This is a genomic window from Pseudomonas sp. URIL14HWK12:I5, from assembly GCF_900176445.1.
GTDB lineage: Bacteria > Pseudomonadota > Gammaproteobacteria > Pseudomonadales > Pseudomonadaceae > Aquipseudomonas > Aquipseudomonas monteilii.
In genome coordinates this window covers 1-81,012 of the sequence record NZ_FWXQ01000014.1, presented here as the reverse complement: position 1 = coordinate 81,012, position 81,012 = coordinate 1, and the positions used below count along the sequence as shown (strand labels likewise).

General features: G+C 62.1%; 76 protein-coding genes and 1 pseudogene. 46 read left to right on the top strand and 31 right to left on the bottom strand.

Annotation, left to right across the window (positions count from 1 at the left end):
- Positions 1–343 precede the first annotated feature (343 nt).
- Positions 344–719 (top strand): annotated as a pseudogene (locus tag B9A31_RS25995) (DUF4113 domain-containing protein); the annotation flags it as partial.
- A 94-nt stretch (positions 720–813) separates the two neighbouring features.
- On the opposite strand, the gene B9A31_RS25990 reads toward B9A31_RS25995, so the two are convergent.
- The 6 genes from B9A31_RS25990 to B9A31_RS25970 all read right to left on the bottom strand — a co-directional run bounded on the left by B9A31_RS25990 (position 814) and on the right by B9A31_RS25970 (position 6,551).
- Positions 814–1,860 carry a DUF262 domain-containing protein gene (locus B9A31_RS25990; RefSeq protein WP_084297528.1) on the bottom strand — a complete coding sequence of 349 codons (1,047 nt, stop codon included), beginning with the start codon at positions 1,858–1,860 and terminating at the stop codon, positions 814–816.
- On the bottom strand, positions 1,847–2,452 hold the full coding sequence (locus tag B9A31_RS27150; protein ID WP_143512100.1) for a hypothetical protein: 606 nt from the start codon (positions 2,450–2,452) through the stop codon (positions 1,847–1,849). Before B9A31_RS27150 ends, B9A31_RS25990 begins: the two co-directional genes overlap by 14 nt.
- A gap of 521 nt (positions 2,453–2,973) precedes the next feature.
- Positions 2,974–3,843, bottom strand: a complete 870-nt coding sequence (locus B9A31_RS25985; RefSeq protein ID WP_027615688.1) for an AraC family transcriptional regulator — start codon at positions 3,841–3,843, stop codon at positions 2,974–2,976.
- Positions 3,844–4,041: 198 nt separating this feature from the next.
- The gene (locus tag B9A31_RS25980) at positions 4,042–4,371 is read right to left on the bottom strand and encodes a hypothetical protein (protein WP_019098722.1); all 330 of its coding nucleotides are present in this window, start codon (positions 4,369–4,371) and stop codon (positions 4,042–4,044) included.
- A 184-nt stretch (positions 4,372–4,555) separates the two neighbouring features.
- The gene (locus B9A31_RS25975) at positions 4,556–4,945 is read right to left on the bottom strand and encodes a GFA family protein (protein ID WP_084297527.1); all 390 of its coding nucleotides are present in this window, start codon (positions 4,943–4,945) and stop codon (positions 4,556–4,558) included.
- Between the two features lie 85 nt (positions 4,946–5,030).
- Positions 5,031–6,551, bottom strand: coding sequence for an NCS1 family nucleobase:cation symporter-1 (locus B9A31_RS25970; protein ID WP_027609675.1), 1,521 nt, complete (start codon positions 6,549–6,551; stop codon positions 5,031–5,033).
- 262 nt (positions 6,552–6,813) lie between these two features.
- On the opposite strand from B9A31_RS25970, the gene B9A31_RS25965 reads away from it, so the two are divergent.
- On the top strand, positions 6,814–7,848 hold the full coding sequence (locus B9A31_RS25965) for a L,D-transpeptidase (RefSeq protein WP_025754447.1): 1,035 nt from the start codon (positions 6,814–6,816) through the stop codon (positions 7,846–7,848).
- A gap of 85 nt (positions 7,849–7,933) precedes the next feature.
- On the top strand, positions 7,934–8,650 hold the full coding sequence (locus B9A31_RS25960) for a murein L,D-transpeptidase catalytic domain family protein (RefSeq protein ID WP_026020450.1): 717 nt from the start codon (positions 7,934–7,936) through the stop codon (positions 8,648–8,650).
- Positions 8,651–8,702: 52 nt separating this feature from the next.
- Here the strand turns inward: B9A31_RS25960 and B9A31_RS25955 are convergent, their stop codons facing one another.
- Both B9A31_RS25955 and B9A31_RS25950 read right to left on the bottom strand, forming a co-directional pair.
- On the bottom strand, positions 8,703–9,407 hold the full coding sequence (locus tag B9A31_RS25955; protein WP_084297526.1) for an SDR family oxidoreductase: 705 nt from the start codon (positions 9,405–9,407) through the stop codon (positions 8,703–8,705).
- Positions 9,408–9,506: 99 nt separating this feature from the next.
- On the bottom strand, positions 9,507–10,400 hold the full coding sequence (locus B9A31_RS25950) for a LysR substrate-binding domain-containing protein (protein WP_084297525.1): 894 nt from the start codon (positions 10,398–10,400) through the stop codon (positions 9,507–9,509).
- A gap of 215 nt (positions 10,401–10,615) precedes the next feature.
- Between B9A31_RS25950 and B9A31_RS25945 the strand changes: the two genes are divergently transcribed.
- The 6 genes from B9A31_RS25945 to B9A31_RS25920 all read left to right on the top strand — a co-directional run bounded on the left by B9A31_RS25945 (position 10,616) and on the right by B9A31_RS25920 (position 16,140).
- A complete protein-coding gene (locus B9A31_RS25945) occupies positions 10,616–11,170 on the top strand; it encodes a helix-turn-helix domain-containing protein (RefSeq protein ID WP_019098727.1) in 555 nt (184 codons plus the stop codon).
- 27 nt (positions 11,171–11,197) lie between these two features.
- A complete protein-coding gene (locus B9A31_RS25940) occupies positions 11,198–12,544 on the top strand; it encodes a glutamine synthetase family protein (protein ID WP_025754444.1) in 1,347 nt (448 codons plus the stop codon).
- Positions 12,545–12,617: 73 nt separating this feature from the next.
- Positions 12,618–13,391 carry a gamma-glutamyl-gamma-aminobutyrate hydrolase family protein gene (locus B9A31_RS25935; protein ID WP_019098729.1) on the top strand — a complete coding sequence of 258 codons (774 nt, stop codon included), beginning with the start codon at positions 12,618–12,620 and terminating at the stop codon, positions 13,389–13,391.
- Between the two features lie 68 nt (positions 13,392–13,459).
- The gene (locus tag B9A31_RS25930) at positions 13,460–14,818 is read left to right on the top strand and encodes an aspartate aminotransferase family protein (RefSeq protein WP_016714939.1); all 1,359 of its coding nucleotides are present in this window, start codon (positions 13,460–13,462) and stop codon (positions 14,816–14,818) included.
- Positions 14,819–14,962: 144 nt separating this feature from the next.
- Entirely contained in the window at positions 14,963–15,517 is a 555-nt protein-coding gene (locus B9A31_RS25925; RefSeq protein ID WP_019098730.1) for a helix-turn-helix domain-containing protein, read from the top strand.
- 113 nt (positions 15,518–15,630) lie between these two features.
- On the top strand, positions 15,631–16,140 hold the full coding sequence (locus B9A31_RS25920) for a ProQ/FinO family protein (RefSeq protein WP_019098731.1): 510 nt from the start codon (positions 15,631–15,633) through the stop codon (positions 16,138–16,140).
- A gap of 224 nt (positions 16,141–16,364) precedes the next feature.
- Here B9A31_RS25920 and B9A31_RS25915 read toward each other — a convergent pair whose 3' ends face one another.
- Entirely contained in the window at positions 16,365–16,556 is a 192-nt protein-coding gene (locus B9A31_RS25915; protein WP_231115651.1) for an acetyl-coenzyme A synthetase N-terminal domain-containing protein, read from the bottom strand.
- A 196-nt stretch (positions 16,557–16,752) separates the two neighbouring features.
- On the opposite strand from B9A31_RS25915, the gene sfnG reads away from it, so the two are divergent.
- The 10 genes from sfnG (at position 16,753) to B9A31_RS25865 (ending at position 26,968) form a co-directional block, all read left to right on the top strand.
- Complete coding sequence (gene sfnG, locus B9A31_RS25910) at positions 16,753–17,847, top strand: dimethylsulfone monooxygenase SfnG (protein ID WP_084297524.1); 1,095 nt, start codon at positions 16,753–16,755, stop codon at positions 17,845–17,847.
- Positions 17,848–17,941: 94 nt separating this feature from the next.
- Positions 17,942–18,523, top strand: coding sequence for a hypothetical protein (locus B9A31_RS25905; protein WP_025754442.1), 582 nt, complete (start codon positions 17,942–17,944; stop codon positions 18,521–18,523).
- Positions 18,524–18,700: 177 nt separating this feature from the next.
- Positions 18,701–19,279: a DUF2491 family protein gene (locus B9A31_RS25900; RefSeq protein WP_084297523.1), complete on the top strand. Its 579-nt coding sequence runs from the start codon at positions 18,701–18,703 to the stop codon at positions 19,277–19,279.
- A gap of 12 nt (positions 19,280–19,291) precedes the next feature.
- Positions 19,292–19,717, top strand: a complete 426-nt coding sequence (locus B9A31_RS25895; RefSeq protein WP_016714946.1) for a DUF350 domain-containing protein — start codon at positions 19,292–19,294, stop codon at positions 19,715–19,717.
- A 16-nt stretch (positions 19,718–19,733) separates the two neighbouring features.
- A complete protein-coding gene (locus B9A31_RS25890) occupies positions 19,734–20,459 on the top strand; it encodes a DUF1190 domain-containing protein (RefSeq protein ID WP_084297522.1) in 726 nt (241 codons plus the stop codon).
- Positions 20,460–20,461: 2 nt separating this feature from the next.
- Positions 20,462–21,619, top strand: coding sequence for a glutathionylspermidine synthase family protein (locus B9A31_RS25885; RefSeq protein ID WP_019098737.1), 1,158 nt, complete (start codon positions 20,462–20,464; stop codon positions 21,617–21,619).
- A gap of 234 nt (positions 21,620–21,853) precedes the next feature.
- The gene (locus B9A31_RS25880; RefSeq protein ID WP_019098738.1) at positions 21,854–22,336 is read left to right on the top strand and encodes a formate dehydrogenase subunit gamma; all 483 of its coding nucleotides are present in this window, start codon (positions 21,854–21,856) and stop codon (positions 22,334–22,336) included.
- Positions 22,330–23,889, top strand: coding sequence for a formate dehydrogenase beta subunit (locus B9A31_RS25875; protein ID WP_019098739.1), 1,560 nt, complete (start codon positions 22,330–22,332; stop codon positions 23,887–23,889). The genes B9A31_RS25880 and B9A31_RS25875 overlap by 7 nt, the downstream gene beginning before the upstream one ends.
- The gene (fdhF, locus tag B9A31_RS25870) at positions 23,886–26,768 is read left to right on the top strand and encodes a formate dehydrogenase subunit alpha (RefSeq protein ID WP_084297521.1); all 2,883 of its coding nucleotides are present in this window, start codon (positions 23,886–23,888) and stop codon (positions 26,766–26,768) included. Before B9A31_RS25875 ends, fdhF begins: the two co-directional genes overlap by 4 nt.
- Entirely contained in the window at positions 26,765–26,968 is a 204-nt protein-coding gene (locus B9A31_RS25865) for a formate dehydrogenase subunit delta (protein WP_019098741.1), read from the top strand. Before fdhF ends, B9A31_RS25865 begins: the two co-directional genes overlap by 4 nt.
- A gap of 105 nt (positions 26,969–27,073) precedes the next feature.
- Here the strand turns inward: B9A31_RS25865 and B9A31_RS25860 are convergent, their stop codons facing one another.
- Positions 27,074–27,937: a universal stress protein gene (locus B9A31_RS25860; RefSeq protein ID WP_019098742.1), complete on the bottom strand. Its 864-nt coding sequence runs from the start codon at positions 27,935–27,937 to the stop codon at positions 27,074–27,076.
- A 157-nt stretch (positions 27,938–28,094) separates the two neighbouring features.
- Here B9A31_RS25860 and B9A31_RS25855 point away from each other — a divergent pair, with 157 nt between their 5' ends.
- Positions 28,095–28,712 carry a MiaE family protein gene (locus tag B9A31_RS25855; protein WP_016714954.1) on the top strand — a complete coding sequence of 206 codons (618 nt, stop codon included), beginning with the start codon at positions 28,095–28,097 and terminating at the stop codon, positions 28,710–28,712.
- A 22-nt stretch (positions 28,713–28,734) separates the two neighbouring features.
- Here B9A31_RS25855 and B9A31_RS25850 read toward each other — a convergent pair whose 3' ends face one another.
- Positions 28,735–29,055 carry an ElaB/YgaM/YqjD family protein gene (locus B9A31_RS25850; RefSeq protein WP_019098743.1) on the bottom strand — a complete coding sequence of 107 codons (321 nt, stop codon included), beginning with the start codon at positions 29,053–29,055 and terminating at the stop codon, positions 28,735–28,737.
- A 129-nt stretch (positions 29,056–29,184) separates the two neighbouring features.
- Here B9A31_RS25850 and B9A31_RS25845 point away from each other — a divergent pair, with 129 nt between their 5' ends.
- Positions 29,185–29,448, top strand: coding sequence for a hypothetical protein (locus B9A31_RS25845; RefSeq protein WP_016714956.1), 264 nt, complete (start codon positions 29,185–29,187; stop codon positions 29,446–29,448).
- A 17-nt stretch (positions 29,449–29,465) separates the two neighbouring features.
- Here B9A31_RS25845 and B9A31_RS25840 read toward each other — a convergent pair whose 3' ends face one another.
- Positions 29,466–29,948 (bottom strand): LEA/WHy family protein, encoded by a 483-nt coding sequence (locus B9A31_RS25840; protein ID WP_084297520.1) that lies wholly within the window; start codon positions 29,946–29,948, stop codon positions 29,466–29,468.
- 134 nt (positions 29,949–30,082) lie between these two features.
- Between B9A31_RS25840 and B9A31_RS25835 the strand changes: the two genes are divergently transcribed.
- Both B9A31_RS25835 and B9A31_RS25830 read left to right on the top strand, forming a co-directional pair.
- Complete coding sequence (locus B9A31_RS25835; RefSeq protein ID WP_084297519.1) at positions 30,083–31,207, top strand: sigma-70 family RNA polymerase sigma factor; 1,125 nt, start codon at positions 30,083–30,085, stop codon at positions 31,205–31,207.
- Between the two features lie 168 nt (positions 31,208–31,375).
- Positions 31,376–33,802 carry a TonB-dependent receptor gene (locus B9A31_RS25830; RefSeq protein ID WP_019098747.1) on the top strand — a complete coding sequence of 809 codons (2,427 nt, stop codon included), beginning with the start codon at positions 31,376–31,378 and terminating at the stop codon, positions 33,800–33,802.
- Positions 33,803–33,854: 52 nt separating this feature from the next.
- On the opposite strand, the gene B9A31_RS25825 is transcribed toward B9A31_RS25830, so the two are convergent.
- The gene (locus tag B9A31_RS25825) at positions 33,855–34,745 is read right to left on the bottom strand and encodes a LysR family transcriptional regulator (RefSeq protein ID WP_016714960.1); all 891 of its coding nucleotides are present in this window, start codon (positions 34,743–34,745) and stop codon (positions 33,855–33,857) included.
- A 102-nt stretch (positions 34,746–34,847) separates the two neighbouring features.
- On the opposite strand from B9A31_RS25825, the gene B9A31_RS25820 reads away from it, so the two are divergent.
- From B9A31_RS25820 to zapE, 5 genes are all read left to right on the top strand, one after another.
- A complete protein-coding gene (locus B9A31_RS25820; RefSeq protein WP_019098748.1) occupies positions 34,848–35,927 on the top strand; it encodes a polyamine ABC transporter substrate-binding protein in 1,080 nt (359 codons plus the stop codon).
- Between the two features lie 25 nt (positions 35,928–35,952).
- Positions 35,953–36,918: an agmatinase gene (speB, locus tag B9A31_RS25815; protein WP_027609679.1), complete on the top strand. Its 966-nt coding sequence runs from the start codon at positions 35,953–35,955 to the stop codon at positions 36,916–36,918.
- A gap of 191 nt (positions 36,919–37,109) precedes the next feature.
- Positions 37,110–37,424, top strand: a complete 315-nt coding sequence (locus B9A31_RS25810) for a hypothetical protein (protein WP_027609680.1) — start codon at positions 37,110–37,112, stop codon at positions 37,422–37,424.
- Positions 37,425–37,446: 22 nt separating this feature from the next.
- A complete protein-coding gene (locus B9A31_RS25805; protein WP_084297518.1) occupies positions 37,447–38,592 on the top strand; it encodes a PQQ-dependent sugar dehydrogenase in 1,146 nt (381 codons plus the stop codon).
- 41 nt (positions 38,593–38,633) lie between these two features.
- Positions 38,634–39,740, top strand: coding sequence for a cell division protein ZapE (zapE, locus tag B9A31_RS25800; RefSeq protein ID WP_084297517.1), 1,107 nt, complete (start codon positions 38,634–38,636; stop codon positions 39,738–39,740).
- A 29-nt stretch (positions 39,741–39,769) separates the two neighbouring features.
- Here zapE and B9A31_RS25795 read toward each other — a convergent pair whose 3' ends face one another.
- The 4 genes from B9A31_RS25795 to yegQ form a co-directional block, all read right to left on the bottom strand.
- Positions 39,770–40,768, bottom strand: a complete 999-nt coding sequence (locus B9A31_RS25795) for an alpha/beta fold hydrolase (RefSeq protein WP_019097513.1) — start codon at positions 40,766–40,768, stop codon at positions 39,770–39,772.
- Positions 40,769–40,843: 75 nt separating this feature from the next.
- The gene (locus B9A31_RS25790) at positions 40,844–41,281 is read right to left on the bottom strand and encodes a YqaA family protein (protein WP_019097512.1); all 438 of its coding nucleotides are present in this window, start codon (positions 41,279–41,281) and stop codon (positions 40,844–40,846) included.
- Complete coding sequence (locus B9A31_RS25785; protein WP_016714969.1) at positions 41,281–41,709, bottom strand: DUF411 domain-containing protein; 429 nt, start codon at positions 41,707–41,709, stop codon at positions 41,281–41,283. The genes B9A31_RS25790 and B9A31_RS25785 overlap by 1 nt, the downstream gene beginning before the upstream one ends.
- A gap of 77 nt (positions 41,710–41,786) precedes the next feature.
- Positions 41,787–43,121, bottom strand: coding sequence for a prephenate-dependent tRNA uridine(34) hydroxylase TrhP (gene yegQ / locus B9A31_RS25780; RefSeq protein WP_084297516.1), 1,335 nt, complete (start codon positions 43,119–43,121; stop codon positions 41,787–41,789).
- 133 nt (positions 43,122–43,254) lie between these two features.
- On the opposite strand from yegQ, the gene B9A31_RS25775 reads away from it, so the two are divergent.
- On the top strand, positions 43,255–44,319 hold the full coding sequence (locus B9A31_RS25775; RefSeq protein WP_016714971.1) for an AI-2E family transporter: 1,065 nt from the start codon (positions 43,255–43,257) through the stop codon (positions 44,317–44,319).
- Between the two features lie 39 nt (positions 44,320–44,358).
- On the opposite strand, the gene phnX is transcribed toward B9A31_RS25775, so the two are convergent.
- Both phnX and B9A31_RS25765 read right to left on the bottom strand, forming a co-directional pair.
- On the bottom strand, positions 44,359–45,186 hold the full coding sequence (gene phnX / locus B9A31_RS25770) for a phosphonoacetaldehyde hydrolase (RefSeq protein ID WP_016714972.1): 828 nt from the start codon (positions 45,184–45,186) through the stop codon (positions 44,359–44,361).
- Positions 45,187–45,220: 34 nt separating this feature from the next.
- Entirely contained in the window at positions 45,221–46,327 is a 1,107-nt protein-coding gene (locus B9A31_RS25765; protein ID WP_027609681.1) for a 2-aminoethylphosphonate--pyruvate transaminase, read from the bottom strand.
- A 112-nt stretch (positions 46,328–46,439) separates the two neighbouring features.
- On the opposite strand from B9A31_RS25765, the gene B9A31_RS25760 reads away from it, so the two are divergent.
- The 13 genes from B9A31_RS25760 to B9A31_RS25700 all read left to right on the top strand — a co-directional run bounded on the left by B9A31_RS25760 (position 46,440) and on the right by B9A31_RS25700 (position 65,265).
- Positions 46,440–47,303 (top strand): LysR substrate-binding domain-containing protein, encoded by an 864-nt coding sequence (locus B9A31_RS25760; RefSeq protein WP_019097510.1) that lies wholly within the window; start codon positions 46,440–46,442, stop codon positions 47,301–47,303.
- 57 nt (positions 47,304–47,360) lie between these two features.
- Positions 47,361–48,383: an AraC family transcriptional regulator gene (locus tag B9A31_RS25755; RefSeq protein WP_084297515.1), complete on the top strand. Its 1,023-nt coding sequence runs from the start codon at positions 47,361–47,363 to the stop codon at positions 48,381–48,383.
- A 79-nt stretch (positions 48,384–48,462) separates the two neighbouring features.
- Positions 48,463–52,971: an NEL-type E3 ubiquitin ligase domain-containing protein gene (locus B9A31_RS25750; protein ID WP_084297514.1), complete on the top strand. Its 4,509-nt coding sequence runs from the start codon at positions 48,463–48,465 to the stop codon at positions 52,969–52,971.
- Positions 52,972–53,054: 83 nt separating this feature from the next.
- Positions 53,055–57,500 carry an NEL-type E3 ubiquitin ligase domain-containing protein gene (locus B9A31_RS25745; protein ID WP_019097507.1) on the top strand — a complete coding sequence of 1,482 codons (4,446 nt, stop codon included), beginning with the start codon at positions 53,055–53,057 and terminating at the stop codon, positions 57,498–57,500.
- 122 nt (positions 57,501–57,622) lie between these two features.
- On the top strand, positions 57,623–59,269 hold the full coding sequence (locus tag B9A31_RS25740) for an acyl-CoA synthetase (protein ID WP_084297513.1): 1,647 nt from the start codon (positions 57,623–57,625) through the stop codon (positions 59,267–59,269).
- A 13-nt stretch (positions 59,270–59,282) separates the two neighbouring features.
- Complete coding sequence (locus B9A31_RS25735; RefSeq protein WP_019097505.1) at positions 59,283–60,050, top strand: SDR family NAD(P)-dependent oxidoreductase; 768 nt, start codon at positions 59,283–59,285, stop codon at positions 60,048–60,050.
- Positions 60,051–60,061: 11 nt separating this feature from the next.
- Positions 60,062–61,255, top strand: coding sequence for an acetyl-CoA C-acyltransferase (locus B9A31_RS25730; RefSeq protein WP_027615704.1), 1,194 nt, complete (start codon positions 60,062–60,064; stop codon positions 61,253–61,255).
- Between the two features lie 8 nt (positions 61,256–61,263).
- Entirely contained in the window at positions 61,264–62,391 is a 1,128-nt protein-coding gene (locus B9A31_RS25725; RefSeq protein WP_027609686.1) for an acyl-CoA dehydrogenase, read from the top strand.
- Between the two features lie 13 nt (positions 62,392–62,404).
- A complete protein-coding gene (locus tag B9A31_RS25720) occupies positions 62,405–63,178 on the top strand; it encodes an enoyl-CoA hydratase (RefSeq protein ID WP_003250095.1) in 774 nt (257 codons plus the stop codon).
- A 284-nt stretch (positions 63,179–63,462) separates the two neighbouring features.
- Entirely contained in the window at positions 63,463–63,867 is a 405-nt protein-coding gene (locus B9A31_RS25715) for a TraR/DksA family transcriptional regulator (protein WP_003250099.1), read from the top strand.
- Positions 63,868–64,045: 178 nt separating this feature from the next.
- Positions 64,046–64,240, top strand: a complete 195-nt coding sequence (locus B9A31_RS25710; protein ID WP_012271507.1) for a hypothetical protein — start codon at positions 64,046–64,048, stop codon at positions 64,238–64,240.
- A 345-nt stretch (positions 64,241–64,585) separates the two neighbouring features.
- Positions 64,586–65,056, top strand: a complete 471-nt coding sequence (locus tag B9A31_RS25705) for a hypothetical protein (protein ID WP_025754423.1) — start codon at positions 64,586–64,588, stop codon at positions 65,054–65,056.
- The gene (locus tag B9A31_RS25700) at positions 65,053–65,265 is read left to right on the top strand and encodes a hypothetical protein (RefSeq protein ID WP_016714984.1); all 213 of its coding nucleotides are present in this window, start codon (positions 65,053–65,055) and stop codon (positions 65,263–65,265) included. The genes B9A31_RS25705 and B9A31_RS25700 overlap by 4 nt, the downstream gene beginning before the upstream one ends.
- A gap of 10 nt (positions 65,266–65,275) precedes the next feature.
- Here B9A31_RS25700 and B9A31_RS25695 read toward each other — a convergent pair whose 3' ends face one another.
- From B9A31_RS25695 to B9A31_RS25665, 7 genes are all read right to left on the bottom strand, one after another.
- On the bottom strand, positions 65,276–65,641 hold the full coding sequence (locus B9A31_RS25695; RefSeq protein WP_016714985.1) for a Na+/H+ antiporter subunit G: 366 nt from the start codon (positions 65,639–65,641) through the stop codon (positions 65,276–65,278).
- Complete coding sequence (locus B9A31_RS25690; RefSeq protein ID WP_003250109.1) at positions 65,638–65,916, bottom strand: K+/H+ antiporter subunit F; 279 nt, start codon at positions 65,914–65,916, stop codon at positions 65,638–65,640. Before B9A31_RS25690 ends, B9A31_RS25695 begins: the two co-directional genes overlap by 4 nt.
- On the bottom strand, positions 65,913–66,401 hold the full coding sequence (locus tag B9A31_RS25685) for a Na+/H+ antiporter subunit E (RefSeq protein WP_019098773.1): 489 nt from the start codon (positions 66,399–66,401) through the stop codon (positions 65,913–65,915). The genes B9A31_RS25690 and B9A31_RS25685 overlap by 4 nt, the downstream gene beginning before the upstream one ends.
- Positions 66,398–68,077, bottom strand: coding sequence for a monovalent cation/H+ antiporter subunit D (locus B9A31_RS25680; RefSeq protein ID WP_019098774.1), 1,680 nt, complete (start codon positions 68,075–68,077; stop codon positions 66,398–66,400). Before B9A31_RS25680 ends, B9A31_RS25685 begins: the two co-directional genes overlap by 4 nt.
- Positions 68,074–68,418, bottom strand: coding sequence for a Na+/H+ antiporter subunit C (locus B9A31_RS25675; RefSeq protein ID WP_019098775.1), 345 nt, complete (start codon positions 68,416–68,418; stop codon positions 68,074–68,076). The genes B9A31_RS25680 and B9A31_RS25675 overlap by 4 nt, the downstream gene beginning before the upstream one ends.
- Positions 68,418–71,333, bottom strand: a complete 2,916-nt coding sequence (locus tag B9A31_RS25670) for a monovalent cation/H+ antiporter subunit A (RefSeq protein ID WP_019098776.1) — start codon at positions 71,331–71,333, stop codon at positions 68,418–68,420. The genes B9A31_RS25675 and B9A31_RS25670 overlap by 1 nt, the downstream gene beginning before the upstream one ends.
- Positions 71,334–71,482: 149 nt before the next feature.
- Positions 71,483–72,433, bottom strand: a complete 951-nt coding sequence (locus B9A31_RS25665) for a DMT family transporter (protein ID WP_019098777.1) — start codon at positions 72,431–72,433, stop codon at positions 71,483–71,485.
- 83 nt (positions 72,434–72,516) lie between these two features.
- Here B9A31_RS25665 and B9A31_RS25660 point away from each other — a divergent pair, with 83 nt between their 5' ends.
- The gene (locus B9A31_RS25660; protein WP_019098778.1) at positions 72,517–73,080 is read left to right on the top strand and encodes a helix-turn-helix domain-containing protein; all 564 of its coding nucleotides are present in this window, start codon (positions 72,517–72,519) and stop codon (positions 73,078–73,080) included.
- 48 nt (positions 73,081–73,128) lie between these two features.
- On the opposite strand, the gene B9A31_RS25655 is transcribed toward B9A31_RS25660, so the two are convergent.
- Complete coding sequence (locus B9A31_RS25655; protein ID WP_019098779.1) at positions 73,129–73,677, bottom strand: cysteine hydrolase family protein; 549 nt, start codon at positions 73,675–73,677, stop codon at positions 73,129–73,131.
- An 82-nt stretch (positions 73,678–73,759) separates the two neighbouring features.
- Between B9A31_RS25655 and B9A31_RS25650 the strand changes: the two genes are divergently transcribed.
- Together B9A31_RS25650 and B9A31_RS25645 are read left to right on the top strand one after the other, a co-directional pair.
- Complete coding sequence (locus tag B9A31_RS25650) at positions 73,760–74,779, top strand: GlxA family transcriptional regulator (protein WP_025754420.1); 1,020 nt, start codon at positions 73,760–73,762, stop codon at positions 74,777–74,779.
- Positions 74,780–74,833: 54 nt separating this feature from the next.
- Positions 74,834–75,214, top strand: coding sequence for an antibiotic biosynthesis monooxygenase (locus B9A31_RS25645; RefSeq protein ID WP_025754419.1), 381 nt, complete (start codon positions 74,834–74,836; stop codon positions 75,212–75,214).
- On the opposite strand, the gene B9A31_RS25640 is transcribed toward B9A31_RS25645, so the two are convergent.
- Positions 75,193–75,963, bottom strand: coding sequence for an alpha/beta hydrolase family protein (locus B9A31_RS25640; RefSeq protein WP_025754418.1), 771 nt, complete (start codon positions 75,961–75,963; stop codon positions 75,193–75,195). The two genes, B9A31_RS25645 and B9A31_RS25640, sit on opposite strands and share 22 nt — an antisense overlap.
- Entirely contained in the window at positions 75,947–77,062 is a 1,116-nt protein-coding gene (locus tag B9A31_RS25635) for a DUF3182 family protein (protein ID WP_027609689.1), read from the bottom strand. The genes B9A31_RS25640 and B9A31_RS25635 overlap by 17 nt, the downstream gene beginning before the upstream one ends.
- A gap of 220 nt (positions 77,063–77,282) precedes the next feature.
- On the opposite strand from B9A31_RS25635, the gene B9A31_RS25630 reads away from it, so the two are divergent.
- The gene (locus tag B9A31_RS25630; RefSeq protein ID WP_084297512.1) at positions 77,283–79,091 is read left to right on the top strand and encodes an aminopeptidase P family protein; all 1,809 of its coding nucleotides are present in this window, start codon (positions 77,283–77,285) and stop codon (positions 79,089–79,091) included.
- 38 nt (positions 79,092–79,129) lie between these two features.
- Here the strand turns inward: B9A31_RS25630 and B9A31_RS25625 are convergent, their stop codons facing one another.
- The gene (locus B9A31_RS25625) at positions 79,130–79,411 is read right to left on the bottom strand and encodes a hypothetical protein (protein WP_016714998.1); all 282 of its coding nucleotides are present in this window, start codon (positions 79,409–79,411) and stop codon (positions 79,130–79,132) included.
- Positions 79,412–79,604: 193 nt separating this feature from the next.
- Positions 79,605–80,492 (bottom strand): threonine/homoserine exporter RhtA, encoded by an 888-nt coding sequence (gene rhtA / locus B9A31_RS25620; RefSeq protein WP_019098784.1) that lies wholly within the window; start codon positions 80,490–80,492, stop codon positions 79,605–79,607.
- Positions 80,493–81,012 lie beyond the last annotated feature (520 nt).

Below are 81,012 nucleotides of genomic sequence, written 5' to 3'. Positions count from 1 at the left end.
TTGAATTCTTCAGGGTAACGCTGACGACTCATGGCACCTCCTATTTGGGCCTCATTATGAGGCTTGGAGGTGTCTACGAAACCAGGGGCGATTCAGTACTTTTTGGATTTGACCTTTCGCGTTTTTATAGAGGTCTAGCAAAATTGGAGTTATCAATCTTACAACTACCGTGCCCGAAATACCGAATTCTGCCATGCGAAATCCTTAACGCTTTGATGTAGATCGAATGTTTTAAACAGCCGCTTTGATGGTTGATGATTTGTACGGCAAAAGGCTATCACGCCGCTAGGCCGTGGTGGAGGCTCCGGTAGTCTCTGAAGCGATTTCAAAACAAACGCCCCCCCCGCGCCCTGACGAAGCCAAGTACGCGCGCGGACTTCTGGTGGATCTGCCGTACCCCACTAACGATACGTTGCTACTCACCAGGGCGGCAACCACGGCGGTGGTACAGGTCTACCGGCCAGGGCATCAATATAGTAAAGCTGTGGTGCTGCTGATGGATTTACGGCAGTCAGGCGACACCGCCGATCTGTTCGCGATGACGCAGCTGGTGGCCTGCGACCGACTGATGTCGGTACTGGACGAGATGAATGGTATATACGGCCGGGGGGACGATGCGTTCGGCCAGCGTCCCCCAGCCCTCCGATTGGAGGATGCGGCGCGAGATGGTGAGTCGCTCTTACACAACCCGGATTGATCAGCTGTGGCGGGTTTGGTGAGAGCGTCCATCATTCCATTAGGACATGGTCGTCCCGCGTCTTGGACGCTGCTGTTCCACAACGGTTATCGGTTCGCAAACGCGGAGGGCTTGTCTTAAACCTTCAAATAGGCGCATAAAATCTCAAAGCGTCTTTGACGGTTAGTTTTCTTTTGGACACCAGATCCTGCCAGGCGTCGGTACTCGGTAACAAGATCTTTGTAATGCTGTGGTGGGGCGACTTTCTGATCATGCCACTCATACCATGCTTCAAGCATCTTCCCCACGCCGGAGACTGGGTGTTTGATGTTCAGCAAATGGTTGCTTAACGTAAAGATAGTGTAGGCATGAGTCTTTTTCTGCAAGGCGGTCCCTAGATCTGGTGACTCGGATGTAATCTCACGTATGTAGTCTAAAGTGTCTTTTGTGGCGGCTATATCTTGTTTTTTGCCTGGATATTTCTCATTGAGGAGGTCATAGAATTTATTGATTGAGGATTGAGTGGTCTCGTCTTCAAAGCCTGATCTAATATAGATTAGAAGAGTGCTCGCAAACTGAATGTCGCTCATTCTCCTGATTTCAAGGTCTGTGAAGGTTTCCCATTCGCGCCAATGTGGAAGGCTTGCTATTTCAAAGGAAGCGCTTATGAATTGTCCGTGGAACTCGGCGTGCCTCAATTCTTGTGGATTGAGAGCGTTAGAGGTTTTGTTGAGTCGAAGAAACATTTTAATGATTTCCTCGCGCTGAACATTTTTATTCACAAAGCGCACTGATACTTTGTAGGACCAAAAATCCTTTTTATAGGAGTCGCCTAAGTCATCAAACTCTTTTCTTCGGTAATCAGGATTTTTGAACTCAAGGCCTGAGTCGGTAAGCTTGAGACCTCCGGCCATGAACTGATTTATAGTTCGAATTCTTTGTTGGCCGTCTATGATGCTATAGCGAGTGTCTCCGGTTGCTGCGTTTGTATCTGTTTCCCAAAGATAGATTTCAGGAATCGAGTAGCCCAGTAAAATTGTTTCGATTAGCGAGATTCTGTCTTTGTTAAGCCAGACATAGTTTCGTTGAAATGAGTCATCAATGTACAGGTTCTGTTTTCTGAACTCGTCGAGAATCCATTTTATTGGTCGGGACTCAACAGTCGTGTTGTCAATTACTTTCATTGTGATGCTCCATGAGTGCGTTGAGTCCGGTCACATGGTATTGCTCAACGTAAGTCCAGCTATCATACACGCGATATTCTAGGGGGGTGCTGATTTTGAATTGTTGTTCGAGAACTCTTTTAAGTTTTCCGACTTTGTTAATCCATTCTGAAAAATAAATAAGCATTGACGAATCGATTTCATCTTCGGAAACTGAAACAAAATGCCTAAATATATTTTTTGCGACAGTTGAATAGCTGTATTGCCTACTCTGCTCGATGCTGTTTTTGTAGTTGAGGTGGCTTCTCCATAGCTGTTCAAATAGTTCTTTTGAAACTACGACCAGGTCTATGTCGGAGTCAGGTCTTATTTGCGCGAAGTTCCGATTTGGAGTTAGCGAGTAGCCGGTTTTTGAGCTTCCAACGATTGCAATATTTTTGGTGGGTACGTCAAGTGCTTCAGCGGCGGCAACTTTAAGTTGGTGATATTTTTCCGCGTGATTGTCAGGGAATAGCCTTCTAAGAAGAAAAACGTTTTCATCTAGCAATAAATGGTTGTAAACGTGTTTTGCTCCATTAGAGCGAAGTGTTGTTAGTAATTCAGCACTATCCATAGTCTGGCCTGATAAAAGGTTATAGACGTCACGTGTACATAAGTCGTAATGGATGGGGGCGCGTTAGCGAGGTAAATTAGAAGTGGTTCTTACAGCCCATCTCAGTTGGTTCGGTAGGATAGCATTACACCAAGGGGCAAATTTTGGCAAGGTAATGATGGCAATTTCCTATCGCGCCATCAGCATGTACTCCCAGTGGACGGGCATAGATTGTCGGAGCGCGGCTCAATATTGAGTGGTACAAAAATGGTACGCAATGCGTACAATCAGCCTGAAGCTCAAGTAAATAGGGCTCTGTAGCAAAAGTATCCCCAATCCATCATCGGTGCAATGCTGAACCGTCGGAACGGTTCCGCACATTGAATTTCAGCTAATTCTTGAGGCATCTGGGGCACGTGTCTGATACCCGGCTTGGTTGCCCGACGCCGGGGAGATTTGGGGAATGGGCATAGTCTACCAATTCGGCCTGCCATGCGTCTGGTCCTGTGATGACTGGCGTTGCCCGCTGCCCACGGCCAGACTTACTTCAACGGCACATAAACATCCGTCTCCCACTGCTCCAGCGGCGTTTCCGGGTACACACTCAGGTACTGAAAGAACAACGGATGATCCCGCAGCTCTTCTTGACTCGACGGCAACCAGTCCCGATAAAGCGGATAAATGGTCTCACCAATGTAGTCAGGTGAGCCGGTATGCCGAATCACGGCACAACGCCCCGCCGGGATGACCCGTTCGTGCACGCCGAAATCATTGGGCTTTACGGCCTCGTCCAGCTCGCCACAAACAGCGAAGCGAAAGGCGTGGGCCGGCGTGGTGTCGGGGTTGTCGTAGGGGATGCCGAAGGTGCGGCTGGTCGCCACTGGCGACTGGCCGCTGTGCATGCGCCATTGGCGAAAGCGCGCGACGCTTTCGCCGACCAGGCTTGGCGCCCCTCGGTGTTCAAGCGCGGCCACGCGGGTTTCGGCGAAATCCACGATACGGATCTGCATGGTGATACTCCTGGTTAAGTGAGGCACAACGAACACCGCACTCCAGGCCTGCCAGTTCGGCGCTTTGGCAAAAACGCTCGGCGCCATGCCGAACGCACGCTTGAACGCCCTGGAAAAGGCTTCGGGGCTTTCGAAGCCGGCGCCGAATGCGGCTTCCAGTACGGGCGTTGTGGGCGAGGCGACCAGTTGATGCGCCGCACGTCGAAGCCTCATCAGTTGCACATACCGTGTAACCGGAACGCCCATGTATGCCGTGAATTGCCGATGAAAGTGATACGCCGAGAAGTTGGCGATGCGGCTCAGGGCATTCACCGACAGGTCGCCTTCAAGGTGGCTGTCGATATAGGCAAGCACGGCTTCGAACCGTTTTGCGTAGGTAGGGTTGTGCTGTGAGTCAGTCAACGAACGGAATCTCCGGAAGGTGCGGTGAGCGCTAGCATCCGTTGTTCAGGCATCGAAGTGCCTAGCCGTGATTGCTCAATCAAGAATACGTTTGACCATGCCATGGAGGGCGCCCGTGTTCGCGGGTTTAATGCAATGCCGACCCGTTAGGCAAATTGGGCCGCAACGCGGCCCTTTGAACGCTGGCTGACAGGTGGATCAATCCACACGCACGAACTCGTTCTTGGCCATGTCGCTGCCGCCAACGGCTTCCAGGCGCTTGCCGCCCTCCAGTACCCGCACGTTGATCAGTGCAAGCCCGTCCTTGTTGCGCGCAGTGACCACATCATCCTTGCGCTCCCATTCTTCAACCTTGACCTTGCTGCCGTTGGCGATGATGTAGTCCTTGGAGAACTCCCATTTCTGCTTGGGGCTTTTGAAACCCATCACAGTGGTGGTCGCTTCGTAAGTCCCTTCCAGTGCGTCGTTGCCGCAGCCGGCCAGAACAAAGAATGGCAACGCCGCGAGCACGTATTTGAATGTACGCATGAGATTTCCTTATCGGTTCGTTTGTGATCAAGAGGCATCATGAAGACGCCGGTCCATGGGCATTCGCACCGGGTGTGGGGTGTCCGGCGGGACTATACAGACCGGGCTAGATCATCAAAGTTGCACCCTTAAGGGCAATTGCTACCGCGCTTTTGGTATCGCCCTGGCAGTGCTGCCGTGAGTTTCAGTCAGCACTACAGGCTGTGTACCAGGGGGCAGCAGAGTCGACATGAAGGTGTTTCTGCTTTTTGGGCAGAAACGGTGTATCAAGCGTGCCCAGCGCGATCGAAACCCAATCGGCAAACTCGCCCTGGGAACGTGACCAGAACAGGCTAGAGCCGCACTCGGCGCAAAACTCGCGCACTACTGTGGGTGAGGAGGCAAAGGCCTTGAGGCTGGCAGCGCCGTGCAGTATTCGCAGCCCGCTGCGTGGAACGCTGCCATATGAGGCGAAGGCGGCCCCGTGGCTTTTGCGGCACTGGCTGCAGTGGCAATGGCTCACTGCCTTGGGTGGGGTAAGTAACAGGTAACTGACCGCTGCGCACAGGCAGCTTCCTTGATAGGCCTCTTTCACTGGCGCTTCCGTGCAGGTGGGAAGCGCCAGCGTAACTGCCCCGGCTTGATCCGTCGACTGGCCAGGGCGGCCTGTTGGCAGCTTTTCAGTGCTGCGCGCTATCCACCGCAATGCTTTCACCGGAAACGTCGGCATGCCTGGCACTGCGATCGGCAATGGCGTAATGAATCAACCCGCCCAAACCGGCGCCGAAGAACCACGAGAACTGCGACAGCGTGTCGAACGCCGGCACCAGCGCCAGCACGATGGCGATCAGCGCAGCGGGGATGAACGCCGCTACGGCGCGCAGGTTGACCCCGCCCTTGTAGTGGTAGGCGGCCTCGGTGCTTTCGCTGTACAGCTGCGGCAGGTTCACCCGGCTGCGACGCACCAGGTAGTAGTCGGTGACGATGATGCCGTACAGCGGGCCGAGCAGGGCGCCCAGGCCGCCGAGGAAATACACGATTACGGACGGGCTGTTGTACAGGTGCCAAGGCAGGATCACCACCGCGATGCCGGCGCTGAGCAGGCCCGCGCGGCGGAAGTTCAGCAGGTTCGGGGCCAGGTTGGCGAGCACGTAGGCCGGGGCGACGAAATTGGCCATGATGTTCACCGCCACGGTGACGATCAGGAAGGCCAGGCAGGCCAGCACCAAACCGGCGGTGCTGGGGATGGCGGCGACGATTTCGGTGGGGCCCTGCACCAGCTTGCCGTCGATGCTGAACTGCGCACCGGCGAGTACCACGGCAATCAGCGCGAAGCCGAGCATGTTCACGGGCAGGCCCCAGAAGTTGCCCACGCTGATGGTGCGCCGGTCTGGGCAGTTGCGGGTGAAGTCGCAGAAGTTGAGGATCATGGTGCCGTACAGCGAGACCCACAGGGCGGCGGCCCCGAGCACTTTCAGCCACAGGGTCGAGCCGGTCGGTGCGTTGCCGCTGGACCAGGCAATCGACAAGCCACTGCGCCAGTACATCCAGCCCGCCAGGCAGGCGAATGCGACCAGGATGATCGGCCCGGTGATGGACTCGAAGCGGCGTACCATCTCCATGCCGTAGGCGAAGATCGCCACCTGCACGCACCAGATGCCGAGGAAGGTGACCCAACCCAGTGTCGACAGGCCAAGGATTGCGTTCTGATCGTAGGCCTTGAGGTCTGGCACGATGGCGGTGAGCAGCACACGCAGCACTACCGAGGCGAGGTACGTCTGGATACCGAACCAGGCAATGGCGATCACCGCGCGGATCAGGGCCGGGATCTGTGCACCGTGGATGCCGAAGCTGATCCGGCACAGCACAGGGTAGGGCAGGCCGGTTTTCTGGCCCATGTAGCCGGACAGGTTCATCAGGCCGTAAATCACCAGCGCGCCGAGGGCGAAGGCGCCAAGGATTTGCGCGCCGCTCATGCCCAGGGCGAACAGGCCGATGGCGAAGGAGTAGTTGGCGATGTTGTGCACATCGTTGGTCCACAGCGCAAACAGGCTGTAGCGCCCCCAGGTGCGATTTGCCGCGCGGGTTGGCGCGAGGTCGGCGCTGTACAGGCGCGGGCTCAATGCCAGCTGAACGGGGTCGGCCGTTTCGACCGGTAGCGCGTCAGGGTGGCCAACATCGGAACGTGAAATCGACGCCATCGGAACTCCATGATGGTTGTGTACTTTTATTGTTGGATTTGTATACAAACAAGATTCGTACCAACCCGTAGGTTTCATGGGATTTGCCGTTTTCTCGACGTTTTGCTGCCTTTTGCTGCGATGGATCGGGCCTTGAAGTGGGAAGTTCGTGCACATTCGTGTGTGCAATTGTTACCGCTGGCGCAGGTTGACGCAGTGAACGGCTGGCTTTGCGGGGCGTGTTCCGACTAAGCTGGGGGCAGGGTTCCAAGGGGGCAATTCGATGTTGCATGTATCGCTCGGACTGGGTCTGTTAATGGCCGTCGCCTTGGTCGAAGCGGCTCCCCTGCAGGTCCCCACCCCGGCCCAACTCAGGAGCCAGCTCGACAGCCTCAAGCCTGGGCAGTTTCTCTGGTACCCGCAGGTCTCGCCGGTGGGGCCGGTGACTGTCGTGGTCAGCCTTACCGAGCAACGTGCCTATGTGTACCGTAACGGCATCGCCATCGGCGTCAGCACCGTGAGCAGCGGCAAGCCAGGCCGGGAAACCCCCACCGGGGTATTCAGCATTCTGCAGAAAAAGGTCGAGCATAAATCCAGCCTCTACAACAGTGCGCCGATGCCCTACATGGAGCGCCTGACCTGGGACGGCATTGCCCTGCACGCTGGCCACCTCCCGGGGTACCCCGCCTCGCATGGTTGCGTGCGGCTGCCCATGGACTTTGCCAAGAAGCTGTACGAAGTGACCGGTTTCAGTTCGACCACGGTCATCGTTTCCGACACCCACAGTGCACCGGTGGAGGTCTACCACCCCGGGGTGCTGGCGCCCACGGTCAGCGATGGCAAAGCCCAAGGCCCGTTGGTATTGAGCAATCAACAGTTCTGGAACGACCCCGACCCGACGGCGGGGCCGCTGTCGATCCTGATCAGCCGCGCCGACTTGCGGGCGTATGTGTTTCGCGGTGGCCAGCTGGTCGGCTCGGCACCGGCGCTTTCGCTTGAAAGCAGCCAGCATCGCAGTGGCATGGCGGTGTATTCCCTGCTGCAAAAGCCATCCGCCCCGGCACTCGATGGCGCGCTGCCCTTGCATTGGTCGGTGGTGGGCCTGAGCAACCCGGAGTACGGGAACACGCCCTATGAACAATTGGGCCAATTGAGCATCAACCCGGAATTCCGCCGCCATTTACGGGCGGCGATGGACGTTGGCACGATGCTGGTGATCACCGACTGGGCATCCACCCGGGATACCCGCAGCAATGGACAATTCACGGTAATCAGCACCGAAGGCAGTGAAGACGTTAAACCATTGGTCAAGAAATGATCGGCAATGCTGCAGGAATCAAGCAAAGTAGCCGCTTTTGGCTGCAATCACGGCAACAACGGCCAGGTTTTCATCAGGGTAATCCATGTCGATCTTCAAACCATTGCGGGGAGCCGCGCGGCTCTCGTTGGCCAGTATTGGCCTGTTTTTTCTCAGCGCCTGGCAAGCCGCCCACGCGCAACCTCTGCCGAGTGCCGCCGAGCTGCAGCAGTTGGCACCGAGCGCCAGCCTCTCGACCCTGGCCTTGGCACTCACCGCCTATGCATGCGCCAGCCACAGCGATGCGGACAAGTTGCTGACGGTGATCGATTACTCCAAGGCCTCGCGTGATAAACGTTTGTGGGTGTTCGACCTGCGTGCCAGGAAGCTGTTGTTCGAGGAATGGGTCGCCCATGGCAAGAACAGCGGCGCCGATGTACCGACTGCGTTTTCCAACGCGCCGAACAGCTACCAGTCGTCTATCGGCCTGTATGAGACCGGCCAGACCTACAGTGGCAAGCACGGCCGCTCGCTGCGCCTGCAGGGGCTGGAACCGGGGTTCAATGACAACAGCATGTCGCGGGCGATTGTGATGCATGCCGCCGCGTACGCCGACCCCAAGGTGGTACCTGGCCTCGGTCGTCTGGGGCGCAGCCAGGGGTGCCCGGCTGTGCGGCCGGCCATTGCCGGCAAGCTGATCGAGACGCTGCAACGCGGTAGCTATGTGTTCGCCTATTACCCCCAGCAGGACTGGCTGAAAACATCGCGTTTTCTTAACGCCCAGAGCTGCCCGCTGGCGAATCAGTCGATTGCCAGCAAGTAGGGGAAGTGGCGGGCCAACCCTGTCCGTCCAGCGTAATGAGCTGCATGAGCCCCTAAACGCTACGTGTCACACCGCCATCAACCCTGATGTTCTGCCCCGTGATGTAGGCCGCGCCGTCGCTGGCAAGAAACGCAATGGTGGCGGCGATTTCCTCGCTGGTGCCATAACGCTTGAGCGGCACGCTGTCGCGGCGTTGTTCGGTGGCTGGCAGGCTGTCGATCCAGCCGGGCAGGACATTGTTGATCCGCACGTTATCCCCGGCGAAGTTGTCGGCGAAGATCTTGGTGAATGCGGCCAGGCCCGAGCGGAAAACGGCAGACGTCGGGAACAGTTCGCTCGGCTCGAACGCCCAGGCGGTGGAAATGTTGATGATAACGCCACCCTTCTGGCGCTGCATGAAAGGCGTTACCAGACGCGTCGGGCGAATGACATTGAGCAGGTAGGTGTCCATGCCCTTGTGCCAGTCCTCGTCGCTGATCTCCAGGATCGGCGCGCGCGGCCCATGGCCGGCGCTATTGACCAGCACGTCGATACGGCCCCATTTTTCCACCACGGCGTCGACCAGGCGTTGCAAGTCTTCGACCGACTGGTTGCTGCCGGTTACACCAATGCCGCGAAGCTCGGCAGCCAGCGCCTCACCCTTGCCCGATGAAGAAAGGATGCCAACCTTGAACCCGTCAGCGGCCAGGCGACGTGCTGCTGCAGCGCCCATGCCGCTACCGCCGGCGGTAATAATCGCAACTTTTTCTACTGACATGCTGCCTCCAGAACTGAAACGGCTGATTGCTTAGGTGCACTTACCTTAGCAGTAGCCCCAGTGGCGAGGGAGGCAGGCAAACTTTACCGTGACAGTAGATTAACTATTGCCAGCCTGCTGCTTTAGCCAGTGTTGAACCACGTCAAGCGCCTCAGGCTGCTGCAGCTTGCGCGGCCACACCAGGTAGAACGACTTGTCCAGCCGGAGCGGCTGGTCGAAGACCTGAATCAGCCTGCCTGCGGCAATGTCGTCACCGACGAATGCCAGGCTGGCCAACGCAATGCCCTGACCACTGATGGCGGCATCAATAGCCAATGAAGTCTGGTTGAACCGCAGGTTTCTGGCGGTCGGTTGGGCGTGGCGCGGGAACACGGCCGCAAGGTACCTGGGCCAGAAGTCATGGGCATCGTGAAGCATGATGAACGCTTGCAGCTGCTCGAAGCAGGTGGGGATGTTGGTGCCCTCGAACAACGCTGGGCAGGCCACGGCGACGATGTGCTGCTCCATCAACAGTTCGCTGTTCAACCCCGCGCCAATTTCGGGCTTTCCATAGCGCACCGCGATATCCACGCCGTCGGTACTGAAGTGAGACAGCCGATCGGTGGCCAGCACCCGCAGATCGATGTCCGGGTGGCTTTGCGCAAAGTTGCCGAGCCTGGGAATAAGCCATTTCGAGGCAAAGGTGGGGGTAACGCTGACCGTCAGGTGAGACGTCTGCGGGCGCAACAGGCGGGTTGCCTCATCGATCATCGCCAAGGCACTGCGAATGCTGCCGCTATAACCCAGGCCCGCATCGGTCAGAGCCAGGCCCCGGGGCAGGCGCTCGAACAAACGAAGGTTCAGGCTTGCTTCCAGCCCGCGTATCTGCTGAGCAACGGCTGCCTGGGTCACCCCCAGCTCCTCGGCAGCCAAGCGGAAGTTGAGGTGGCGGGCAACCACTTCAAACACACGTAGCGCGTTGAGTGAGGGTAAGTCAGGGAAACCGTTTGGCATGACGATGGAGGTGGCCGGGCTGCAAAGATTCAATGCCGAGGCTACTCCCTGAGCACCATTAAAGAAACCCACGCCACCGCAGCCAATCCAGCGCCGTTTCCCTTAAGCCACGCCGTTATCGGCTGCACATTTGCATCGCTGTGCTTGACTCGTGAATTTTTTCATGTAATTTTTCATGAAAAATAACTCTAAAAATTTCACGGCAGTCCGAAACGATGAAGATGCACGAAGAGGTTGAAGCCCTCGCGATCCTTATTCACGACCTGCGCAAATTCAAGAACCTGACCCTGGGTGAGCTGGCCGAGCGCATCAACCGCTCGGTTGGGTTCCTCTCTCAGGTCGAACGCGGTGTTTCGCGCCCGACCGTGGCCGACCTCACCGCCATCAGCGAAGCGCTCGGCGTGTCGACCGCGTACTTCTACAACCTGAACAAGCCCCGCAGCATCGGCTGGGTCACGCGCCCCCACGAGCGGCGCACGCTGTATCTGGAGTCGGGCATCACCGATGTGCTGGCGTCGCCCACCATCGCCGGCGCCTTCTCCATGCTCGACAGCCATCTCGAACCCGGCGCCACCAGTGGCGAGGCGTACCTGAGCGACCGTTCCGAGCAGGGCTGCTTCGTGCTCGAAGGTGAGCTCACGGTATGGCTGGACCAAGGCGAGGCCGTGACCCTTCAGGCCAACGACTGCTTCCAGCTGCAACCCCACGCGCAGTTCCGTTACGCCAACCTGACGGCAAAACCCACCCGCGTGCTCTGGGTCTTCAATTGAATTCGTTCAACTCACAAGGATAAGAAGATGAGTGTCATCTTTCCGGATCTGCTGACTGAAGTGCGCGCGTTCCGGGCGCAGCACCCGGCCATACGTTATGTCGACCTGATTGCGCTGGATATCCCCGGGCACTTCTACGGCAAGCGTTACCCCATGGACATGCTGGAAAAGGTCGCCGCCGGCGCCCCTCTGAAGCTGCCACAGAACTGCGTGCTGCTCGGTACCCAGGGTGGGCTCTACCCGATTGGTGACTACTGCTTCGCCGACGGCGACCCGGACGCCGCCCGGCGCCTGGTGCCCGGCACCCTGAAACCGGTGCGCTGGGAAAAGGAAGCGGTCGCCCAGATGCTGATTACCTCCGACGGCACCGCCCAGCCGATCGAGTTCGAGCCCCGTGAGGTGCTGGCCCGCGTTATCGAACGCCTGGCCAAGCGTGGCATTCGCCCGGTGGTGGCCTTTGAGCTGGAGTTCTACCTGTTCGACCGCCAGCTGGATAACGGCCTGCCGCAGTACCCACGTGACACGGCGACCGGGGATGAAGACGATCAGCCGAACATGCACATCGAGCGGCTGTCGCGTTTCTCGTCAGTGCTGCACGAAATGGTGGATGGCGCCAACGAGCAGGGTGTGCCAGCGAACGTCATCACGGCGGAGCTGGGCCCAGGCCAGTTCGAGATCAACTTCTCCCACAGCGACGATGCCCTGAGTGCGGCGGACTGGTCGGCGCTGTTCTGCCGCAGTACCCGGGGTATCGCGATGAAGCACGGCTACCGTGCCAGCTTCATGAGCAAGCCGTACCTGGATGCACCAGGCAGCGGCATGCATGTGCACGTCAGCCTGTACGACAGCGCTGGCAATAACATCCTTGCAGGTGCCGAACAGCGCAAGCTGCGCCATGCGGTAGCCGGGTGCCTGGAATTGCTGCCGCACTGCATGCCGATCTTCGCCCCCAACCACAATGCTTATCGCCGCTATGGCGCCATGGTCAACGCGGCGAGCAAGGCCAGCTGGGGCTTCGAAGACCGTGATGCGTGCATTCGCATCCCCGAGTCCGACCCGCGCAACCTGCGCATCGAACACCGCCTGGCGGGCGCCGATGCCAACCCGTACCTGGTGCTGGCGGCCATCCTGACCGGCATGGAGCATGGCCTGGACCGCGGCGTCGAGCCCATCGCCCCGCTGAACGACAACCGCCAGAGCGGCATCGACTTCCCCAAGGATGCCCTCGGTGCGTTGGCCGCCATGCGTCACCACCCGGTGGTCAACCAGGGTTTGGGCAGTGAGTTCGTGATGGTGTATTGCGAAAACAAATACCAGGAGCAACTGGATTTCATGCGCCACATCGATGCCCGCGAATACCGCTGGTTCCTGTAGCTGGCGCCGTTCTTACAGCGACGCCTTTCAACGTTCAAACACCACGCGCAATACCGATTTGCCGGAGGAAGATATGCCACGTGTGCCCGTTATTGGCATTACCGCATGCACCAGCATGATTGAGCAGCATGCCACCCAGACCATCGCCGAGAAGTATGCACGCGCGGCGGCCAAGGCGGCCTGTGGCTTGCCCATCGTGATACCCAGCCTCGGTGAGCTGATGGACAGCGCCGATATTCTCGACGTGGTGGACGGGCTGATCTTCACCGGCTCGCCGTCCAACATCGAGCCGTTTCACTACAACGGCCCGGCCAGTGCCGAGGGCACCCATCACGACCCTCTGCGTGATGCCACCACGTTGCCGCTGATGCGTGCGGCTATCGCTGCCGGTGTGCCGGTACTCGGCATTTGCCGCGGTTTTCAGGAAATGAACGTGGCACTGGGCGGCACCCTGCACCAGAAGGTGCACGAGGCCGGGGTGTTCATGGACCACCGTGAAGGCAAGGGCGAGCCCATCGAAAAGCAGTATGGCCCGCGCCACACCATGCATGTAGAGCCTGGCGGCCTGCTCGACCGCATGGGTTTGCCGGCGATCTTCGATGTCAATTCCATCCATGGTCAGGGCATTGATGTGCTGGCCCCGGGGCTGAGGGTGGAAGCGCTGGCACCCGATGGCCTGGTGGAAGCGATTTCGGTCGAGAACGGCAAGGGTTTTGCCCTTGCGGTGCAATGGCACCCTGAGTTCCAGGTCATGGACAACCCGCACTACCTGACCCTCTTCCAGTCCTTCGGCAAGGCCTGCCGGCAGCGCTCGGTATTGCGCCAGAAGCTGTTGCTGTCTGCCTGAAAGCGACCTTTCCCAACTAGAAAAAGTACCTGCGCAGCCTTGCTGCGCAACGCGATGGAGTGAAAGCAATGAGTGAACAGAATTCGCAAACCCTGGCCTGGCAGGCCATGAGCCGCGACCACCACCTGGCGCCGTTCAGCGATGTGAAGCAACTGGCCGAGAAAGGCCCGCGCATCATCACCTCGGCCAAGGGCGTGTACCTGTGGGACAGCGAAGGCAACAAGATTCTCGATGGCATGGCCGGCCTGTGGTGCGTGGCGGTTGGCTATGGTCGCGATGAGCTGGCCGAAGTCGCCAGCCAGCAGATGAAGCAACTGCCTTACTACAACCTGTTCTTCCAGACCGCTCACCCGCCTGCGCTGGAGCTGGCCAAGGCGATCGCCGATGTGGCCCCGCAAGGCATGAACCATGTGTTCTTCACGGGGTCCGGCTCCGAAGGCAACGATACCGTGCTGCGCATGGTCCGCCATTACTGGGCGCTGAAGGGCCAGAAGAGCAAGAAGGTGATCATCGGCCGCATCAACGGTTACCACGGCTCTACGGTGGCAGGCGCCGCCCTGGGCGGCATGAGCGGCATGCACCAGCAGGGCGGGGTGATTCCGGACATCGTGCACATTCCGCAGCCTTACTGGTTCGGCGAAGGTGGCGACATGACCGAGGCCGACTTCGGCGTGTGGGCGGCCGAGCAGCTGGAGAAGAAGATCCTCGAAGTTGGCGAAGACAACGTTGCCGCCTTCATCGCCGAGCCGATCCAGGGCGCCGGTGGCGTTATCATTGCGCCGCAGACCTATTGGCCGAAGGTGAAGGAGATCCTCGCCAAGTACGACATCCTGTTCGTCGCCGACGAAGTGATTTGCGGCTTTGGCCGTACCGGTGAGTGGTTCGGGACCGACTACTACGACCTCAAGCCCGACCTGATGACCATCGCCAAGGGCCTGACCTCTGGCTACATCCCCATGGGCGGGGTGATCGTGCGTGACGAAGTGGCCCAGGTACTCAGCGAAGGTGGCGACTTCAACCACGGTTTCACCTATTCCGGCCACCCGGTGGCGGCGGCGGTGGGCCTGGAGAACCTGCGCATCCTGCGTGACGAGCAGATCATCCAGCAAGTGCACGATAAAACCGCGCCGTACCTGCAACAACGCCTGCGCGAGCTGGCCGACCATCCGCTGGTAGGCGAAGTGCGTGGCCTGGGCATGCTCGGTGCGATCGAGCTGGTGAAAGACAAGGCCACCCGCGCCCGTTACGAAGGCAAGGGCGTGGGCATGATCTGCCGCCAGCACTGCTTCGACAACGGCCTGATCATGCGCGCCGTGGGCGACACCATGATCATCGCCCCACCGCTGGTGATCAGCATCGAGGAAATTGACGAACTGGTGGAAAAGGCCCGCAAGTGCCTGGACCTGACGTACGAGGCTGTTCGCTAAGCGGCCGTTGGCTGCACCGGGGTCGCAAGGCGGCCCCGGTTTGCCTGGCTGGCAAGAAGTACACCTGTGAAGCATTTTGCTTTGCGAGTCGGATCATGTAATTTTCAGGGCATTCATTTCCTGTCTGAAAGTCGCGATTCAACTATGAAAGTGCACGAAGAAATCGAAGGCCTGGCAGTACTGATTCGCGACCTGCGCAAGTTCAAAGGCCTGACCCTGGGCGATCTGGCCCAGCGAATCGGCCGTTCGGTGGGCTTTCTGTCCCAGGTCGAGCGGGGTGTATCACGCCCGACCGTGGCCGACCTTACCGCCATCAGCGAAGCGCTGGGTGTCTCGACCGCCTACTTCTACAAGCTGGAAAAACCCCGCGAGCTCGACTGGGTCACCCGCCCGCACGAGCGTCGCACGCTTCACCTGGCAGGCGGCATCACCGATGTACTGGCGTCCCCCACCATATCGGGCGCGTTCTCCATGCTCGATAGCCATCTGGAGCCGGGGGCCAGCAGCGGCGAGGAGTACCTGGACGACAGCTCGGAGCAGGGCTGCTTCGTGCTCGAAGGTGAACTGACCGTGTGGCTGGGCGGCGGTGAGCCGGTAACGCTGTGCGCCAATGACAGCTTTCAGCTGCAACCCCACGCCAGTTTTCGTTATGCCAACCTTACCGACAAGCCCACGCGGGTACTCTGGGTATTCAGCTGAGAGGCCCGCTCGGCGTGTCTCGGTTGGCCAGGAAAGATGACCTGCAAACACTGTCAGGGCTGCATAGGGTATCCTTGCGCCACGCAATCAACTTCTAAGCAGTGAACTGAACGATGGGTTTTGAACAACTAGCAGCGCTACGCGACCGCCTGCGGGCGGAAAAACAGCAGGTAAAGGCCGAGAGCCCGAAACAGCCCAAGCGCAAGCCGTCCCCGCAGGCGAAACCGCGCGAGCAGGATCCGGCGGTCGCGGCGATCTGGCCATTGCAGAAGCATTTTCCGTTGGCCTTCCCGGTCAACCCGGCCCCCAAGGTGCCGCTCAAAGAGGGCATTTTCAAGGATGCTGAGCAACACCTGGAGCTGCTCGGGCTAACCCGTGAACAGCTCAAGCTGGGCATCTCGACCTGGTGCCGGGGGGCCCGGTACTGGGCAAGCATGGTCGAGAACGCACCACGCGTGGACTTGACCGGCCAAGCCGCTGGTACTGTGACCGCCGCTCAGGCACTGCATGCCAAGCAGCAGGCATCGCGGCAGCGCAGCCAGGACCGTCGCAACCGTGCGAAGTCGAAAGCGCAGGCTCCGGCCCCCGCCACCGACACCGCAGCGGCCCCCGCCGCCGACTGACACGCCCGGGCGGCTTGCCTGGCGCAAGGCCAACGTGAGTAAGGCAGTGGCGTAGGCCTTCACTCGACCAAGGCAAGCCATGGCCAGCGCTCGCGATAGCTGGCGGCTTTTGCCTTGAGCAAATCGGGGCGAGGATTCAACGCGTTCATCCTCAGCTCGTTGTCTGTGGTGCGGCCTTGGGCAACCAAGATGGGCCGGGAACATGGCGACGCAAATGGTCACCGTTAACGCGGCCTGACGACGGCCAGCTGGCAGGTGTTGAGCTGGCCATCGGCAAACCACTGGCCGCTGCCGTCGGCCCGGACTGTGAAGATCTGTTGCGCAAAGCGATGCCAGTCCAGCGCGGCGACCTGTTTGCGCCAGAATCCCTCGGGGTCGTCGGCAGCGCGGGCGTAGGCCTGCTGTAATCCTCCCAGTCAGTGCGGATGGTCGCTTGGCGGGGCTTCTCAGGCGTGCTGTTGCGGGGGCAACAGTGGATCGACAGTCTGCTGCCTGAAGTGCACCTGGACAGGTTTTTATTTTTGTTAACTTATTGATTTATATGTATTTATAGGTTGGCATGTTTGCTGCTCCCAACTCCTTGAACCCCAAGTATTGTCAAGGAGCCTCCCCATGAGCCACACCCCAATCAAGTTCGCCTACTGGGTCCCCAACGTCAGCGGTGGCCTGGTGGTCAGCACCATCGAGCAGCGCACCAGCTGGGACATCGACTACAACCGCAAGCTGGCGCAAATCGCGGAAAAATCCGGTTTCGATTACGCCCTGTCGCAAATCCGTTTCACAGCGGGCTATGGCGCCGACAACCAGCATGAGTCCGTCACCATCAGCCACGCGCTGCTGGCCGCCACGGAAAAACTCAAGGTCATCGCCGCCATCCTGCCAGGCCCGTGGAACCCGGCGCTGGCGGCCAAGCAGCTGGCGAGCATCGACCAGTTCACCCAGGGCCGTATCGCCATCAACGTGGTTTCGGGCTGGTTCAAGGGCGAGTTCCATGCCATCGGTGAGCCTTGGCTGGATCACGACGAGCGCTATCGCCGCTCTGAAGAATTCATCCGCGCGTTGAAGGGCATCTGGACCCAGGACAACTTCACCTTCAACGGCGACTTTTACCGCTTCCGTAACTACAACCTCAAACCCAAGCCGCTGCAGCAACCGCACCCGGAAATCTTCCAGGGCGGCAGTTCGCGTGCGGCACGGGACATGGCCGCGCGGGTGTCGGACTGGTACTTCACCAACGGCAACAGCGTGGAAGGGATCAAGGCCCAAGTGGACGACATCCGCACCAAGGCGGCGGCCAACGGCCACTCGGTAAAGATCGGGGTGAATGCCTTCATCATTGCCCGCGATACCGAGGAAGAAGCGCGTGCGGTGCTGCAAGAGATCATCGACAAGGCCAACCCCGAGGCGGTACGCGCGTTCGGCCAGGAGGTCAAGCATGCCGGTTCGGCCAGCCCGGAGGGCGAGGGCAACTGGGCCAAGTCCAGCTTCGAGGACCTGGTGCAATACAACGACGGCTTCAAGACCAACCTGATCGGCACACCGCAGCAAATTGCCGAACGCATCGTCGCGTTGAAGGCGGTGGGGGTGGATTTGATCCTCTCCGGCTTCCTGCATTTCCAGGAGGAAGTGGCGTACTTCGGCGAGCATGTATTGCCGCTGGTGCGGGCGCTGGAAGCCGAGCGTGGCCTGGACAAAGCAGTAGCCTGAGGCCGGGGGCAGGGAGGGCTTGGCACCCTGCCAGTATTGTCGGATTGTCGTGCAGGGGTTAGGTTGACGGGCTTACTTCAAGGAAGACTACCCCATGAAACGGACCTTACCGCTCCTGTTCGCCTGCGCGATTTTCCCCTTGCAAGCCTGGTCGGCGCTTGAGGTTGGCCAGTTTACCCTCGGCATGCCCAAGGCCCAGGTCCTGGCCATTCTGCAGCAGCAATTCGGCGAGGTTGAGCATTTCACGGGCTATCACTATCAGGTGCCCACCGAGTTTTATCAGGGCACCAATCCCAAGGGCGACTACAGCCTGGGCGGTGTTCCCGTTTCACAGGTGAAAGCGTCGTTCAATGACGCTGACCAGCTTCGCCAGGTCGAGGTACGGCTGGATACCATTGACGAGGCGCGGGTCCAGCAACTGCTGCCGATGACGAAGCAGGCCAAGCGAGTGCCGAATACCGGTGGCCGGCTGGAAGCGTTTTCTGCAGAGGGTGAGCTGGTTTACTGGGTCTCCAAAGACTGGGACTGGACCGTGGTGACCATTGCCGACAAGGCCAGCTCGGCCGGAAACATCAAGGCCCGGGCCAAGAGTGACGAGAAGTTTGCCCAATTGAACCGCAAGTTCGACAAGCTGATTGAAACCGCCAAGGCGGTGGAGGGGAAAGGCGCGCCTTGATCGCAAGCCCACCCCCTTGCCGACCTTGGCCATCGCCTGGGACGTTGCGGGAGCCTTCTGACGTTGTTGCTGGGCGGGCCGGTCTTTAGCGGCCAGCCTAAACGCTTTGTTTATTGGCCTGGCCGCTCGGACCCGCTAAGGTAGCGCCCCCTGCAAGGATGCATTCCAGGAGTTGTCATGTCGCCCTTTGGCCTGTTCATCGGCCGTCTATTCAACCCGTCCCCTGCGTTGAAGCCCCTGCTCGACGGTTATTCCGAACTTCAGGTACCCGACGCGCAAGCGGTCTGTGCCTTGGGTGAAGTCGACCTCGGTGAGGCCGTGCAGCTCAAGCGCTTCTATCTGGATGATGAAGATTACTGGCTGCAAGTGCTGATGAACGGCAACGAGGCCGGCGATACCGTGCTGTTTGGCTACCACAGCGCGATACCGGTCCGCGATCAAGCCCACTTGCAGCAAGTGGTTGGCAGCCAATCCAGCGTCGGCATGCCGATCTTCGAGCACGATGGTTATCTGTACTCCCGCCAGTGGGGCCGTGAGCAAGGCAAGGCGCCTTTGGTATCCCTGCATGAGCAGGTCGTCAACCAGAGTGCCCGCTACGGTATCAGCCACCTGTCGATGCTTTACGCCCGCGACACCGGCCTGCCGGAGCGCCGCGAATTCCTGCTGTTGTCGATCGAGGAAGATGAGCAGGGCAACCTGACCTTCACCACTTCGCTTGGCGCCACCCTGTTCCCCGGCGATTTTTACGTAACCTGACAAGGATTTCCCATGCTCGACGCACTGCGCCTGTCGCTCAACGCTTCAGCGGTGACCGGCTTCATTCTCTATATCAGCGTGGCCCTGTTGGTGTTCTGGCTGTTCCAGTTCATCTACACCCGGCTCACCCCTCACCGTGAGTTTGCGCTCATCCGCGAGAACAATCCGGCGGCAGCCGTTGCCCTGGGTGGCTCACTGATCGGCTTTTCGTTGCCGGCCAGCAACATCATCGCCTACAGCGTCGGCATTCTCGACTTTATCGCCTGGGTGGTCATCGCCGCCGTGGTGCAACTGGTGGCCTTCGGCATCACCAGCCTGGTGCTGCGCGACTTGTCCAGACGCATCGTCCAGGGTGAACTGGCGGCGGCCATCTACGCGGCCAGCGTGGCAATCAGCGTGGGCTTTCTCAACTCGGCCTGCATGACCCCATCGGCCTGACGCGCCAGGAGCCTTGATGAACACCCCTATGCGAAGAAGCTCCGTCAAGCTGGTGCTGGCCGGCTCGCTGCCGCTGGCCTTGTCTGCCTGCGGTCCGCACGAAGATTTGTACACGGTCAGCCAGCAGGTCAATTACGACAGTGTCGAAGCCTGTGTCAGTGACAAGGTGCCTGCCCCGGCGTGTGCTGATGCCTACCAGCAGGCCTTGGTTGAATATCGCCGCAGCGCGCCGAGCTATGCCTTCAAAACGGCGTGCGAGGCAGACTTCAGCCCGGACGGCTGCCAACCAGCGCGTGATGGCCGGTACATGCCGCGCATGAGCGGTTTCGAATTGCAAACCAGCGGTGAAGTGACCCAGTCGCAGCTCGATGCGGGGTATGCCCAAGGCGGTGGCTATGGCCATGTCGCGTCGGCTGCGGTGGCCGGCATGTTGCTGGGACAGATGGCCAGCAGCGCCGGTCGCCGTTATAGCGCCCAGCCGCTGTATGCCTACCGTGAGGGTACGGGCCAGCGCATGGGCCTGCTCGGGCGGCGTTATGGTTCGGCCGGTGGTATCCGTGGCGTTGCCAGGGAAGAGGAAAGTGGCACGACGTCGGGTGGCGGCGGCGGGGGTTCCGGCGCCTGGGGGCGCAACGAACCTCGCTCGGCGCAGTCGGCGTCGATCACCCGTGGTGGCTTCGGCGGCCAAGCCACTGCGCGCAGTGGTTGGGGCGGCCGCTCCGGCAGTTTCTTCGGGGGCTGAACATGCACAAGGTCGAGCTGGATGAACGCCCAGGCTGGCGTGCCACTGCCCTGCGCGAAGGGTTTGCCTTCCATACCATCGAGGGGGAGCGTTACTGGGACGAGCGCAGTTACTACCGGTTTTCCGAAACCCAGGTCGTGCGTGACTTGCAGGCCCCGACAGAAGAACTGCACGCCATGTGCCTGGACGCCGTTGATCGCATCGTCGACAGCGAGGCACTGATGACGCGGCTGGCGATCCCGCCTGCGTTCTTTGACCTGGTGCGCCGTTCGTGGAAGGCGCGGCAGCCGCACCTTTATGGGCGCTTCGATTTCAGCTACGACGGCCAAGGGCCGGCCAAGCTGATCGAGGCCAACTATGACACGCCCACCTCGCTGTACGAAACGGCAGCCTTCCAGCTGATCTGGCTGGAGGAGCAGATCGAACGGGGTGTGCTGCCAGGCCATGCCAGCCAGTTCAACACCCTGGCCGAAGACCTGGTGCAAGCGTTCATCGCGCTGCCGGGGCAGGGCACGTTTTACTTTTCCACCATCGCAGGTTCGGTGGAGGACCGCGGCACCACGGACTTCCTGCGCAAGATGGCCGGGCACGCCGGCATTCCTACCCGGCACATTGACCTGGAAGACATCGGCCTGGACGGCGACGGGCGTTTTGTCGACCTGGCCGGCAGGCCGATATCACGGTTGTTCAAGTTGCATGCCTGGGAGCACATTTTCCGTGAGCAATTCGGCCAGGCCATCCCCGGCTGCAACACGCAGTTTTTCGAGCCGCCGTGGAAGGCTTTGATCTCCAACAAAGGCATCTTGCCGTTGCTGTGGGAGTGGCATGCCGGGCACCCCAACCTGTTGCCGGCGTTCCTGGATGACGCCCCGGCTGGCCCGGTGCCCAGGGGCTGGGTGCGCAAACCTTACTTTTCGCGAGAAGGGGCGAATGTCGATATCCATACTGCCGATGGCCGGCGGGTATTCGAGGACGGCCCGTACAACGATGCGCCGTACATCCTCCAGGCCTTCGCACCGTTGCCCAGGTTTGCCGACAGCTACACCCTGATCGGTTCGTGGGTGGTGGGCGACCGCGCGGCGGGGATCGGCATTCGTGAGGATGACTCGCTGATTACCAAGGACAGCTCGCGGTTCTTGCCGCATGTCGTGCTTGGCTAAGCCATCACCGCAGGTCGGTTTCAGGACGCGCCTGGTCGTTCGCATGCATCCCTCTGGCGCCACAAGTGCCATGCTTGCAGGATGCCTTCGGACCAGTGCACGCAGATGCACGGCCGTCGGCAAGGAGGCCGCCAGACCGCGCAACCGTGACGTGGCCGGCGCGCCGCAGCAGAACACGCCGGACACCTGCCCCACAATAATTCAGGCAGGGTCCGTGATGCCGAGGTCCGCTGTATGCCTGATGAATTGCTTCACCTGCCCGTTATCCAGCGCATTCTGGCCCGTGACAAGGCTACCCCAGGCGCGCTGTTGCCGATCCTGCATGCCATCCAGCATGACATCGGCTATATCCCCGATGCGGCTGTTCCCGAAATCGCCCATGCCCTGAACCTCAGTCTGGCCGAGGTGCGCGGGGTGATCAGCTTCTATCACGACTTCCGCACCACGCCGCCTGCGCGCCACACCTTGCGCCTGTGCCGCGCCGAGTCGTGCCAGAGTCGTGGCGCCGAGGCCCTGGCCGCGCAGTTGCGCGAACAGCTGGCACTGGACGACCACGGGACCAGCGCCGACGGCGCCATCAGCCTGCGCCCGGTGTACTGCCTGGGTGCCTGCGCCTGTTCACCGGCGCTGGAACTGGACGGCCAGGTGCATGCGCGGCTCACCCCTGAGCGCCTGCGCGCATTGGTCAACGGTTGCCGGGAGGACGCAGCATGCTGAAGCTCTATATCCCCTGCGACTCGGTGGCCCGTGCCGTCGGGGCCGACCAGGTGGCTGATGCCTTGCAACGCGAGGCCGAGCGTCGCCAGCTACCGCTGGATATCCAGCGCACCAGTTCACGCGGGCTTTACTGGCTGGAGCCGTTGGTCGAGTGCGACAGCGCACAAGGGCGCCTGGGTTTTGGCCCGGTCACCCCGCAGGAGGTGCCTTCGCTGCTCGATGCCCTGGCTGGTGAACCCGGTGGCCACTCGCTGGCGCTGGGGCCGGTCGAAGACATCCCCTACCTGAAAACCCAGCAGCGCCTGCTGTTCGCCCGCGCCGGCATCACCCGCCCGTTGTCGTTGGACGACTATCGCGCCCAGGGTGGTTTCGCTGGCCTGGAAGCTGCCGTGGCAATGGACGGCGCCGATGTGGTCGCTGCCGTGCTCGATTCCGGCCTGCGTGGCCGTGGCGGCGCGGCGTTTCCCGCTGGCATCAAGTGGCGCACCGTGCGCGACGCCGGGGGCGGGCAAAAGTATGTGGTGTGCAACGCCGATGAAGGCGACTCCGGTACCTTCGCCGACCGCATGCTGATGGAAGGCGACCCGTTCCTGCTGATCGAAGGCATGAGCATTGCCGGCCTCGCTGTGGGCGCCGACAAAGGCTACATCTACGTGCGTTCGGAATACCCCGATGCCATTCGCGTGCTTGACCAGGCCTTGGCCATCGCCCGCGATGCCGGCTATCTCGGCACTGACGTGGCCGGCAGCGGCCAGTCCTTCGACCTGGAAGTGCGGGTTGGCGCCGGCGCCTATATCTGCGGCGAAGAAACCGCGTTGCTCGAATCCATCGAAGGCAAGCGGGGCATCGTCCGCGCCAAGCCTCCACTGCCCGCATTGCAAGGCTTGTTCGGCCTGCCGACGCTCGTACATAACGTGCTCACTTTGGCTTCGGTGCCCATCATTCTGGCCAAGGGAGCGGCGTTTTACCGCAACTTCGGCATGGGTCGCTCGCTGGGCACCATGCCGTTCCAGCTGGCCGGTAATATCCGCCAGGGCGGTTTGGTGGAACGCGCATTCGGCCTGACCCTTCGCGAACTGGTCGACGGCTATGGCGGCGGCACCGCCAGTGGCCGGCCGCTGAAAGCTGCGCAGGTCGGTGGCCCGCTCGGCGCCTGGGTACCGCCCAGCCACTTCGACACCCCGCTGGATTACGAAGCCTTCGCCGCCATGGGCGCGATGCTTGGCCATGGCGGTGTAGTGGTGGCCGACGACACACTGAACATGGCCAGCATGGCGCGCTTTGCCCTGCAGTTCTGCGCTGAAGAGTCCTGCGGCAAATGCACCCCGTGCCGCATCGGCTCTACCCGTGGCATGGAAGTGGTCGACCGGTTGATTGCGACCCAGGATTTCACTGAACGCCACGACCAGGCCCTGTTGCTGCGCGACCTGTGCGACACGATGCAGTACGGCTCGCTGTGCGCCATGGGCGGCATGACCGCCTACCCGGTGGCCAGTGCCCTCAAGTACTTCCCCGCCGATTTCGGGCTGACCACCACGGAGGCCGCGCAGTGATCAATTTCTTCGACCCCGCTTCTGATAAAAGCAGCGACCTGGGCACCCCGGCCCGTGACAGCGACGTGCAGGTCAGCCTGAGCATCGATGGCCGTGCCATCAGCGTGCCCGCCGGCACTTCCGTCATGCGTGCTGCCGCCATGCTCGGCACCAGCATCCCCAAGCTCTGCGCCACCGACAGCCTCGAAGCCTTCGGCTCGTGCCGCATGTGCATGGTGGAAATCGAAGGCATGCGCGGCTACCCGGCGTCCTGCACCACACCCGTCAGCGAAGGTATGGTGGTACGCACGGAAACCCCACGCCTGGCCGGCCTGCGCCGCAACGTGATGGAGCTGTACATCTCCGACCACCCGCTGGACTGCCTGACCTGTTCGGCCAACGGCAACTGCGAGCTGCAGACCGTGGCTGGGCAGGTAGGCTTGCGCCAGGTGCGCTACGGCTACGACGGCGCCAATCACCTGGCCGAGAAAAAGGATGTTTCCAACCCGTATTTCGACTACGAGCCCAGCAAGTGCATTGTGTGCAGCCGCTGCGTGCGCGCCTGCGAGGACATCCAGGGTACCTTCGCCCTGACCATTACCGGGCGCGGTTTCGAGTCGCGGGTGGCAGCGGCGGGCGGAGACAACTTCCTGGCCTCCGAGTGCGTCTCCTGCGGTGCCTGCGTGCAGGCCTGCCCGACTGCAACCCTTACGGAAAAAAGCCTGGTGCAGCTTGGCCAACCTGAGCGCTCGGTCATCACCACCTGCGCCTATTGCGGTGTCGGTTGTTCGTTCCGCGCCGAAATGAAAGGCGACCAACTGGTGCGCATGGTCCCGGACAAGAACGGTGGCGCCAACCACGGCCACGCCTGCGTCAAGGGCCGTTTCGCCTGGGGTTACGCCACCCACCCGGACCGCATCACCAAACCGATGATCCGCAAGCGCCTGGAAGACCCGTGGCAGGAAGTGAGCTGGGACGAGGCGGTGACGTATGCCGCCAGCGAGTTCCGCCGTATCCAGCTCAAGTACGGGCGTGACTCGATTGGCGGTATCACCTCCAGCCGCTGCACCAACGAAGAAGCCTATCTGGTGCAAAAGCTGGTGCGCACGGCGTTCGGCAACAACAACGTCGATACCTGCGCGCGGGTGTGCCATTCACCCACCGGCTATGGCCTGAAGCAGACCCTGGGTGAATCGGCCGGCACACAAAGCTTCGATTCGGTGATGCAGGCCGACGTGGTGCTGGTGATAGGGGCCAACCCCACTGATGCCCACCCGGTGTTCGGCTCGCAGCTCAAGCGCCGCCTGCGCCAGGGCGCGCGGCTGATCGTGATCGACCCGCGGCGCATCGACCTGGTCGACTCGCCCCATGCCCGCGCCGAGCTGCACCTGCAACTGCGCCCAGGCACCAACGTGGCCATGCTCAACGCCCTGGCTCATGTGATCGTCACCGAGGGCCTGCTGGCCCAGCGCTTCATCGATGCGCGCTGCGAAACAGAAGACTTTGCCCGCTGGCGTGACTTCGTCAGCCTGGCAGACAACGCCCCTGAAGTGCTCGGCCCGGTCTGCGGCGTGCCCGCCGAACAGATCCGTGCCGCTGCCCGGCTGTATGCCACAGGCGGCAACGCGGCAATCTACTACGGCCTGGGCGTGACCGAGCACAGCCAGGGCAGCACCGCAGTGATGGGCATCGCCAACCTGGCCATGGCCACCGGCAACATTGGCCGTGAAGGGGTAGGGGTGAACCCGCTGCGCGGGCAGAACAACGTGCAGGGCTCTTGCGACATGGGCTCGTTCCCCCATGAACTGCCTGGCTACCGGCACATTTCCAACGAAGGCGTGCGTGCCGAATTCGAGCGCGCCTGGGGCGTGACGTTGCAGCCCGACCCTGGCCTGCGCATTCCCAACATGTTCGAAGCCGCGCTGGACGGCAGCTTCAAGGCGTTGTACTGCCAAGGCGAGGACATCGCCCAGAGCGACCCCAACACCCAGCATGTCACGGCGGCCTTGCACGCCATGGAATGTGTGGTGGTGCAGGATATTTTCCTCAACGAAACGGCCAAGTTTGCCCATGTGTTCCTGCCAGGCAGCTCGTTCCTGGAAAAGGACGGCACCTTCACCAATGCCGAACGGCGCATTTCGCGGGTGCGCAAGGTGATGGAACCGTTGGCAGGCAAGGCGGACTGGGAGGCGACCGAGGCCTTGGCCAACGCCTTGGGCTACCCGATGAACTACCGTCACCCGTCCGAGATCATGGACGAGATCGCCCGCCTGACGCCGACCTTCCGCCGCGTCAGCTATGCCGAAATCGACCGTCACGGCAGCTTGCAGTGGCCGTGCAACGACGCCGCACCCGATGGCACGCCGACCATGCACATCGACCAGTTCGTGCGGGGCAAGGGGCGCTTCATGCTTACCGGTTACGTGCCCACCGACGAGAAGGTCAGCAACCGCTACCCGCTGCTGCTGACCACCGGGCGCATCCTCAGCCAGTACAACGTCGGCGCCCAGACCCGGCGTACCGGCAACGTGGCCTGGCATGACGCCGACCGCCTGGAAATTCACCCGACCGATGCCGAAAGCCGTGGCATTCAGGACGGTGACTGGGTGGGTATTGGCAGCCGCGCCGGGCAGACTGTACTGCGGGCCAAGGTCAGTGCGCGGGTGGCGCCGGGGGTGGTGTACACCACCTTCCATTTCCCCGAGTCGGGGGCCAACGTGATCACCACCGACAACTCCGACTGGGCGACCAACTGTCCGGAATACAAGGTAACGGCGGTGGAAGTGGTGAAAGTGTTCCAGCCGTCGCAGTGGCAGAAGCGCTATCAGGACTTCAGTGACGAACAGCGGCGTTTGCTGAAGGAACGCCGCACAGAGGAGAAAGCCGAGGTGCGCCGATGAGCAGCGACAACTTGGTCAAGATGGCCAACCAGATTGCCCATTACTTCGACAGCGAGCCGGACCGGGACTTGGCGGTACAAGGGGTGCGGCAGCATTTGCAGAGCTTCTGGACACCGGCGATGCGCCGGCAACTGGCGGAGTGGAACAAGGCCAATGCGGGGGAGGGCCTGGACCCCAAGGTGCGGGAGGCGTTGGCGTAAATTTCGGGGCAGAAGACAAGCCCTGCGCGGTTTACCCGCGAATGCGTCATTCGACTTACCGACGCTTTCGCGTGTAAACCCGCTCCCACACAGATCGCGTTTGCTTCAGCCGCGGGCCAACTCGGCTTGGTGGGCGATGGCTTCTTCGCTTTTCAGCACCAATACATCGCCTTCCAGAGCATCCAGCACCACCTCCGAAGTATTTCCAATCAACGCCCCGGTAATCCCGGTGCGGCACACTGTCCCGATCACTGTCACCACGGCGCCCAGCTTCTGCTCGGTATGCGGGATCAGCACATCCGCTGGTCCTTCCGCCACATGCAAACGCTCTTCGCTAATGTCGTACTCGGCCTGGAACGCTTTGCACGCCTCGCGGTAACGCTTTTCGATGGTTTCGCTCAACTGGTAAGCCGGGTCCGACGCCGACAGCATCGGTGACGGATGGGCGCTGATGACATGCAGTTCGCCCTTGGCCAGTTTGGCAATCTCGAAGCCATGGTCAATGATGCTGGCATGCAAGCGGCGGTGGTCTTCGTCCTGATTGCCCACATCCACTGCGGCCAGGATCACGCCCCCGGTCCAGGGCCTTTCACTCTTGACCATCAGCACCGCACACGGGCACTGGCGCAGCAGCTTCCAGTCGCTGGGGGTGAGCAGGGCTTTTTTCAGCGGGTTGTCCGGGCGGTGTTCCTTGATCACCAGCTCGCAACCCTCGGCCTGCTGCACGTAGATGATGGTGTCGTGCAGGTTGCCGCGCCAGGCCTCTTCATGGGTGACATTGTCGTAGCCGTCATCGTGCAATTGACTACTCAACAGGCTCAGCAGCGCATGGTGGTCATGCCGCTTGTCGCACATCAGCAGGTGCAGGCGTGCGCCGGTCACGCCGGCAATCAGCTTGGCCCGGGTCAGCGCCCGGCTGTGGGCGTGCTCGGGGTCGAGGACGACAAGGATGCTGCGGACGGCTTGCATGGGCGTTAGCTCCCTTCAAAGGTGGCGACCAATGCCTGACTATAGACGGCGCGCCCCCCGCTGGCGCTTGATGTACATCAAGAAGCATAGTCACTGACGCCGCCCGCCGCCGCCGCTATAATCGCCGGCCCTGCCTGTTCTGTGTGGTTGCACGCTTATGTCCCTGATCCCCGAAATCGACGCCTTTCTTGGCTGCCCGACGCCAGATGCCTGGATCGAAGCGGCGCTGGCCGACCAGGAAACCCTGCTGATCGACCACAAGAACTGCGAATTCAAGGCCGCCAGCACGGCCTTGAGCCTGATGGCCAAGTACAACACCCACCTCGACCTGATCAACATGATGTCGCGCCTGGCCCGTGAAGAGCTGGTGCACCATGAACAGGTGCTGCGGCTGATGAAGCGCCGTGGCGTGCCACTGCGCCCTGTGTCGGCGGGGCGCTATGCGTCGGGGCTGCGCCGCCTGGTGCGCGCCCACGAGCCGGTCAAGCTGGTGGATACGCTGGTGGTGGGGGCATTTATCGAGGCACGCAGCTGTGAGCGCTTTGCCGCTCTGGTGCCGCACCTGGATGAGGAGCTGGGCCGCTTCTATCACGGCCTGCTGAAAAGCGAAGCACGCCACTACCAGGGCTACCTGAAACTGGCGCACAACTACGGTGATGAGGCAGACATCGCTCGTCGTGTGGAGCTGGTGCGTGCCGCTGAAGTCGAGTTGATCCAGTCACCGGACCAGGAACTGCGCTTCCACAGCGGCATCCCGCAAGCGCTGGCCGCCTGATTCGCACCAGACGGCCCAGCCGTCAGTTGCGCCGGCCCAGCAGCAGGCCCACCACCAGGCCAAGGCCTGCGGAAATGGCCACGGTCTGCCATGGATGGCCACCAATATAGTCCTGGGTGGCGTCCACCACCGGTTGCGCCTTGCTGCGCATATTGCTGGCCGCCTGGCGGGCCTGGCGCAGCTTCAGGGTGACCTGCGCGCGTAACGTTTCGGCTTCTTCGCCCACCAGGGCGGCGCTGTCGTTCAGCAGCTTTTCCGATTCTTCGATCAGCGATTGCAGTTCGCTGAATACCTGGTCCTTGATCTGATCGCTGTCTGCCAGTGCGGCGTTTTTCCGGGCCATGAACTCTTCCTCGTCGATGGGGTGGTTTGAACAATGGATGCCGCCGCGTCGGGAAAGTTGCGCCGGCTTACCGATGTTGCGTTGCCTGGGTGTAAGATAGCGGCCATTTTCAAACCTGCAGGTACCTTCATGAGTTTCAATCTGGCCAACAAGAGCTTCGAGGAACGGGCGCAGATCGAGGCAGAGAAGGCGCGGTTGTTCGAGCTGTGGCAAAACAACCTGGGCAAGGCCAAGGGCGAAGCGGCCCGGCTGATTGCCGAAAAACCGCGTCGCAAGGGCAAGTGGGCCGAATGGGTACGCGCCGAGCTGGAAGGCATGACGCCCCCCGAATACGCCAGCATGGTGCGCAGCGAAGTCAACAAGCTGATGGCCGCCGCCAGCGCCAGCCGCTGAACACACTCCCCCTGTGCTTACCAGTAGGTGCCCTTGGGCAGGTCCAGCTTGCCCTCGTCGGTAAAGCGCACAGTCCCCAGCGGCCCACCGGCCAGCTTGCCGCGCAGCTTGTAGGGCAGGCCCTGTAGCGAGTCCACCTTGCCCAGCCCATAGGCCTGGCGCAGGAAGGAAAATGCCGTGATGCTAACCGGCACCACGATCACTGCCTCGTCATAACGGCCAATGTGCCCCTGCTGGTCGCTGACCCCGGCGGCCAGCGGCTGGCCGTTCACTTCCAGGTTGAGGGCAATGCCGTTGTAGTCGATGGATGATTCGTTGGGGTTTTGCACCCGCATTTTCACGGCCATGCGCAGTTCCAGTTCCTGGCCGGGCAACGGTTCGATGCCGATCACACTGATGTTGACCGGGTCACGTGGCTGGAACAGTGCACAAGCGTTCAGGCCATAGGCCATCAGTAGCACGAGCATTAACCGGGTAAAGCGGTACAGGCGGGCAGTCATGAGGGCGACCTTGCCAGAGTGAGCGAAGTGTCAGTGTGGCAAATGCAAGTGGGCGTTGAAAGTGCCCCACTGGATGAAAGATACTGTTTCTCATTAACGCCCGATAACTCCTCCTACTGGCTGTTCCCAAACCCATGCTGACGTCACCCGTGTCGGGGCTGCTGGCGAGTTTCCAGGAGCACTACGACGACCTGCTGCAGTTTCTGACCCGGCGCATGAGCGACCGCCAGCGCGCCGCCGACGTGGCGCAGGAAACCTACCTGAAGCTGGTCAAGATCGATAAGCAGGCGCTGCCGGTGCTGCATGCGCGCAGCTTCATCTTCCGCGTGGCCGGCAACCTGGCAATCGATGCCTTGCGCCGCGAACAGCGCCTGGCGGCCAGCCATGACGACTGTGACGGGGCAGGGGAACTGGCCTGCCCGGCGCCAGCACCCGAGGCGATGTTGTTGGCCCGGGAGCGCTTGCAAATCCTTGACGATGCGCTGCTGAAACTGCCCGACAATGCCCGCCAGGCGTTGTTGCTGAACCGCGTCGAAGGCCTGACCCAGGCGCAGATTGCACAGCGGCTGGGGGTTTCCGAGAGCATGGTGGCCAAGTACATCGGCCAGGCCCTGCGCCATTGCCGCGACTGGCTCAAACAGGCGGGTGTGGCGGCCTGCGTGGTGTTGCTGGTCGCCGCTACGGCTGCTTGGCAACAGGCGCCGATGCTGCTGGCGGATTACCACACCGCAGTGGGCGAGCGGCAGGTGATCACCCTGGCAGATGGCACGCGGGTGACATTGAACAGCGCCAGTGCGCTGAGCGTGGTGTTCAACGAGCACGAACGCCGGGTGGTGCTGGATGCTGGTGAGGCCCTGTTCGAGACAGCTGATGAGGCGCGGCCGTTTGTGGTCGAGACGGCGGGTGAGCGTGTGCAGGGTGGTGCAGCCACGTTCAGCGTGCGCCGTGATGGTCGCGTGGTATTGGCACGTGGTGAAGCCACGGTTGGCGAACGTCCATTGGCGGTAGCGGCCGATGCCGGAACGCAGATGGCCTGGCAGCGCGGCAAGCTGATCTTCAACGGCAAGCCGCTGGGGCAGGTGCTGGCGGAACTTGAACGTTACCGGCATGGGCGGATTGTGCTGTCGGACAGCAAGCTGGCAGCCATGGAGGTGAGCGGGGTGTTTGACCTTGACGAGCCTGAGGCGCTGTTGCGCACGCTGGAGCAGCGGTATGGCCTGAAGGTGACCTACCTGCCGTGGTTGGCCGTGGTTCACTGAGCCGGCAGTGCCGGCCTCTTCGCGGGCAAGCCCGCGAAGAGGCCGGTACAGAAATAAAAATATTTTCCATTTGCCACTGCAAGTTCCTGCAAGCCAGATCGTCGTAGTGGGACTGATCAGCAACCCATTCTCATTTACGACTTGTCAGGAAGCTCATTCGTGCCTCTGATGCTCAAGCCCCTGCACCGCCGTCGCGGTTCACTTCACCATGCCCTGATGTCCTGCAGCGCCCTGGCCGTGCTGGCCGGCCCGCTGTCGGCATGGGCGTCTACCGCTGCCGACCAGGCCCAGGTCCAGGCCCGTCAGGTTCAGCTCGACCTGCCAGCCCAGCCGCTGGACCAGGCCCTGACTGCCTTCGCCGACCAGGCCGGCCTGCACCTGTTGTACACCACGGGCGATGTTGCAGGCCTGGCCAGCCCTGCGTTGCACGGCAGCTACAACGTCGAGCAGGCCCTGCAGCAGTTGCTGGCCGGCAGCGGCATGGGCTGGCAGTTCAGCGATGCCCGCACTGTCACCCTGCGCAAGGCCGAGGCTGCGCCGCAGGCGGTCAACCTCAAGCCGATCGAAGTCAGCGTGGCCTCGCGTACCAGCACTGCAATCAGCGAAATCCCCGGCACCGTCTGGGTGGTCGACCAGCAGCAATTGCGCGAACAGATCGACAGCGGCGTCAGCCTGAAGGAAGCCATCGGCAAGCTGGTACCCGGGCTCGACCTGGCGCCGGAAGGGCGCACCAACTACGGCCAGAACATGCGCGGACGCAACGTGCTGGTGATGATCGACGGGGTCAGCCAGAACAGCTCGCGTGGCCTGTCGCGCCAGTTCGACAGCATCTCGCCGTTCAACGTCGAGCGTGTCGAAGTATTGTCCGGCGCCAGCGCCATCTACGGCGGCGGTGCCACCGGCGGCATCATCAACATCGTCACCAAGAAGGGCGAGCCCGGCCCGGCGCGCTTCGAAACACAGCTGGGTGCCAGCAGCGGTTTCAACAACAGCGATGACCTGGCCACCCGCTTCGCCCAGTCGATCAGCGGCGGCAACGAGCGGGTCAATGCCCGCCTGGGTATCTCCGGTGAGCAGAACGAAGCCTTCTACGACGGTGCTGGCGACCAGATTTTCATCGACAACACCCAGACCGACCTGCAGTACAACCGCACCCTCGATGTGCTCGGTACCTTGGGCCTGCAATTGAACGACCAGCAGAGCCTCGACCTGCTGGCCCAGTACTACGACTCGGGCAACCACGGCAGCACGGGTATCTACTTCCCCAACCTCAACTACAACGCACCGTCCGACCTGGAAGATGCCGAACTGCGCAGCGGCTACTCGTCCGGCCTGGAGCCGCGTACCCGGCGCCTGCTGCTCAACGCCAACTACCACCACACCGATGTGCTGGGCCAGGACTTCTACCTGCAGGCCTCGTACCGCAAGGAAGACGACAACTTCTACCCGTTCCCGTACTACAACCGTGCCACGCCCACGGGGTCGCGCGGGGTGTACTTCGCCGCCTCGCAGCAAAATTTCGAGGTCACCAGCCTCAAAGGGCTGTTCGCCAAGCAGTGGGACACGTTGAAACTGACCTACGGCATCGACCTGGACCGTGAGCGTTTCAACGCCGAGCAGACCACGTTCAATGCCCTGACTTCGTCCGAGTCGGGCGGCCTGGAACTGGAAAAGGACAGCAAGGCCCCGCGCTATCCCAGCTACCGTGTCGATGGTGTGTCGGTGTACGCCCAGCTCGACTGGCATGCCACCGACAACCTGACCCTCTCCGGTGGCGCCCGCCGCCAGCAGATGGACGTGGACGTCAGCGACTTCAAGGGCGTGCCGGGCGGCAGCAACGATTACCAGGTCAACCTGTTCAACGTTGGTGCCATTTACGACTTCAAGAACGGCCATCAGGTGTGGACCAACTACGGCGAAGGCTTCGACCTGCCGGACCCGGCCAAGTACTACGGCAAGCCGGGCCTGAGTGTGGCCGACAACCCGCTTGCCGGCATCAAGAGCCGCCAGGTGGAACTGGGCTGGCGCTATGCCGATTTGGACTGGGATGCCCAGGCGGCGCTGTACTACATCTGGTCGGACAAGATCATCAACGTCGATTCGCAAACGCTGACCATCAACGTGGAAGAGCAGAAGAGCCGCGACTTCGGCTTTGAAGGTGCGCTGACCCGGCATTTCCAGGCCGGCTGGGAGGCAGGCGGGACCTTGCACCTGACCCGCTCCGAGGAAGAGGCTGCCGACGGTGGCTGGATCAAGCGTGATGCCCGTTATGCCTCGTTGTCCAAGGCCACTGCATTTGTCGGCTGGAAGGGCGATGGTCGCAGTGCGCGGCTGCAGGCCAACCATGCCTTCAGCCTGAAGGACGATGCCGACCACGAGATCGACGGCTACACCACCTTCGACCTGCTGGGCAGCCAGGACACCGGCTTCGGCACCTTCAGTGCCGGCATCCAGAACCTGCTGGACAAGCAGTACAGCACGGTCTGGGGGCAGCGTGCGACGTTGTTCTATTCGCCGACCTACGGGCCGGCGTATCTGTATGACTACCAGGGGCGCGGGCGTACCTACACCTTGACCTGGAGCATGGCTTACTGATGGTTTTCGCCTGAACTGGCCTCTTCGCGGGCAAGCCCGCGAAGAGGCCAGTTCAGGCAAACGCTGCCAGCAAATCCTGCGCAAACGCCTGCTGTGCCTCGCCAACCCCCTGTGCCCGGTGCCTGGCCAAAGTAAACGGCACCACAAAATCCAGCCCCGGGTCCAGCGCCCACAACGCCCCCCCGGCCTCCCACTCCTGCGCACAATGGCGCGGCAGATAGCCAATATGCCGCCCCGACAAAATGAACGTCAGTACGCTCTCGATCTGCTCTGCCACCGCCATGCTGCGCCGGCTCTGGAATGGCTCACCGCCTTTGAGAAACCGGTACGGGTGGCGCACCTGGTCGGTCTCCAGCAACCGCTCAAGCGCAACTTCCGCCTCGCCGAACAGCTCATGGCCTTTGCCGCAGTACAAGCGTTGCCGCTCCTCGAACAGCGGCTGGTAGTCAAAGGCCGCCTGGTTGCCAGAGAAGTAGCTGATGGCATAGTCCAGCCGCTGCTCCAGCAACAGCCGTTCCAGCTCCGCTGGTGGCGCACTGATCAGTTCCAGTTGTACCGCTTCTTCACGCGTGCGAAATGCCGAAATGGCTGCCGCCAGCTTCAGGCTCACCGCCTTGTCCTGATTCTCCGCCATGCCGATGCGCACGGTCCCCAGCAACCGCCCGGCCACCCCATTGGCCTGCTGGCGAAACTGTTCGATGTTCAGCAGCAGCCCGCGTGCCGCCTCCAGCAGCAACGCGCCTTTCTCCGTCAGGTGAAAGCCGCCTTTGCCCCGGCTGCACAGGCGATAACCCAGGCGGGCTTCCAGCTGTGCCATGCGCTGGCTGATGGTGGGCTGGCTCAGGCCCAGCACGCCTTGTGCGGCGCTGAAGCCGCCGGCCTCGACTACAGTGACGAACAGCCGCAGCAGGTGCAGGTCGGGGTCGTGCACTTGTCCGAGCATTACATTGCTCCTTTTGAATGTCAGCTTTACAAACTTGCCATTCCTGCAATGTAACCCGGCTGGCATGCTCGCGGCATCCACCCATTTGCCGAGGTGTCCGCCATGCGTCGATCGTTGTGCCTGTTGTCCCTGGTTCTGGCCTTGCCGCTGCAAGCCGAAGAAAAGGTCGTCAATCTCTACAGTTGGGCCGACTACGTTGCCCCGCAAACCCTCGAGCGCTTCGAGCAGGAAACCGGCTACAAGGTGCGCTACGACACCTTCGACACCACCGAAGTACTGGAAACCAAGCTGCTGACCGGTGGCAGTGGCTACGACGTAGTGGTGCCATCGTCGACCGTACTGGCACGGGCGCTGAAAGCCAACGCCCTGCAACCGCTCGACCCTCAGGCCATGCCCGGCTACAGCAACCTCGACAAGGACCTGCTGGCCAAGCTCGCCGAGGCCGACCCCGGGAACCGCCATGCTGTGCCATACACCTGGGGCACCTTGGGCCTGGGTGTGAACGTGGAAGCGGTGCGCCAGCGCCTGGGTGATGTGCCGCTGGACAGCCTCGACCTGCTGTTCAAGCCCGAATACGCTAGCCGCCTGAAGGATTGCGGCATTGCCATGCCCGATTCACCGCAGGAGGTGATTGGCGTGGCCCTCAACTACCTGGGCAAGGACCCGTACAGCCAGAACAAGGATGATCTGGCGGCTGCGCAGCGCCTGCTGAGCCAACTGCAACCCTCGATCAGCTACGTCGCCAATGGCCGGCAGATCAGCGACCTGGCCAATGGCAGCGTGTGCCTGGCGCTGACCTACAACGGCGATGCGGCGATGGCCGCCGACCAGGCGCGCCGTGCCGGCAAGCCGTTCGAGCTGATCTACCGTATCCCCCGCGAGGGCACGCTGGTGTGGCAGGACAACCTGGTCATCCCCAAAGACGCCCCGCACCCCGAGGCAGCTCGGGCCTTCATCGCCTTCATGCTCAAGCCAGAGTCGGTGGCTGCGCTGACCAACACGCTGTTCTTTGCCAACGCCAACCAGGCGGCCACGCCGCTGGTGGACGAAGCAGTGCGCAACGACCCCGACATCTACCCGCCAGCTGAAGTGCGCCAGCGCCTGTTCGCCGACCGCAGCATGGCCCTGGCCGACCTGCGCCAGCGTAACCGCTTGTGGACGGCCTTCCGCACCCGGCAATAACCCATAACAACCCAGGAGCCCGACCGTGGACCAAGCCGCAAGCAACGACCAGGCGATGACCCGCGACAGCCTGTACGGCACTGCCGCAGAAAGTACCTACGCCGGCATTACCAGTTTCTCCCGCCGCCGCTACAGCCGCGACCTGCGTGGTGTGGATGTGGTCGTCAGCGGTGTGCCGTTCGATACCGCCACCAGCAACCGCCCTGGCGCACGCTTTGGCCCGCGAGCGATCCGCGCCGCCTCGGTGCAGCAGGCCTGGGCCCGGCACTGGCCGTGGGCGTTCGACCCGTTCGATCACCTGGCAGTGATCGACTACGGCGACTGCGCCTTCGACAGTGGCACGCCGCAGTCGGTGCCGGACAGCATCGAGGCCCATGCCGAGCATATCCTGCAGGCGGGGTGCGCCATGCTCACCTTGGGCGGCGACCACTTCATCAGCTACCCGCTGCTCAAGGCTCACGCTCGCCGGCATGGCCCGCTGGCGCTGATTCACTTCGATGCCCACAGCGATACCTGGCCGGACGACGAGGGCAAGCGAATCGACCATGGCACCATGTTCTGGCATGCGGCCCGTGAAGGCCTGGTCGACCCGGGCAGCTCGGTGCAGATCGGCCTGCGCACCACCAACGACGACAGCCAGGGTTTTGCCATCCTGGATGCCCGGCAGGTACACCGCCAGGGCACCGAGGCGATCATTGCGGCGATTCGTCAGCGGGTGGGCGACCGGCCGGTGTACCTGACGTTCGATATCGACTGCCTCGATCCGGCTTATGCGCCTGGCACGGGTACGCCGGTGTGTGGCGGGCTGAGCACGGTGCAGGCGCTGGAGATTCTGGGCGGGCTGCGCGGCATCAACCTGGTGGGCATGGACCTGGTGGAAGTAGCGCCGGCCTATGACCATGCCGACATCACCGCATTGGCCGGGGCGACGTTGGCGATGGAGATGCTGTGCTTGTATGCGGCGCGGCACAAGGTAGACAAAGCCCAGTAATCGGGGGCCGCTTTGCGGCCTTTTCGCGACACAAGCGGCCTTGTGTCGCAAAAGGGCTGCATGGCAGCCCTAAGGTCCATACTGAAACATCAGGAATCAACTCCACCCGCATTCACACTTTTGCCGCGAACCCTTCGCGCCTTAGGCTATCAAAACCCCCAGGCGCGGCATTTTCGTACAGGAGGTGAAGCATGAACCCGTCATTGCCCATCCTGGCGCTTGGCCTGGCCTTGTGCCTGTCCGCGCACGCTGCTCCGCAGCCACTGCAGCTCGCTGCCGGCAACAACAACCCCTACAACAGCCCGATCCAGCGCGCCAACCCCAACAGCCGCCAAGGCAGCATGCCTGTCACGCCGCCCGTGCGTGGCCCGTCCACCGAGCCGTACCAACGCACGCCCAGCCTGGACAACCGGGGCATTGGCAATGGCGACAACCTGCGCCGCCAGCAGCAAACCCCGAATCTGGAACCCACCCGGCCACCGCGCGACAGCACGCGTGCGCCATAAGCCCATACGAAAGGAATCCTGCATGCCCAGAGCAACCTGGCTGGTCAGCGTGACCGCCGCCGCACTCATGCCCTTGTTGGCACAGGCGGCGGCCGAGCAACAGTTTCGCAGTGAAGAAGGCACCTTGACAGTCAGTACCCTGGCTGACGGCCTGCGCAACCCCTGGGCATTGGCATTTTTGCCGGGCGGCAAGGATATGCTGGTGACCGAGCGTGCCGGCAATTTGCGGCTGGTCAACGCCGAAGGCAAGGTCGGCCCGCCCATCAGCGGTGCGCCCAAGGTCTGGGCCGAGGGGCAGGGTGGCCTGCTGGATGTGGTGCTGTCGCCCGCATTCGACAAGGACCGCACCGTGTACCTGTCCTTCGCCGAGGAGGGCAGTGACGGTAAGGCCGGCACCGCAGTCGGCCGTGGCCAGCTGTCCGAAGACCGGGCCCGGCTGGAAAACTTCACCGTGATCTTCCGCCAGCAGCCCAAGCTGTCGGTGGGTAACCACTTCGGCTCGCGGCTGGTGTTCGACCGCAACGGCTACCTGTTCATCGCCCTGGGCGAGAACAACCAGCGCGCCACTGCCCAGGACCTGGACAAGCTGCAAGGCAAGATCGTGCGCATCCTTCCCGATGGTGAAGTGCCCAAGGACAACCCCTTTGTAGGCAAGGACAACGTGCGACCGGAAATCTGGTCGTTCGGCCACCGCAACCAGCAAGGCGCCGCGCTCAACCCATGGACCGGCAAGCTGTGGACCCACGAGCACGGCCCGCGAGGTGGTGACGAAATCAACATCCCCGAGCCCGGGAAGAACTACGGCTGGCCGATTGCGACTCATGGCATCAATTATTCGCTACTGCCGATCCCCGAGGCCAAGGGCAAGCATGTCGATGGCATGGTCGGCCCACACCATGTGTGGGAGAAGTCGCCTGGCATCAGCGGCATGGCGTTCTACGACAGCCCGACGTTCAAGGCCTGGGACCACAACCTGTTCATTGGTGCACTGGCAACGCAGGAGCTGATTCGCTTGCAGCTGGACGGCGACAAGGTGGTGCATGAAGAGCGCCTGCTGGGGGACCTGAACGCCCGAATCCGCGATGTGCGGGTAGGGCCGGATGGATACCTGTATGTGCTGACCGATGACAAGGACGGTGCATTGCTCAAGGTAGGCCTGGTCGACTGACGCGGTCCTACACGAATAGCATCTGCCGTGTAGAATTCGTTATGGCCATTGACCCCCAATCCCTGTACCAGAAAGCCTTGACTACTCAGGGCTACGTCGTCGACCCTGCACAGGCCCGTGCCGTCGATGCCTTGCAAGCCTGTTTCCAGGCAGTCGAACACAGCCGCTCTACCCAGGGCATCTACCTTTGGGGCCCGGTTGGCCGTGGCAAGACCTGGTTGATGGACCAGTTTCACCGCTCCCTGCGCATCCCCAGCCGACGCCAGCACTTCCACCACTTCATGGCCTGGGTGCATCAGCGCCTGTTCCAGCTCAACGGCACTGCCGACCCATTGTTGGCGCTGGCCCGGGAGTTGGCCGGGCAGATCCGCGTGCTCTGCTTCGACGAACTGTTCGTCAACGATATCGGCGATGCGATCATCCTCGGCCGCCTGTTTCAGGTGCTGTTCGATCAGGGCGTAGTCATTGTCGCCACATCCAACCAGCCCCCTGAGCAGCTCTACCGCGACGGCTTCAACCGTGAGCGGTTCCTACCGGCCATCGGCGCGATCCAGCGGCATATGCAAGTATTGTCGGTGGCGGGCGAGCAGGACCATCGCCTGCACCCCGGCGCAGCGCGGCAACGCTATTGGGTGGCAGAAGCGGGACAGGTGAGCCAGCTGGGGGAGGTGTTTCGCCAGCTCAGCCCGGACGCTGCAGGCAGTGACCAGCCGTTGGCCATCGGGTCTAGACAGGTGCAGGTCGTGCGGCGCAGCGAGCAGGCTATCTGGTGCCGCTTCACCGACCTGTGCGAACAACCCCTGGCGGCCATGGAGTTCATGGCGCTTTGCGACCGTTTTCCGGCCATTCTGGTGTCGGGTATTCCGGCATTGGGCGGTGAGCAGCAAGCCGGTCGCATTGCCCGTGGCACCGAAGACGGCGCAGCGCGAGTGGTGGCGGGCGACCGTGAGTTGCCAGCACTGTCACCCAAGGACGATGCGGTACGCCGCTTCATCGCCTTGGTTGACGAATGCTACGACCGCCGGGTGGCGTTGTACCTGGAGGCAGAGGTGCCGCTTGAAAGGCTCTACACGCAGGGGTATCTGGCGTTCCCGTATCAGCGGACCTTGAGCCGGTTGCGGGAGATGCAACTCCAGCGGTTTGGCTGAAAGGTGCAGGGGCGCTAAGCGCCCCCGTTTCATTTGCCCAGCCACTCCACCAGCGTGCGATTGAACCGCACGGGCTCTTCGATCTGTGGCGCATGCCCCATGCCTTCAAAGGTGATCAGTTCAGCTTTGGGAATCAGCTTGGCCACCTGTGGCCCCAGCACTTCATACTTGCCCAGCTTCGCCTTCACGTCTGGCGGCGCAATATCACTGCCGATGGCGGTGGTGTCCTTGTCGCCGATCAGTAGCAGCGTCGGCATCTGCAGGTCCTTGAACTCGTGGTACACCGGCTGGGTAAAGATCATGTCGTAGATCAACGCCGAGTTCCAAGCCACCGCTTCATGCCCCGGCCCTTTGTTCAGGCCCACCAGCATCTGCACCCAGCGTTCGTACTCCGGCTTCCAGCGCCCGGCGTAGTAAGTCTTGCGCTCATATTCGCGCACACCATTGGCATCCAGCTTGAGCTCGCGGGCATACCACTGGTCCACGGTGCGGTAGGGCACGCCGAGGGCTTTCCAGTCTTCCAGGCCAATCGGGTTGACCATGGCGAGGCGTTCCACCTGCTGCGGGTACATCAGCGCATAGCGTGTGGCGAGCATGCCGCCCGTGGAATGGCCGAGCACGATGGCCTGCTTCACGCCCAGTTGTTCAAGCAAGGCATGGGTATTGTTCGCCAGTTGCTGGAACGTGTACTGGTAATACGCCGGTTTGCTGGAGGTACAGAAACCGATCTGGTCGGGCGCGATCACACGGTAGCCGGCCTTGCTCAGGGCGTCGATGGTGGTTTCCCAGGTGGCGGCGCAGAAGTTCTTGCCGTGCATCAGCACTACGCTGTGGCCGTTGGCCTGGCCTTGCGCGGGGACGTCCATATAGCCCATCTGCAGGGCCTGGCCCTGGGACTTGAAGTCAAAATGCTTGAGCGGGTGTGGGTAGCTGAAGCCTTCGAGCTGAGGGCCGTAGGTGGGTGACTCGGCGGCGATGGCCGGGCTGCCGACAAGGCAGGCCAGGGCCAGGGCGGTTGCGCGCAGCATGGGGGCACTCCATGTAGGGCCATGTAGGAATAGGCGACTTTAGCAGCCAGGCGCATGTCGGGAACGTGAAAGGTGTTACCAGGCGTGAAACCAGCCCAGGGTGATCATTGCCAGCACCGCATAACGGCCAGCCTTGGCCAGGGTGACCAGCAGCAGAAAGCGCCAGAACGGCTCGCGCATGATCCCGGCGATCAGCGTCAGCGGGTCACCGATCACTGGCATCCAGCTGAGCAGCAGCGACCACTGGCCCCAGCGCTGGTAGCGCTGCTGCGCACGCGCCAGCTGGGCTGTGCTGAACGGGAACCAGCGCTTGTCGCGCAGGTGCTCGATGGCCCGGCCCAACAGCCAGTTCACCACCGAACCCAGCACGTTGCCCAATGTGGCCACCAGCAGCAGGGTCGCCCAAGCCTCGGGCTGGCGCAGCAACAGGCCGACCAGCACGGCCTCCGATTGCAGCGGCAGCAGGGTGGCGGCGCCAAAGGCGCTGAGAAACAGCGCCCACAGGCTCAGCATCAGTAGGTGGCGACCACGGTGTCCTGGCCATCCTGGGTCACGCCTATAACCTGGTAGGCGTCCTTGTGGTCACCCATTTCCATGCCTGGCGAACCCATGGGCATGCCCGGTACGGCCAGGCCCTTGAGGTCATTGCGTTTGGCCAGCAGGCGCACCTGCTCGGCCGGTACGTGGCCTTCGACGAACTTGCCGTCGATCACCCCCGTGTGACACGACGCCAGGCGTGGTGCCACGCCCAGGCGTTGTTTCACCGCGCTCATGTTCGGCTCGACGTGGTCATTGACGGTGAAACCGTTGTCACGCAGGTGGCTGATCCAGGCCTTGCAGCAGCCGCAGTTGGGGTCACGGTAGACATCGATGGTCTCGGCGGCCTGGGCCAGGCCGGTGATCGCCAGCAGCCCCACGGTCAGCAGGTGTTTGCGCAGCATGGTAAAGCACTCCTTCCAGCATTGGTTCAGCAGCATAGCGTAAGCGGCTGGCCACTGAGTTGCACGTTACAGTACTGTCAGCTTGCTGCCTCGTCGACACCGAGGTCGCGCATCAGCAGGACATGCTCGAGCGCGACCTGCTCCGGAATGGGCAGGTACACCACATGGCCATCGCCCGGTGCCACCTCGATGGCCTGCTGCTGGCTGTTGCACAGGCGGTGCAGGTCGAAGTGGTAGTTGCCGCGCGGGGTCATCAGTTCCAGGTGGTCACCCACGGCGAAGCGGTTCTTCACCTTGACCTCGGCCAGGCCATCGACACGCACGCCGGTCAACTCGCCAACGAACTGCTGGCGCTCCGAGACCGAATTACCTCGCTGGTAGTTCTGGTACTCATCGTGTACGTGACGGCGCAGGAACCCTTCGGTGTAGCCTCGTTGCGCAAGGGACTCCAGGTTGCCCATCAAGGTGCGGTCGAACGGCCGCCCGGCCACGGCGTCGTCAATGGCCTGGCGATATGACTGCACCGCGCGGGCACAGTAGAAGTGCGACTTGGTGCGCCCTTCGATCTTCAGCGAATGCACGCCCATGGTGGCCAGGCGCTCGACGTGCTGGATGGCACGCAGGTCCTTGGCGTTCATGATGTAGGTGCCGTGTTCATCCTCGAAGGCTGGCATTTCAGTGCCGGGGCGGTTGCTTTCCTGCAGCAGGAACACCTGCCCGGTCGGGGCGCCCAGGCCAAGGGTGGGCTGCACTTCGCGCACGATGTCGCCGGTGGCGTTCTCGGTGGCCGGCGTGGCGTCGTACTTCCAGCGGCAGGCGTTGGTGCAGGTGCCCTGGTTGGCGTCACGCTTGTTGAGGTAGCCCGACAGCAGGCAACGGCCGGAGTAGGCCATGCACAGGGCGCCGTGGACGAACACCTCCAGCTCCATGCCAGGCACCTGCTGGCGGATTTCCTCGATTTCTTCGAGCGACAGCTCGCGTGAAAGGATGACCCGGCTCAAGCCCAGTTGCTGCCAGAACTGTACGCTGGCCCAGTTCACCGTATTGGCCTGCACCGACAGGTGAACCGGCATCTGCGGGAAGTGCTGGCGCACCAGCATGATCAGGCCGGGGTCGGACATGATCAGCGCATCCGGCGCCATGTCGATCACTGGCGCCAGGTCTTTGAGGAAGGTCTTGAGCTTGGCGTTGTGCGGAGCAATGTTGACCACCACGTAAAAGCGCTTGCCCAACGCATGCGCCTCCTGGATGCCCAGCGCGAGGTTGGCATGGTCGAACTCATTGTTACGCACCCGCAAGCTGTAGCGCGGCTGGCCTGCATAGACCGCGTCGGCACCGTAGGCAAAGGCATAGCGCATGGTCTTGAGGGTGCCGGCGGGGGCCAGCAGTTCGGGCTTGGCAGTCGGGTTCATGTGCGTACCGGGGCAAAAGGCGCGGATGCTAGGGCTGGCGCAAAAAACGTGTATTGATTTGCATCAAAGGAGTGGTGGCACTTTTACCCACGCGGCGCGCACTAATATCCCAGAAGCCATTCGAGGACCTGCGATGAACGAAGCTGCGCTACAGAACAAAGCCCTGGCCGTACTTTTGGCGCTGGTGACCATCGCCTTTTTCTGGATATTGCTGCCTTACTACGGTGCGATTTTCTGGGCGGTGATACTGGGCATTCTGTTTGCCCCGCTGCAGCGGCACCTGCTGATCCGCTTTGGGCGCAGGCGCAACCTGGCCGCTGCCACCACGATGCTGGTGTGCCTGCTGGTGGCGATCCTGCCAGTGATCATCACCAGTGCACTGTTGGTGCAGGAGGGGGCCACGCTGTACCAGCGTATCGAAAGCGGGCAGCTGGACATCGCCGGTTACGTCGAGCGCGGCAAGGACATGCTCCCGGCGTTCGCCCAGCATGGCCTGGACAACATGGGTATGGGCAACCTCGACGCGTTGCGCGAAAAAATCACCAAGTGGGCAACCCAGGGTAGCCAGGTATTGGCCAGCCAGGCGTTCAGCTTCGGTCAGGGTACGTTCGAGTTCGTGATCAGCTTTGGCATCATGATGTACCTGCTGTTCTTCTTCCTGAGAGAAGGCGCCGAGGTGGCTCGTCGTGTGCGCCTGGCCGTGCCACTGCCCGAACCCCAGAAGCGCCGTTTGCAGCTGAAATTCAACCGGGTGGTGCGGGCGACGGTGAAAGGTAACGTGCTGGTGGCCATTACCCAAGGGGCGCTGGGCGGGTTCATCTTCTGGGTGCTGGATATCCCCAGTGCGTTGGTGTGGGCGGTGCTGATGGCGTTCCTGTCGCTGCTGCCGGCAGTGGGCGCTGGCATCGTCTGGGCGCCGGTGGCCGCGTATTTCCTGCTGACCGGGGCCATATTGCCGGGGGTGATCCTGACCGCGTTCGGGGTGCTGGTGATCGGCCTGGTGGACAACCTGCTGCGGCCGATCCTGGTGGGCAAGGACACGCGCATGCCGGACTATCTGATCCTGGTGTCGACGTTGGGTGGGCTGGCGGTCTTTGGGCTCAACGGTTTCGTAATCGGGCCATTGATCGCAGCACTGTTCGTGTCCAGCTGGGCAATCTTTGCCTCGACCAAGCCGCAAGTGCAGTTGCCGCAGTAGAGCGTGCACGGGGGCCGCAAAGCGGCCCCACTTGCCGGCTCAGGAGGCCTGCGGCATCTCGCCCTTGGCCAGGCGCCGGTTGATGTCGGCGATCACTTCGGGCAGCTCGTTGATGGTGTCGATCAGGTAGTGCGGGCGGGAGCCTGCGAACAGCGTGTGAATGCGCGTGCGCTCGCTTTCCAGCTTCTCGGCGCTCAGTGCACGGTAGCCTTCCCAGGTCAGCCCCAGGGCATTGCCCGAACACACCAGGGCCACGGTCCACATGCCGGCGCGTCGGCCTTCGAGAATGCCCGGCACGGTGTCATCCACCTTCACGCAGGCCGCTACGTCGTCGATGCCAAGGGCAATCACGTTGGCCAAGGCCTGGGCTGGCCAGGGGCGACCGTTCGGGGTTTCATCGGTGGCTACCACATGGTCGGCCACGTAGCCATTCTGCGCGGCCAGCTCCACCACCTTGTCCATCACCACTTTCGGGTAACCCGAGCAGGAGCCGATCTTCAGGCCGTTCTGGCGCAGGCCGGTCAAGGTTTCCAGGGCACCGGGGATCAGTGCCGAGTGCACGGCGATCTTCTCGATCTGCAGTGGCATGAAGCGGTTGTAGATGGCGGTGACATCATCGTCGGTGGGGGTGCGGCCGAACACCTTGCGGTAGCGCTCGGCAATTTCCGGTACGTCGCACAGGGTGCGGATGTGGTCCCATTTGCCCATGCCCATCGGGCCTCGGGCTTCCTCGATGGTCACTTGCACGTCGAATTCGGCGAACGCCTCGACGAAGATCTGGGTCGGCGCGAAGGAGCCAAAATCGACCACGGTGCCGGCCCAGTCGAGGATGGCGGCTTGCAGCTGGGTAGGGTTGCTGTAGTTCATGTGCGCTAATTCCTGAAGTCGGGTGGGCAAAGGGTCAGATGTCCAGCACTTCCATTTCCCGCAGCACTTGGGCCACGGCATTCACGGCGGCTTGCATGCCGTCGGCTCCGACCACGCCGATGCAACCGACGCGGAAGGTTTCGACCTGGGTCAGCTTGCCCGGGTAAAGGATGAAACCCTTGGCCTTGACCCGCTCGTAGAAGTCTTTGAACTGGTAGCGGGCATCGTTGGGTGCATGAAACGTGACAATGATCGGCGCCTGGATCTCGGCCGGCAGGAAGCTGCGCAGGCCGATGGCCGCCATGCCGTCGAGCAGGGTCTTGCAGTTGTTGGCGTAGCGCTGGTAGCGGGCCGGCAGGCCGCCTTCCTCATTGTATTGCTGCAGTGCTTCATGCAGGGCCGCGACCACGTGGGTGGGGGGTGTGAAGCGCCACTGGCCGGTCTTGGCCATGTAGGCGTGCTGGTCGTGAAGGTCCATGGCCAGCGAGTGGGCATTGCCTTCGGCGGCGGCCAAGGCTGCTTTTTCGGCGAAGACGAAGCCCATGCCGGGTACGCCTTCCAGGCACTTGCCGGAGGCGGCGATAAGTGCTTCGAAGGGGATTTCGCGGGCGTCGATTGGCAAGGCGCCGAACGAGCTCATGGCATCGATGATCAGGCGTTTACCGTGGCGTTTGATGACCTGGGCGATCTCAGGCAGCGGGTTGAGGATGCCTGTGCTGGTTTCGCAGTGGATCAATGCCACGTGGGTCACGGCCGGGTCGGCAGCCAGCAGGCGGTCGACATCCGCGGCGGTAGTTGGCTGGTCTTCGGCGGTTTCGAAGGTGCTGTACGTGCGGCCCAGCACTTTGCAGATTTTCGCCAGACGCTGGCCGTAAGCGCCGTTGATCAGCACCAGAACCTTGCCATCGCGTGGCACCAGGGTGCCGATGGCCGCTTCCACGGCGAATGTGCCGCTGCCTTGCAGGGGCACGCAGTGGTGGCTGGCGCTGCCGTCGATGATCGCCAGCAGTTGCTCGCACACGCTGGCCGTCAGTTGGTTGAAATCGCGGTCCCAGGAGCCCCAGTCCACCAGCATGGCTTGGCGGGTGCGGATTGATGTGGTCAGGGGACCTGGGGTCAGCAGAATCGGGGCGTTGCTCATTCCGTTATTCCTCACAAGCGGTGGGCTGAAACGACGGGGCCTAGGTTGCAATTCACGCTGTCATCAATCAAATTGTTTGTTGTTATCTCAGCTATAAGTCAGGCCGATAGAAATGAACCTGTTCCAGCTCCGCGCCTTTGACGCCGTAGCCCGTGAGGGCAGCTTTACCCGTGCCGCCGAGCGGCTGTTCATCAGCCAGCCGGCCGTGACCGGGCACGTCAAGGCGCTTGAGGAGCACTACCAGATCACCCTGCTGCGGCGTACCGCACGGCGGGTGGAGTTGACCGAGGAGGGCACTCGCCTGGCAGCCATCACCCGCGCCATGTTCGGCCTGGCCGAAGAGGCACAGGCCATGCTTGAGGCCAACCGGCAGTTGCTGACCGGGCGCCTGGAGGTGGCGGCCGATGGCCCGCATCGGGTCATGCCCATGCTGGCGCAACTGCGCGAGCGCTACCCCGGCATCACGGTCAACTTGCGGCTGGGCAATGCCCAGGAAACGCTGGCTGCGCTGTTGTCCGAACACGCCGACGTGGCGGTGCTGACCGAGATCGAGCCGCGCAAGGGCCTGTACCTGCAGAACCTCTGCGAATCACGCCTGTGTGCGTTGTTGCCTGCGGGGCATGGCTGGGCCCACGACGACGGCGATTTGCCCCTGGCCGAACTGCACCAGCAGATCATGGTGCTGCGCGAACCCAGCTCCACCACGCGGCGTACCTTCGACAAAGCCTGCGTCAGGGCGGGCGTGCAGCCGCGTGTACTGCTGGAGCTGGACAGCCGTGAGGCGGTAACCGAGGCGGTGGCTTCGGAGCTGGGTATTGGTGTGGTTTCTTCTACAGAAGTGGCCAATGATCCGCGGGTGGTGGCACGGCCATTGTCTGGCGACGGCCTGGTCAACCAACACCTGATCGGTTGCCTGGAGCGCCGTCGCGAATTGCGCCTGATCCAGGCGTTCCTGGGCCTGGCGGTGGGGCTGTGATGGCTGTTTTCAGCAAGGCGGCCTAAGATGGCCGGCAACACGCCGACAGGACCGTCGATGAGCGACAAAGACACTATTTCCATGCAGCTGGTGCGTGAAGCGCTGTTGCAAACCTGCCCCGCCGGTGAGCCCGATAGCAGCTTGCTGGCCCGGGCGGGCATCGCCGTTGAACACTTGCACTTGCCAGAGGCGCGTGTCAGTGCAGAGTCCTATGCCCGGTTGTGGCGCCTGCTGGCACGCCGCTGCAACGACGAGTTCTTCGCCATGGACCCACGCGGCCTGCGCAGTGGCAGCCTGGCGTTCATGTGCCGTGCCAGCATGGGCCAGCCGACCTTGGGCGCTGGCCTGGAAACCGCGCTGGCATTCCTTTCGCTGATGCTCCAGGACATGCAGCCCAGCCTGGTGCGCCAGGAAGGTTTGGCCGAGATTGTCATCAATGAGCCGCGTGACGAACCGCGCCGCGCGTTCACCTATTTCACGTTCTGGATGATCGTGCATGGGGTGGCGTGCTGGCTGGCCGGGCGGCGTATCCCGATTCTGAGCATTGACCTGCGTTGTGCCGAGCCACCCTTTTGTGACGACTATCGGGTGATGTTCTCGGAAAACCTGCATTTTGAGCGCCCGCGCACACGCATGATCGTTGCCTCGGCGTGCCTTGACCTGCCGTTGAAGCGCAACGAGGAGGAACTGCAGCGATTTCTTGCCGAAGCGCCGGGCAATATCCTGGTCAAGTACCGTGACCCGGCCAGCCTCGGGCGACGCATACGAACCGACCTGCTGGGCCTGGCCCCTGAACATTGGCCAGATGCTGACAGCCTGGCACGGCAGTTGTGCCTGTCGCCTTCGACCCTGCGCCGGCGCCTGGCCGAAGAGGGGCAGAACTACCAGGGGTTGAAGGACAGTGTACGCAGACAGTTGGCGATCGCTTGGTTAAGCCGGGAAGACGTGGCCATGGGCGAGCTTGCCGAGCAGTTGGGGTTTGCCGACAACAGTTCGTTCTACAAGGCGTTTCGCAAATGGTTTGGCTGTAACCCTGGGCATTATCGGGCATTGATTCAGGCGCGCGGGGCTGGGCACTGAGGGACCAACGCTTCCGGCTGTGGCGCCGCAAACGGTAAGGGCAAGGTGGCAGGTCGAATCATGCCTGAGGATCCTGACCATGCCCCAACCGACGATTCACCCGAAACTGCTGCACCCGGCCAACGACTTCATCGCCGAGCAGTTGCCCACCTGGCTGAGGAGGGCCGGAGCAAAACCACTGGCGTTGCTGCGGGCCTGCATGACGGCACATTTGCAGAGCCAGAAACGCATGGCGGCGGCCTCGCAGCAGCTGCAACCGCTTGAGCGGTTTGCCGCTCTGCACTTCGAGCAGGCGATGAAGTCGCAACTGAAGCTGGAAATGGATCTGACCAACGTCAACTGGCGTGAAGAGCGACGGCGCTTGAAGGTCAGCCAAGGCCAGCTTCAGGCGTTCGAGGCTTATTTCGTGACCGTGCCGGCCTTGCAGAAGTTGTTGCAGAACTTCATGGAAGGTGAGTCGTTCTTTACCGACACGGCGCTGATCGATGCAACCACTGCGCCTGGCGAGCCAGTGCGTGTCATCACGCAGCGCGTCGACGATGTGGTGCAGCTGTGCCGTAGCGCAGATGTCGGTCAGGCCTATCAAGACCATCTCGATCAAGTACTGACGGCCAGTTTCAAGCGCCAGCTGGCCATCGACAGGCGCCTTGAGTTAGCGGTTGCAATCGAGATTGCGGCCCTCAAAGGGCAACTTGCAGGTAGTGACCTGCGAATGCTGCGTGAAGTCGGGCAAGGCAAGCGTCCAGAGCTGTTTTCGGACCATGAGCTCAACATGAGTACGTTGCAGATCCTGGGGCACCGGGTAGATGGCGCCATTGTGTTCCAGCTGGTGGGAACACCAAGCGGGTTCCCCGGTTTGGTCTTCAACCCCAGACGTCTGCTGAGCGTGCTGCTTTATCTGCCAGACGACCCCGTTCAGCCGCTGCGCCGTTACGATGACTGGCGTTCGGCTAACCGAGGCCTGGTGGCTGCCATGGGCAATGCCCGGTTCCGCCAGTCGATTGCACGTCGGATTGCACTTGGCGGGCAGGCGGATTATCAGCAGACGCTGGGCAAGCGCCTGCTGGATGACCAACCGGACCTGGAACCCTGCTCCGTTGCTGCAGAAAACGAAGCGTTCATCGACCTGGCCGTCGGGCATGTGCAGCGCATCAAGGATGATGCGGCTTTCCTGGCCGTGCCGACGGCGCAGGCGAACACCAGGGCTGCGTCAGAACGATTGCGAAAGCTGGAGACTGCGGGGCTGGTACTGCTGAACCTGGTCGGGTTTTTCGTGCCGGCCGTTGGCGCACTGCTCTTGGCGGATCTGGCCCGGCAGGTGCTGGGTGAAGTATTCGAAGGTGCGCGTGACTGGGCTCAGGGGCACCAGCACGAAGCACTGGAGCACCTGCTTCAGGTGGCCACTACAGTGGCTGCTGGCGCTGCGGTCGCCACGGGCGTGCAGATAGCGCGCAGTACGTTTGTCGAGCAGTTGGAGCCGGTCCTCACCGAGGCGGACAAGCAACGTCTATGGCATTACGACCTACGTCCTTACCAGGCACACGCGACCGTGCCAACCTTGACTGAACTGGATAACGGGCTGCTTAGCGATGGCCAGGCCCACTGGTGGCGGTGCGAGGGTGTGCTGTACCGGGTGCGCCGGGATACAGCGGGCACCTGGCGATTATTGCACCGTGACGGCGCGGGCGTGTTTGGCCCTTCTCTGGAGAGTAACGGTGAGCGTGCCTGGCGGCTCAGGTACGAGCGGCCGCTGGAGTGGCAGGGCAGTGAGCGACTACTCATGCGTCTATGGCCTGGCGCAGCTGGATTGAGCCCGGAGCGGATCTCGCAAATCCTTACAGTCGCGGATGTCGATGAGGCGCATTTGCGCGGTTTGCTGGTAGAAGGACGGCACCTGCCCGTAGCGCTGCGCGATACCTTGGAGCGTTTTGCCGTCGATGACAGGATCGAGGTGTTCTTTGCCGAACTAGGGGCGCAAGGCCACGATGCCGAAGCCTTGCAGTGGTGCAATGACAGATTGGGGCTGCAAGGGCTACAACTGTCGGAACAGATCCAGGCGATTCAGGCCTCTGCGCAAAACCTGCGGGCCCCGATGCTGGAGCATTTTGCCAAAGCCTACCTGGTTGATGATCCGCTGTTGGCCACGCTGAAGGGCAGTTTTGCGGGGCTGCCTGACGCCTATGCGCTGGATTTGCTCAAAAACGCCAGTGTTGAGCTACGCCAACGCATGGTGAGTGAGTCTCGCGTGCCGATGGCGTTGGCCGAGCAGGCGCGCGCGATGCTGCAGCAGGCCCGCCTTACACGGGTACGCGAGGCTTTGTTCTTGCGTAATGGTTACAACGCCGACTGGGTGACCTTGGTATTCGCCTTGCTGCGTCGCCGGAGCTTGGCGCCTGGAAGCATCAACCTGATATTGCGCGAGGGGTCAGCCTTTGGCCCTGCACTGGAAAAACTGTTCCCTGAGCAAGGCGGGACAGATCAGGGCACGGTGATGGTGTGGCGTGACGGCAGCTTTGATCTCTACGACGGGATGGGCCAGGAAAACGAGATAGAGGTGGCGCAGCCCCACGGGCTATTCGAAGTGCTGGCTGCCTGCCTGCCGTCCACTTTCCTGCAGCGTGAAGGGTGGGCTGGCGAAGGTGCCGCAGCGCGCATCCGTGTGTCGATGCAAGGCTGGCTACCGCGTGACCGCCTTGAGTTGATCCGTTTGCTAGGGTGGCGTGAAGCCAGGCCCGTTGCTTCTCCCTTGCACCGTTTGCCCGATGGGCGGGTTGGCTATTTGCTCAGCGGCCGGGGCACTTCGTCAGCGACTCAAAGGCAGGTGCTGCTGCGTCGGATTCGTAGCCTGTACCCTTCGTTCGATGACGATGCCGTCGAACGCTTCTTGCAGATGCTCTTGAGGAGCTCGCACTCGGCTTACGCCAATCTGCTGCATCAGGAGCAACAGTACCGCAGGCTTGATGAGAGCCTTGTTCGCTGGACCGATGCTGTATCCGGGCCTCAACGTGGGCAGCGGCAGCTGGTAGCAAGCGCGTTTCGCCACGCGTGGCGCCTGGAGGGTGATCGGGTTCATTTTCCCGATGATGCGCAAAGTGGATTGAGACTTGGTGTTCTCAATGTGCCGGCCGGCGGTTTGCCTGTCCTACCAGTAGGTACTGACTTTGGCCACATCACGGACCTTGCGCTGGTGGGGTTGCGGCTACAAGCTTTGCCGGCAGGTTTTCTGAACTTTTTCCCTGGCTTGCGGCGCCTGGACCTGAGCAGAAATGCCTTGCTTGCGCTTCCGCAAGGGCTCGAAATGTTGCCCCGGTTGCGCTATTTGCACCTGGCCAGCAACCGGATTCGGATGACGGCGCCCCATGCGGGGGCCTTGGCGCAGCTCGTCAACCTGCGCACGTTGGACCTGAGTGGCAACCCGTTGGGTGCGATCAGCTTGCGTTTCAACCAACTTTCCCGGTTGCGCGAGCTGCATCTGTATCGCACGGGTCTGCAGGTGGTGCCGGATGGCCTTGAATGGTGTGGCCTGCTTGAGCATGCCGACCTGCGAAATAACCAGATTTCCAGTTTGCCCCAGGCATTGATCGATGCTCCGCTGGCGCTGCGCCAGCGGCTGCTTGTAGAGGGTAACGCGCTGTCGGTGGCCGATCGCGAACGTTTGTACGCGGTACAGCCGGGACCGGGGCACTTGCAAGGGGAGGAGGCGGACATTCTGCATGCCAGGACGGCCTGGCTGGCGACTCTGGATGAGCATGATCAGTTAAACAGGTCTGGGCAGTGGGACGCGTTGAGACAGGAACCAGGCAACACGCAGTTCTTCCTGCTACTGGCAGAGCTGATTGACAGCGCCGATTTTCGGCTTGCACGTGAAGACCTTTCGCGAAGAGTGTGGGGTATGGTGGAGTCCGCCTCGCACGATACCCGGATCCGTGAAGAGCTTTTTGACCGCGCAGCGGACCCGCGTACATGCGTTGATAGTGTGGCGCATTGCTTCAGCCAGCTCGAAGTCCGCATGAGAGTGCTGCAAGTGACATTCGGGGGCGACCCGATTGCCACGCGTGATGCCCGCCTGTTGTTGGCTCAGCGCATGTTCCGGCTTGATGAGGTGGAACGTATCGCCCGTGCCGACTGCCTTGATCGGTTGGCCGAAGGGCACGCTGTGGATGAGGTCGAGGTCAGCCTGGCGTATCGCACGGGTTTGGCGAGCCGCCTGAACCTGATAGGGCAACCGCGGACCCTGCAGTTCCGTGCCATTGCCGGGGTTACGCAGGCACACCTCGATCAGGCATATGCGACCGTGCTGCGTGCTGAAACGGGTGTAGAGCGGGTTCGCTATATCAGTCAGCGAGACTTCTGGGCGCCGTACCTGCGTGTCAGGTATCCCGAGGCGTATGCGCGGATCTCCGACGATTTCGACACGCGGATGGATACCCTGGATCAGGAGAAGGAAGCCCTGAGCAGTAGTGACTATGTGAAACGCTGTGAGCAGCTGAAGCGGGAAAGGGAACAGGCGTTCGATGCACTTGCCCTGCAGCTGACCGAGCAGGAACTGAACATGCCGTTGCAGGACCGCCCGCGCCAGGGCGTCTGATCTGCCCGCACCCGTTCCCTCTGCATCCTGGTCAGGCAGTTGAGCAACATGGTTGGCTTCGTCCAATAGCTGGGGAACCAACCATGACCACCAACGCGACTGGCCACGATCAATTCATGGCTGCCAGATTACCTGAGTGGCTCAAACGTGCTTCAAAGGGCCAGATCAATACCTTGCGTACCAGCCTGAACGCGCATCATGCCAGCCAGGCGCGCCTGCGTGGGCTCACCGTCGAGCTACTGCCGCTCCAGCCGTTTGCCGAGAAACACCTGCTGGCACTGCTGGATGCACCGTTGCCTGATGGGCAGGCGTTTGCCCAGCTCGAATGGCTGAGGGTTGCTCCGCGGTTCGGCACTCTGCCAGGCACATTGCAGCAGACGTACGCGTACAGCCAAACACGTGAAAACGGGTTGCTGCGGCTGATGCGCAACTTCGCTGCGAATACAAGCTATTACATAGGTACCGGGCTGGTTCTGCCCGGCAGCGATAAGCCCTTGAATGCATCGCTGGACGCATTGATTGCGGCTTGTCGCGATCTGGACGTTGGCCAGAAATATCAGGACGAGCTGGAAAGGATCTTTCATCCGGCTACTCAAGCGATGCTGGCTGCAGACAAACGTTCGGGGTTGAAACTGGCCACCGAAATTGCAGCTTTGCAGGGAAACATAAGCGCCGATGTACAGATCGCCTTGCGTGAGGTGGTGGACCACGGTGAGCCGCACCGACAGCAAGGGTTGACGGGTGACCCGATGCTGCTGAAGGCGCTAGGGCAACCTGTGGCCGACGGGTTGCTGATTCACCTGCGTGACAAGGCAGGGAATGAACGGGGCATCGTCCTTTACCTGGCGAGTGATCCTCGGCAAGCGCTGCGTTTCTTCGACGATGCGCTCGCCATGAACAGCATGCTGGCATCGCTGTTGAAGGAGCCATCGTACTGGCAGTACTTCACGCAGCTGATCAGCATCGAGCACCGTGCAGCGTTCGTCAGCACCCTTGGCAAGCGCCTGAAGGACGCACTACCGGACCTGGCGCTTGAAGGCACGGCACCGGGCGGCGGGATTTTCACGGAACTGGCGACCCGGCAAGTGCAAAGGGTCAAGAATGATGCCCGCTTGTTGCTGGTACCAACCGCCGACGCTGATAGCCAGGCCATAAGCGCCAGACACGCGCAATGGAAGGCTGCGGGTCTGGACCTGATAAACCTCGCCGGATTGTTCATTCCCGTCGTGGGCGCCTTGTTGTTGGGTCAGTTGGTTGCCCAGACCTGCTCGGAAGTGTTCGAAGGGATAAGGGACTGGTCGAGCGGGCACCAACATGAAGCGCTGGAGCATTTGCTAGGGGTGGCCGAGACCTTGGCGGCCACGGCTGCGACAGTGGCGGCGGTCAGTTTTGTGCGCAGTGCGTTTGTCGCGCGCCTGGAGCCGGTAAGCCTTGGGAATGGGCGCGGTCGGCTATGGCATTTCGATCCCGCGAATTATCGCTCCATGCCGGGCTCTATCGGTCTGCTGGAAGAGGGAAGGTATGGTGAGGATGAACGTCGCTGGGTCCGTATCGACGGGCGCTATCACGAAGTGCACCAGCCGATCACTGGCGGCCCCTATCGCTTGCGTCATGCAGCGGGTGAGGGTGGCTATGGGCCGGTGGTGTTGCACAACGGTGAGCGTGGCTGGCGCCTGATGCGCGAGCAACCGCATGGCTGGCAGGACCCTGCACACATGCTGGATGCTTTGTGGCCACAGCATCCCGCTGTCGATGCGCATCAGGCCGAGCAGATACTGCGGGTCGCCGATATGGATGAAGATGAGTTGCGCGGGGTGCTGGTGGAGGACCGACCGGCTCCCGTGAACCTCGGGCAAACTCTGCGCGCCTTCCAGGCACATGCACGTATTCAGACATTTTTCGAGCGCGTTCGGCTGAAGGCATTGATGCCATCCGACAGTGAGCTGTTGACCTGGAGTGAAGGCCGGCCAGACGTTGGGGTGGGGCTGGAGCAGTTACTGGCGCACGAGGCCGAGTTGCGCCCGCAGCTGTTTGCCCACCTGACAGAGCAGCCGCTTGTGCAAGGTCCCTTGAGCTTGTTGGTCAAACGGGACTTCCCTGGCCTGCCGGCCGCCTACATAAACGAGCTGGCCGGCCAGGCAGGTGAGCTTGAGCACGAAATGGCGCGGGTCGAGCAGCGCCTGCCTTTGTCGTGTGCGAAGCACGCCCGTTCGCTCCTGCGCCTGGCGCGGTTGAACCGGGGGCTGGCCGGGTTGTATCTGAGCACGGCCTATAGCGACGTCACCGGCGAGCTGGCCCTTGCGTTGCTGGATACCTTCGAGCTTGACCAGCTCGACATCGACTTGCGTGACAGCGCGATTGATGGGCGGTCTGTCAAGCACCTTGGTAGCGGCGGGCAGAGCGAGGCGGAAAGGGTACTGGTCCGCCATGAGGGCAGGTTTCAGATCTACAACGGGTTGGGTGAGCAACAAGCGGTTCCGCCCGGCGAACCTGGCTGTATCTTCGAGGCACTCGTTGCCGCCCTCACGTCTGAACAGCGGACGGCGATGCAGTTGGCGGGCAGTGCTTCGGCAGGCCAACTGCGTGCGCAGCTTCTGGAGCGGTTACCCGGATCCCATTGGGGTATTGCACGCATGCTCGGTTGGCCGGAGCAGGGTGCCTGGTTCAATCCAGGGCGTCGCCTGGAGGACGGGCGGGTGGGCTACACGCTCAGTGGCCGCTCTTCAGTTGCCCCCCGCGATGAGCGGGCAATCGCTCGTAACCAGTTACGATCGCTTTATCCTGGCCTAGATGAGGCCGCGCTGGAGGTGGAACTGGCGCGTTTGCAAGCAGGCTCGCAGCCCGTGCTGGAGCGCCTGGTGGTGTTGCAGGATCACCATGATCAGCTAACGCAATACCTGAACCGCTGGGTCAGTGCCGAGCTACAGGAGGGGCGGCAAGCCGCACGCAGGTTGACGGCCGATAGCATATTGCGAGCCTGGCGACTGCAGGGCGAGCCTGTCTCGACCGGCTCAGGGCAAACCCAGGGGCAGCGCTTGTCGTTGAGGGGTTTGCATTTACGCACGCTGCCGGCACTACCCCCGCAAATCGACTTCCATCGCATCACCGCGCTAAGCGTGAACGACAGCTTGGTTACAGACATTCCGGTCGATTTCCTACGTCCCTTCACTGCCTTGACGGACCTCAATCTCAACAGCAACGGCTTGATGCGCATACCAGTGGGTGTTGCACATCTGCCACATATTCAAGTGCTCCGATTGGCGCATAATCAGATAAGGCTCGATGCTCAGGCAATCGGCATTCTGCATGGCCTGCCAAACCTTACGCATCTTGACCTCAGCTACAACCGGCTGGAAGCGTTGGACATGAGCTTCCATCATCTCTCCCGACTGAGAAGTCTGAACCTGCGCCATTGCCGTCTCGGCGCCTGGCCGCGACGCTTGGAGCTGTGTGGCCTGCTTGAGTGTGCTGACCTGCGCGACAACCAACTGCGTGAGGTGCCGGCGGAAATCCAGCAGATGGCGCATGCGTTTCGGCGTGCCATTCTGATAGAGCGCAACCCCTTGTCGCCCATGCAACTCCGTAGATTTTACGCGCTCGATGTGATCGAGGAGCATCGGCACTCGCCTGAGCAGTCATGGACATTTGACCTGGCCCGGACTCGCACGCTTTTGGCCGAGCATGAGGATGCGGCGGTTCGGGCGACGCGAGAGGCCGTGTGGCAGCGTTTGCTGGCGCAAGCGAATAGCAGTGGGTTCTTCAGGTTGTTGGCTCGCCTGGAAATGACGGCTGACTACACGGGCGCTGGCGAAGGACGGGTTGCGCTGGTTGACGGAGTATGGGCATTGCTGGCCGCACTGGACAACGACCCCGTGCTCTGCCGGCGAATTTTCGAATGGGCTGACGCGCCGCTGTCGTGTTCGGATGCTGTCGCCAGCCGGTTCAGTGAATTGCAGGTGCAGGTCAGGCAGGCGCAGGCTGAAGCAAACGCGGTCAATCCTGAAAGCAGCAATCAGCTGCTGGAACTGGGCCGGCAACTGTTCCGGCTGGATCAGGTGGAGGGGATTGCCCGCCAGGATTACCGGCAGCGTCTGGCCGCCGGTGAGCCCGTTGATGAGTTGGCATTGGGACTTGCCTACAGGATACGACTTCGCAGCCGTTTGCAGCTGCCTGGTCAGCCGTACGCCATGCGCTATCCCGATGCTGTCACGCTTGCACAGGCCCGGATAGAGGATGCATTTCGGCGGGTTAACCACGCGCAGACCATCGAGAACTTGACCGATAGCCTGAGTCAGCGGGCGTTCTGGAACCGTTACCTGCGCCAGCAGCATGGCCGCATGTTTGATGCCATCCGTGCAGACTACTCGCAGCGCATGCTTCGGCTGCAGGCTCAGCGGCCTGCGTTGTCGGCGATGGCCCTTGAGCAGCAGCAAACTCGACTACGGGAGCAACAGGGCGTCGATATCGAGCGCCTGGTCGCGGCGCTCACCCAGTCCTACCTGCGCGCCGCAGAGCGCGGGCAGGGGTAACGAGAGGCGGCCAAACCGGTCATCCAGATTGACAGCTTTGGCCATTGCCGCCGCGCTTGAGCGGCGCGAACATCGTTGGACCGATGGTTTAACTCCAAAAACAAGAAACCAGGAGTCTGACGATGCGCGATTACGCCGAGGCCGCCCGTGCGTTCGACCATGCCAATGCTGTTACGGCGGCATTGCATGGCAACCTCGAAGCCCTCAATGCCTGTGTCGAATGTTGTGATCGGCATGCCGGAAGCGGCAAGCTGGCGCTGATTTACGAAGACCGCGATGGCAACAGCGCGCGCTACAGCTTCGATCAGCTCAAGGCGCAGGCAGCCCGGTTTGCCAATGTGCTCAAGGCGCAGGGGGTGGAGGCCGGAGACCGGGTGGCGGGGTTGATGCCGCGTACGCCCGAACTGCTGGTCACCATCCTCGCCACCTGGCGCCTGGGGGCGGTTTACCAGCCGTTGTTCACGGCGTTCGGCCCCAAGGCCATCGAGCACCGGCTTGAACAATCCTATGCCCGAGTGGTCGTCACCGACAGCCAGAACCGCGCCAAGCTGGACGATGTGCAGGCCTGTCCGACCATCATCACCGTCAGGGCCCGCAGCGGTGAGCTGGACTTCCAGCAATGCCTGGAACGCGCAGCGGATGCATGCGAGCCGGTGATGCGCTCAGGCAACGATCCGTTCCTGCTGATGTTCACCTCTGGAACCACCGGCCCGGCAAAACCATTGGAAGTGCCACTGCGGGCGATTGTCGCGTTCCAGGGCTACATGCGCGATGCCATCGAACTGCGTCCCGAGGACAACTTCTGGAACCTGGCCGACCCGGGTTGGGCGTATGGCCTGTATTACGCCGTTACCGGCCCGTTGTCGCTAGGGCACGCCACCACCTTCTACGATGGCCCGTTCAGTGTTGAAAGCTGCGCCCGGGTGATCGACAAGCTGGGCATCACCAACCTGGCTGGCTCGCCCACCGCGTACCGTTTGCTGATTGCTGCGGGCAATGAATTCTCGGCGCCGATCAAGGGCCGCCTGCGGGTGGTCAGCAGTGCTGGCGAACCGCTTAACCCGGAAGTGATCCGCTGGTTCTCCGACGAACTGGGCGTGACCATTCACGATCACTACGGCCAGACCGAACTGGGCATGGTGCTCTGCAACCACCATGGTTTGAGGCACCCGGTGCACCTAGGTTCGGCCGGCTTTGCCATCCCTGGCCACCGCATCGTGGTGGTGGACGAGCAGGGTAACGAACTGCCGGCCGGCCAGCCGGGCATCCTTGCTGTCGACCGTGAGCAATCACCGTTGTGCTGGTTCGGTGGCTACCAGGGCCTGCCGACCAAGTCCTTCGTTGGCAAGTATTACCTCAGCGGCGACACCGTCGAGCTGAACCAGGACGGCAGCATCAGCTTCGTCGGCCGCAGCGATGATGTGATCACCACCTCCGGGTATCGGGTTGGCCCGTTCGATGTGGAAAGCGCGCTGATCGAGCACCCGGCGGTGATCGAGGCGGCGGTGATCGGCAAGCCCGACCCGGAGCGCACCGAGCTGATCAAAGCGTTCGTGGTATTGGCCCGTGGCTACAACGGCAGTCCCGAGCTGGAGGAAACCTTGCGTCAGCACGTACGCCAGCGGCTGTACGCGCATGCCTACCCCAGAGAAATCGAATTCGTCAGCGAGCTGCCCAAAACCCCGAGTGGCAAGCTGCAACGCTTCATCCTGCGTAACCAGGAAGTCGCCAAACAAAACGCGCAACAGGCCACCCCTGCCAGCGCTTGAAAGGAAACCGATCATGCAGATAGCCAACAAACACTTCATCGTCAGCGGCGCCGCCTCCGGGCTGGGTGCTGCGACTGCGCAGATGCTGGTCGAAGCCGGCGCCAAAGTCATGCTGGTCGACCTCAATGCCCACGCTGTCGAGGCCAAGGCCCGCGAGCTGGGTGACAACGCCCGCTTCGCCGTGGCTGACATCAGTGACGAGCAAGCGGCCCAAGCGGCTGTCGATGCGGCTGTCAGCAGCTTTGGCAGCCTGCATGGGCTGGTCAACTGCGCTGGCATCGTCGGTGCCGAGAAAGTGCTGGGCAAACAGGGCCCGCATGGCCTGGCCAGCTTCGCCAAAGTCATCAATGTCAACCTGCTAGGGAGCTTCAACCTGCTGCGTCTGGCTGCGGCGGCCATGGCCGAAGGGGGTGCCGATGAAGGTGGAGAGCGTGGCGTGATCATCAACACGGCGTCGATTGCCGCCTATGACGGGCAGATTGGCCAGGCCGCCTACGCCGCATCCAAGGGCGCCATCGCCAGCCTGACCTTGCCGGCCGCTCGTGAGCTGGCGCGCTTTGGCATCCGCGTGATGACCATTGCCCCGGGCATTTTCGAAACACCGATGATGGCCGGCATGACCGAAGAAGTGCGTGCTTCCCTGGCTGCCGGTGTGCCATTCCCGCCGCGTCTGGGCCGTCCACAGGAATACGCTGCACTGGCCCGTCACATCATCGAGAACAGCATGCTCAACGGCGAGGTGATCCGCCTCGACGGCGCACTGCGCATGGCAGCCAAGTAAGGAGAGCGAACATGACCCTCGCCAATGACCCGATCGTAATCGTCAGCGCCGTGCGCACGCCCATGGGCGGCCTGCAGGGCGACCTCAAAAGCCTGACCGCGCCACAACTGGGCAGCGCGGCCATTCGCGGCGCCGTGGAGCGCGCCGGCATCGACGCTGCCAGCGTCGAGCAGGTGCTGTTCGGCTGCGTGCTGCCGGCCGGCCAGGGCCAGGCACCGGCGCGCCAGGCGGCGCTGGGTGCCGGGCTGGACAAGCACACCACCTGCACCACCCTGAACAAGATGTGTGGCTCGGGCATGCAAGCCGCGATCATGGCCCATGACCTGCTGCTGGCCGGTACGGCTGACGTGGTGGTTGCCGGCGGCATGGAAAGCATGACCAACGCCCCCTACCTGCTGGACAAGGCCCGTGGCGGTTACCGCATGGGCCACGGCAAGATCATCGACCACATGTTCATGGACGGCCTTGAAGACGCCTACGACAAAGGCCGCCTGATGGGCACCTTCGCCGAGGATTGCGCCCAGGCCAATGCCTTCAGCCGCGAAGCCCAGGACCAGTTCGCCATCGCCTCGCTGACCCGTGCCCAGGACGCGATCAGGAGCGGCCGCTTTGCCGCCGAGATCGTGCCGGTAGAAGTCACCGAGGGTAAGGAAAAACGCGTCATCAAGGACGACGAGCAGCCGCCGAAGGCGCGCCTGGACAAGATTCCGCAGCTCAAGCCTGCCTTCCGCGAAGGCGGAACGGTGACCGCAGCCAACGCCAGCTCGATTTCCGATGGTGCTGCCGCGCTGGTGCTGATGCGCCGCTCCGAAGTCGAGAAGCGTGGCCTCAAGCCGCTGGCGGTGATCCATGGCCACGCCGCATTCGCCGACACCCCGGCGCTGTTCCCGACCGCGCCGATCGGTGCCATCGACAAACTGATGAAACGCACCGGCTGGAACCTGGCCGAGGTCGACCTGTTCGAAATCAACGAGGCCTTCGCGGTGGTCACCCTGGCGGCCATGAAGCACCTCGACCTGCCCCACGACAAGGTCAACATTCACGGCGGCGCCTGCGCCCTGGGTCACCCGATCGGTGCCTCTGGCGCTCGCATTCTGGTCACCCTGCTGTCAGCCCTGCGCCAGAACAACCTGCGCCGCGGCGTGGCGGCCATCTGCATTGGCGGCGGCGAAGCGACGGCCATGGCCGTCGAATGCCTGTACTGAGGTGAACCATGCTGGTAACTGACGAGCAACAACAGATCGCCGACGCCGTGCGCGCTTTCGCCCAGGAGCGCCTGAAACCGTTTGCCGAACAATGGGACAAGGAACACCGTTTTCCGAAAGAGGCCATCGACGAGATGGCCGAGCTTGGCCTGTTCGGCATGCTGGTGCCGGAGCAGTGGGGTGGCAGCGATACCGGTTATGTGGCCTATGCCATGGCCCTGGAAGAGATCGCTGCGGGTGATGGCGCCTGCTCGACCATCATGAGCGTGCACAATTCGGTAGGTTGCGTGCCGATTCTGCGTTTTGGCAGCGAGCAGCAAAAAGAGCAGTTTCTCACCCCGCTGGCCACGGGGGCGATGCTCGGTGCCTTCGCCCTGACCGAACCGCAGGCAGGCTCTGATGCCAGCAGCCTGAAAACCCGTGCAAAGCTTGATGGCGACCACTACGTGCTCAACGGCAGCAAGCAGTTCATCACCTCTGGGCAAAACGCCGGGGTAGTGATCGTGTTTGCCGTGACCGACCCGGACGCCGGCAAGCGTGGCATCAGCGCCTTCATCGTGCCGACCGATTCGCCGGGTTACCAGGTGGCGCGGATCGAGGACAAACTCGGCCAGCATGCCTCCGACACTTGCCAGATCGTTTTCGACAATGTGCGTGTGCCCGTGGCCAACCGCCTGGGCGCGGAGGGCGAAGGCTACAAGATTGCCCTGGCCAACCTTGAGGGTGGTCGCATCGGTATTGCTTCGCAGGCAGTGGGTATGGCCCGCGCCGCGTTCGAAGTGGCCCGCGACTATGCCAACGAACGGCAAAGCTTCGGCAAGGCGCTGACCGAGCACCAGGCCGTGGCATTCCGCCTGGCCGACATGGCCACGAAAATTGCCGTCGCCAGGCAGATGGTGCTGCACGCCGCCGCGCTGCGTGATGCCGGGCGCCCAGCGTTGGTGGAAGCGTCGATGGCCAAGCTGTTTGCCTCGGAAATGGCCGAAAAGGTCTGTTCGGATGCCTTGCAGACCCTGGGCGGTTATGGCTATCTGAGTGACTTCCCGCTGGAGCGGATTTACCGAGACGTTCGGGTATGCCAGATCTACGAAGGCACCAGCGACATTCAGCGCATGGTCATTGCGCGCAATCTTTGAAGGAGCAGACTGCATGGCATTCGAAACCATCCTGTTGGACATCCACGGCAAGGTCGGCCTGATCACCCTCAACCGCCCGCAGGCGCTCAATGCGCTGAACGCGCAGATTGTCGGCGAAATCAACCAGGCCCTGGACCAGCTTGAGCGTGACCCGAACATCGGCTGCGTGGTGCTGACAGGTTCGGCCAAGGCCTTTGCCGCTGGCGCCGACATCAAGGAAATGGCCGAGCTGCAATACCCGCAGATCTACGTTGACGACCTGTTCAGCGATGCCGACCGCATTGCCAACCGCCGCAAGCCGATCATTGCTGCGGTGTCTGGCTTTGCCTTGGGCGGTGGCTGCGAGCTGGCGATGATGTGTGATTTTATCCTGGCCGCCGACAACGCCAAATTCGGCCAGCCGGAAATCAACCTCGGCGTGTTGCCAGGTATGGGTGGTACCCAGCGCCTGACCCGTGCGGTGGGCAAGGCCAAGGCCATGGAGCTGTGCCTGACTGGCCGCCTGATGGGCGCCGAAGAGGCCGAGCGGGCTGGCCTGGTGGCGCGGATTGTGCCGCAGGCGGAGTTGGTGGAAGAGGCGCTGAAGGTGGCGGCGACCATTGCCAGCAAATCGATCCCGGTGAGCATGATGGTCAAGGAAAGCGTCAACCGCGCGTTTGAAGTTACCCTTAGCGAGGGCGTGCGCTTTGAACGTCGAGTGTTCCATGCGGCGTTTTCCACCGAAGACCAGAAAGAAGGCATGGCCGCGTTCATCGCCAAGCGCGAGGCGCAGTTCAAGGACCGTTGATGCTGGCAGGGGATTTTAGCCGGGCCTCCAGGTGCATACCTCGAGACGCCCGGCGCCAGCCCAGCCCGGCCGTCCCCAATGCTACCTCCCTGGCACCGACCAGCGGATTGTAAGCACCTGAAGCAAATTCAGCCCCATTTGCAGTTGCTCCACGCGACGTGGCGCCTTAGACTGCCGCCCCCTGTAAAAGAGTGCCGGTTGGCGCTTGAAGAATTCCGCTGCCGATGCCAAGGCCTCGGCGGCACATGAATCGCCCAAATGCACATTTTTTCATAGAGAAATCGATGACCAAGGAACAGTTGCTGGCCATGTCGGCCGATGACTACATGAACGCCGACCAGCTGGCCTTCTTCACTGAGCTGCTGCAGGCGATGAAAGTCGAAACCCATGAGCGCATCGAGCTCAGCCGCACCACCATCGAAGGCCTGGACACTCCGTCGGACCCTGCCGACGTGGCTTCGGTCGAAGAAGAGCGTAGCTGGCTGGTCAATGCCATCGACCGCGACCAGCGTCTGCTGCCACAGCTGGAAATGGCCCTGGACCGTATTGCCGACGAAAGCTTCGGCTGGTGCGATGACAGCGGTGAGCCGATTGGCCTGAAGCGCCTGCTGATCAGCCCGACCACCAAGTACTGCATCGAAGCCCAGGAGCGCCACGAGCAGCTCGACCGCCACCAGCGCCAGGTATAACCCCGCGCGCGGTGCCAAGCCCCACGGAGCAATCCCTGGGGCTTTTTGCGTTTCTCGCTGGCGCCGTTTTTGTTGCCCCGTGCGTAACACTGCTGTACCGGCATGCGCTGTTTCCTCGCCACGAGCAGGCGTATCATGGCTATATCGTTAGGGTGCTAATTAAGTTCCGGAGGGAATGATGAATAGCCGAGTCGATGTAGCTGTGATGATTGGTTCGGGGGTGCCGGCCACCCTGCAAGCGCTGGGCAAACGCATTTGCTGGGTGGTGCTGGTCAATGGCGAGCGCCGTGGCACTGCATTTGCCACCCGTGAAGAGGCGTTGGAATGCCAGGCCGCCTGGCAGCAACAACTTAAGAAAGGGCTGGCAGCCTGAAAATGTTTATTGCCTCTCGACGGGTTTCGGTGTTTTCGGGCATATTTGTCCTACAGTAATGCGCATCGGGATGCCAGGCCTTGTGTTCTTGCAGGCCCGCTTCCTTGGTTGCGCTTTCTGGCGAGTGATCTCAGGCATCACGCTTCCCACGCCGGGAATGAGCCAAACGCCTTCGGTTGAGGGCGAATCTGGCAAACCAGAGTAAAGATTCCTGCGCGCTGCATCGTCAGCGGGCACAGACATTTCGCATATCGCTTTATTACTCTTTTCGCCTATCGATAAGAAATGGCCGTGCCTCCCCGAGCTTGGGTGAGGGCGGGTTGTAACCGGTTGAGGATTACTTCATTGGCAGTCAGCACTCTTGATACCCATGCATTGTTCGCCCTGGGCGACTTGCGCGGTAAATTGGCCCAACTGTTCCAGGGCCGCTTCATCTATGTCACCGAACAGAATCCAGAAGGCCTGTACATGGCCGAAATCGACACCGAAAGTGCACTGGTGGTCGATGACAAACAACGCCTGGAGCTAAAAGTAGGCGATCATTTTCGCGCCGCCGTGTTGCCCAGCCGTGAAGGTGGCAAGCTGGAAATGCGCTTTCGCGAAATCAAGTTGAATGTGTATGGCGTGGGCGATTACGCCTTCGTTTCGGTGCCGGAAGGCGAGGGCATCGTGTTCCGTGAGGGCCAGGCCGTGATGCTGGTGTTTGCCGCACAGCAGCAAGTGCAGGAAGGCCTTGGCAAGTTGCTCAAGGCGGTGACTGGCAAGGTTGCCAAATGGCGCAAGGGTGAACTGACCACCTTCAAGGCCAGTGAGTGACCGGCGCTGACGATGCACCTGCCTCGCGAGCCGAATTTCATCGGCAGCATCAGGCGGATGCTGTGGCCGAGGCCGAACGTTTGCTGGCCAGGCGTGAAGAACTGCAAAGCACCTGGCTGAGCTGGGTGGCGGGTGAGCTCTACCGGCTCGGCCCACCGCCTTATGTCGCCATGGTCCGGCGGGAGCTGCAGCGCCTCAGCCAAAGGTGAGGCGCAACCTTCAGTTACCGCGGTCGCGACCGCTGCTAACCTCTTCGGGCACCGGCTCTTTCGACATGCGCTTACGGAACAGCGCCGCCCGGGCCAGCAAGAGCGTGGTTACCGGCACTGTGATCGACAGCAGGATCGGAATTAGCCAAGCGTGCAGCACAGGCGCGTCCTTGAGCCAGGAAAAGTAGATGATCGACGCCAGCGCCACGCACCAGGCGCCAATGGTCGAGGCCAGTGCCGGTGGGTGCATCCGCTGGAAGTAGTCTTTCAGGCGTACCAGGCCTATGGCACCCACCAGGGCGAACAGGCTGCCGGTCAGCAGTAGCACGGCAGTGACCACCTCCAGCCAGAAGGGCAGTACCAAGGTTTCGGTCATTCGATCACCTCTCCGCGCAGCAGGAACTTGGCCAAGGCAAACGAGCCGACGAAGCCGAACAGCGCAATCAGCAGGGCACCTTCGAAGTAGGTGTCACTGGCGTAACGGATCCCCAGCACCAGCATGGTCAGCATGGCCAGGATATACAGGTAGTCCAGCGCCAGCACACGGTCCTGGGCGGACGGGCCACGGAACAGCCGGATCAGCGCCAGGCCCATGGCCAGGGCGAAGATGAACAGGCTGGCGAGGACAGCATTGGCGAGCAGGCCTGTCATTGAAAGATCTCCATCAGCGGGCGTTCGTAGGTGTCCTTGAAGTGCTGGATGAAGGCCGCTTCATCGTCCAGGTCGAACACATGCAGCAGCAAGACGCTGCGGTCCAGCGCCAGTTCTGACCAGACTGTGCCGGGCACCACCGTGGTGATCATCGAAAGTGCCGCCAGGCCGTGCGGGTCGCGCAATGCCAGCGGTATGTGCACGAACGCCGAGCGTGGCGGCTGCTTGCCGGCACGCAGTACGCCGCGAGCCACCAGCAGGTTGGAGACGATCACATCGATGCCGACCCGGCCGATCAACCGGGCAATGACCAGCGGCCGACGCACATGGGCATGCTGCGGACGCAACGGTGCCATCAGCAGCGGGGCCAGCACACCCAGTGCGGCGCCCAGCAGCAGATTGCCGGGGCTGACCGAGAGGTTCAGCAACAGCCAGAGGCCGAACAGCGAAACCGATAGCAGCGGGGCGGGGAACAGTCGGTTCATGGCTGCACCTGTACGTCGAGCGAGGTGGGGCCAGGAATCGGCCGGGCGGCCATCACGGCTTCGATGTAGGCGTCCGGCGCCTGCAGGCTGGCGGCGGTGTCCTGGGTGTAGCGCAGCAACGGCTCGGCCTTGAGGCTGAGGACCATGCACAGGCCGAGCAGGATGACGATGGGCAGGCACTCATAGCGGCGTAGCACGGGTGACGGGCGCTCTTCGGGCTTCCAGAAGCGCTGTATGCCCACGCGGCCAAAGGCGATCAGCGACGCCATGCCGGACAGGATCAGCAGTGCCACCAGGCCCCAGCCCGCCGGGCTCAACGGTTGTTCGGCCGGCACGCCCAGGCCGTGCGGGTTGAACAGCGCGCTGATAAGGTTGAGCTTGCCGACAAAGCCCGACAGTGGCGGCATGCCGATGATGAGCAGCGCGCAGGCGATGAAGCTCAGGCCCAGGAAGGCCATGGTCCACGGGATGATCTGGCCGATCACCACCTTTTGCTCGTCGTCGAGGTTGATACCCTTGGGCGGGTGCAGCGACTCCAGCGGGGGCGGCATCACGTCTTCTTCTTCGTCCAGGGGCGCCTCGTTGGCCGAGCGTGAGCGTTCGACCAGTTCGGCGAGCAGGAACAGCGCGCACAGGGCCAGGGTAGAGTTGACCAGGTAGAACAACGCCGCGCCGGTCAGCGCCGCCTGGGCAAAGCCAACCGCGCCGAGCAGGGTGCCAGCCGAGACCAGGATACTGAGGGCTGCCATGCGCTCCAGGCGCTGTGCAGCCAGGATCGATACCGCAGCCATCGCCAGGGTGGCCAAGCCGCCGTATACCAGCCATTCGCCGCCGAAATGCGCCGAGGCCCCCGCCTGCCCGGAGAACAGCAGTGTCCACAGGCGCAGCACGGCATACAGGCCGACTTTGGTCATGATGGCGAACAACGCAGCCACGGGTGCGCTGGCCGAAGCGTAGGCTGGCACCAGCCAGAAGTTCAGCGGCCAGATACCCGCCTTGACCAGGAAGGCCATGGCCAGGATCGCCGCGCCGGCATGCAACAGGCCACGGTCGGCCTCTGGCACCAAGGGAATCTTCAGGGCCAGGTCGGCCATGTTCAGGGTGCCCGTCACGCCATACAGCATGGCGGCGCCAATCAGGAACAGCGACGAGGCGAACAGGTTGATGGCGATGTAGTGCAGGCCGGCGCGTACCCGGGCGCGACCCGAGCCATGCAGCAGCAGGCCATACGACGCGGCCAGCAGTACCTCGAAGAACACGAACAGGTTGAACAGGTCGGCGGTGAGGAAGGCACCGTACAGGCCCATCAGCTGGATCTGAAACAGCGCATGGAAACTGGCCCCGGCACCGTCCCACCGGGCACGGGCAAACAGCAACGCACTGAAGCCGATGACCCCGGTCAGGGTCAGCAGCAGGGCCGACAGGTGGTCCACGACCAGCACGATGCCGAACGGTGCTGGCCAGTTGCCCGGCAGGTAAACGCCGATTGACGCTGCCTGCCCCTGGGTACGCACCCACAGCAGCAGGCTGACGGCAATTGCCAGGCCGGCGAAGGTCGACAGCAGGTTCAGGCGGGCCTTGATCTGCCGGTGCTTTTCACCCAGCAGCAACATGACTGCGGCAGTGACCAGCGGCAGCAGGATAGGCGCAACGATCAGTTGACTCATTCCATTCATTCGTCACGCTCCCGGCCATCCACGTGGTCGGTACCGGTCAGGCCGCGTGAGGCCAGCAACACCACCAGAAACAGCGCGGTCATGGCAAAGCTGATGACGATGGCGGTAAGCACCAGCGCCTGCGGCAGCGGGTCGGTGTAGTGCAGCAGGTCCTGTGTGACGCCGTTCTTGATGATTGGCTCTTTGCCGATGAAGAGGCTGCCCATGCTGAAAATGAACAGGTTGACCCCGTACGACAGCAGGCACAGGCCCATGATGACCTGGTAGGTACGGGGGCGCAGGATCAGCCACACCCCCGAGGCGGCGAGCACGCCGATGGCGACTGCAATCACTTCTTCCATCAGGCGGCTCCTGCTTGGCTGGTTTTCGCCGGGTTGCCCGGGCGGTAAGCGCGCACCGACTGGTGCGCCAGGGCCGTGAGGATCAGCAGGGTCGAGCCGACCACCACGGTGTATACGCCGACATCGAAGAACAGCGCGCTGGCCACGTGCACATCACCCAGCAGTGGCAGGTGCAGGTGGGCAGTATGGGTAGTGAGGAACGGATAGCCCAGCAGCATGGCGCCGACCCCGGTCAGGGTCGCGCACAGCAGCCCGGTGCCCATCCAGCGCAGCGGGCGCAGGCTCATCTGCGCTTCGACCCACTGGGTACCGGCCACCATGTACTGCAGGATGAACGCCACCGACATCACCAGGCCGGCGACAAAGCCGCCGCCCGGTTGGTTGTGACCACGCATGAACAGGTACATCGAGACCAGCAGCGCGACTGGCAGCAGCAGGCGCACCAGCACTGCCGGCACCATCATGAAGCCCAGGGCGGTGTCGGTGGCATGCCGTGGGTTGATCAGGTCGGTGACCACGTCGGGTGCCAGCTGGCGCTGCTGCGCCGGCAGCTGCATGCTCTCTTTGGGTGGGCGGAAGCGGCGCAGCAGGGCGAACACGGTCAGCGCTACGGCCACCAGCACGGTGATTTCACCGAGGGTGTCGAAGCCGCGGAAGTCCACCAGCATCACGTTGACCACGTTGGTGCCGCCGCCTTGGGGCAGCGCACGGCTGAGGTAGAACGACGAGATGTCGTTGGGCGTTGGACGGGTCAGCATGGCGTACGACAGCACGGCCATGCCGCCACCCACCAGCACGGCCAGCAGCAGGTCGCGCAGGCGGCGCATGCGCGCACGCTCCAGGCTACCCGGTAGTGGCGACACGCCTTCGATACGCCGTGGCAGCCAGCGCAGGCCCAGCAGGATCAGCACAGTCGTGACCACTTCCACCACCAGCTGGGTCAGGGCCAGGTCAGGCGCGGAGAACCAGACAAACGTGATGCAGGTCATCAGGCCGCAGACACTGACCATGATCAGTGCCGCCAGGCGGTGGTACTTCGCCTGGTAGGCGGCGCCGATGGCGCAGGCAATGGCGATCAGCCACAGTGCGACGAACACGCCCGAGCCCGGAATTTTCGGCCGGTCGCCCCAGCTCAGCCCGCTGTAGAGCATGGGCGTGAGGCCTGCGAGAAAGGCGGCGACCACCAGCATGAACAGCTGCGATTGCAGGCGGCGAGAGGTGAACAGGCGCTCGACGCGACGCGCCAGCACCATCAGGTGAACTTGCCCGTGCTCGAACAGGCGCTTGCCGTTGAAGCGTTCGATCACCGGCGGGTAGGGGAAGCGGCCCAGGCGCAGCTGCTTGCGCAGCAACAGGTACAGCACGATACCGCCGCTCATGGCCACCAGGCTCATGATCAGCGGTGCGTTCCAGCCATGCCAGATCGCCAGGCTGTACTCCGGCAAGGTGCCGCCTACCACCGGCAGCGCCGCAGCGGCCAGCAGCGGGCCGACCGACTGGGCAGGGAAGATCCCCACCACCAGGCAGGTGAGCACCAGCAGTTCGACCGGCGCACGCATCCAGCGTGGCGGCTCGTGCGGGGTGTGGGGCAGGTCCTGGGCGGTCGGCCCGAAGAACACATCGACGGTAAAGCGCAGGGCATAGGCCACGCTGAAAGTACCGGCCAGGGTGGCGATCACGGGCAGGGTGGCCTCGACCCACGCGGTGGAACTGATGAATACGGTTTCGGCGAAGAACATTTCCTTGGACAGGAAGCCGTTCATCAGCGGCACGCCAGCCATCGAGGCGCTGGCTACCATGGCCAGGGTCGCGGTGTAGGGCACCAGGCGGATAAGGCCGCTGAGCCGACGGATGTCGCGCGTACCGCTTTCATGGTCGATGATGCCGGCTGCCATGAACAGCGAGGCCTTGAACGTGGCATGGTTGAGGATGTGGAATACCGCTGCAACGGCAGCCAGTGGGCTGTTCAGGCCCAGCAGCAGGGTAATCAGGCCCAGGTGGCTGATGGTCGAATAGGCCAGCAGGCCCTTGAGGTCGTTCTGGAACATGGCGGCGAACGCGCCGAGCAGCAGGGTGAGGGCACCGGCACCGCCGACGATCCAGAACCACTCTTCGCTGCCGGAAAGCACCGGCCACAGCCGCGCCAGCAGGAACACCCCGGCCTTGACCATGGTGGCAGAGTGCAAATAGGCCGATACCGGCGTGGGCGCTGCCATGGCGTGGGGCAGCCAGAACTGGAAGGGGAACTGTGCGCTCTTGCTCAGGGCGCCGATGAGAATCAGGGGCAGCAGCACCGGGTACAGCGCATGCTGGCGGATGGTATCGCCGGCAGCCAGGACCTTGTCCAGGTCATAGCTGCCGACCACATGGCCGAGCAGCAGGGCCCCGACCAGCAGGCACAAGCCGCCTGCACCGGTCACCATCAGCGCCATGTACGCACCACGGCGGGCGTCTGCGCGGTGGTGCCAGTAGCCGATCAGCAGGAAGGAGAACAGGCTGGTGAGTTCCCAGAAGAACACCAGCTGAATCAGGTTGCCGGAAATCACCAGGCCAAGCATGGCGCCCATGAAGGCCAGGAAGAAGGCGAAGAAGCGCGGTACCGGGTCTTGCGGTGACATGTAGTAGCGCGCGTACAGCGACACCAGCGTACCGATGCCCAGTACCAGCAGCGAGAACAGCCAGGCGAAGCCGTCCATGCGCAGTACCAGGTTGAGCCCCAGGCTGGGCAGCCACAGGAACTCTTCGCGAATCACACCGCCATGGGCAACCTGGGGATACAGCAGTGCTACCTGGACGGTACCGACCAGGGCTACGAGCCCGGCAAGAATGGACTCGGCGTTACGTGCGTTGTGCGGCAGCACGGCTGCCAGGCAACTGCCCACGAACGGCAGAAGCAATAGCACTATCAATGACATAGCGGCCTATTCTGGAGAAGTTTGCAAAGATCATACGTGCCGAGGGGGTGATCACCAACACGCAAGCTGTCGCAGAATCCTACAAACAGGCTGTGACAAGCTGTTTTTTTATAACATTTGTTTACAAAGCATAGCTGCTGTTATCGACTTCACAGCTCCGCCTGGCGTTCGCCTTCATTCTGTACATCGCGTGCCTCGATGGTTTCGCGCGGTCGGCGCACTTTGAGCTCGCTCACCACCACCGCGATCACGATCAGCAGGCCACCGAGCAGTGCCACGCCCGGCAGGCGTTCGCCCGCCAGGCGCCCGACGATCCCGGCCCACACTGGCTCACCGGCGTAGATGAGCGTGGCCCGGGTAGGCGAAACCGACTTCTGTGCCCAGTTCATCGCCACCTGGATGACTGCGCTCATGGCGCCCAGGCCTACGGCGCTGCCCAGCAGCAGCCAGGAGAAGTCGGGGATACGCTCCTGGGTTGGCACGATCATCAGAAACGCCAGCAATGATGCGGTCGCCAGTTGCACCACGGTAACCCGGCGTACGTCGACCTGGCCGGCGTAGCGGCTGATCAGGATGATTTCGCCGGCGATGGCGACGGCGCTGACCAAGGTGACCACCTCGCCCTCGCTGAAATGCAGGCTGCCGCCTTCCGGCCCGGCCAACAGCATCAGGCCGATGAACGCCAGGCAAATGCCGATGCTGGGCATCAGGCCAGGCCGTCGGCCCAGCACCAGCCACTGCAAAAGCGGCACGAACGGCACGTACAGCGCAGTGATGAACGCCGATTGGCTGCTGCTGATGGTTTGCAGGCCCATGGTTTGCAAGCCATAGCCGAGCATGATCGATACACCGATCAGCATGCCGGCCTTGAGCTCGGTGAAGGTCAGCCCGGGCAATGCCCGCGCCGAGACCACGCCCACGAACAGTGCGGCTGCAGCAAAGCGCAAGCCGACGAAGAACATCGGGCCGCTGACGGTCATCACGTTGTGCACCAGCAGGAAGGTGCCGCCCCACAACATGGTGATGAAGACCAGCACCAGTTCAGCCTTGCTCAGGCGAAAGGTTACGGTGGGGGTCGGTTTGTTGCTGGCCTGGCTCATGGTCTTGCGCACTCGGAGGGAGCGGCGCACAATCGCCGCAAAGTGGGCAGTATACTGCGCAATCTCGACCAGTGAGCAATATAGTGCACAAAGATTCTGCGCATCGCGCATCGGTGCTTCAACATGTCAGCCTCAATGTGCGCCGCCTGCGCAACGCGGCTGGCATGAGCCAGACGACGTTGGCCGAGCGCTCCGGGGTTAGCCGGCGCATGCTGGTGGCGATCGAGGCGGGGGAAAAGAACGTCAGCCTGACCACGCTGGATTTGATCGCCGAAGCCTTGGGGGTGGCATTCAGTACCTTGATCCAGGCGCCTGATCGGCGTGATCCCGGGCGCATCGAAGAGCTGGCCTGGGCGGGGGAGCATCCGCAGAGCCGGGCAGTGTTGCTTGGCACCAGCCCGGCGCGGCGCGAGGTGGAGCTGTGGGCGTGGACCCTGGCGCCGGGTGAGTGCTATTCCAGCGAGGCCGATGCCGAAGGCTGGAGCGAGCAGATTTATGTGGCTGAAGGGCAGCTGACGTTGATCATCGAAGGGGTCGAGCATCGTCTGCTGGTGGGGCAGTTCCATGTGTTTCCCAGCAACTGCCGGTATGCATACCGTAATGATGGGGCGGTGGCGGTGCGGTTCGTGCGTAATGTGGTGATTTGAGCCTGCAAGCTTTGGGGCTGATGCATAGCCCCAAAGCTTTCGAGCCGATCAGCCTTGAAGCAACTCATCGGTCCTCACGACCTTGGCATAGGCAAATGCCAGCGCCGCCATCGCCGAATCATGAACCTGCGCCGCCGCTACCTGCCTGCCGTCGAACGCCAGCGGCAGGGTCGCACAGGCATCGTGCGCCACGGTCACCTCGTAACCCAGGTCGGCCGCAGCCCGGGTGGCGGCATCGATGCACATATGGCTCATGCTGCCGACGATGGTCAGGGCCTCGACGCCATGCCGGTCCAGCGTGTGCTCAAGGTCGGTACCGAGGAAGGCGTTGACCTTGTGCTTGAGCACCACCGGTTCGCCTGCTGCCGGTTCGACCTTGGAGTGGATCGCCGAACCCTGCGAGCCCGGTGCAAAGAAGGGGGCATCGGCGCTGTCGAACTCATGGCGCACATGCACCACCAGGTCGCCGCGCTGGCGTGCGGCTGCCAGCAACCGTGCAGCGTTGTCGGCCGCCTGGTCGGCGCCATCGAGGGTCCATTTGCCGCCCGGGAAATAGTCGTTCTGGATGTCGATGATGATCAGCGCCTGCTTGCTCATGCTGCCTCCTGTGGCAGTAGTCGTTGGTAGGCGTTAGTTATAGGCTGTGTGCACGAATCTGAGGATTGGCGCGAACGACACTATGCGGGCAAAAACTGACATCCCCGCCAGCCTGGACATCGGCCTGCTGCTGTACCCCGGCGTGCAGCGCGCGGCCGTATATGGCCTTGCCGACCTGTTCCTGGTGGCCAACCGGGTTGCAGCCGAACTGGGGGCTGTCGAGCTGCCGCACATTCGTGTCAGCTTCTGGCAGGCCGACGAGGCAGGGCAGTTGCTGCCAGCCCCGGATAGCTCCGCGGCGGCTGCTCCGGGCCTGGGTGTATTGATCATTCCACCCAGCCTGGAGTCGGCCCCGCAAGCCGAGCTGCTTGACCGTCACCGCGCGTCCCTGTGCCAGTTGCACGGGCGCGGTACGGTGCTGGCGTCGGTTTGCATCGGGGTGTTTTTCATTGCCGCCAGTGGGCTACTCGACGGGCGCCCGGCCTGCACCCACTGGAACTATGTGCATGCCCTGGCCCAGCGCTTCCCCAAGGTGCGGGTAGAGGCGCGGCAGCCGTTGCTGGACGACGGCGATATCGTGACCTCGGCAGGGTTGATGGCCTGGACTGACCTGGGCTTGCGCCTGCTGGAGCGATTTCTTGGGGCGACGGTGGCGCGAGAGACCGCTCGCTACCTGGCCGTTGAGCCGACGACAGCCCCCTTGCCCGGGGCGCTGTTCAGTCCGCGCCTGGACCACGGCGACGAGGCCGTGTTGAAGGTGCAACATTGGTTGCAGGGCAATGGCGGGCAGGAGGCTGACCTTGCGGCGATGGCTGCGTGCGCGGGGCTGGAAGCGCGTACGTTCCTGCGGCGCTTTCGTGCCGCCACCGGGATGCGCCCGACCGAGTATTGCCAGCAGGTGAGGGTCGGGCGAGCCTGCCGTTTGCTGGAGTTCACACGGCGCAACGTCGAACAGATTGCCTGGGGTGTCGGGTACCAGGACCCGGGAGCGTTTCGCAAGGTGTTTCAGCGCATTACCGGCCTGACCCCAAGTGACTACCGGCGGCGTTTTGCGGTATCAGGCCAGGGTGCGCATAAACCCCTTGACCTTGACTTTACTTGAGGTTTTACCCTGCTCGGCATCCCGCTGCATGCGTCCGTTACCAGGAGACCGCCGATGTCGGCCAACCCTAATGCCCTTTGGTTCACCCAGATGATCGAATACGAAGTGCCCAGCATGTGCCAGCAAGCATTGGCTCAGGCCTTGGTGGCGCGAAGCGAAGAGCTTGCTGCGCGCTGTGAAGGGCTGCAGGGGGTCAGTGTCCAGGCCAGTGACGATGGCAGCCGGGTGCTGCAATACCTGCAATGGCAATCACGCCAGGCCTGGTCGGTGGCGGCCGTGCACTTCGTCGAGGAGCCCTTCCTTGAGCTGCTGGGGCAGCATCAGGCGCGCGGGGTGCACTTTGCAGCCTACCAGACGCTGCGCAGTCTGGTTCGCGGCGCCGATGGCGGCCTGCATTGTCAGGTGGGCGAGCTTCAGGCATACCAAGGCGCGTAATGCGGGTAGCGGTCCAGTCGGGCACCGATGACCATTTCGCTGATCCATGCTGCCAGGATCGAGCTGTAGGCTTTCTGGCTCTCTTCGCTGGACAGCGCGTGATCGGCCCCGTCGACGATGCGATGGGTGAGCGAATGGGCGCTGACGAATGCCGAGCGGTAGCTCATCAGTGTGCTGTGCGGTACATAGTCGTCCTGTTCGGACTCTACCAGCAAGACGTCCCCTCCGAACTCGGCGCACGCTGCCAGTGCACGGTTGTCAGCCGGGCCAAGCGATTGCTGCCGGTAGGCGTTCAGGCGTTGGCGGTCGAGGGTTTGCTTGGGGGTGTTCCATTCGTCGTCCCAATACATGGCGGGTACCCGCAGGGCCAGCCATTTGACGGACCGTTCGCGGGTCAGCAGCGTTGCCAGGTAGCCGCCATAACTGCTGCCGATGAGGGCGATGGCGCTACTGTCCACGGCTGGATGGCTCAGCAGCCGGTCGTAGGCCACCATCAGGTCATGCAGGTTTTGTTCACGCGTGACTGTCAGGCGTTGGCTTTCGGTCTTTTCGTGCCCGCGAAGGTCGAAGGTCATGCACACGCAGCCCAGTCCGGTGATGTGCCGGGCCCGGGCCAGATCACGCTGCTGGCTTCCGCCCCAACCGTGCACGAAGAGGATGCCCGGCATCTTGCTGCCGGGGCTGACCAGGGTGCCGACAATGCTGTCGTTGTCGACTTGCAGTTCAACGGTTTCACTCTGAACGGCCATGTTCGCGAATCCGTGCAAATTTGCTGAATTGTCCGAGTTCACTGTCGTTTCCTTGGTAGAAGAGGGTGGCATCAGCGGGCAGGTCGGGCGTGCCGAACACTTCGTGGGTGGAGGCACGCACCTGCTGCAATGCCGGGTCATCGGCAAATGCCTGCAGGGCCAGCAGCTCGGCACTGCTGGCACCGCCCAGGCGCCAGGATTGCTCGAGCACACCGCTACGTAGGTGGCCTTGAGGGCTCAGGCCGCGAGCGATGTCGTAGTTGCGCCGTGAGGCGATGAAGCCAGGGAAGTGCTGCTCGGCAGCCTGCTCGTAGGTGATGGCCTGGTTGATCGCCAGACGCAGGTGGTCTTCCAGGGGGAGTTGCAGCAGCGCCTGATAGTCGCCACGTACCACCACAAGGTCGGAGCCGCCATACACCTCGATGCCCTGGTGGTCATGGGTCAGCTGTTGGGTACCGTGATAGCTGCATGTCAGCCCCGCGACGCGCACTTGGCCGACGCTGAAGGTTTTTACGTCATTGAGGTCTTCTTCGAGTACCAGCCCCCACACTGCCAGCGCCTGTTCGTCCATATCGGCCAGCAGGGGTTCCAGTGCGTCTGCAGTGCTGATGACCGCTTGTCCGCGGCCTGCGGTAGCCAGCACCGGCTTGACCCGTAGCGGGCCGTCGAGCAGCAGCAACTGTGCGGCAGTGCGCGCATCAGCTTTGCTGAACACGGTGTAGCCGCGCAGCAGGGCGTCACTCGCTTGTTGGGCGAAGGCGTCAGTCCAGCCCGGTGGGAAGCTGGCCTTGGCCGGCAACGGGTGGGAGATTGCCTTGGTCGCCATGTGGGGGTAGGACACCAGGCCGCCAAACAGGTCCTGTTCGCCAAGAATACCCAGGGCGGCATAGCGCCGGGGGTCGATCAGGGTCTCGGTGGGCACGTAGTAGTAGCCGTCGTTGGCCTTGGCCTGCTGCCTGGGCACATGTGGACAACCCAGCAGGCGGGCGAGGCCGTCGGCAAGCTTGAGGTGCACGGCATGCTCATGCTCGGGCGTATGTTCGCGGGTGTCGAGCAACACCACGCCGGTTTTCGAATGCCAGGCACTGGGCATGGTCATTTGCCTGTGGGCAGTGAGTGTACTGTGTGTGAAGCCGGCACTTTGCGGAAGTTCAGCGGGACTTGATCGGTGGTCCTGAGCGCGTTGTAGGAAGTGTCTGATTGGCGCAAGGCGTGGCGGGCAATCCATGCCGTGTCCTGGTCGTCACGATTGCAGGGTTCTGGCGGCTGTTCCATTATCGGCACATTGGATCAACCGTGATGTAGCCGCAGGAGAGCGCATGAACGTCCAGACCACCCTTGAGCAAAGCGTGCCACAGCGCCTGGCACGCGTGCGCCAGGCCATGGCGGCAGAGGGCATCGATGCCTTGCTGGTACCTTCGGCCGACCCCCACCTTTCCGAATACCTGCCCGGTTACTGGCAGGGGCGTCAGTGGCTCTCGGGTTTCCACGGCTCGGTCGGCACATTGGTGGTCACCCCCGGGTTCGCCGGGCTGTGGGTCGACAGCCGCTACTGGGAGCAGGCCGAGCATGAACTGGCAGACAGCGGCATTGAGCTGATGAAACTGTTGCCGGGCAAACCCGGGGCGTTGGAGTGGCTGGGCGATAATGTAGCGCCCGACGGTAGCGTCGCGGTAGATGGTGCGGTCCTGGCGCTGGCCTCGGCGCGACAACTGGGTGAGCGGCTGAAGTCTCGCGGCGCTCGGCTGGTCACCGACAAGGATCTGTTGGGGCAAGTCTGGGATGGGCGCCCGGCGCTGCCGGGTAACCCGGTGTACCAGCATTTACCGCCGCATGCGACGGTGAGCCGAGCGGAAAAACTCGCGCAGTTGCGTCAGGGCATGCTGGCCAAGGGCGCCGACTGGCATTTCATTGCCACCCTTGATGACATCGCATGGCTGTTCAACCTGCGCGGCAGTGATGTCTCCTATAACCCGGTGTTTCTGGCCTTTGCGTTGATCAATGAGAAGCAGGCCATTCTGTTCGTGGGTCAGGACAAGGTGGACGCGCATTTGCGCCAAGTGCTGGCAGTCGACGGCATCGAGGTACGCGACTACAGCGAGGCTGGCAAGGCCTTAGGTGCCGTACCGGCCGGCAGCAGGTTGCTGGTGGACCCGGCACGGGTCACCTGTGGCCTGCTGGAAAACCGTTCGGCAGAGGTCGTGCTGATCGAGGGGATCAATCCCACCACCCTGAGCAAGTCATGCAAAGGTGATGAAGACCTGGTTCACATCCGTCAGGTCATGGAGCAGGACGGTGCTGCCTTGTGCGAATTCTTCACCTGGTTCGAGGCCAGCCTGGGCAATGAGAAAATCACCGAGCTGACGATCGACGAGCAACTGAGCGCAGCGCGTGCCCGGCGCCCGGGTTTCGTATCGCTGAGTTTTTCGACCATTGCTGCCTTCAATGGCAACGGTGCCATGCCGCATTACCGCGCTACCGAGCAGTCGCACGCGGTCATCGAGGGCGACGGGCTTTTGCTAATCGATTCGGGCGGGCAGTACCTGGGTGGCACCACCGACATCACACGCATGGTGCCTGTGGGCAACCCCAGCCACCAGCAGAAGCAGGATTGCACCCGGGTACTCAAGGGCATGATTGCCCTGTCGCGTGCCACCTTTCCGCGTGGGGTGCTGTCGCCGTTGCTCGACGCCATTGCTCGTGCGCCGATCTGGGCAGACCAGGTGGATTACGGCCACGGTACCGGGCATGGGGTAGGCTACTTCATGAATGTGCATGAAGGGCCGCAGGTAATTGCCTACCAGGCGGCACCTGCACCGCAGACGGCGATGCAGGCGGGCATGATCAGCTCGATCGAGCCAGGTACGTATCGCCCGGGGCAATGGGGTGTACGCATCGAGAACCTGGTGGTCAATCGTGAAGCCGGCAAGAGTGCATTTGGCGACTTCCTGAACTTCGAGACGTTGACACTGTGCCCGATCGACACCCGGTGCCTGCTAGCCGAACAGCTGTCAAAAGAAGAGGTGGAGTGGTTGAACCGCTATCACGCCACGGTGCGTGAGCGCCTGGCTCCGTTGCTCAAGGGGGACGCCTTGGCCTGGCTGGAAAGGCGTACCACGTCGCTGTAACAGCGTATGAAAAGGGCAGCTCGTGAGCTGCCCTTTTTCTACTTGCAGATGACGATCATGCTGCGGCTGGTGTAACCCGCCGGGTTGATGCCGAACAAGTAATCGCCGGCTTCTTCATCGCTGTCGCCCGAGCGTGCGATGACCCGATAGCCGCGCGTGCTGCAAGAGCTCGCGGCTTTGCTGTAGCAGTTGTCCCACGAAGAGGAAAGGCCGGAGCAGTTGATATGCAGGCCCTTCTTGCCCCTCTTGACCTCAGTCTTGGCCGTGGCGGCACATCCAGCAATAGCCAAGATGGCCAGGATGAGAAAAATACGTTTCATTCCTGTCCTTAAATGCAGGGCCGATCAGCTGTCGTCTAGCCCTGTCGTTATCGCTTCGGTTCTTCCTGAAATTTCCCCAGCGTCCCTGTTCGGTCCAGTAGATAGCGTAAAGATGATGATTCTGTGACAGCTTAATCAGCGAGACGGGTCGCTACAATCTTTAATCCTGTCTCAAATGAAAATATTTCTCATATCAGTCTGCTGCGACGGCTGGGGCGGGCTCCTTGCGCATGGACAGCGTGGTGCCGACAGAGGCCGTGATGATTGCCAGAATCGCCAGCCATTGGGTAACCGTCAGCACTTCGCCCAGGAAAAGAAGGCCGGACAACGCCCCGAACGCCGGTTCGATGCTCATCAGGGTGCCGAAGGTGCGAGCCGGAATGCGCGTGAGGGCAACCATCTCCAGGCTGTAGGGCAGTGCTGTGGACAGTATCGCCACGCCCAGCGCCATGGGGATGACCGCGGGCGTGAGCAGCGCACTGCCCGCGTGGACAATGCCGATGGGGGCGACGAACAGTGCAGCGACCACCACGCCGAGCGCGGCGCTCTGGATGCCGTGTTCGGCCCCGGCACGCTGCCCGAACAGAATGTACAGGGCCCAGCACACGCCAGCACCCAGCGCGTAAGCAGCACCGGCCGGGTCGAGTGCCTGGCCACTGTGCCCTGCAGGCAGCAACAACAGCAAGCCGGCGATGGCCAGGGCAATCCACAGGAAGTCGATTGGCCGGCGTGAAGAGAAGATCGCAACGGCGAGCGGCCCGGTGAACTCCAGTGCAACGGCAATGCCGATGGGCACCGTTTGCAGCGCCATATAGAAGAGGAAATTCATGCCACCCAGGGCCATGCCATAGATGACCACGTTACGCAGGGTGTTGGCGGTCATGCGTACCCGCCACGGGCGCAATATAAGCAGCATGATGATGCTGGCGAAAATCAGGCGCAGGGCGGTGGTGCCTTGTGCGCCGATAATGGGGAACATGCTTTTGGCCAGGGAGGCACCCGATTGAATCGATGCCATGGCGATAAGCAGCAGCCCAATCGGGAAGAGGGTGGCGGCCAGGCTGCGGGGCTGGGTGTTCATGTCTGTGCGGCGATCCTTGGGCGGGGTGGGTGATGAGCAATATAGTGCGCAATTGATGGGGTGCGTGATAGCCCTGAAGCGCCTTCGGCATAAATATTTCAAAACATTGAAATTAAGGGTTGACCTCCTCAGAGCCGTCCCTATAATGCGCACCACTCCAACGCGGTAGCGAAGCAAAGCTAGCCACCCTGTTGAGTCAAGTGTTTGAAGCTAAACGAGTTTCTCGCAAAAACTTCAAAATAAACGCTTGACAGGCTCTGAGGAAAGCGTAGAATGCGCGCCTCGGTTGAGACGAAAAGCTCTTAACCAAACGCTCTTTAACAAATCGAATCAAGCAATTCGTGTGGGTGCTTGTGAGTACGGACTGATAGTCAAAAAGATTATCAGCATCACAAGTGGCCATGCGAGAAATCACATAGTCATTTGAGATTGCTGAGCCAAGTTTAGGGTTTCTTAAAAACCCAAGCAGTATTGAACTGAAGAGTTTGATCATGGCTCAGATTGAACGCTGGCGGCAGGC

Coding starts and splice junctions, on each gene's coding strand:
- B9A31_RS25855 (WP_016714954.1), top strand. CDS start 28,095: ATGTCCCTGATCCCCGAAATCGACGCCTTTCTTGGCTGCCCGACGCCA.
- B9A31_RS25695 (WP_016714985.1), bottom strand. CDS start 65,641: ATGACCGAAACCTTGGTACTGCCCTTCTGGCTGGAGGTGGTCACTGCC.
- rhtA (WP_019098784.1), bottom strand. CDS start 80,492: ATGAACACCCAGCCCCGCAGCCTGGCCGCCACCCTCTTCCCGATTGGG.
- B9A31_RS25715 (WP_003250099.1), top strand. CDS start 63,463: ATGACCAAGGAACAGTTGCTGGCCATGTCGGCCGATGACTACATGAAC.
- B9A31_RS25905 (WP_025754442.1), top strand. CDS start 17,942: ATGAAACGGACCTTACCGCTCCTGTTCGCCTGCGCGATTTTCCCCTTG.
- B9A31_RS25630 (WP_084297512.1), top strand. CDS start 77,283: ATGAACGTCCAGACCACCCTTGAGCAAAGCGTGCCACAGCGCCTGGCA.
- B9A31_RS25880 (WP_019098738.1), top strand. CDS start 21,854: ATGCCTGATGAATTGCTTCACCTGCCCGTTATCCAGCGCATTCTGGCC.
- B9A31_RS25750 (WP_084297514.1), top strand. CDS start 48,463: ATGCCCCAACCGACGATTCACCCGAAACTGCTGCACCCGGCCAACGAC.
- B9A31_RS25965 (WP_025754447.1), top strand. CDS start 6,814: ATGTTGCATGTATCGCTCGGACTGGGTCTGTTAATGGCCGTCGCCTTG.
- B9A31_RS25655 (WP_019098779.1), bottom strand. CDS start 73,677: ATGAGCAAGCAGGCGCTGATCATCATCGACATCCAGAACGACTATTTC.
- B9A31_RS25710 (WP_012271507.1), top strand. CDS start 64,046: ATGAATAGCCGAGTCGATGTAGCTGTGATGATTGGTTCGGGGGTGCCG.
- B9A31_RS25955 (WP_084297526.1), bottom strand. CDS start 9,407: ATGTCAGTAGAAAAAGTTGCGATTATTACCGCCGGCGGTAGCGGCATG.
- B9A31_RS25765 (WP_027609681.1), bottom strand. CDS start 46,327: ATGAGCAACGCCCCGATTCTGCTGACCCCAGGTCCCCTGACCACATCA.
- B9A31_RS25920 (WP_019098731.1), top strand. CDS start 15,631: ATGGGTTTTGAACAACTAGCAGCGCTACGCGACCGCCTGCGGGCGGAA.
- B9A31_RS27150 (WP_143512100.1), bottom strand. CDS start 2,452: ATGGATAGTGCTGAATTACTAACAACACTTCGCTCTAATGGAGCAAAA.
- B9A31_RS25945 (WP_019098727.1), top strand. CDS start 10,616: ATGAAGATGCACGAAGAGGTTGAAGCCCTCGCGATCCTTATTCACGAC.
- B9A31_RS25760 (WP_019097510.1), top strand. CDS start 46,440: ATGAACCTGTTCCAGCTCCGCGCCTTTGACGCCGTAGCCCGTGAGGGC.
- B9A31_RS25720 (WP_003250095.1), top strand. CDS start 62,405: ATGGCATTCGAAACCATCCTGTTGGACATCCACGGCAAGGTCGGCCTG.
- B9A31_RS25810 (WP_027609680.1), top strand. CDS start 37,110: ATGAACCCGTCATTGCCCATCCTGGCGCTTGGCCTGGCCTTGTGCCTG.
- B9A31_RS25775 (WP_016714971.1), top strand. CDS start 43,255: ATGAACGAAGCTGCGCTACAGAACAAAGCCCTGGCCGTACTTTTGGCG.
- sfnG (WP_084297524.1), top strand. CDS start 16,753: ATGAGCCACACCCCAATCAAGTTCGCCTACTGGGTCCCCAACGTCAGC.
- B9A31_RS25650 (WP_025754420.1), top strand. CDS start 73,760: ATGCGGGCAAAAACTGACATCCCCGCCAGCCTGGACATCGGCCTGCTG.
- B9A31_RS25645 (WP_025754419.1), top strand. CDS start 74,834: ATGTCGGCCAACCCTAATGCCCTTTGGTTCACCCAGATGATCGAATAC.
- B9A31_RS25865 (WP_019098741.1), top strand. CDS start 26,765: ATGAGCAGCGACAACTTGGTCAAGATGGCCAACCAGATTGCCCATTAC.
- B9A31_RS25890 (WP_084297522.1), top strand. CDS start 19,734: ATGAACACCCCTATGCGAAGAAGCTCCGTCAAGCTGGTGCTGGCCGGC.
- B9A31_RS25980 (WP_019098722.1), bottom strand. CDS start 4,371: ATGCGTACATTCAAATACGTGCTCGCGGCGTTGCCATTCTTTGTTCTG.
- B9A31_RS25785 (WP_016714969.1), bottom strand. CDS start 41,709: ATGCTGCGCAAACACCTGCTGACCGTGGGGCTGCTGGCGATCACCGGC.
- B9A31_RS25640 (WP_025754418.1), bottom strand. CDS start 75,963: ATGGCCGTTCAGAGTGAAACCGTTGAACTGCAAGTCGACAACGACAGC.
- B9A31_RS25625 (WP_016714998.1), bottom strand. CDS start 79,411: ATGAAACGTATTTTTCTCATCCTGGCCATCTTGGCTATTGCTGGATGT.
- B9A31_RS25990 (WP_084297528.1), bottom strand. CDS start 1,860: ATGAAAGTAATTGACAACACGACTGTTGAGTCCCGACCAATAAAATGG.
- B9A31_RS25685 (WP_019098773.1), bottom strand. CDS start 66,401: ATGAACCGACTGTTCCCCGCCCCGCTGCTATCGGTTTCGCTGTTCGGC.
- B9A31_RS25680 (WP_019098774.1), bottom strand. CDS start 68,077: ATGAATGGAATGAGTCAACTGATCGTTGCGCCTATCCTGCTGCCGCTG.
- B9A31_RS25825 (WP_016714960.1), bottom strand. CDS start 34,745: ATGCTCGGACAAGTGCACGACCCCGACCTGCACCTGCTGCGGCTGTTC.
- B9A31_RS25730 (WP_027615704.1), top strand. CDS start 60,062: ATGACCCTCGCCAATGACCCGATCGTAATCGTCAGCGCCGTGCGCACG.
- B9A31_RS25970 (WP_027609675.1), bottom strand. CDS start 6,551: ATGGCGTCGATTTCACGTTCCGATGTTGGCCACCCTGACGCGCTACCG.
- B9A31_RS25925 (WP_019098730.1), top strand. CDS start 14,963: ATGAAAGTGCACGAAGAAATCGAAGGCCTGGCAGTACTGATTCGCGAC.
- B9A31_RS25670 (WP_019098776.1), bottom strand. CDS start 71,333: ATGTCATTGATAGTGCTATTGCTTCTGCCGTTCGTGGGCAGTTGCCTG.
- B9A31_RS25875 (WP_019098739.1), top strand. CDS start 22,330: ATGCTGAAGCTCTATATCCCCTGCGACTCGGTGGCCCGTGCCGTCGGG.
- B9A31_RS25840 (WP_084297520.1), bottom strand. CDS start 29,948: ATGACTGCCCGCCTGTACCGCTTTACCCGGTTAATGCTCGTGCTACTG.
- B9A31_RS25665 (WP_019098777.1), bottom strand. CDS start 72,433: ATGAGCCAGGCCAGCAACAAACCGACCCCCACCGTAACCTTTCGCCTG.
- B9A31_RS25805 (WP_084297518.1), top strand. CDS start 37,447: ATGCCCAGAGCAACCTGGCTGGTCAGCGTGACCGCCGCCGCACTCATG.
- yegQ (WP_084297516.1), bottom strand. CDS start 43,121: ATGAACCCGACTGCCAAGCCCGAACTGCTGGCCCCCGCCGGCACCCTC.
- B9A31_RS25830 (WP_019098747.1), top strand. CDS start 31,376: ATGCTCAAGCCCCTGCACCGCCGTCGCGGTTCACTTCACCATGCCCTG.
- B9A31_RS25860 (WP_019098742.1), bottom strand. CDS start 27,937: ATGCAAGCCGTCCGCAGCATCCTTGTCGTCCTCGACCCCGAGCACGCC.
- B9A31_RS25745 (WP_019097507.1), top strand. CDS start 53,055: ATGACCACCAACGCGACTGGCCACGATCAATTCATGGCTGCCAGATTA.
- B9A31_RS25935 (WP_019098729.1), top strand. CDS start 12,618: ATGCCACGTGTGCCCGTTATTGGCATTACCGCATGCACCAGCATGATT.
- zapE (WP_084297517.1), top strand. CDS start 38,634: ATGGCCATTGACCCCCAATCCCTGTACCAGAAAGCCTTGACTACTCAG.
- B9A31_RS25690 (WP_003250109.1), bottom strand. CDS start 65,916: ATGACAGGCCTGCTCGCCAATGCTGTCCTCGCCAGCCTGTTCATCTTC.
- B9A31_RS25960 (WP_026020450.1), top strand. CDS start 7,934: ATGTCGATCTTCAAACCATTGCGGGGAGCCGCGCGGCTCTCGTTGGCC.
- B9A31_RS25835 (WP_084297519.1), top strand. CDS start 30,083: ATGCTGACGTCACCCGTGTCGGGGCTGCTGGCGAGTTTCCAGGAGCAC.
- B9A31_RS25850 (WP_019098743.1), bottom strand. CDS start 29,055: ATGGCCCGGAAAAACGCCGCACTGGCAGACAGCGATCAGATCAAGGAC.
- B9A31_RS25795 (WP_019097513.1), bottom strand. CDS start 40,768: ATGCTGCGCGCAACCGCCCTGGCCCTGGCCTGCCTTGTCGGCAGCCCG.
- phnX (WP_016714972.1), bottom strand. CDS start 45,186: ATGAACTACAGCAACCCTACCCAGCTGCAAGCCGCCATCCTCGACTGG.
- B9A31_RS25755 (WP_084297515.1), top strand. CDS start 47,361: ATGAGCGACAAAGACACTATTTCCATGCAGCTGGTGCGTGAAGCGCTG.
- B9A31_RS25820 (WP_019098748.1), top strand. CDS start 34,848: ATGCGTCGATCGTTGTGCCTGTTGTCCCTGGTTCTGGCCTTGCCGCTG.
- B9A31_RS25635 (WP_027609689.1), bottom strand. CDS start 77,062: ATGACCATGCCCAGTGCCTGGCATTCGAAAACCGGCGTGGTGTTGCTC.
- B9A31_RS25950 (WP_084297525.1), bottom strand. CDS start 10,400: ATGCCAAACGGTTTCCCTGACTTACCCTCACTCAACGCGCTACGTGTG.
- B9A31_RS25900 (WP_084297523.1), top strand. CDS start 18,701: ATGTCGCCCTTTGGCCTGTTCATCGGCCGTCTATTCAACCCGTCCCCT.
- B9A31_RS25845 (WP_016714956.1), top strand. CDS start 29,185: ATGAGTTTCAATCTGGCCAACAAGAGCTTCGAGGAACGGGCGCAGATC.
- B9A31_RS25675 (WP_019098775.1), bottom strand. CDS start 68,418: ATGGAAGAAGTGATTGCAGTCGCCATCGGCGTGCTCGCCGCCTCGGGG.
- B9A31_RS25895 (WP_016714946.1), top strand. CDS start 19,292: ATGCTCGACGCACTGCGCCTGTCGCTCAACGCTTCAGCGGTGACCGGC.
- B9A31_RS25790 (WP_019097512.1), bottom strand. CDS start 41,281: ATGCTGAGCCTGTGGGCGCTGTTTCTCAGCGCCTTTGGCGCCGCCACC.
- B9A31_RS25940 (WP_025754444.1), top strand. CDS start 11,198: ATGAGTGTCATCTTTCCGGATCTGCTGACTGAAGTGCGCGCGTTCCGG.
- B9A31_RS25930 (WP_016714939.1), top strand. CDS start 13,460: ATGAGTGAACAGAATTCGCAAACCCTGGCCTGGCAGGCCATGAGCCGC.
- B9A31_RS25885 (WP_019098737.1), top strand. CDS start 20,462: ATGCACAAGGTCGAGCTGGATGAACGCCCAGGCTGGCGTGCCACTGCC.
- B9A31_RS25740 (WP_084297513.1), top strand. CDS start 57,623: ATGCGCGATTACGCCGAGGCCGCCCGTGCGTTCGACCATGCCAATGCT.
- B9A31_RS25725 (WP_027609686.1), top strand. CDS start 61,264: ATGCTGGTAACTGACGAGCAACAACAGATCGCCGACGCCGTGCGCGCT.
- B9A31_RS25735 (WP_019097505.1), top strand. CDS start 59,283: ATGCAGATAGCCAACAAACACTTCATCGTCAGCGGCGCCGCCTCCGGG.